120 protein-coding genes (2 of these 120 cut by a window edge) are annotated in these 110,196 nt (G+C 70.8%); 62 read left to right on the top strand and 58 right to left on the bottom strand.

Translation table 11 applies throughout. The features are described from left to right. Positions 1–78: the 5' end (the start) of a LamG-like jellyroll fold domain-containing protein gene (locus ACLJQF_RS12560; RefSeq protein WP_410608454.1), read on the bottom strand. It extends 1,740 nt beyond the left edge of the window; only the first 78 of its 1,818 coding nucleotides appear in the window; the start codon lies at positions 76–78; its stop codon lies beyond the left edge, outside the window. Positions 79–156: 78 nt separating this feature from the next. On the opposite strand from ACLJQF_RS12560, the gene ACLJQF_RS12565 reads away from it, so the two are divergent. Beyond that, a complete protein-coding gene (locus ACLJQF_RS12565) occupies positions 157–549 on the top strand; it encodes a VOC family protein (protein ID WP_410608455.1) in 393 nt (130 codons plus the stop codon). Here the strand turns inward: ACLJQF_RS12565 and ACLJQF_RS12570 are convergent. Beyond that, entirely contained in the window at positions 525–1,013 is a 489-nt protein-coding gene (locus ACLJQF_RS12570; protein WP_410608456.1) for a DUF6328 family protein, read from the bottom strand. The genes ACLJQF_RS12565 and ACLJQF_RS12570 overlap by 25 nt on opposite strands. A 125-nt stretch (positions 1,014–1,138) precedes the next feature. On the opposite strand from ACLJQF_RS12570, the gene ACLJQF_RS12575 reads away from it, so the two are divergent. Further along, entirely contained in the window at positions 1,139–1,702 is a 564-nt protein-coding gene (locus tag ACLJQF_RS12575) for a superoxide dismutase (protein ID WP_410608457.1), read from the top strand. A 2-nt stretch (positions 1,703–1,704) separates the two neighbouring features. Here ACLJQF_RS12575 and ACLJQF_RS12580 read toward each other — a convergent pair whose 3' ends face one another. The 3 genes from ACLJQF_RS12580 to ACLJQF_RS12590 form a co-directional block, all read right to left on the bottom strand. Further along, entirely contained in the window at positions 1,705–2,094 is a 390-nt protein-coding gene (locus ACLJQF_RS12580) for a TIGR03667 family PPOX class F420-dependent oxidoreductase (protein WP_410608458.1), read from the bottom strand. A 126-nt stretch (positions 2,095–2,220) separates the two neighbouring features. Next, a complete protein-coding gene (locus tag ACLJQF_RS12585) occupies positions 2,221–4,101 on the bottom strand; it encodes a DUF2339 domain-containing protein (RefSeq protein ID WP_410608459.1) in 1,881 nt (626 codons plus the stop codon). Positions 4,102–4,160: 59 nt separating this feature from the next. Next, positions 4,161–5,126 (bottom strand): Gfo/Idh/MocA family protein, encoded by a 966-nt coding sequence (locus ACLJQF_RS12590; RefSeq protein WP_410608460.1) that lies wholly within the window; start codon positions 5,124–5,126, stop codon positions 4,161–4,163. A 57-nt stretch (positions 5,127–5,183) separates the two neighbouring features. On the opposite strand from ACLJQF_RS12590, the gene ACLJQF_RS12595 reads away from it, so the two are divergent. The 3 genes from ACLJQF_RS12595 to dusB all read left to right on the top strand — a co-directional run bounded on the left by ACLJQF_RS12595 (position 5,184) and on the right by dusB (position 7,835). Next, the gene (locus tag ACLJQF_RS12595) at positions 5,184–5,726 is read left to right on the top strand and encodes a hypothetical protein (protein WP_410608461.1); all 543 of its coding nucleotides are present in this window, start codon (positions 5,184–5,186) and stop codon (positions 5,724–5,726) included. A 587-nt stretch (positions 5,727–6,313) separates the two neighbouring features. Continuing rightward, on the top strand, positions 6,314–6,583 hold the full coding sequence (locus ACLJQF_RS12600) for a hypothetical protein (RefSeq protein ID WP_410608462.1): 270 nt from the start codon (positions 6,314–6,316) through the stop codon (positions 6,581–6,583). Between the two features lie 112 nt (positions 6,584–6,695). Then, positions 6,696–7,835, top strand: a complete 1,140-nt coding sequence (dusB, locus tag ACLJQF_RS12605) for a tRNA dihydrouridine synthase DusB (RefSeq protein ID WP_410608463.1) — start codon at positions 6,696–6,698, stop codon at positions 7,833–7,835. Here dusB and ACLJQF_RS12610 read toward each other — a convergent pair. Then, positions 7,756–8,157 (bottom strand): hypothetical protein, encoded by a 402-nt coding sequence (locus tag ACLJQF_RS12610; RefSeq protein WP_410608464.1) that lies wholly within the window; start codon positions 8,155–8,157, stop codon positions 7,756–7,758. The genes dusB and ACLJQF_RS12610 overlap by 80 nt on opposite strands. A 109-nt stretch (positions 8,158–8,266) precedes the next feature. Between ACLJQF_RS12610 and ACLJQF_RS12615 the strand changes: the two genes are divergently transcribed. The 12 genes from ACLJQF_RS12615 (at position 8,267) to phoU (ending at position 19,206) form a co-directional block, all read left to right on the top strand. After that, positions 8,267–8,929, top strand: a complete 663-nt coding sequence (locus ACLJQF_RS12615; RefSeq protein WP_410608465.1) for a VC0807 family protein — start codon at positions 8,267–8,269, stop codon at positions 8,927–8,929. 32 nt (positions 8,930–8,961) lie between these two features. After that, entirely contained in the window at positions 8,962–9,654 is a 693-nt protein-coding gene (locus tag ACLJQF_RS12620) for a GntR family transcriptional regulator (protein ID WP_410608466.1), read from the top strand. Continuing rightward, a complete protein-coding gene (locus tag ACLJQF_RS12625; RefSeq protein ID WP_410608467.1) occupies positions 9,651–10,646 on the top strand; it encodes an ADP-ribosylglycohydrolase family protein in 996 nt (331 codons plus the stop codon). The genes ACLJQF_RS12620 and ACLJQF_RS12625 overlap by 4 nt, the downstream gene beginning before the upstream one ends. Then, positions 10,643–11,518 carry a PfkB family carbohydrate kinase gene (locus ACLJQF_RS12630; protein ID WP_410608468.1) on the top strand — a complete coding sequence of 292 codons (876 nt, stop codon included), beginning with the start codon at positions 10,643–10,645 and terminating at the stop codon, positions 11,516–11,518. Before ACLJQF_RS12625 ends, ACLJQF_RS12630 begins: the two co-directional genes overlap by 4 nt. Then, a complete protein-coding gene (locus ACLJQF_RS12635) occupies positions 11,515–12,948 on the top strand; it encodes a purine-cytosine permease family protein (RefSeq protein ID WP_410608469.1) in 1,434 nt (477 codons plus the stop codon). The genes ACLJQF_RS12630 and ACLJQF_RS12635 overlap by 4 nt, the downstream gene beginning before the upstream one ends. Continuing rightward, entirely contained in the window at positions 12,945–13,472 is a 528-nt protein-coding gene (locus ACLJQF_RS12640; RefSeq protein WP_410608470.1) for a cysteine hydrolase family protein, read from the top strand. Before ACLJQF_RS12635 ends, ACLJQF_RS12640 begins: the two co-directional genes overlap by 4 nt. A 12-nt stretch (positions 13,473–13,484) precedes the next feature. Then, positions 13,485–13,742, top strand: a complete 258-nt coding sequence (locus ACLJQF_RS12645) for a hypothetical protein (RefSeq protein WP_410608471.1) — start codon at positions 13,485–13,487, stop codon at positions 13,740–13,742. Then, a complete protein-coding gene (locus tag ACLJQF_RS12650) occupies positions 13,739–14,572 on the top strand; it encodes an alpha/beta fold hydrolase (RefSeq protein WP_410608472.1) in 834 nt (277 codons plus the stop codon). The genes ACLJQF_RS12645 and ACLJQF_RS12650 overlap by 4 nt, the downstream gene beginning before the upstream one ends. A gap of 87 nt (positions 14,573–14,659) precedes the next feature. After that, positions 14,660–15,223 (top strand): isopentenyl-diphosphate Delta-isomerase, encoded by a 564-nt coding sequence (gene idi / locus ACLJQF_RS12655; RefSeq protein WP_410608473.1) that lies wholly within the window; start codon positions 14,660–14,662, stop codon positions 15,221–15,223. A 120-nt stretch (positions 15,224–15,343) separates the two neighbouring features. Then, complete coding sequence (locus ACLJQF_RS12660; protein WP_410609009.1) at positions 15,344–16,018, top strand: GGDEF domain-containing protein; 675 nt, start codon at positions 15,344–15,346, stop codon at positions 16,016–16,018. Between the two features lie 1,009 nt (positions 16,019–17,027). Then, positions 17,028–18,458: an LCP family protein gene (locus ACLJQF_RS12665; RefSeq protein WP_410609011.1), complete on the top strand. Its 1,431-nt coding sequence runs from the start codon at positions 17,028–17,030 to the stop codon at positions 18,456–18,458. Between the two features lie 82 nt (positions 18,459–18,540). Beyond that, positions 18,541–19,206: a phosphate signaling complex protein PhoU gene (phoU, locus tag ACLJQF_RS12670; RefSeq protein ID WP_410608474.1), complete on the top strand. Its 666-nt coding sequence runs from the start codon at positions 18,541–18,543 to the stop codon at positions 19,204–19,206. A gap of 60 nt (positions 19,207–19,266) precedes the next feature. Here phoU and pstB read toward each other — a convergent pair whose 3' ends face one another. From pstB to ACLJQF_RS12700, 6 genes are all read right to left on the bottom strand, one after another. Next, entirely contained in the window at positions 19,267–20,043 is a 777-nt protein-coding gene (pstB, locus tag ACLJQF_RS12675) for a phosphate ABC transporter ATP-binding protein PstB (protein WP_410608476.1), read from the bottom strand. Between the two features lie 10 nt (positions 20,044–20,053). Continuing rightward, a complete protein-coding gene (gene pstA / locus ACLJQF_RS12680) occupies positions 20,054–20,971 on the bottom strand; it encodes a phosphate ABC transporter permease PstA (RefSeq protein ID WP_410608478.1) in 918 nt (305 codons plus the stop codon). A 2-nt stretch (positions 20,972–20,973) separates the two neighbouring features. After that, complete coding sequence (gene pstC / locus ACLJQF_RS12685) at positions 20,974–21,894, bottom strand: phosphate ABC transporter permease subunit PstC (RefSeq protein WP_410609013.1); 921 nt, start codon at positions 21,892–21,894, stop codon at positions 20,974–20,976. A gap of 195 nt (positions 21,895–22,089) precedes the next feature. After that, positions 22,090–23,220 carry a phosphate ABC transporter substrate-binding protein PstS gene (pstS, locus tag ACLJQF_RS12690; RefSeq protein WP_410609014.1) on the bottom strand — a complete coding sequence of 377 codons (1,131 nt, stop codon included), beginning with the start codon at positions 23,218–23,220 and terminating at the stop codon, positions 22,090–22,092. Between the two features lie 228 nt (positions 23,221–23,448). Then, a complete protein-coding gene (mshD, locus tag ACLJQF_RS12695; protein WP_410608480.1) occupies positions 23,449–24,354 on the bottom strand; it encodes a mycothiol synthase in 906 nt (301 codons plus the stop codon). A gap of 70 nt (positions 24,355–24,424) precedes the next feature. Next, complete coding sequence (locus tag ACLJQF_RS12700) at positions 24,425–25,183, bottom strand: winged-helix domain-containing protein (protein ID WP_410608482.1); 759 nt, start codon at positions 25,181–25,183, stop codon at positions 24,425–24,427. 152 nt (positions 25,184–25,335) lie between these two features. Here ACLJQF_RS12700 and ACLJQF_RS12705 point away from each other — a divergent pair, with 152 nt between their 5' ends. The 9 genes from ACLJQF_RS12705 to ACLJQF_RS12745 all read left to right on the top strand — a co-directional run bounded on the left by ACLJQF_RS12705 (position 25,336) and on the right by ACLJQF_RS12745 (position 31,386). Continuing rightward, positions 25,336–26,235 carry a DUF2993 domain-containing protein gene (locus tag ACLJQF_RS12705; protein ID WP_410608483.1) on the top strand — a complete coding sequence of 300 codons (900 nt, stop codon included), beginning with the start codon at positions 25,336–25,338 and terminating at the stop codon, positions 26,233–26,235. 11 nt (positions 26,236–26,246) lie between these two features. Beyond that, on the top strand, positions 26,247–26,678 hold the full coding sequence (locus tag ACLJQF_RS12710; protein WP_410608485.1) for a TlpA family protein disulfide reductase: 432 nt from the start codon (positions 26,247–26,249) through the stop codon (positions 26,676–26,678). A gap of 265 nt (positions 26,679–26,943) precedes the next feature. After that, the gene (locus ACLJQF_RS12715; protein WP_410608487.1) at positions 26,944–27,378 is read left to right on the top strand and encodes a DUF4395 domain-containing protein; all 435 of its coding nucleotides are present in this window, start codon (positions 26,944–26,946) and stop codon (positions 27,376–27,378) included. Positions 27,379–27,407: 29 nt separating this feature from the next. Beyond that, on the top strand, positions 27,408–28,244 hold the full coding sequence (locus tag ACLJQF_RS12720; protein WP_410608489.1) for a sulfurtransferase: 837 nt from the start codon (positions 27,408–27,410) through the stop codon (positions 28,242–28,244). Next, the gene (locus tag ACLJQF_RS12725) at positions 28,244–28,555 is read left to right on the top strand and encodes a DUF1416 domain-containing protein (RefSeq protein ID WP_014467851.1); all 312 of its coding nucleotides are present in this window, start codon (positions 28,244–28,246) and stop codon (positions 28,553–28,555) included. The genes ACLJQF_RS12720 and ACLJQF_RS12725 overlap by 1 nt, the downstream gene beginning before the upstream one ends. A gap of 249 nt (positions 28,556–28,804) precedes the next feature. Beyond that, positions 28,805–29,419, top strand: a complete 615-nt coding sequence (locus tag ACLJQF_RS12730) for an FABP family protein (RefSeq protein ID WP_410608491.1) — start codon at positions 28,805–28,807, stop codon at positions 29,417–29,419. 4 nt (positions 29,420–29,423) lie between these two features. Continuing rightward, positions 29,424–30,020, top strand: coding sequence for a 5-oxoprolinase subunit B family protein (locus ACLJQF_RS12735; RefSeq protein WP_410608492.1), 597 nt, complete (start codon positions 29,424–29,426; stop codon positions 30,018–30,020). Beyond that, positions 30,017–30,862, top strand: a complete 846-nt coding sequence (locus ACLJQF_RS12740) for a biotin-dependent carboxyltransferase family protein (protein WP_410608493.1) — start codon at positions 30,017–30,019, stop codon at positions 30,860–30,862. Before ACLJQF_RS12735 ends, ACLJQF_RS12740 begins: the two co-directional genes overlap by 4 nt. Before the next feature lie 98 nt (positions 30,863–30,960). Next, the gene (locus tag ACLJQF_RS12745; protein WP_410608495.1) at positions 30,961–31,386 is read left to right on the top strand and encodes a hypothetical protein; all 426 of its coding nucleotides are present in this window, start codon (positions 30,961–30,963) and stop codon (positions 31,384–31,386) included. Here ACLJQF_RS12745 and ACLJQF_RS12750 read toward each other — a convergent pair. Next, positions 31,365–32,213 (bottom strand): aminodeoxychorismate lyase, encoded by an 849-nt coding sequence (locus tag ACLJQF_RS12750; RefSeq protein WP_410608496.1) that lies wholly within the window; start codon positions 32,211–32,213, stop codon positions 31,365–31,367. The two genes, ACLJQF_RS12745 and ACLJQF_RS12750, sit on opposite strands and share 22 nt — an antisense overlap. A 31-nt stretch (positions 32,214–32,244) precedes the next feature. Between ACLJQF_RS12750 and ACLJQF_RS12755 the strand changes: the two genes are divergently transcribed. The 3 genes from ACLJQF_RS12755 to ACLJQF_RS12765 are packed head-to-tail and all read left to right on the top strand — an operon-like array spanning position 32,245 to position 34,920. Further along, on the top strand, positions 32,245–33,378 hold the full coding sequence (locus ACLJQF_RS12755) for a YgfZ/GcvT domain-containing protein (protein WP_410608497.1): 1,134 nt from the start codon (positions 32,245–32,247) through the stop codon (positions 33,376–33,378). 49 nt (positions 33,379–33,427) lie between these two features. Further along, complete coding sequence (locus ACLJQF_RS12760) at positions 33,428–33,991, top strand: aerial mycelium formation protein (RefSeq protein WP_176174146.1); 564 nt, start codon at positions 33,428–33,430, stop codon at positions 33,989–33,991. Further along, positions 33,988–34,920, top strand: a complete 933-nt coding sequence (locus tag ACLJQF_RS12765; protein WP_410608498.1) for an asparaginase — start codon at positions 33,988–33,990, stop codon at positions 34,918–34,920. Before ACLJQF_RS12760 ends, ACLJQF_RS12765 begins: the two co-directional genes overlap by 4 nt. A gap of 85 nt (positions 34,921–35,005) precedes the next feature. Here ACLJQF_RS12765 and ACLJQF_RS12770 read toward each other — a convergent pair whose 3' ends face one another. Further along, positions 35,006–35,902, bottom strand: coding sequence for a hypothetical protein (locus ACLJQF_RS12770; RefSeq protein WP_410608499.1), 897 nt, complete (start codon positions 35,900–35,902; stop codon positions 35,006–35,008). Positions 35,903–36,109: 207 nt separating this feature from the next. On the opposite strand from ACLJQF_RS12770, the gene ACLJQF_RS12775 reads away from it, so the two are divergent. Together ACLJQF_RS12775 and ACLJQF_RS12780 are read left to right on the top strand one after the other, a co-directional pair. After that, positions 36,110–36,301 (top strand): DUF3073 domain-containing protein, encoded by a 192-nt coding sequence (locus ACLJQF_RS12775; protein WP_410608500.1) that lies wholly within the window; start codon positions 36,110–36,112, stop codon positions 36,299–36,301. A gap of 120 nt (positions 36,302–36,421) precedes the next feature. After that, positions 36,422–37,276 carry a 3-hydroxybutyryl-CoA dehydrogenase gene (locus ACLJQF_RS12780; RefSeq protein ID WP_410608501.1) on the top strand — a complete coding sequence of 285 codons (855 nt, stop codon included), beginning with the start codon at positions 36,422–36,424 and terminating at the stop codon, positions 37,274–37,276. Here ACLJQF_RS12780 and ACLJQF_RS12785 read toward each other — a convergent pair. Continuing rightward, positions 37,267–38,094: an ECF transporter S component gene (locus ACLJQF_RS12785; RefSeq protein WP_410608502.1), complete on the bottom strand. Its 828-nt coding sequence runs from the start codon at positions 38,092–38,094 to the stop codon at positions 37,267–37,269. The two genes, ACLJQF_RS12780 and ACLJQF_RS12785, sit on opposite strands and share 10 nt — an antisense overlap. On the opposite strand from ACLJQF_RS12785, the gene ACLJQF_RS12790 reads away from it, so the two are divergent. Beyond that, complete coding sequence (locus ACLJQF_RS12790) at positions 38,093–38,278, top strand: hypothetical protein (RefSeq protein WP_410608504.1); 186 nt, start codon at positions 38,093–38,095, stop codon at positions 38,276–38,278. The two genes, ACLJQF_RS12785 and ACLJQF_RS12790, sit on opposite strands and share 2 nt — an antisense overlap. A 251-nt stretch (positions 38,279–38,529) precedes the next feature. On the opposite strand, the gene ACLJQF_RS12795 is transcribed toward ACLJQF_RS12790, so the two are convergent. From ACLJQF_RS12795 to ACLJQF_RS12805, 3 genes are read right to left on the bottom strand one after another with little or no spacing between them, the layout of a single operon-like run. Further along, the gene (locus ACLJQF_RS12795; protein WP_410608505.1) at positions 38,530–40,140 is read right to left on the bottom strand and encodes an ABC transporter ATP-binding protein; all 1,611 of its coding nucleotides are present in this window, start codon (positions 40,138–40,140) and stop codon (positions 38,530–38,532) included. Next, the gene (locus ACLJQF_RS12800) at positions 40,137–41,198 is read right to left on the bottom strand and encodes a CbiQ family ECF transporter T component (RefSeq protein ID WP_410608507.1); all 1,062 of its coding nucleotides are present in this window, start codon (positions 41,196–41,198) and stop codon (positions 40,137–40,139) included. The genes ACLJQF_RS12795 and ACLJQF_RS12800 overlap by 4 nt, the downstream gene beginning before the upstream one ends. After that, on the bottom strand, positions 41,188–41,811 hold the full coding sequence (locus ACLJQF_RS12805) for a hypothetical protein (RefSeq protein ID WP_410608508.1): 624 nt from the start codon (positions 41,809–41,811) through the stop codon (positions 41,188–41,190). The genes ACLJQF_RS12800 and ACLJQF_RS12805 overlap by 11 nt, the downstream gene beginning before the upstream one ends. Before the next feature lie 65 nt (positions 41,812–41,876). Here ACLJQF_RS12805 and ACLJQF_RS12810 point away from each other — a divergent pair, with 65 nt between their 5' ends. The 3 genes from ACLJQF_RS12810 (at position 41,877) to ACLJQF_RS12820 (ending at position 44,643) form a co-directional block, all read left to right on the top strand. Then, positions 41,877–42,785: a Gfo/Idh/MocA family protein gene (locus ACLJQF_RS12810; protein WP_410608510.1), complete on the top strand. Its 909-nt coding sequence runs from the start codon at positions 41,877–41,879 to the stop codon at positions 42,783–42,785. A 267-nt stretch (positions 42,786–43,052) separates the two neighbouring features. Beyond that, entirely contained in the window at positions 43,053–43,709 is a 657-nt protein-coding gene (locus tag ACLJQF_RS12815) for a VanZ family protein (RefSeq protein ID WP_410608512.1), read from the top strand. 181 nt (positions 43,710–43,890) lie between these two features. Continuing rightward, positions 43,891–44,643: a GNAT family N-acetyltransferase gene (locus ACLJQF_RS12820; protein WP_410608513.1), complete on the top strand. Its 753-nt coding sequence runs from the start codon at positions 43,891–43,893 to the stop codon at positions 44,641–44,643. Here ACLJQF_RS12820 and arfB read toward each other — a convergent pair. From arfB to ACLJQF_RS12850, 6 genes are all read right to left on the bottom strand, one after another. Then, the gene (gene arfB, locus ACLJQF_RS12825) at positions 44,640–45,071 is read right to left on the bottom strand and encodes an alternative ribosome rescue aminoacyl-tRNA hydrolase ArfB (protein ID WP_410608514.1); all 432 of its coding nucleotides are present in this window, start codon (positions 45,069–45,071) and stop codon (positions 44,640–44,642) included. The genes ACLJQF_RS12820 and arfB overlap by 4 nt on opposite strands. Positions 45,072–45,104: 33 nt before the next feature. Next, on the bottom strand, positions 45,105–46,175 hold the full coding sequence (purM, locus tag ACLJQF_RS12830) for a phosphoribosylformylglycinamidine cyclo-ligase (RefSeq protein ID WP_410608515.1): 1,071 nt from the start codon (positions 46,173–46,175) through the stop codon (positions 45,105–45,107). Positions 46,176–46,203: 28 nt separating this feature from the next. After that, positions 46,204–47,730, bottom strand: a complete 1,527-nt coding sequence (gene purF, locus ACLJQF_RS12835; protein ID WP_410608517.1) for an amidophosphoribosyltransferase — start codon at positions 47,728–47,730, stop codon at positions 46,204–46,206. 220 nt (positions 47,731–47,950) lie between these two features. Beyond that, a complete protein-coding gene (locus ACLJQF_RS12840) occupies positions 47,951–48,256 on the bottom strand; it encodes a hypothetical protein (RefSeq protein WP_410608518.1) in 306 nt (101 codons plus the stop codon). Next, a complete protein-coding gene (locus ACLJQF_RS12845) occupies positions 48,243–48,482 on the bottom strand; it encodes a DUF397 domain-containing protein (RefSeq protein ID WP_086837856.1) in 240 nt (79 codons plus the stop codon). The genes ACLJQF_RS12840 and ACLJQF_RS12845 overlap by 14 nt, the downstream gene beginning before the upstream one ends. 264 nt (positions 48,483–48,746) lie before the next feature. Continuing rightward, the gene (locus ACLJQF_RS12850; protein WP_410608520.1) at positions 48,747–49,625 is read right to left on the bottom strand and encodes a helix-turn-helix domain-containing protein; all 879 of its coding nucleotides are present in this window, start codon (positions 49,623–49,625) and stop codon (positions 48,747–48,749) included. Between the two features lie 200 nt (positions 49,626–49,825). On the opposite strand from ACLJQF_RS12850, the gene ACLJQF_RS12855 reads away from it, so the two are divergent. After that, on the top strand, positions 49,826–50,623 hold the full coding sequence (locus ACLJQF_RS12855) for an SAM-dependent methyltransferase (protein WP_410608522.1): 798 nt from the start codon (positions 49,826–49,828) through the stop codon (positions 50,621–50,623). Positions 50,624–50,656: 33 nt separating this feature from the next. Here the strand turns inward: ACLJQF_RS12855 and ACLJQF_RS12860 are convergent, their stop codons facing one another. After that, entirely contained in the window at positions 50,657–51,037 is a 381-nt protein-coding gene (locus ACLJQF_RS12860) for a sterol carrier family protein (RefSeq protein WP_410608523.1), read from the bottom strand. A 56-nt stretch (positions 51,038–51,093) separates the two neighbouring features. On the opposite strand from ACLJQF_RS12860, the gene ACLJQF_RS12865 reads away from it, so the two are divergent. From ACLJQF_RS12865 to ACLJQF_RS12885, 5 genes are all read left to right on the top strand, one after another. Continuing rightward, the gene (locus ACLJQF_RS12865) at positions 51,094–51,798 is read left to right on the top strand and encodes a type VII secretion system-associated protein (protein WP_410608525.1); all 705 of its coding nucleotides are present in this window, start codon (positions 51,094–51,096) and stop codon (positions 51,796–51,798) included. A 104-nt stretch (positions 51,799–51,902) separates the two neighbouring features. Continuing rightward, positions 51,903–52,703, top strand: a complete 801-nt coding sequence (locus ACLJQF_RS12870; protein ID WP_410608526.1) for a lysozyme — start codon at positions 51,903–51,905, stop codon at positions 52,701–52,703. A gap of 192 nt (positions 52,704–52,895) precedes the next feature. After that, the gene (locus ACLJQF_RS12875; protein ID WP_410608528.1) at positions 52,896–53,765 is read left to right on the top strand and encodes a lysozyme; all 870 of its coding nucleotides are present in this window, start codon (positions 52,896–52,898) and stop codon (positions 53,763–53,765) included. 176 nt (positions 53,766–53,941) lie between these two features. Beyond that, positions 53,942–54,835 (top strand): hypothetical protein, encoded by an 894-nt coding sequence (locus ACLJQF_RS12880; RefSeq protein WP_410608530.1) that lies wholly within the window; start codon positions 53,942–53,944, stop codon positions 54,833–54,835. Between the two features lie 4 nt (positions 54,836–54,839). After that, the gene (locus tag ACLJQF_RS12885) at positions 54,840–55,919 is read left to right on the top strand and encodes a pentapeptide repeat-containing protein (RefSeq protein WP_410608531.1); all 1,080 of its coding nucleotides are present in this window, start codon (positions 54,840–54,842) and stop codon (positions 55,917–55,919) included. Positions 55,920–55,991: 72 nt separating this feature from the next. On the opposite strand, the gene purL is transcribed toward ACLJQF_RS12885, so the two are convergent. Continuing rightward, positions 55,992–58,274 carry a phosphoribosylformylglycinamidine synthase subunit PurL gene (gene purL / locus ACLJQF_RS12890; protein WP_410608533.1) on the bottom strand — a complete coding sequence of 761 codons (2,283 nt, stop codon included), beginning with the start codon at positions 58,272–58,274 and terminating at the stop codon, positions 55,992–55,994. A gap of 248 nt (positions 58,275–58,522) precedes the next feature. Here purL and ACLJQF_RS12895 point away from each other — a divergent pair, with 248 nt between their 5' ends. Then, entirely contained in the window at positions 58,523–60,157 is a 1,635-nt protein-coding gene (locus tag ACLJQF_RS12895; protein WP_410608535.1) for an ABC transporter ATP-binding protein, read from the top strand. Then, a complete protein-coding gene (locus ACLJQF_RS12900; RefSeq protein WP_410608536.1) occupies positions 60,154–61,896 on the top strand; it encodes an ABC transporter ATP-binding protein in 1,743 nt (580 codons plus the stop codon). The genes ACLJQF_RS12895 and ACLJQF_RS12900 overlap by 4 nt, the downstream gene beginning before the upstream one ends. An 83-nt stretch (positions 61,897–61,979) precedes the next feature. Here ACLJQF_RS12900 and purQ read toward each other — a convergent pair whose 3' ends face one another. Together purQ and purS are read right to left on the bottom strand one after the other, a co-directional pair. Then, positions 61,980–62,657, bottom strand: coding sequence for a phosphoribosylformylglycinamidine synthase subunit PurQ (gene purQ / locus ACLJQF_RS12905; RefSeq protein WP_410608538.1), 678 nt, complete (start codon positions 62,655–62,657; stop codon positions 61,980–61,982). Next, a complete protein-coding gene (gene purS / locus ACLJQF_RS12910) occupies positions 62,654–62,893 on the bottom strand; it encodes a phosphoribosylformylglycinamidine synthase subunit PurS (protein ID WP_086675945.1) in 240 nt (79 codons plus the stop codon). The genes purQ and purS overlap by 4 nt, the downstream gene beginning before the upstream one ends. 155 nt (positions 62,894–63,048) lie before the next feature. Between purS and ACLJQF_RS12915 the strand changes: the two genes are divergently transcribed. Further along, positions 63,049–64,617 (top strand): GMC family oxidoreductase, encoded by a 1,569-nt coding sequence (locus tag ACLJQF_RS12915; protein ID WP_410608540.1) that lies wholly within the window; start codon positions 63,049–63,051, stop codon positions 64,615–64,617. Here ACLJQF_RS12915 and ACLJQF_RS12920 read toward each other — a convergent pair. Next, entirely contained in the window at positions 64,614–66,110 is a 1,497-nt protein-coding gene (locus tag ACLJQF_RS12920) for an aldehyde dehydrogenase family protein (protein WP_410608541.1), read from the bottom strand. The two genes, ACLJQF_RS12915 and ACLJQF_RS12920, sit on opposite strands and share 4 nt — an antisense overlap. Positions 66,111–66,143: 33 nt before the next feature. Beyond that, positions 66,144–67,283, bottom strand: a complete 1,140-nt coding sequence (locus ACLJQF_RS12925) for an MFS transporter (protein WP_410608542.1) — start codon at positions 67,281–67,283, stop codon at positions 66,144–66,146. Between the two features lie 61 nt (positions 67,284–67,344). On the opposite strand from ACLJQF_RS12925, the gene ACLJQF_RS12930 reads away from it, so the two are divergent. Genes ACLJQF_RS12930 through ACLJQF_RS12940 form a run of 3 tightly spaced genes read left to right on the top strand, consistent with a single transcriptional unit; the run spans position 67,345 to position 69,721 of the window. Next, positions 67,345–68,277 carry a DUF5937 family protein gene (locus ACLJQF_RS12930; RefSeq protein ID WP_410608543.1) on the top strand — a complete coding sequence of 311 codons (933 nt, stop codon included), beginning with the start codon at positions 67,345–67,347 and terminating at the stop codon, positions 68,275–68,277. Between the two features lie 3 nt (positions 68,278–68,280). Next, positions 68,281–69,051, top strand: coding sequence for a tyrosine-protein phosphatase (locus tag ACLJQF_RS12935; protein ID WP_410608544.1), 771 nt, complete (start codon positions 68,281–68,283; stop codon positions 69,049–69,051). Between the two features lie 34 nt (positions 69,052–69,085). Then, positions 69,086–69,721, top strand: a complete 636-nt coding sequence (locus tag ACLJQF_RS12940; RefSeq protein ID WP_410608545.1) for an MBL fold metallo-hydrolase — start codon at positions 69,086–69,088, stop codon at positions 69,719–69,721. On the opposite strand, the gene ACLJQF_RS12945 is transcribed toward ACLJQF_RS12940, so the two are convergent. Next, complete coding sequence (locus ACLJQF_RS12945; protein ID WP_410608546.1) at positions 69,684–70,430, bottom strand: TetR/AcrR family transcriptional regulator; 747 nt, start codon at positions 70,428–70,430, stop codon at positions 69,684–69,686. The genes ACLJQF_RS12940 and ACLJQF_RS12945 overlap by 38 nt on opposite strands. Before the next feature lie 40 nt (positions 70,431–70,470). Between ACLJQF_RS12945 and ACLJQF_RS12950 the strand changes: the two genes are divergently transcribed. Then, positions 70,471–71,163: a DUF2306 domain-containing protein gene (locus ACLJQF_RS12950; RefSeq protein WP_410608548.1), complete on the top strand. Its 693-nt coding sequence runs from the start codon at positions 70,471–70,473 to the stop codon at positions 71,161–71,163. Here the strand turns inward: ACLJQF_RS12950 and ACLJQF_RS12955 are convergent. The 3 genes from ACLJQF_RS12955 to ACLJQF_RS12965 form a co-directional block, all read right to left on the bottom strand. Then, complete coding sequence (locus tag ACLJQF_RS12955) at positions 71,133–71,828, bottom strand: DUF2334 domain-containing protein (protein WP_410608549.1); 696 nt, start codon at positions 71,826–71,828, stop codon at positions 71,133–71,135. The two genes, ACLJQF_RS12950 and ACLJQF_RS12955, sit on opposite strands and share 31 nt — an antisense overlap. Before the next feature lie 74 nt (positions 71,829–71,902). Further along, complete coding sequence (locus tag ACLJQF_RS12960; protein ID WP_410608550.1) at positions 71,903–72,367, bottom strand: NADPH-dependent FMN reductase; 465 nt, start codon at positions 72,365–72,367, stop codon at positions 71,903–71,905. After that, positions 72,288–73,292 carry a phosphoribosylaminoimidazolesuccinocarboxamide synthase gene (locus tag ACLJQF_RS12965; protein ID WP_410608552.1) on the bottom strand — a complete coding sequence of 335 codons (1,005 nt, stop codon included), beginning with the start codon at positions 73,290–73,292 and terminating at the stop codon, positions 72,288–72,290. The genes ACLJQF_RS12960 and ACLJQF_RS12965 overlap by 80 nt, the downstream gene beginning before the upstream one ends. A 47-nt stretch (positions 73,293–73,339) precedes the next feature. On the opposite strand from ACLJQF_RS12965, the gene ACLJQF_RS12970 reads away from it, so the two are divergent. Next, positions 73,340–74,146 carry an S-adenosyl-l-methionine hydroxide adenosyltransferase family protein gene (locus ACLJQF_RS12970; RefSeq protein ID WP_410608554.1) on the top strand — a complete coding sequence of 269 codons (807 nt, stop codon included), beginning with the start codon at positions 73,340–73,342 and terminating at the stop codon, positions 74,144–74,146. On the opposite strand, the gene ACLJQF_RS12975 is transcribed toward ACLJQF_RS12970, so the two are convergent. The 9 genes from ACLJQF_RS12975 to ACLJQF_RS13015 form a co-directional block, all read right to left on the bottom strand. Then, positions 74,029–74,910 carry an MOSC domain-containing protein gene (locus ACLJQF_RS12975; protein ID WP_410608555.1) on the bottom strand — a complete coding sequence of 294 codons (882 nt, stop codon included), beginning with the start codon at positions 74,908–74,910 and terminating at the stop codon, positions 74,029–74,031. The two genes, ACLJQF_RS12970 and ACLJQF_RS12975, sit on opposite strands and share 118 nt — an antisense overlap. Before the next feature lie 42 nt (positions 74,911–74,952). After that, entirely contained in the window at positions 74,953–75,693 is a 741-nt protein-coding gene (locus ACLJQF_RS12980) for an amino acid ABC transporter ATP-binding protein (protein ID WP_410608557.1), read from the bottom strand. Next, positions 75,690–76,454 (bottom strand): amino acid ABC transporter permease, encoded by a 765-nt coding sequence (locus tag ACLJQF_RS12985; RefSeq protein WP_410608559.1) that lies wholly within the window; start codon positions 76,452–76,454, stop codon positions 75,690–75,692. Before ACLJQF_RS12985 ends, ACLJQF_RS12980 begins: the two co-directional genes overlap by 4 nt. Positions 76,455–76,460: 6 nt before the next feature. Then, positions 76,461–77,240 carry an ABC transporter substrate-binding protein gene (locus tag ACLJQF_RS12990; RefSeq protein WP_410608561.1) on the bottom strand — a complete coding sequence of 260 codons (780 nt, stop codon included), beginning with the start codon at positions 77,238–77,240 and terminating at the stop codon, positions 76,461–76,463. A 7-nt stretch (positions 77,241–77,247) separates the two neighbouring features. Then, positions 77,248–78,012: an ABC transporter substrate-binding protein gene (locus tag ACLJQF_RS12995; RefSeq protein WP_410608562.1), complete on the bottom strand. Its 765-nt coding sequence runs from the start codon at positions 78,010–78,012 to the stop codon at positions 77,248–77,250. Position 78,013: 1 nt separating this feature from the next. Next, complete coding sequence (locus ACLJQF_RS13000) at positions 78,014–78,838, bottom strand: transporter substrate-binding domain-containing protein (protein ID WP_410608563.1); 825 nt, start codon at positions 78,836–78,838, stop codon at positions 78,014–78,016. Positions 78,839–78,989: 151 nt separating this feature from the next. Continuing rightward, positions 78,990–80,417, bottom strand: a complete 1,428-nt coding sequence (gene purB / locus ACLJQF_RS13005; RefSeq protein ID WP_410608565.1) for an adenylosuccinate lyase — start codon at positions 80,415–80,417, stop codon at positions 78,990–78,992. A gap of 46 nt (positions 80,418–80,463) precedes the next feature. Further along, a complete protein-coding gene (gene dgoD / locus ACLJQF_RS13010; RefSeq protein ID WP_410608566.1) occupies positions 80,464–81,609 on the bottom strand; it encodes a galactonate dehydratase in 1,146 nt (381 codons plus the stop codon). A gap of 15 nt (positions 81,610–81,624) precedes the next feature. Next, positions 81,625–82,302 (bottom strand): SDR family NAD(P)-dependent oxidoreductase, encoded by a 678-nt coding sequence (locus tag ACLJQF_RS13015; protein ID WP_410608567.1) that lies wholly within the window; start codon positions 82,300–82,302, stop codon positions 81,625–81,627. 67 nt (positions 82,303–82,369) lie between these two features. Here ACLJQF_RS13015 and ACLJQF_RS13020 point away from each other — a divergent pair, with 67 nt between their 5' ends. Genes ACLJQF_RS13020 through ACLJQF_RS13030 form a run of 3 tightly spaced genes read left to right on the top strand, consistent with a single transcriptional unit; the run spans position 82,370 to position 84,750 of the window. Continuing rightward, positions 82,370–82,987, top strand: a complete 618-nt coding sequence (locus ACLJQF_RS13020; protein WP_410608568.1) for a bifunctional 4-hydroxy-2-oxoglutarate aldolase/2-dehydro-3-deoxy-phosphogluconate aldolase — start codon at positions 82,370–82,372, stop codon at positions 82,985–82,987. Then, a complete protein-coding gene (locus ACLJQF_RS13025) occupies positions 82,980–83,984 on the top strand; it encodes a lactonase family protein (protein ID WP_410608569.1) in 1,005 nt (334 codons plus the stop codon). Before ACLJQF_RS13020 ends, ACLJQF_RS13025 begins: the two co-directional genes overlap by 8 nt. Positions 83,985–84,033: 49 nt before the next feature. Further along, complete coding sequence (locus ACLJQF_RS13030; protein WP_410608570.1) at positions 84,034–84,750, top strand: FadR/GntR family transcriptional regulator; 717 nt, start codon at positions 84,034–84,036, stop codon at positions 84,748–84,750. 39 nt (positions 84,751–84,789) lie between these two features. Here the strand turns inward: ACLJQF_RS13030 and ACLJQF_RS13035 are convergent, their stop codons facing one another. Genes ACLJQF_RS13035 through ACLJQF_RS13045 form a run of 3 tightly spaced genes read right to left on the bottom strand, consistent with a single transcriptional unit; the run spans position 84,790 to position 86,636 of the window. Next, a complete protein-coding gene (locus ACLJQF_RS13035) occupies positions 84,790–85,386 on the bottom strand; it encodes a TetR/AcrR family transcriptional regulator (RefSeq protein WP_410608571.1) in 597 nt (198 codons plus the stop codon). A 34-nt stretch (positions 85,387–85,420) separates the two neighbouring features. Continuing rightward, entirely contained in the window at positions 85,421–86,134 is a 714-nt protein-coding gene (locus ACLJQF_RS13040) for a hypothetical protein (RefSeq protein WP_410608573.1), read from the bottom strand. Next, on the bottom strand, positions 86,127–86,636 hold the full coding sequence (locus tag ACLJQF_RS13045; RefSeq protein ID WP_410608575.1) for a SigE family RNA polymerase sigma factor: 510 nt from the start codon (positions 86,634–86,636) through the stop codon (positions 86,127–86,129). Before ACLJQF_RS13045 ends, ACLJQF_RS13040 begins: the two co-directional genes overlap by 8 nt. Before the next feature lie 136 nt (positions 86,637–86,772). Between ACLJQF_RS13045 and ACLJQF_RS13050 the strand changes: the two genes are divergently transcribed. The 3 genes from ACLJQF_RS13050 to ACLJQF_RS13060 all read left to right on the top strand — a co-directional run bounded on the left by ACLJQF_RS13050 (position 86,773) and on the right by ACLJQF_RS13060 (position 89,290). Next, positions 86,773–87,795, top strand: a complete 1,023-nt coding sequence (locus ACLJQF_RS13050) for a threonine aldolase family protein (RefSeq protein ID WP_410608577.1) — start codon at positions 86,773–86,775, stop codon at positions 87,793–87,795. Positions 87,796–87,811: 16 nt separating this feature from the next. Then, complete coding sequence (locus tag ACLJQF_RS13055) at positions 87,812–88,390, top strand: HAD family hydrolase (protein ID WP_410608578.1); 579 nt, start codon at positions 87,812–87,814, stop codon at positions 88,388–88,390. Between the two features lie 84 nt (positions 88,391–88,474). Then, entirely contained in the window at positions 88,475–89,290 is an 816-nt protein-coding gene (locus ACLJQF_RS13060) for an SAM-dependent methyltransferase (protein WP_410608579.1), read from the top strand. 3 nt (positions 89,291–89,293) lie between these two features. Here the strand turns inward: ACLJQF_RS13060 and ACLJQF_RS13065 are convergent, their stop codons facing one another. The 9 genes from ACLJQF_RS13065 to purD form a co-directional block, all read right to left on the bottom strand. Continuing rightward, on the bottom strand, positions 89,294–89,485 hold the full coding sequence (locus ACLJQF_RS13065; protein ID WP_410608580.1) for a hypothetical protein: 192 nt from the start codon (positions 89,483–89,485) through the stop codon (positions 89,294–89,296). Positions 89,486–89,581: 96 nt separating this feature from the next. After that, the gene (locus ACLJQF_RS13070; protein WP_410608581.1) at positions 89,582–90,763 is read right to left on the bottom strand and encodes a pyridoxal phosphate-dependent aminotransferase; all 1,182 of its coding nucleotides are present in this window, start codon (positions 90,761–90,763) and stop codon (positions 89,582–89,584) included. Positions 90,764–90,772: 9 nt separating this feature from the next. Further along, the gene (locus ACLJQF_RS13075; protein ID WP_410608583.1) at positions 90,773–91,912 is read right to left on the bottom strand and encodes a transglycosylase SLT domain-containing protein; all 1,140 of its coding nucleotides are present in this window, start codon (positions 91,910–91,912) and stop codon (positions 90,773–90,775) included. 14 nt (positions 91,913–91,926) lie between these two features. Further along, positions 91,927–92,238: a hypothetical protein gene (locus ACLJQF_RS13080; protein ID WP_410608584.1), complete on the bottom strand. Its 312-nt coding sequence runs from the start codon at positions 92,236–92,238 to the stop codon at positions 91,927–91,929. A 132-nt stretch (positions 92,239–92,370) separates the two neighbouring features. Next, complete coding sequence (locus tag ACLJQF_RS13085) at positions 92,371–93,129, bottom strand: ESX secretion-associated protein EspG (protein ID WP_410608585.1); 759 nt, start codon at positions 93,127–93,129, stop codon at positions 92,371–92,373. Between the two features lie 2 nt (positions 93,130–93,131). Then, a complete protein-coding gene (locus tag ACLJQF_RS13090) occupies positions 93,132–94,715 on the bottom strand; it encodes a hypothetical protein (protein WP_410608586.1) in 1,584 nt (527 codons plus the stop codon). 9 nt (positions 94,716–94,724) lie between these two features. Beyond that, positions 94,725–95,291, bottom strand: coding sequence for a DUF3558 domain-containing protein (locus tag ACLJQF_RS13095; RefSeq protein ID WP_410609016.1), 567 nt, complete (start codon positions 95,289–95,291; stop codon positions 94,725–94,727). 16 nt (positions 95,292–95,307) lie between these two features. Next, on the bottom strand, positions 95,308–95,649 hold the full coding sequence (locus ACLJQF_RS13100; RefSeq protein WP_410608587.1) for a hypothetical protein: 342 nt from the start codon (positions 95,647–95,649) through the stop codon (positions 95,308–95,310). Positions 95,650–95,871: 222 nt separating this feature from the next. Continuing rightward, positions 95,872–97,146 (bottom strand): phosphoribosylamine--glycine ligase, encoded by a 1,275-nt coding sequence (gene purD / locus ACLJQF_RS13105; RefSeq protein WP_410608589.1) that lies wholly within the window; start codon positions 97,144–97,146, stop codon positions 95,872–95,874. A 195-nt stretch (positions 97,147–97,341) separates the two neighbouring features. Here purD and ACLJQF_RS13110 point away from each other — a divergent pair, with 195 nt between their 5' ends. The 3 genes from ACLJQF_RS13110 to ACLJQF_RS13120 all read left to right on the top strand — a co-directional run bounded on the left by ACLJQF_RS13110 (position 97,342) and on the right by ACLJQF_RS13120 (position 101,099). Next, entirely contained in the window at positions 97,342–98,493 is a 1,152-nt protein-coding gene (locus tag ACLJQF_RS13110) for a glycerophosphodiester phosphodiesterase (protein WP_410608590.1), read from the top strand. Positions 98,494–98,533: 40 nt separating this feature from the next. Beyond that, positions 98,534–99,487 (top strand): serine hydrolase domain-containing protein, encoded by a 954-nt coding sequence (locus ACLJQF_RS13115; RefSeq protein WP_410608592.1) that lies wholly within the window; start codon positions 98,534–98,536, stop codon positions 99,485–99,487. A 70-nt stretch (positions 99,488–99,557) separates the two neighbouring features. Further along, entirely contained in the window at positions 99,558–101,099 is a 1,542-nt protein-coding gene (locus ACLJQF_RS13120; protein WP_410608593.1) for an amino acid permease, read from the top strand. A 49-nt stretch (positions 101,100–101,148) separates the two neighbouring features. Here the strand turns inward: ACLJQF_RS13120 and ACLJQF_RS13125 are convergent, their stop codons facing one another. Beyond that, positions 101,149–102,015: a hypothetical protein gene (locus tag ACLJQF_RS13125; RefSeq protein ID WP_410608595.1), complete on the bottom strand. Its 867-nt coding sequence runs from the start codon at positions 102,013–102,015 to the stop codon at positions 101,149–101,151. A 20-nt stretch (positions 102,016–102,035) separates the two neighbouring features. Beyond that, positions 102,036–103,313, bottom strand: a complete 1,278-nt coding sequence (locus ACLJQF_RS13130) for a hypothetical protein (RefSeq protein ID WP_410608597.1) — start codon at positions 103,311–103,313, stop codon at positions 102,036–102,038. A gap of 310 nt (positions 103,314–103,623) precedes the next feature. On the opposite strand from ACLJQF_RS13130, the gene ACLJQF_RS13135 reads away from it, so the two are divergent. Further along, a complete protein-coding gene (locus ACLJQF_RS13135) occupies positions 103,624–105,084 on the top strand; it encodes a PfkB family carbohydrate kinase (RefSeq protein ID WP_410608598.1) in 1,461 nt (486 codons plus the stop codon). Further along, positions 105,081–105,821 carry a GTP cyclohydrolase II RibA gene (gene ribA, locus ACLJQF_RS13140; RefSeq protein ID WP_410608599.1) on the top strand — a complete coding sequence of 247 codons (741 nt, stop codon included), beginning with the start codon at positions 105,081–105,083 and terminating at the stop codon, positions 105,819–105,821. The genes ACLJQF_RS13135 and ribA overlap by 4 nt, the downstream gene beginning before the upstream one ends. A gap of 62 nt (positions 105,822–105,883) precedes the next feature. On the opposite strand, the gene ACLJQF_RS13145 is transcribed toward ribA, so the two are convergent. Continuing rightward, the gene (locus ACLJQF_RS13145; protein ID WP_410608601.1) at positions 105,884–107,125 is read right to left on the bottom strand and encodes an MFS transporter; all 1,242 of its coding nucleotides are present in this window, start codon (positions 107,123–107,125) and stop codon (positions 105,884–105,886) included. Positions 107,126–107,272: 147 nt separating this feature from the next. Between ACLJQF_RS13145 and ACLJQF_RS13150 the strand changes: the two genes are divergently transcribed. Then, positions 107,273–108,907 (top strand): cation:proton antiporter, encoded by a 1,635-nt coding sequence (locus ACLJQF_RS13150; RefSeq protein ID WP_410608602.1) that lies wholly within the window; start codon positions 107,273–107,275, stop codon positions 108,905–108,907. 512 nt (positions 108,908–109,419) lie between these two features. Next, on the top strand, positions 109,420–110,196 hold the 5' portion of the coding sequence (locus ACLJQF_RS13155) for a hypothetical protein (RefSeq protein WP_410608604.1). The gene runs 258 nt beyond the window's last position; the window shows 777 of its 1,035 coding nt (coding positions 1–777); it begins with the start codon at positions 109,420–109,422; the stop codon falls past the right edge of the window.

Genomic DNA, 110,196 nt, shown 5'->3' on the forward strand with positions numbered 1-110,196 from the left:
GAGGACGTTCGGCAGGGTCGCCGCGGCGGCGACGGCCGGTGCGCCGAGGAGGAAGGTCCGGCGAGAAGTGTCAGTCACGGGCGGAAGCTACGTGCGGCTTCCGACCACCCCGGCAACTGCTGCCGAACACGAAATGAACAGCGGTACTGTGCCCGCATGAGCGGCCCACGGGTGTTCCGGTTGATCCAGCCCGTCGACGACATCGAGGTCGCCGTCGCGTTCTACTCGGCCGTCTTCGGCGACCCCGGCGAGCGGATCTCCGTCAACCGGCACTACTTCACCTGCGGCGGCGTGGTGCTGGCCTGCGTCGAGGCCCCGCTCGAACACCGCGAGCCGCGCCCGCAGCGGGACCCGCGGATCGTCTACCTCGCGGTCGAGGACGTCGAGGAGACGTTCGAGCGAGTGCGCGCCGCCGGGCCGCGCTGGGCCGACGACGCCATCGAGACGCAGTTCTGGGGCGAACGCTCCTTCTACGCCGACGACCCGTTCGGCAACCCGCTCTGCTTCGTCCAGGAGGACACGCTCTACCTGGGCGGGCCCGTCGGCTGAACGCCGTTGGCCGGGTGCATCCGGATCGGCATGACGAACCAGAGGATCCCGAAGATCAGCACGCACAGCACGCCCAAGATCCCCATGGCGATCCAGCCGTAGACGACCTTGGCGATCAGCGCGACCGTGGACGTGATCGCCAGGGCCAGGCAGACCAGTCCGACCAGCACGAGCCGGTTGCCGACGGTCAGGATCCGCTCCCGGCTGCCCGTGCGGAACAGCAGCCGGTGCCACGCCGCGGGCGCGGTCAGCAGGGCCGTGGCCGCCACCGCGAGCGTCACCGCGGACAGGTGCAGCGACTTCTCGAACCCGCTGGCGTCGTGGAACCGGTCGGTGAACACGACCGACAGCAGGAAGCCGAAGAGGATCTGCACCCCGGCCTGCGCGACACGCAGCTCTTGCAGCAGCTCGCCGACGTTGCGCGTGAGTTGTTCGTTGCGGGTTTCGCCGGTGTGTTCGGGCACCAGACGACCATAACGGGGTCCACGAGCGTTCACCGGATGGGAGATTCGTAACTTTTCCACCAAATCGGTCACTCGTCCGGGTGATGATCATGGCGGCGCCCCGAGCAACTGGTTAAAGAGGGGAAATGCGTCTTCTTCCCGCCTTGGCCGCCGCGGCCGCCGTCGCCGTGCTCGCTCCCGGCACCGCCGCCGCATCGTCGTCACCGGCGCGGTTCGTGACCGCGCACGGCACGTTCACCGCGTATGCCCCGGGCGCACCCGCCGTGACGTACCGCCCCGACCTCGTCCCGGCCGGCGCCCGGGCGCACGTGTTCAGCCTTTCGGCCGCGCCCGCCGGCACGACCACCCTGCTCTTCGTCACCGGCCTGCGGCCGGGACGCGCCTACGGCGCCCACGCGCACGCCCAGCCGTGCGGCGCCACCGGCGACGCCGCCGGGCCGCACTTCCAGTACGCGCCGGACCCGGTGAAGCCGTCGGTGGACCCCGCGTACGCGAACGCGCGCAACGAGATCTGGCTCGACTTCACCACCGACCGGGCCGGCACCGGCCTCGCCCGGTCCACAGTGGACTGGACGTTCGCCGCCCGGCGGGCGAAGTCCGTGGTCGTCCACGAGACCTCCACGCACACCGATCCCGGCCACGCGGGCACGGCCGGCGCCCGGCTGGCCTGCCTGACCGTCGATTTCTAGTTTCAGAACCCCCAGGAGCGCTCGGGCACCACGCGGATGCGGACGGAGTACCTGGCGTCGAACCCGTCCGCGGTCAGGCCGATCGCCGCGTAGTGGGAGCCGTACTTGTCGAGGTACCCGGGCGCCTCGGAGGCCTTGCCCGCCTCGACGTGCGCTTTCCCGTTCACCACGAGGACCGAGCCGCCGTGCTCGTCGCTGTTGAGGTGGAAGCTCACGTCCGGGTTCGCCTCGATGTGCCGGAGTTTCGCGGTGCCGGGCTCGCTGAACACCACGATGTCTTCGCCGTCGAGGACGAACCACACGGGCCGCGGTGCGGGCCGCCCCTTCGGCGTGACTGTGGTCAGCCAGGCGATCGGCTCGCCGGCCCGGTCCGCGAGATTCGGTTGTGCCATGTCGGTGCCCCCTGGTCGTCGGTCTGTGATCCAGGTAACCACGGGGCACCGACAGTTCTTCCCGGCCTAGCGGCTTTCGGGGTCCGGGTGGCGGAGCCCCCGGCCCGGGGCGCAGCCCCGGTTGTCTCAGCGCGACGCGACCCGCCGCGCGTACCGCGTCCCGGCCCCCAGCAGCACCAGGCCCGCGCCGAGGAACGCACCGACCCTGGCCAGCCCGTCGAGCGCCGACAGGTCGAACAGGACCAGCTTGAGCACCGCGGCGCCGACCAGGATCAGTCCGGTCACCCGCAGCGCGACGACGTCGATCCCGCGCAGGAGCAGCCCGAGCGCCGCGATCGTCCAGGACACCGTGATCAGCGCGTGGCCGAGGAGGAACCCCGTCCGGCCGGGGACCGCCAGCAGCGCTCCGCACAACACGACCCCGGCGGCCCCGTACAGCGCCGATACCCCGGCGAGCAGCCAGATCGGCAGGTCCTCGGCCGGCCCGCGGAACACCGTCAGGCGCGCGGCGGCCCACGGCAGGGCCACCGACACGGCGAGGATGAGCGCGGCGACCACCAGCGCGCCGGTCAGCTCGCCGACCGGGTGGGTGCTGGGGACGATCAGCAGCACGGGCGTGACGTCGAAGACCACGCCGAGCAGGCCGCCGATCGCCGCGAACCCGAGCGCGGCGGCCAGCGCGCCCCGGTTGCGGCCGCCCACCGCGGCCACGACCAGCAGCAGGGCCTCACCGAGCAGCACGCCGGCGCGCGCCGGGCCGTCGAACTGGGTGACCGTCGCCTGCAGGAGTGCGAGCAGCGCGGCCAGGCCGGCCACCTGCCCGGCGAACCCGGGCCAGAAGCGGCGGGCCGCCCAGACGGCGAGCAGCAGGACACCCGCCCCGGCCGTGATCGGCACCGCTTGGGTCTTCGGCAGCAGCACCGCCGCGACGAGCGTGGGCAGCACGGCGGTCGCCAGCAGCGAGAGCGCGGCGGGGTCGTTCTCGCGGCGGCGCAGCACGATCAGCGCGAGCACCAGCCCGGTGCCGCCGGCGCCACCGGCCGCGGCGGTGTTGGCCCAGCTGCCGCCACCGCCGAGCCACGCCGAGCTGATCACGGAGGCGAACAGCGGCGGGACCCCGGCGGCGAGCGTCAGCGACGACCAGTCGCGGCGCAGCTGCACCGGCGCCGTCGCGAGCTGGACCATCAGCAGGAAGGTGACCAGTTCGGGGGTGAACCCACCGACGATCATCGGCGCGCACACGACACAGCCGATGACGACGGCGGAGGCCAGCAGCGGCGACTCCCAGCGCACGGCCACGAGCAGCCCGCCGACGGCGACCGCCAGCCCGGCGGCGAGCCCGGCGAGCACCGGCAGGAACTCGTACAGCGAGGTCGCGGCGACGACGTCCAGGTAGAGCGTCGCGATACCGGTCGCGGCCAGCGCGAAGGCCCCGGTGCGGCCGGCGGGCTTGCGGTGCAGCCACACCCCGGTGCCGGTCAGCGCCAGCCCGAACCCGGCGCCGACGAGCACCCGCGGCAGCGGCCCGAGCCAGCCGCGCTGCACGGCGAGCACGAGCAGCAGGACGACGCCGAGCAGCGTCACGGCCCCGCCGACCCAGGCGAGCACGCGGCTGCCGGCGCCTTCCTTGCCGAGCTTCTCGCCCAGCGTCTGCCGCGGAACCGGCGGGTGGAACGACGGCGGCGGGTAGTGCGGCTGCGGCGGCGGGACGTACTGCGGCTGCGGCGGCGGCTGCCACTGGTACTGCGGCCAGGGGACCGACTCGGGCCGCGTCGGCCGGGGCGGCGGCTCCGGTTGCGGCTGCGGCGGGGGTGGCGGCGCAGGTTGTGGCTGCGCAGGTTGCGGTTGCGGGGCCTGCTCCGGCTGTGCGGCCTGCGTGGGCTGGTCGGCTTGCTCGGGCTGCTCGTCCCCGACGGTCCGCAGTTCGGAACCCACCAGGGCGAGACGACGCCCCAGGTCGTCGATCTCGCCGGCGAGCCGGAGGAGCACATCTGCTTCGGTGGTCATATCGGACAGGGTCACGCACCCGCGTCACCTGCGGATCCGTAGCACTACTCAATCCCGGGTCACGTCCTGGTCGCGGCCAACACCTCGTCCATGGTGGTCATGATCGACACGGTCTCGGCGAGCCGCATGAAGGGGCTTTCGGTCTCCCCGGCGGCCAGCCGCAGCGCCACTTCGTCGGCCTGGTGCCGCAGGCCACGGCCCTCATCGACGTATTCGAAGCGGCTTCGCTCGCCTTCGCGTGGGATGAAGGTGAAGGACGCGGGAGCGTAGAAGGGGCCGTCGACCTCGATGCGCGCGTCGGTGCCGACGATCGTCGCGGTGGTCGGCGAAACGGCGCTCAGAGTGCAGGTCAGGAGGGCTTGCGCACCACTCGCGTAGCCGAACAGCATCGACGTCTGGGCGTCGACGCCGGTGAAGGTGGGCGTCGCCATCGCGGCCACCCGTTCCGGCGGCCCGAGGACCATCGACGCGAACGACATGGGGTAGATCCCCAGGTCGAGCAGGGCGCCCCCGCCCAGTTCGGGCGCGAACAGCCGGAAGGCGGGGTCTTCGGCGAACCACTGCCCGTGATCGGCGGCGACGGTGACGACGTCCCCGAGGCTCGGCAACAGCTCGCGGATGTGCCGGATGTGCGGTAGGAAGCGCGTCCACATCGCCTCCATCAGGAAGAGGTCCTTGGTGCGCGCCAGGTCGACGAGGTCGCGGGCTTCGTCGGCGTTCATCGTGAACGGCTTCTCGACGAGTACGGGCTTCCCGGCTTCGAGGGCGAGCCGGGCGTTGGCGTGGTGCAGGGGATGCGGGGTGGCGACGTAGACGACGTCGACGTCCGGATCGCTCGCGAGGGCTTCGTAACTGCTGTGACGGGTGGGGATGCTGAGCCCGTCGGCAAACCGCCCGGCGCTGTCAGCGGTGCGTGACCCGACCGCGGCGACCACGCCGGACCCGGTGAGCCGCAGGTCCTGGGCGAAGGCGCCGGCGATCCCACCGGTACCCATGATTCCCCAGCGCAGGGGCGCGTTCGTCATACGCCGGACCCTATGCCTGTTTAGAGTGACGAATCGATCACCATGAGGGGAAGTGGGATGGCGGAGGCGAAGAAGGCCGGGTGCATCGCGGGGGCTGTCGCGCTGATGGGCGCGATCGGCGCGCTGCTGAGCGGCATCGCCGACTTCGGCGGACTGTTCAAGGGCGGCGGCGAAGATCCGCCGGCGGGCAGCTCCGCCACGGCCGCCCACCCTTCGCCACCTTCGACGGCCGGCTCCGCGCCGGCCGCCGCGGCGACGGTCTACTACCAGGGCCACCTCGAGTTCGGCCGGTTCAACCTGGACTTGAACCCCCCGAAGCGCACGGGCGACACGTACATCGTCGGCGGCACCGGCGGCGTGTTCGAGAGCTACCACGACGCGGGCAAGCTGGCGGTCTGGACGAGCAGCGGAACCCCGGACAACGCGGGCTGCGGATCGACGGTCGACGAGCACGGTGCCACGTACATCAGCGGCGTCGAGAAGGGCAATCACGTGTGCGGCCGGACGGCGGAGGGCCGCGTGTTCCGGGTCGACGTCACCGGGGTGAGCGACCGTATCGACGGAGGCGTCACGGGGGACGTCACGGTCTGGAACAAGTAGGCCGTCGTCGTGCTCGCTCCGATCGCCGGGGTTTCGCCGCGCACCGTCCGGGTGGTTGCGCAAGACAACTCGGCCACCCGCTCTCGCGGATCTGCCGACGATCGCACGCTGGTCTGCCGACCGCGCTGTCGTGGATCTGCCGACAGTTACTCCGTCAATCTGCCGATATTTGCTGCTCGGGACACCAGGTCGCCGGAGAGCCCGCAAGGCCGCGTCACCGCCCAATCTCGACGTGATCGAAACCACAAGCCCTGAAGATGCAGCTCTACGGGGTCGACCCGAAGACCATGGCCGAAGCCGTCCGGATCATCGTCGGCGAAGGGCACTCCATTGAGCCAATCCCTCTAGCCGGGCTTTATCTTGACACTCTAGCCCCCCTAGAGTCACACTCATGGTGTTCAAGCCGATGAAGCGGACGGATGTTGTCGCCGCGCTGACTGGCCACGGCTGCAGATGACCTGTCTTCCCCGGGGATGGTTGCAATGAAAACGTACAGCGCAACAGCACATCGCGAAGACAAGTGGTGGGTCGTGGAGGTCGCCGGGGTCGGAGCCACCCAAGGGCGGTCCACAGCTGAGGCTCAGCGCATGGCCGCAGACCTGGTGGCCATCATGGAGGACATTCCCCTCGAAGAATTCGACGTACAGATCGACTTCGACCTCCCAGGCCCCTTGGGCGATGAGGTGAAGCGTGCCAAAGAAGCGACCCGCGACGCCGATCAGGCACAGCGAAAGGCAGCCGAAAGAACTCGCCAAGTCGTGCGTCGGCTGTTGAGCAGCGGGCTGTCCAAACAGGATGCCGCGCGCATCCTCCGTGTCTCGCCTCAGCGGATCAGCCAGCTGGTGAAGTCCGTCTGAGGTCACTCTTCCCACCCATCGCGGAGCGGCGGATCATCGTCGGGGCCGGCCGACCACATCGACTGTCGATCGACACAGCCCTGCTGCCCCGTGACCGACACCACAAGGGACAATGGAGGACGTGACCGCCACCCTGAGCAAGCCCGCCCTGAAGATCGGCCCCTACCAGGTCGATCCGCCGGTCGTGCTCGCACCGATGGCCGGCATCACCAACGTCGCCTTCCGGCAGCTGTGCGCCGAGTACGGCGCCGGCATCTACGTCTGCGAGATGATCACCGCCCGCGCCGTCGTCGAACGGCACCCCGGCACCATGCACATGATGACCTTCGGAGCCGACGAAAAGCCCAGGTCCATGCAGCTCTACGGCGTCGACCCGAAGACCATGGCCGAAGCCGTCCGGATCATCGTCGGCGAAGGCCTCGCCGATCACGTCGACTCCAACTTCGGCTGCCCGGTCGCGAAGGTGACGCGCAAGGGCGGCGGGGCCGCGCTGCCGTTCAAGCGCAAGCTGTTCGAAGCCATCGTGCGCGAGTCCGTGAAGGCCGCCGGGGACACGCCGTTCACGGTGAAGTTCCGCATCGGCATCGACGACGACCACCACACCTACCTCGACGCCGGCCGCATCGCCGAGGCCGAGGGCGCCGCCGCCGTCAGCCTGCACTCCCGAACCGCCGCGCAGCGCTACTCCGGTCAGGCCGACTGGACGAAGATCGCCGCGCTGAAGGAAGCCGTCACCAGCATCCCGGTGCTCGGCAACGGCGACATCTTCTCCGCCGCCGACGCCCTGCGCATGGTCGACGAAACCGGCTGCGACGGCGTCGTCGTCGGCCGCGGCTGCCTCGGCCGGCCGTGGCTGTTCGGCGAACTCGAAGCCGCCTTCGCCGGACGACCCCTGCCCACGCCGCCGAACCTCGGCGAGGTCGCGAAAGTCCTGCGCCGCCACGCCGAACTGCTCATCCAGCACGACGGCGAGACCAAGGCCCTGCGCGACCTGCGCAAGCACATGGCCTGGTACTTCATGAACTTCCCGGTCGGCTCCGAACTCCGCCGCGGCTTCGCGATGGTGTCCGGCCTGCCCGAACTCGACGACCTCATCGGCCGCCTCGACCACGACGCCCCGTTCCCCGACAACGCCGACGGCCCCCGCGGGCGTCAGGGCTCCCCGGGCAAGGTCACGCTGCCACATGGCTGGCTCGACGATCCGGACGACGACTGCGTCCCCGAAGCCGAAGACATGCACTCGGGCGGCTGAGCTGTACCAGGCTCAGGCCGAACAGCAGCACCCCCAGCGGCACGTGCACGGTCTTGACGTGCGCGATCCCGAGGAACACCTGCGCGGTCACGAGCCCCAGGAACACGACCGCGTGGACGACCACCCGTGGCGAGCCCCCACCCGGCCGCCACACCAGGACCGCGGCGATCACTTGCACCACGGCGACGACCCACACCGTGTACGCCGAAGCGCTGTGCAGGACGTGCCCGTTCGGGGTGGTCAGCAGCAGGCCTGCGGTGACCGGCGCAAGGAAGAGCGCCAGCGTCTGCAGCGCGATCGTGCCGCGCAAGAACGTCGTCATACCCAGTAGACGACGCAGCCACGCGGAATGTGAGGCCGTGACATCTGTCAGGCCGAAGTCGTGGCGGACGGCATCCTTCCCGGCGCCGCCACCGCGACAAGCTCTTCTCATGACGACGACGAAGACGAACCAGCCCGCCGGCTCCCCGCTCAAGAACCTCGCGATCGAGATCGCCGTTCCCCTCGGCGTCTACTACGGCCTCCACTCGCTCGGCGTGAGCGACTTCACCGCGCTCGCCCTCTCCGGGGTCTTCCCGCTCGCCCGGACCCTCTTCCAGTTCGCCAGGAACCGGACGATCAACGGGCTCGCCCTCGTCGTCCTCGTGACCAACGTCGTCGGCATGCTGCTGACCTTCGTCTCCGGGGACGCCCGCATGATGATCGCCAAGGACTCGATCGGCAGCGGCATCACCGGGCTCGTCATCCTGATCTCCGCGTTCACCGCGCAGCCGATCATGACGAAGGCCCTGCGCCCCTTCCTCACCCACGGCCAGGCCGACCACGAAGAGGCCTGGGACCGGCTGTTGGGCAACCGGCGGTTCGCCACCGTCCTCCGCCGCAGCAGCTACATCTGGGGTGTCGGGTTCATGCTGGAAAGCGCCGCCCGGGTGATCGGCGCCTTCACCCTGCCGGTGTCCACGATGGTGTGGCTGAGCACGGTCGTCTTCGTCGCCTCGTTCGCGGTGATCATGCTGGTCGCCGGCCTGAGCGCCAAGGAAGCGGGCAAGATGGTCGCCGAAGAAGCCCGGCGGCGGGAGCTCGTCGCCGCTTGACCAGCGACAGGGCCCGGAGTACAGGTGTGTACATGTACAGCAAGCGGCAGCAGCTGGTCGGCGACCTCACCGACCTGATCCGCTCCGGGCGTCTCGCCCACGGCGAACGCCTCCCCGGCGAGAACCAGCTCGCCCTGCAGTACCAGGTCAGCCGCGGCACCGTCCGCAGCGCGCTGTCCGAGCTCCAGCAGCTCGAGCTCATCTCCACCCAGGCCGGTGTCGGCTCGTTCGTCACCTTCGACGGCGTCCAGCTCGACCAGCGGCTCGGCTGGGCCCGCGCCCTCGAAGACGCCGGCGCACCGGTCACCACCGAACTGCTCGGCATCGAAACCGTCGAAGACACGGCCCTCGAAGAAGAATTCGGTGAGCAGGCCTACGTCGCCGTGCGGCGGCTGCGGCGGGAACACGACCGCGGGATCTCGCTCGAAACCGCCACCGTGCCCGCCGTCGGGCCGCTCGCCGACCTCCCCGCGACGGGTCTGCAGGACGGTTCCCTGACCAAGACCCTCGATGCGGCCGGGCGGATCTCCGTCGGCGGCGACCAGTGGATCAGCACCGAACGCCTCGACGCCTGCGCCGCCGGACTCCTCGGCCGGAGCGTCGGCGAACTCTTCCTCCGCGCCGAACGCACGTCGGTCGACGTCGAAGGCCGGCTCGTCGAGCGGGTCGTCAGCCTCCTGGACCCGGACCGGTTCCAGTTCCACCTCACGTTCGGACACCGGTGACCGCGCGGGACCGGGCACTCGGCGCGTTCACCGGGCTGGCCGTCGGCGACGCGCTCGGCATGCCGACGCAGTCGATGTCCCGCGCCGCGATCGCCGCCACCTACGGGCCGGTCACCGGCCTGCTCGCCGCCGTCGCCGAGCAGCCGGTCGCGCCGCTGATGCCCGCCGGCTCGGTCACCGACGACACCGAGCAGGCCGTCATGGTGGCCCGGCTGCTCATCGACGGCCGCGGCGTCGTCGAGCCGCAGGTCTTCGCCGACGCGCTGCTGATCTGGGAGGCCGACATGGTCCGCCGCGGCTCCGCGGACCTGCTCGGGCCGTCCACCAAACGTGCGCTCGCCCGGCTCCAGGACGGCGTCCCGGCCGACGAAGCCGGCCGCACCGGCACCACCAACGGCGCCGCCATGCGAGTCGCGCCGGTCGGCATCGCCACACCGTCGGACAACCTGCACCGGCTGGTCGACGCGGTCGTCGCGACCGCGCGGGTCACGCACAACACGAGCCTGGGCATCGCGTCGGCCGCCGCGGTCGCGGCCACCGTCTCCGCCGGAGTCGACGGCGCGAACCTGGCCGAAGCGCTCGACGCGGGCGAGCGCGCCGCCGTCGTCGGCGGGGAACGCGGGCACTGGGCGCCCGGCGGGGAGATCGCCGCCCGGATCCGCTGGGCGCGCGACTGGGTGCGGGGCATGGCCCCGGCCGCCGTCGCCGACGCGGTCGCGCAGGTCATCGGCACGTCGGTCGCGTCGCAGGAGTCCGTCGTGGCCGCGTTCGCGCTGGCCGAAGCCATGGGCGACGACCCGCCGGCGGCGCTGCGCCTGGCCGCCGGGCTCGGCGGCGACACCGACACCGTCGCCGCGATCTGCGGGGCGATGCTCGGCGCCGCGCACGGGGTCGGCGCCTTCCGCCCCGACGTCGTCGAAACCGTGCTCGCCGTCAACCGGCTCGAATTCGGGCCGCTGGTCGACGAACTCCTGAAGCTGCGCCGCCGGTGACCGGGCGGCTGGTGCACACCGGGCAGGTCGTCGTCGACCTGGTCATGGCGGTGCCGGCCCTGCCACCGCTCGGCGGCGATGTCCTCGCCTCGTCGACGAACCTGGTGCCGGGCGGCGGTTTCAACGTCATGGCCGCTGCTGCGCGCTCCGGCGCCCGCGTGCTCTACGCGGGCAGCCACGGCACCGGCGGGTTCGGCGACCTCGCCCGCGCGGCTCTCACGGCCGAAGGCGTGGAACTGGCGCACGAACCGACGTCCGAAGTGGACACCGGCGTCGTCGTGGTGCTGGTCGACGCGACCGGCGAGCGCACCTTCGCGACCGGCACCGGCGCCGAAGGACGGCTGCGCGCCGAACTGCTCGACCGGGTCCTCCCAAAGAAGGACGACGTGGTGTACGTGAGCGGATACAGTTTGTTGCACGAGATCAATCGCGCGGCCCTCCTCGAGTGGCTGCCTCGGCTGCCCGGCTCGAGAATCCTGTTCGATCCCGGCCCGCTCATCGCCGACGTCAACCCTGGAGACCTTCGTGAAATTCTGTCCACAGTAGACATAGTGAGTTGCAACGCCCGCGAAGCCGACGTGCTGGGCGAGCTGCCCCCGATCGCCGTCGTCCGCGACGGCGCGAAGGGCTGCCGCGTCAACGAAAACGGCCGGTTCACCGACGTCCCCGGGTTCCCGGTCGACGCGGTGGACACCACCGGCGCCGGCGACACGCACTGCGGCGTGCTGGCCGCGGAGCTGTTGTGCGGCAGTACCGTCCTCGACGCCGCCGTGCGCGCCAACGCGGCGGCCGCGCTTTCGGTGACCCGGCGCGGCCCGGCGACCTCGCCGTGCCGCGCAGAGATCGACCAGCTGGTGGAGGCCATGCGATGACCGGTTCCCGCAGGCTCGAGGTGGAGACGAACGGCCTCGACGTGATCGACGATGCCGAGCGGCGCGGGCGCCCGCGGCAGCTGTTCTGGCCGTGGTTCGGCGCGAACGTGTCGGTGCTGGGGCTGAGCTACGGCTCGTTCACCCTCGGCTTCGGCATTTCGTTCGGGCAGGCGCTGGTCGCCGGTGTCGTCGGCATCCTGTTCTCGTTCCTGCTGTGCGGGTTCATCGCCATCGCGGGCAAACGCGGATCGGCGCCGACGATGCTGCTCTCGCGGGCGGCGTTCGGCGTGCGCGGCAACCGGCTGCCGTCGGCGATCTCGTGGCTGCTGACGGTCGGCTGGGAGACCGTGCTCGCCGCGCTGGCGACGCTGGCCACGGCGACCGTGTTCGAGCGCCTCGGCTGGGGCGGCGGGACGCCGACGAAGGTGGTCGCGCTCGTCGTGGTGGCGGCGCTGACCGTCGCCGCCGGCGTGCTCGGCTTCGACGCGATCATGAAGCTGCAGACGTGGATCACCTGGATCACCGGGGTGCTCACGGTCGTCTACGTGGTCCTCGTGGCCGGCGATGTGCACTGGGAGGCGGTGCGCGCGCTGCCGTCCGGCTCGGCCCAGCAGTGGGTCGGGGCGCTGGTGTTCCTGATGACCGGCTTCGGCCTCGGCTGGGTCAACGCGGCCGCGGACTACTCGCGCTACCTGCCGCGGTCGTCGTCGAGCCGGGGCGTGGTCGGCTGGACGACGTTCGGCGCGTCGGTGGCGCCGGTGGTGCTGCTGGTGTTCGGGCTGCTGCTGGCCGGCTCGTCACCGGACCTGAACAAGGCGATCGCGCTGGACCCGATCGGCGCGCTGACGACGTTGCTGCCGCTGTGGTTCCTGGTGCCGTTCGCGATCGTCGCGGTGCTCGGCCTGGTCGGCGGCGCGGTGCTGGACATCTACTCGTCGGGGCTGGCCCTGCTCTCGGCCGGCCTGCGCATCCCCCGCCCGGCGGCAGCGCTGGTCGACGGCGTGATCATGATCCTCGGCACGATCTACATCGTCTTCTTCGGCGGCGAGTTCCTCGGCCAGTTCCAGGGTTTCCTGGTGACACTGGGCGTCCCGGTCGCGGCGTGGTGCGGCGTGATGCTGGCGGACGTCCTGCTGCGCCGAGGCGACTACGCCGAGCGCGAGCTGTTCGACCCGGCCGGCCGCTACGGCGACGTCCGGATCGGCCCGATCGCCCTGGTCCTGGTGGCCACGGCGCTCGGCTGGGGCCTGGTGACGAACACGTCCGCGGACTGGCTGAAATGGCAGGGCTACCTGCTGGAACCGTGGGGGCTGGGCGGCCGCGAGGGCGCATGGGCCTTCGCGAACCTCGGCGTCCTGCTGGCGCTGACCCTGGGCTTCCTGGTGACATTGCTGACGCGGCGGCGGGTCCGCGAACAGGAGGCGGCGTGAAGCGAATCCTGGCGGTCATCGACCTGCAGAACGTCTTCGCCGACCCGGCGAGCCCGTGGTTCACCCCACGCTTCGCCGAGGTCGTCCCGCCGATCCACCGGCTGGTCACGGCTTTCGGCAACGACGTCGTGTTCACGCGGTTCGTCGCACCTTCACGGCCGGAAGGGGCGTGGCAGCGGTACTACGAGCAATGGCCGTTCGCCCTGCAGCCACCGGACGCGCCGCTGTACCAGGTGGTCGACACGTTCGACCCACCCTCCACAGTGGACGCGACAACGTTCGGCAAGTGGAACGCCCGCATGGCCACCCGGGTGGGCGGCGCAGGCCTGGTACTGGCGGGCGTCTCAACGGACTGCTGCGTGCTGTCGACAGCGCTGGCCGCGGCGGACGCGGGTGTCGCGGTGACGGTGGTGTCCGATGCGTGCGCGGGCGTGGACGACGCGAGCCACGCGAAGGCGCTGGACATCATGCGGCTGTACGGCCCGCTGGTGAAGGTGGCCACGACCACCGAAGTGCTCGGCTAAGCTCGTGAGGACGTGACCCTGCTCAGCCGGTGGGCAGCCGGGCTGCGGCGGCTGCGCCTGATCGCCTGTCCGCCCGTCAATCCGGGCCCGATCGCCGGGCTCACCGAGCTGCGGCTGCTCGATCTCACCGGCTCCGACCTGACCGACCTGACGTGGCTGTCCGGGCTGCGGGTCGAGGTGAGCGGTTACGTCGAACCCGTCGGCGCCGAGCAGCTCGGACCGGGCAGTGCCGTGGTCGTCTCGATCGCCGAAGTAGATTCGCCTGCGTGATCGACCACATCAGCATCCCCACCGAAGCCGGTTCCTTCGACGCAATCGCCGCCGGGCCCGAAGACGGGCGGCCCGTGCTGCTGCTGCACGGCTTTCCCGAAGCCGCGACCGAGTGGGAGCACCAGGTCGCCACGCTCGGGGTGCTCGGGTTCCGGGCCGTCGCGCCGGATCAGCGCGGTTACTCGCCCGGGGTGCGGCCGGAGCAGGCCGGCGACTACGCCATCGATCACCTCGTCGGGGACGTCGTCGCGATCACCGAAGCGCTGGGGTGGCCGAAGTTCGACCTCGTCGGGCACGACTGGGGTGGCGCCGTCGCCTGGTGGACCGCCGACGCGCACCCCGAACGGCTGCGCAGCCTCGCCGTCGTCTCCACGCCGCACCCCGCCGCGCTCGCCGAGGCCATGAAGACCGACGAGGACCAGCACCTGCGTACGCGCTACATGACCGAGTGGCGGCAGACCCGCGTCACCGAGCGGCGGATGCTGGAGAACGACGCCCGCGCGCTGCGCGACATGTTCGAGCGGCGGGTGTCGCCTTCGAAGGTCGACGACTACGTGCAGCGGCTGGCCGAGCCGGGCGCGCTCACCGCCGCCCTCAACTGGTACCGCGCCGGGCGGCCGGGCGGGAAGATCGGCAAGATCGCCGTGCCGACGCTGTACATCTGGAGCACCGAGGACGTCTCCTTCGGCTCCACCGCCGCGCTCGACACCGCCAACTGGGTCACCGGGCCCTACCGGTTCGAGATGCTGGAGGACATCTCGCACTGGGTGCCCGAGGAGGCACCGGAAGCCGTCACCTCGCTGCTCGTGGAGCACCTCCACGCGGGGTGACGGCCCGTCACCCCGCCGGGCGGACCGCGGGTAACCCACCCGCCTCGCGGTACGGCGCACCGCGGGCCGTCGTGTTCACTGGGGCGCGTGGATACCGCGACCGAACCCGAGACCGAGCAGGTCGTCTTCGTCACCGAGGACGGCGTGCCCACCGGCGAGACCGGCCCGAAGCTGGCCAGCCACCACGAACACACCCGGTTGCACCTGGCCTTCTCGTGCTACGTCCTGCGGCGCAGCGACAACGCCCTGCTGATCACCCAGCGCGCCCTCCACAAGAAGGTCTGGCCGGGCGTCTGGACCAACAGCGTCTGCGGCCACCCCGCGCCCGGCGAAGAGCTCGAGGACGCCGTCGAGCGCCGCGCGGGCTACGAGCTCGGGCTGCCGTCGCTGTCCGGGTTGCACTGCGTGCTGCCGAACTACCGCTACCGGACGCCGCCGTTCCAGGGGATCGTCGAAAACGAGTTCTGCCCGGTGTTCACCGCGTGGGCCGAGGTCGAGCCGGCGCCGAATCCGGAAGAGGTCGGCGACTGGCGCTGGGTCGCCTGGGCCGACTACACGGAGTTGCTGAACGACGCGACGGCTAATGTGAGTTACTGGGCCAAGGACCAGTACGCACAGCTCAAGAGCATCGAACCCTTCGCCGGACTCTGAACCGAGCACTCCGGAGAGTTACCGCCGCAGTCCCGTTTGAGCGAAATTCATCTTCTTCCGCACCGGCACCTCAAGCGCGGCCGTCCCCTCGACGAATACCAAGGGGTGGTCGAGGTGGGGATGGTCGCCGAGGGCGAAGGCGCGCCGGGCCGGACAGCCAGCCCGCCGCCGCCGGACCTGCTCCGCCTCCACGAGGCCATCGCCGGCCTCTTCGCCACCCAGGGCGATTGGCGGCGCGCCTACCAGCACCTGCGGTCCGCGCTGGAGATCGCCCGCGACGGCAGTCTCCGCGACGCGCTGACGTCGAGTTACAACCGCCGTTACCTCGACGAGCGGCTGTACGGACCGTTCACCGACCGGCCGCCGCTGGCGCTGGCGTTGATCGATCTCGACCGCTTCAAGAGCGTCAACGACACGTACGGTCACCTCGTCGGCGACCGCGTCCTGCGCCGGGTCGCCGATCTCCTCCAGGAGGACCTCCCGCCGGGCGGCTTCTGCGCCCGCTACGGCGGCGAGGAGTTCGTCCTGTGGCTGCCGGGGGTCGACGCCGGGCAGGCCGTCCGCGTCGTCGACGACGCCCGGTTGCGCGTCGCCCGTCATCCCTGGTCAGAACTCCAGTCGGGACTGCGGGTGACGATCAGCGCCGGCCTGGCGCACGCGTACGGGACGCCCGTGTCTCCGGAGCGCCAGCTGCGTCACGCGGACATCCTGCTTTATGCGGCGAAACGCGCGGGCCGCAACAAAGTCGTCTATCAGGACGCGCAAACGACACACTTAATAACCCACTCTGAGTAACGCAAACGGCGCATTACTCCGTCCGCCGAGAGGCGGTATCACCCGTTTGTCGACGCACACCGGCCGTTCGTCGACTCAAGGTGAAGAAAATTCCGGAGGGGTGTCGTCACGAACGGGGGGTATCCGTACGATAACGAAAACCGCCGGGGGAACGATCACCTCCTGCAGGGGAAGACGGCCAATTCGAAGCAACCCTTCGATCGCGAAAGGAGACCGAGTGCCGGACGAGCTCGACAGCCCGGGAACCGGTCGCCGCCTCGACGGTCCCGCGCGGCCCCGGCCCGGACGGCGCCGGTCGATGGAGGACCAGGGCGGGATCAGCGTCTCCGACGTCGTCGCCAGGACCACCGGTGCCCGCCCGGTGCCGCCCCGCGAGCAGCAGGACCGCCCCGACCAGCCGGGACACCGAGTCCGCGCGACGGAACCACCGGCCCCGCCGCGGCCGTCGCAGCCGCGTGTCCCGAGGCCGGCCCAGGGGCCCGCCGAAGACCCAGTACCCACGGACGCCACTCGTCAATCGCGCCCCCCTCGGCCCCGCCGCACGACGGCCGCGGCTCCGGTGCCGGAAGCCCCGCTCCAGCGGCGCCCGCCGGCTCCCCAGCAGACGTCGGCCGCGCAGCCGCCGCCCAGGCGCCCGCGCCGCCCGGCGGACGCGCCCCTGGCCGAAGACGCGCAGCTCCGGCGCGCCCCCCAGCGACCGACCCCGGACAGCCCGGCACCCCGCCGAACCGCCGCCGAAGGTGCCGCGGCCCAGCGAGCCGCGGGCGACGCTCCGGCAGGCCGCCGTCCCTCGGCGCCGGCCGACGCGGCCGCACCTCAGCGCGCCGCCGCGGACGGCCCGGCATCTCGCCGAACCGCCGCCGCCGCCGACGCGGCCGCACCTCCGCGCCCCGCCGCGGACGGCCCGGCACCTCGCCGAACCGCGGAAAGCCCCGTACCCCGCCGAACCGCCGCAGCCGCCGCCGCAACTCAGCGCGCCGCCGGCTCCGAAGGGTCCCTCTCCGCCGCGGTGCCGCCGCGGGCCGCGCTCGATCCGCTGACCATGACCGACGAGATGGAAGCGATCGACGAGGCGACCCAGTACCGCCGCAAGATCGATCACACCCTCGCCCGGTTCTCGGCCGCCCACGACGAGATGGAAGCCGAAGAGGCCATCCGGCGGGAACGCCGTGAACGGCTTTCGCCCACCTCCCTGATCGAGAGCACCCGCACCGCCCTGCAGCGCGTCGTCACCACCGCCCCCTCGGCGGAAGGGGCCCCCGCCGAAGCCGAACTGAGCCTGCTGCAGGAAAAGAAGCAGCGGAAGCTCGAGCGGTCGGCGCGGTTCGGGCGGATCGCCGCCGCCGTCGTGGCCGGGCTGGTCTTCCTCGGGATCGGGGGTGCCTGGGGCGCCCAGACCTACTTCGACGCCAAGTTCACCCAGGTCGCCGCGCTCGACGAGAACTCCGCCGACATCCAGGACGCCGAGGCGCAGGCCAACGACGAGAACTTCCTGATGGTCGGCTCCGACACCCGCGACGGCGCGTCCGCCGAGGAAGGCGTCGGCACCGCCGACAGCACTCCCGGCGCCCGGAGCGACACCGTGATGGTGGCGCACATCCCGGCCGACCGGAAGCGGGTCGTCGTCACGTCCTTCCCGCGTGACCTCGAGATCAACCGCCCGGACTGCCAGAAGTGGGACCCGGCGCAGAACAAGACCACCAACGACGTCTACAAGGGCGCCAAGTTCGCCAAGCTCAACACCGCCTACGCGGTCGGCGGGCCGGCGTGCGTCACCAAGGTGATCCAGCAGATCACCGGGCTGCGGATCAACCACTTCGTCGGCATCGACTTCAACGGCTTCAAGGAGATGGTCGACGCGGTGCACGGCGTCACCATCCACAACGAGATCCCGATCGACGACAGCATCCTCGGCAAGGTGCTGCTGCAGACCGGCGACGTCACGATCTCCGGCGACCAGGCGCTGAACTTCGTGCGCGCGCGGCACGTCAAGGGCGACCCGACCTCCGACTACGGCCGGATCAAGCGGCAGCAGGAGTTCATCGGTGCGCTGCTGAAGAAGGTCATGTCCTCGGACGTCGTGCTCGACCCCGGCAAGCTCAGCGACTTCATCAACGCCTTCGCGAAGGCGACCTTCGGCGACAACCTCGGCGTCAAGCAGATGATGACGCTGGCGCAGTCGATGAAGGGCCTGGACCCGTCGAGGATCACCTTCCTCACCGTCCCGACGGTCGGCATGGCCAACAACCGCGGCAACGAGGTTCTCGTCGTCAGCAAGACGAAGACCCTCTTCGACGCGCTGCGCAACAACACCCCGCTGCCCGACCCGAACGCGCCGGTCCCGGTCAGCGAGCAGGCACCGCCGACCAGCACGTCGAAGTCGAAGAGCAGCGGCAGTTCGAAGTCGACCACCACCCGCAAGAGCACCAGCAACGGCTGATCGCGAGGATCGTTAGGCCGGGTTCACGTGCGGTTCACCCGGCGATGCGGTATTTGGCCATCGTTGGCCGTAGGGTTGGGCCATGCGTGAGGCTTACCATGTCGAACTCGAACAGCTCGCCGACCACCTGGCCGCGATGTCGGTCCAGGTCGCCGAAGCGATGGAGCGGGCCACGCGGGCACTGCTGGAGGCCGATCTGAGTCTCGCCGAGCAGGTGATCAGCGACGATACCAAGGTCGACGACGCCCGCGCCCAGTGCGAGGAGCAGGCGTACGCGCTGCTGGCCCTGCAGGCGCCGGTGGCGACCGACCTGCGCACGGTGCTCGCGGCGATCCACGCCGCCGAAAGCCTGGAGCGGATGGGCGACCTGGCGCTGCACGTGGCGAAGGCCGCGCGGCGCCGTCACCCCGAGCCGGTGCTGCCGGAGACCGTGCGGCCGTACTTCGCCGAGATGGGTGAGGTCGCGGTCAAGCTGGCCCGCCAGACCGAACTGGTCATCAAGACGAAGGACGTCGAAGCGGCGAAGACGCTCGAGTCCGACGACGACCAGGTGGACGACATCCACCGCCACCTCTTCACCGTCATCATGGACCGCGAATGGCCGTACGGCGTGGCCGCGGCGGTCGACGTGACGCTGCTGGGCCGCTTCTACGAGCGCTATGCCGACCACGCCGTGTCGGTCGCGAAGCGGATGATCTTCGTGGTCACCGGCAAGATGCCGGGCTACGGTTCCAACGAAGACATCTGAGCCGTACCAACGAAAAAGCCCCCGGCCGCGGCCGGGGGCTTTTCGCATTCCACTGAGGACTCAGCCGAACCGGCCGGAAATGTAGTCTTCCGTGGCCTTTTCGTCCGGGTTGGAGAAGATCTTCTCCGTGTCGTTGAGTTCCACGAGCCGGCCCGGCTGGCCGACGCCGGCGAGGTTGAAGAACGCCGTCTGGTCGGAAACCCGGGCCGCCTGCTGCATGTTGTGCGTGACGATGACGATCGTGTAGTCCTTCTTCAGCTCCCCGATCAGGTCCTCGATCGCGAGCGTCGAGATCGGGTCCAGGGCCGAGCAGGGCTCGTCCATCAGCAGCACGTCCGGCTGGACCGCGATCGCGCGGGCGATGCACAGCCGCTGCTGCTGACCGCCCGAGAGCCCACCGCCCGGCTTGTTCAGGCGGTCCTTGACCTCGTTCCACAGGTTCGCGCCGCGCAGGGCGCGCTCGGCGATGTCGTCGAGGGTCTTCTTTCCCTTGGTGCCGCTCAGCTTCAGGCCCGCCACGACGTTGTCGCGAATGGACATCGTCGGGAACGGGTTGGGTCGCTGGAACACCATGCCGATCGTGCGGCGCACCTGGACCGGGTCGACCGCCGACGCGTAGATGTTCTCGCCGTCCAGCAGGACGTCGCCCTCGACGCGGGCGCCGGGGATGACCTCGTGCATGCGGTTGAGCGTGCGCAGCACCGTCGACTTGCCGCAGCCGGACGGGCCGATGAACGCGGTGACGTTGCGCGGCGGCACGGAAAGGGTGACACCGTCCACGGCGTGGAACTTGCCGTAGTAGATGTCGACGTCCTTGACATCGAGTCGTTTGGCCATCAGGAACAGCTCACTTCTTCTTCGGGGCGACGAGGCGCGCGAACACGGTGGCGAGGAGGTTGATCAGCGCGATGATGAGCACCAGGGTCAGGGCCGCGCCCCAGATCCGGTCGAAGCCGACCGAGCCGGGATCCATCGAGTTGGTGACACGCTCGTTGTTCATCAGCAGCGGCAGTGCTGCCTGCTCGCCCTTGAAGATGTCCCAGTTCGTGTAGGCGGAGTAGCCGACGAGGACCAGCAGTGGCGCGGTTTCGCCCATCACGCGGGCCAGCGCCATCATGATGCCGCCGATGATGCCGGACATCGCCGTCGGCAGGACGATCTTCATGATCGTCTTCCACTTCGGCACGCCCAGCGCGTAGGACGCCTCGCGCAGGTCGTCCGGGACGATCCGCAGCATCTCCTCCGACGAGCGGACGACCACCGGGATCATCAGCAGCACCAGGGCCAGCGACACGGCGAAACCGCTGCGCGGCAGGCCGAACGTGGTGATCCAGAGCGCGTAGATGAACAGCGCGGCGACGATCGAGGGGACACCGGAGAGGATGTCGACCATGAACGTGGTGGCCTTGGCCAGCTTGCCGCGGCCGTACTCGACGAGGTAGATCGCGACGAGCATGCCGATCGGCACCGCGATGACCGCGCAGACGAGGCCCTGCAGCAAGCTCCCGATGATCGCGTGCAGGACACCGCCGCCGACCTCGTCGGACAGGTAGTTGCCCAGGTCCTGCGACCACCAGTTGCTGTACGGGATGCGCTTGATGCCGTTCGCGACCACGGTGTAGAGCACCCACACCAGCGGGACGACGGCGATCAGGAACGACAGCCAGACCAGCGTGGTGGCGACGCCGTTCTTGACCTTGCGCCCCAGGCTGACCTGCTGGAAAGCCGGAGTCGATGCGGGCGCTTCGAGTGTGGAGGTGGACATCCTCAGTCCCCCTTCTTGCCGATGATGGAGCGCGCGGCGAAGTTGACGAGGAAGGTGAGCACGAACAGCACCAGGCCGGCCGCGATGTACGCGCCCGCCGAGATCTCGTTGTTGAACTCGCTGTAGTTCGCGGCGATCTTCGACGCGAAGGTGGCGCCACCGTCGAAGAGGCTCCAGTCGAAGTTCTTGCCCTGCGGGATGAGCAGGATGACGGCCAGCGCGATCGTCTCGCCGAGCGCGCGGCCGAGGCCCAGCATGGACGCGCCCACGTAGCCGGCCTTGCCGAACGGCAGCACCGTGGTCCGGATGACCTCCCAGCGGGTGGCGCCGAGCGCCAGCGCGCCCTCGATGTGCGGCGTCGGCGTCCGCTCGAAGACCTCGCGCGAGAGCGACGTGATGATCGGCAGGATCATCACGGCCAGCACGATGCCGGCGGTGAAGATCGTGCCGCGCACGCTGGGTGCGACGTTGCCGGGCGCCAGCAGCGGGAACCACGAGAACGTGTCGTTGATCCACTGCGAGAACGGCTCGATCGCCGGGGCGAAGACCAGGATGCCCCAGAGGCCGAAGATGATCGACGGCACTGCGGCGAGCAGGTCGATGATGTACCCGAACGGCCGCGCGAGCCGCCTCGGCGCGTACTGCGTCAGGAACAGCGCGATGCCCAGCGAAACCGGCATCGCGATGATCAGCGCCACGAGCGACGTCGCCACCGTGACCTCGAGCAGGTCGAGGATGCCGAACGACATGTTCGCGGGGTCACCGGTCGACCAGCCGTGGTTGGTCAGGAAGTTGGCCTTGTCGGCCTTCAGCGCCGGGATCGCCTGGATGAGCAGGAAGACCCCGATCAGGCCGATCAGCCCGACGACGAAGATCCCGGCCCCGGTGGTCAGGTTCTGGAAGATACGGTCACCGGGCCGCACCTTCTTCGGTTTCTCGCTCGCGGGCGGCGCGGGGGCCGCCGGGGAGCCTGGTTGCTCCGAAATCGGATCCTCCGGGGGCTTCGTGGCGGACGACGAACGCCCACCGGGGTCGCCGGTGGGCGTTCGCGTCGAGGATGACTCGCTCATCGACAGGTGTGTCCAGCCTCTATCACTTCAGTGAACTGTCGCAACCGGTCAGGAGATCGCCTTGACCGCGGCCAGGACCTTGGTCTGCAGCGACTGCGGGATCGGCACGTAGCCCTTCGCGGACAGCGGCTCCTGGCCGGCGGTCGCGGCCACCGTCAGGAACGCCTTGACGGCCTTCGCGACATCCGGGTTCGCGTACTTCGAGCAGACGATCTCGTAGGTCGTCAGCAGCAGCGGGTAGGCACCCGGGGTGTTGCTGGCGTAGATGCCGTTGAGGTCGAGCGCGAGGTCGTTCGAGCCGTCCTTGAGGAACTTCGCCGCGTCCAGGGACTTGGCCACGTTCGCCGAGGTGAGCTCGACACCGCCGGAGCCGCTGTCGATCAGGGCCGGGGTCAGGCCGTCCTTGGCGAACGCGCCCTCGACGTAGGTGATGCCGCCGTCGGAGGCCTTCACCGCGGTCGCGACACCGTTGGAGCCCTGCGCGCCGTTGCCGACACCGCCGTTGAACTTCTTGCCGGCCCCCTTGGTCCAGTCCGCCTTCGCGGCCGCGCCCAGGTACTTCTGGAAGTTGTCGGTGGTGCCCGACTCATCGGCGCGGGAGACGACCTGGATCGCCTTGTCCGGCAGGTTCAGGCTCTCGTTGCCCTTGACCGCCTTGATGGCCGGGTCGTTCCACTTGGTGACGGCGCCGCTGAAGATCTTGGCGGTCACCGACGGGGTCAGCACCAGCTTGTCCACGCCGGACAGCTTGTAGGCGACCGCGATCGGGCCGACCACGAGCGGGATGTTCCAGGCGTCGCTGGCGCAGCGGGCCTTGGCGGCCGCGGCGTCGGCGTCCTTGATCGGGGAGTCCGAGCCGCCGAAGTCGATCTGGTTGGCGTTGAACTGCTTGACGCCGGCGCCCGAACCGCTGGGGTTGTAGTTGACCTGCTGGCCCGAGCACTTCTTGCTGTACTGCTGCGTGAAGATGTCGATGGCGTTCTTCTGGGCCGACGAGCCTTCGGCGGAGAGCGGGCTCTTGCCACCGCACTCCACATCGGCGGTGCCGGTCGCAGCGGGCGCCGAAGCCGAGTTCGAGCTGCTGCTGTTGGACGCCGCGGGGTCAGTGCCACAGGCGGCGAGCACGAGAGCGGCGCTCGCCACGATGCCGACCGCGCTCAGGGGCCGCATGATCTTCACTGCTGTTTCCTCCATCAGGAGCTTCACCGGTTCGGCCGCGGCGGTGGTCGCCGTGCCGGAACCGGACATTAGGCAGCGCTGATGGACGGGTGGCCGTGAACAAATGAACGCAAAGTGAACAGACCCCCGGATGTGAGCAGTGCTACTCGCCCGAGAGGTCGCCGTGTCCGGGTCGTGACCTGCGTGTATGCCGTCAGTGACGACGTGCTCGCGCCGCGTCGACCGTGGTCACCGACCGTACTGGACGTCGGTTTCGTGACGCGCGAACCCGAGCTTGGTGTAGACCGCCAACGCCGGCGCGTTGTCGCCTTCGACATACAGGATGATCTGCCGCAACCCGCGGCCCGCGAGGTACCGCAGCCCGGCGAGCGTGAGCGCCCGGCCGAGCCCGCCGCCCTGCGCGGCCGGGTCGACGCCGACGACGTACACCTCGCCGACGCGCTCGCCACCGAACCGGCCGGGCGTCGGCTCGTGCACCTTCGTCCAGTGGAAGCCGATGACTGTGTCGTTTTCCTCCGCGAGGAAGAAGCCGTCGGCGTCGAACCACGCCCGCCGCTCGTCGGCGCGGACGTCGTCGGCGGTCAGGGCGCCCTGCTCGGGGTGCCAGTCGAAGGCCCGCGCGTTGACCCGGACGACGGCGTCCTCGTCCTGCCCCGGCACGAACGTGCGCAGCGAGACGCCGTCGCGCAGCACCGGCTCCGGCCAGTCCGAGCCTTCGACGTCGACGTGCAGGATCAGCAGCTCGCGCTTGCGCTCCAGACCGGTCTTCCTGGCCAGGCGCTGCGCCCCTGGGTGGTCGCCGTGCGCCCAGACGCGGAAGCCGACCGCGGCCCGCTCGTCGAGCGCCTGGAGCAGCTTCGCGCCGTAGCCGCGGTTGCGGTGGGCGGGGTGCACGAACAGTTCGGCGACCTGGTGGTCGAAGGAGTCGCCGGTGGTGTCGAGGTGCGCGTACGCGACGACCTCGTCCTCGACGCAGGCGACGAGGTGCTCACCGCCGTCGAACGCACCGGGCAGCGGGCCCTCGGGTTCGACCTCGGGGCGCCCGTCCGCTTCGCGCACGGCCAGCAGCAGCCGCCGCACGTCCTCGAACTGCCGGTCGTCCAGTTCCTGGCGCCACTCGCCGTCTCCGCTCACCCTGCGACCGTACCCGTGCCGGACGCAACGCGACGGCTGTGCGGGACGTCTTCCGGGTGCGGAAGGGGGATCAGTGAGCGAGTTCTGGGGTGTCGGCCGGGGCCTCGGCAGTGGCCTGCGCGGGCACACCCGGCCGCGGGCCGCCGCCGCTCTTGGCCGGCCGCTCGAACTTGTAACCGACGTTGCGCACGGTGCCGATCATCTGCTCGTGCTCGGGGCCGAGCTTGGCGCGCAGCCGCCGGACGTGCACGTCGACCGTGCGGGTGCCGCCGAAGAAGTCGTAGCCCCAGACCTCCTGTAGCAGCTGGGCGCGGGTGAACACCCGGCCCGCGTGCTGCGCGAGGTACTTGAGCAGCTCGAACTCCTTGTAGGTGAGCTCGAGGGTGCGCTTGCGCAGCCGCGCGGTGTAGGTCGCCTCGTCGATCACCAGCTCGCCGACCCGCAGCTCGGCGTCGACCTGCGCGGAACCGCCGTCGCGGGTCGTCACCAGCCGCAGCCGGGCGTCGACCTCGGCCGGGCCCGCGGTCGGCAGCAGGATGTCGTCCGTGCGCCACTCGGCGCTGACCGCCACCAGGCCGCCTTCGCCGACGACCGCGATAATCGGGGTGGCCGCCTCGTCCTCGCCGGTGCCCTTGAGCAGGCGGCAGAGGCTCTTCGCCGAGGCCAGATCGCTGCGGGCGTCCAGGAGGATCACGTCACGGTGGCCCGCGTCGAGCAGGGCCGTCACCTCGGGAGCGCGGACGCGTACGGTGTGCGGCAGCAGGTCCAGAGCGGGAAGCACCGAGGTGGCGTCGGCCTCCGCAGTCAGTACCAGAAGGTCCAGGCTCATCAGCCGCACCGCCTTCTCGAGTTGTCGCCGCACAGCGGCAGTGGTCGGTGCTAAGTGAGAATAGCGGCTGAACGGCCGGGCACCTAACCCTTGCTGGATCGATCACACCTGGAGGAATCCGGGTGCCCCCGACGAACAGGAGTACGGACGCGATGGTGAGCAGGCCCGTGACCCGGGACGACCGACCCGGACCGACGCCCGACGCCCGGCGCCGCGGCCGCCGGGCCCGGCGCTGGGTGATCGCTCTCGTGGTGTTGGTTTTGCTGCTGGTCGGCGCCGATTTCGGGGCTGCCGCGTACGCCGAGCACATGATCTCGCAGAAGGCACGCACCCAGTTGCAGCTGAGCGACGACCCGTCGGTGACGATCCACGGCTTCCCGTTCCTCACGCAGGCGCTGGGCGGTGACTACAGTCACATCAGCGTGTCCGCCGCCGGCGTCCCGGTCGCGGGCAAGCTCCAGGACGTCGCGGTCAACGCCGAACTGGAGAACGTCACGGCGCCGCTGTCCGACATCTCCTCGGGCAACACGAAGGCGATCACCATCGGCGAGCTGACCGGCTCGGTCACCATCAAGGCCGCCGACCTGGCCCGCCTCGCGCCGCTGGACAAGATCAAGGACCTGCGGATCGAGCCGTCGACCCGCGAGTACGTCGAAAACGGCGACGCCGGGCAGAGCGAGCCCACGCCGACCCCGACGAAGACCACCGAGGGCCAGCCCGACCAGGACGAGTCGAGCACTGGTGTCCGCATTTCGGGACACCTTCAGTTCGCGGGCAAGGATCTGGAAATCTTCTGTTTCGCGATGATCGAGGCCGACGCCGCCAAGGGAACGATCAACTTCCTCCCCAAGCGGCTGCAGTTCGGGAACGACCAGGAGACCACCGTGGTCCCCGCGGCGGTCCAGAAGGCGCTGATGCCGAACTTCAACGCGTCGATCAGCACGAAGGACCTGCCGCTGTCGGTCACCCCGACCGGCGTGCGGGTGCAGAGCGGATCGGTGACGATCAAGGGCAAGGCGGCGAACGTGTCCTTCGCGGACCTGAGCAAGTAGGGAGCGGTGCGGTGACGGGGCTGTGGGTGCTCGTGGCGACGCTGGTGGCCGCCGGGGCCGTCGGCGCGCTGCTGAAGGCCCGCAACGGCCGGGTCCGGGCCGCCAGGCCCGCCGCCGCTCGCGGGCTGCCCGCCCCCGTCACCGACGTGCTCGACCCGGCGTCCGCGGTGACGCTGGTCCAGATCTCCACCACCTTCTGCGCGCCCTGCCGGCACGCGAAGGCCGTGCTCGCGCCGCTGGCCGAGCGGACGGCCGGCCTGCACCACGTCGAGCTCGACGTCACGGACCAGCCGGAGGTCGCGCAGTCGCTGTCCGTGCTGCGGACGCCGACCACGATCGCGCTGACCCCGGACGGCCGGGAGCTGCTGCGCGTCGGCGGCGTCCCCAAGGGACCCGAGCTGCTGGCCGCCCTGCGGCCGCATCTCACCAGTCGGACAGTCTGAGCAGGGATTTCTCCCGAAATCCGGGAATCGTCCCAAGGAATGAACGTGGTTCCCACCCTGAGGGAGCTCTGGGTACCCTCGCACCCGTGACCAGGCTGACCACCTTCTTGACGCAGCGACGCGCAGTCGACCTCTGCCGCGTCCACAGCAGCCTGTGTCGCGTTCAGTCCGACCGGCACTGAACCGTCCGATCCGGTCCCCACCAGCCCTGATGCCGCTGACGCGTGCCGTTCGCACGCACCCTTTCCGCCCAGCTGGAGGATCCATGCCCGCCGGACCGGCCGTCGACCCGCGAGGCCCGCGGTTCGCCGCCATCCTGACCACGATCGTGCTCGCGGTCGTGCTGGTCACCGAGTGGTGGCCGCTGCTCGCCGTCCAGACCGTCGTGTTCGCCATCGGCGCGTTCGTCGGCCTGAAGCAGGCGCCGTACTCGATCGTCTACCGCGCACTGGTGGCCCCGCGCCTCGGCCCGACCGACGAGCGGGAGGACGCGGCACCGCTGCGGTTCGCCCAGGCCGTCGGGTTCGTGTTCGCCCTGGTCGGCACGATCGGCTTCGCCGTCGGAATCACCCCGCTCGGCATCGTCGCGACGGCTTTCGCGCTGTTCGCGGCCTTCCTCAACGCGGCCTTCGACTTCTGCCTCGGCTGCGAAATGTACTTGCTCATCAAACGCTTCAGCCCCGCCCGCGCGTCGTCCTGAAGAACAACCCAGAAAGAGAGTTCTGTCCCATGAGCCGTGAAGACGTCCTGGTCACCACCCAGTGGGCCGAGGAGAACCTGGACACCCCCGGCGTCGTGTTCGCCGAGGTCGACGAGGACACCACCGCCTACGACGGAGGCCACATCCGGGGCGCGGTGAAGTTCGACTGGCGGAACGACCTGCAGGACGGGGTGCGCCGCGACTTCGTCTCCAAGGAGGGCTTCGAGAAGCTCCTCTCGGAAAAGGGCATCTCCAACGACGACCTCGTGGTCCTCTACGGCGGCAACAACAACTGGTTCGCCGCGTACGCGTACTGGTACTTCAAGCTGTACGGCCACGAGAACGTCAAGCTGCTCGACGGCGGCCGCAAGAAGTGGGAGCTCGACGGCCGCGAGCTGAACTCCGACGAGGTCAAGCGCGCCGGCACCGACTACCAGGCACAGGACCAGGACCTCTCGCTGCGCGCGTTCCGCGACGAGGTCGTCCAGTCGATCGGGTCGAAGAACTTCGTCGACGTGCGTTCGCCCGACGAGTTCTCCGGCAAGCTGCTCGCCCCGGCGCACCTGCCGCAGGAGCAGTCCCAGGTTCCCGGGCACATCCCCGGCGCGCTGAACGTGCCGTGGGCGAAGGTCGCCAACGAAGACGGCACCTTCAAGACCGAGGAAGAGATCAAGGAGCTGTACCAGGACGAGGGCATCGACGAGGGCAAGGGCACCATCGCCTACTGCCGCATCGGCGAGCGTTCCTCGATCGCGTGGTTCGCGCTCCACGAGCTGCTGGGCTACGAGGACGTGAAGAACTACGACGGTTCATGGACGGAATACGGCTCGCTCGTCGGCGTGCCGGTCGAGTTGGGAGCCAAGTGATGGCGGTTGACGACAGCTGCGGCGCACCGGTCCAGGAGGCCACGCCCGCGGACTACGACACGCGCGGGCAGGTCGTGCTCGCCGGCAAGGTGACCGGCGCGAACGGGCCGGTCGGCGGCGCGTTCGTCCGGCTGCTGGACGGCGGCGGCGACTTCACCGGCGAGGTCGTCTCGTCGGCCGACGGCGACTTCCGCTTCTACGCGGCGCCGGGCGAGTGGACGGTGCGTGCGCTGCACCGCTCCGGCAACGGCGAAGCCTCGGTCACGGCCGAGGGCCCCGGCGTACACCAGCTGGCCATCTCGGTCGCCTGAGTTTCGTGGTTCGTGAAGGCCACCTTGAGGAACTTAAAGTTCCTGAAGGTGGCCTTCACGGCGTTCAGGGACCCGAAGCGGTGACTGTGCTCACCGCGGCGACCCTGCGCCGGGCTGTCCGGAACCGGGCGGACTATTCTGCGGGGCGTGGAAGCCTTCTTTACGACTCTGCTGGTCCTCGCCGGCATCGCGATCACCTGGTTCGCCGTGTACGTCGTCTACCGGCTGTACGCGGACCAGCGCTGACCCATGACCGCAAGCGGCGACGAAGCCATCGTGGCAGCGGAGAGGCGCGCGGAGAGCACCCGCGCCCGCAACCTCCCGCTGTGGGACGACCTGCCCATCCCCAACGACACCGCGAACCTGCGCGAGGGGCCGAACCTCAACGACGCCTGCCTCGCGCTGCTGCCGCTCGTCGGCGTCTGGCGCGGTGAAGGCGAGGTCGACTACCCGACCATCGACGGCCCGCGCAAGTTCGCGCAGCAGCTCACGATCGCCCACGACGGCCGTCCGTTCCTGATCCACGAGGCCCGCGCGTGGCTGCTCGACGACGACGGCAACGTCATCCGCCCCGCCGCCCGCGAGTCCGGGTTCTGGCGGCCGCAGGAAGACGACACGATCGAGCTGCAGCTCACCCACAACACCGGCATCCTCGAGCTGTACTACGGCAAGCCGCGCAACCAGACGTCCTGGGAGCTCGGCACCGACGCGGTGATCCGCACGGCCACGGCCAAGGACGTCACCGCGGCCCAGCGCCTGTACGGCCTGATCGAAGGCTCCCTCGGCTACGTCGAGGAGCGGGCGATGATGGGCCAGGAGATGCAGCCGCACACCTCGGCGCTGCTGCACCGCGTCGTCGGCTGACGCCGTGCGCTGGCGGCGGTGCGGCGAGGACGCCGCCCTGCTCGACTGCGACTCGCTCGACCAGATGCGGGCCGCCCACGCGACCGTGCTGGCCGCGCGCCCGCCCGGGGTCGCCGACCTCGTGCCGGGCGCGCGCAGCCTGCTCGTCGTCGGCGGGGTCGCGGCGGTGCGAGCCCTGCTCGAAGACGCCGATCTCGCGCACCCGCCGTCGGACGAGCCCCGCGAAGTGACCCTCGACGTCCGCTACGACGGCGAGGACCTGGCCCTGATCGCCGCCGACGCCGGCGTCTCGCCCGACGCCGTCGTCGAGCTGCACACCCAGGCCGCCTACACCGTGGCGTTCACCGGGTTCGCCCCCGGCTTCGGCTACCTGACCGGGCTTCCCCCGCAGCTCCGGCAGCCTCGCCTGGAGTCGCCGCGGACCCGCGTCCCGGCCGGGTCGGTCGGGCTCGCCGGCGAGTTCACCGGCGTCTACCCGCGCGAGTCGCCGGGCGGCTGGCGGCTGCTCGGGCACACCTCGGCGACGCTGTTCGACCCCCACGCGGACCCGCCCGCGTTGTTCGCGCCGGGGGACCGCGTCCGCTTCCGGAGCGTCCGGTGAGGAGCCTGGAGGTGCTCGACCCCGGGCGGTACGCGCTTGTCGAGGACCTGGGCCGGCCCGGGTACGCCCACCTGGGGGTCGCGCCTTCGGGAGCCCTCGACACGGCGTCGCTGCGGCTGGCGAACCGGCTCGTCGGCAACCCCGAGCACGCCGCCGGCGTCGAGGCCCTGCTCGGCGGCCTCTCCGTGCGCTTCACGGCCACGGTGACGGCGGCGGTCACCGGCCCGGCCGTCGACGTCCGGGTCGACGGCCGTCCGGCCGGCTCCCACACACCACTGCCGGTCCGCGCGGGCCAGACGCTGACGCTGGGCACGCCTCGGACGGGCCTGCGCTGCTACCTGGCCGTCTCCGGTGGCATCGCGGTGGAGCCGGTGCTGGGCAGCCGATCCCGCGACGTCCTGTCCGGCATCGGCCCGCCGCCGTTGCGCGCCGGGGACGTCCTGCCGCTCGGCGAGCCCGGGGTTCCCGCCGGCGCGGACGTCGTCGTCCCCGTGCGGGCGCCGGACGAGCTGCTGGTGCCGGTGACGCTCGGGCCGCGCGACGACTGGTTCGACGACCCGGCCGGCGGCCTCTCGGCGGGGTGGACGGTCACCGCCGAATCCAACCGCGTCGGCCTGCGCCTCGACGGGACGCCGCTGCGGCGGGCCGTCGACGGCGAGCTGCCCAGCGAGGGCGTCGTCACCGGCGCGATCCAGGTGCCGCCGAGCGGGCTGCCGGTGGTGTTCCTCGCCGACCACCCGACCACCGGCGGCTATCCCGTCGCCGCGGTGGTGAAAGCGGCCGCGCTGAGCGCGCTCGCGCAGGCTCGGCCGGGTACCCGAATCCGGTTCCGGCCTTCCTGAGCAAGGCGTACCGCCGCGCGGGTGAGACCCGGGTCACGCAGTGCACCCGTCCGGGTTGAGGCTGGAACCTTGTTGCGCTTTCACCCGTCCTCATAAGCGTGGAACAGGTGACGATCAGCGGTGGCACGGGTTTCCTCGACGTGAACACGCGGGCGCGGGCGGAGCTGCCGCAGTCGCTGCGGATCGCGCTGGCCACCGGGCAGCTGCGGCGTCCGCTGGCCACCACGCTCGGGCCGGTCCTCGACCTGCTCGTCGACGGCAACTACCGGGTGAGCGGCCCGGAACGGCTGCCGGAGGACCAGCAGCTCACCCCGACCGACACCTGGCCACCGTCGGACGAGGCCCGCGTCGGCTACTACCGGACCGCCATCCGCACCGGGCACCGGCCGGTCGCGGTGGTGCTGGCCGACGGCGAGCGCGAGCTGATCATCGACGGCCACCACAAGATCGCCGCCTACCGCGCCGAAGAGGTCGCCCCCGCCGTCGTCCGGATCAGCCAGGGTCAGGCGTATTCGCCTTCGTAGGCCGCGACGAGCTCGGCGTACACCGCTGCGGAATCGGGCAGCCGCTCGCCGTCGAGGGTGTGCACCCGGGTCAGCTTGCGGACGCTGGAGGCCATGAACACGCCGTCGCCCTCGACGAGGTCGCGCACGGTCAGCGGCTCCACCTTGACCGCCCAGCCCGCCTTCTCGGCGCCGCGGAACAGCGCCGCCTGGGTGGTGCCCGGCAGGATCCCGATGCTCGACGGCGGTGTGTAGAGCGTCCGGCCCTTCGCGAGCACGACGGTCGACGTCGGGCCTTCGAACACCGATCCGTCGGCCGCGGTGAAAATCACATCTCCGGCCCCACGGCGGCCCGCCTCCCGCACGGCGGCCATGTTCATCGCGTACGACAAGGGCTTCGCGCCGAGCAGCAGCCACGGCGCGCGCTCGGCGAGATCCGGCGGGAAACCGCGTTCGAGGGTGATCGCGGCAACGCCTTCGGCACGAGCCTTGAGGATCGCCGGGGCGACCTCCGAGCCCAGCGCGAAGCCGGTCGGCACCGCGGCCGGGTCGCCGTCGGATCCCCGCGTGTACACCAGTTTCAGCACCATTTCCGCCCCGCCGGCCCACCTTTCGAGCACCAGCGAAACGGCCCGCTCCCAAGCCGCGAGGTCGGGCTCCGGCAGGTCGAGCATGGCCGCCGAGCGGGCCAGCCGTTCGAGGTGCGGCCGCAGCTCCCGGGGCTTGCCGTCGACGACGAGGATCGTCTCGAAGACGCCGTCGCCGCGCTGCAGCCCGAGGTCGTCGACCTTGATCTGGGCCACGTCGGGATCGGCCGGAGTTCCGTCGAGGAAGACGAGCACGCGCATGCCGACACGGTACTCACCTAGGCTGGGCGGTATGCCGTACCGCTCGCCGCTGCTGGACGTGCCCGGATCGATCCCCTCGCCTGACGACCACCCCGAAGCCGGCGTCCCCTGGCATTGGGGAGACCCCTTCGCGGAGCAGCGCACGGCCTCGCGCAGCGCGGTCGTGATCGACCGGTCGCACCGCGAGTTCCTCGCCGTGAGCGGCGAAGAACGGCTGTCGTGGCTGCACCTCGTGATCTCCCAGCACGTGACCGAGCTGGCCGAGGGCTCCGGCACCGAGGCGCTGGTCCTCGACAGCCAGGGCCGCGTCGAGACGCACATGGTGCTGGCGCACCTCGACGGCACGGTGTACCTCGACACCGACCCAGGCACGAGCGTGACGAGCGCGCTGCCCAAGGGCGGCCCCCAGACGCTGCGCGAGTACCTCGAAGCGATGAAGTTCTGGTCCAAGGTGGACATCCGGGACGCGGCCGGCGAGCTCGCACTGCTCACCGTGCTCGGCCCGGACGCCGAGCGCGTGCTGAGCGCGGCCGGCGCCGAGGTCGGCCCGGAGCCGTACGCGGTGGCGGCGCTGGAAGGACACGCTGGCTTCGCGCGGCGGATGCCGTGGCCCGGCCGGTCGAGCGTCGACCTGGCGGTGCCCCGCGCCTCGCTGGCGGACTGGTGGAAGCGGCTGACCGACGCCGGCGCCCGCGCGGCGGGCAGCTGGGTGTTCGACGCGCTGCGCGTCGAGTCGGTGCGGCCGCGGCTGGGCGTCGACACCGACGACCGCACGATCCCGCACGAGGTGGGCTGGGTCGGCTCGGCCGCGCACGTCGCGAAGGGCTGCTACCGCGGCCAAGAGACGGTGTCGAAAGTCCACAACGTGGGACGTCCGCCCCGAAATCTTCTGCTGCTGCACCTCGACGGTTCGCCCGAGGTCACCCCGGAAACCGGCGACCCGGTGCTCCTGGACGGGCGGACGGTCGGCCGGATCGGCACGGTGATCCAGCACCACGAGCTCGGCCCGATCGCGTTGGCGCTGGTCAAGCGGTCGACACCGGTGGGCGCGGAGCTGCTGGCGGGGTCGGAGGACAACCTCGTCCAGGCGGCGATCGACCCCGACTCGGTCCCCGCGGAACAACCGGCGCCCGGGCGTGCGGCGGCAGCGCAACTTCGTGGCTGATCGAAAGCCCCTGACAGCGAGATCACGCTCAACCGGGATAAACTGCGCTGTGATCGAAGTGCGGCCCGGCGGCAGGCGGCGGATCGACCGCGTGCTCGGCCCGGGGTACCTCAGCGGCCTGGGTGAACTGCCGCTGAACGTGCTGCGCGAGCGTCGCGACGAAGCCGCGCAGGAAGAGACCGACCTGTCCTACCTGCGCCGTCTCCTGCACGCCCGGATCGACATCGTGCGCGCGGAGCAGGCCCGGCGCAGCTCCGGCGGCGAAGCGAGCATCGTCGACCAGCTGGCGACGATCCTGGCCGACAACGCACTGGGCCCGGCGGCGGGTTCCGGGCGTCACCAGCAGCTGGAACCGTCCCGCGCCGGCGAGCACCGGAGGCACGCCGAGGCCCTGATCGGCGACACGGACCTGACCGACGTCGGGTCCCTGTCGGACGAAAAGCTGGCCTCCGCTTTGGACACCTACGCGCGCGAAGAGCTGTCGGTGTCGTCGTTCCGCCGCGAGGTCCAAGGCGTGATGGACACGCTCAACGCGGAGATCGCCCAGCGCTACCAGCAGGGATCGGCCACAGTGGACGAGCTGCTGGAGAACGAAGGCGGCCGCGGCGAGTGACCAACCCCGTGCTCGCCGAAGTCGTCCGTTCCGATTTCGTCGAAAGCGTCCACCGGGGTGCGCTGGTGATCACCGGCCCGGAAGGCGAGGCCCGCCTGGCCCTCGGCGACGTGGTCTCACCGGTCTTCCCGCGCTCGTCGAACAAGCCGCTGCAGGCGGTGGGGATGCTGCGCGCGGGCCTGGACTTCACGGGCGAGGACCTGGCGCTGGCGTGCGCGTCCCATTCGGGCGAGCCGGGGCACGTGAAGCGGGTGCTGGAGCTGCTGGAGGCGGCCGGCCTGCACGAGGACGACCTGGCGTGCCCGCCGGACTTCCCGCTGCACGTCCCGAGCATGCGCGACGCGGCCGAGCCGCGGCGGGTGATGATGAACTGTTCGGGCAAGCACACGGCGATGCTGACGACGTGCGTCCGGGCGGGCTGGCCGGTTTCGGGGTACGAAGCGCCGGACCATCCCCTGCAGCAGGCGATCGCGGAGGCCGTTTCGGAGCTGACCGGTGCGCCGATCGCCCACACGGGTGTCGACGGGTGCGGTGCGCCGCTGTTCGCGTTCTCCCTGACGGGATTGGCGCGCGCGTTCGGCCGGGTGGCGTCCGCTGCCTCGGGTCCCGCCTCGGAGGTGGCGTCGGCGATGCGGGCGCACCCGTGGCTGGTCGCGGGGACGGGCCGCGAGGACACGGCGCTGATGTCCGGTGTGGAGGGTCTGATCGCGAAGGCCGGTGCGGAGGGCGTCCAGGCGTTCGCACTGCCGGACGGGTTCGCGGTGGCGATGAAGATGGACGACGGCGCCAAGCGGGCTTGTGCGCCGCTGGCGGTGGAGGCCTTGCGGTACCTCGGGACGGACGTGTCCGGGCTCGAGGAGCTGGCCCGGCCGGTGGTGGCGGGCGGCGGGCGTCCGGTCGGGGAGATCCGGGTGCCGGAGCTGCGCTGACACCGCGGGCCCGGCTGAGCAGCCCCCGATTTCCACGCTACCGGGAGGCACCGACGGTTTCGGGGTGTCCGCGCTCGTGGCTGTCCTAGTTGGCGTGTTCGCGGGCGGCCACGTCGCCCCAGAACTCGCGGAGGTCCGAGAACAGCTCGGCCAGCTCTTCGACGTTGCCCGAGCGCAGGGCGTCCAGGATGTCGTGGACCTCGTCGGCGGTGTTGTCGGCTTCCAGGACCGGATCCGTGAACAGCTGCACCAGGCCGCCGTAGTCGAGCTCGACCACGGAATCCTCGTGGAAGTTGTCCAGCCAGCGGCGCGTCTCGAACAGCACGCGGCCCGGTCCCGAGTCGCCGAAGGTCTGTTCCAGCAGCTCGCCGGCCTCGCGGGCCCGGTGCTGTGCGTCGGCGAGGGTCGCACGCCAGGACAGCTCGCGCTGGGGGTCGGCGCGGCCGTTGCCGAGCACCAGGCGCCGCTCTTCCGGCTCGATCAGCACGAACCACGGCAGCGGAACCGTCCAGGTCGTCGACAACGTGTGCGCCGCCGACGTGCTCAGGTCCACCATCGCCGCCTTCGTCCGGGCGCGGATCGCCTCCTGGGTGAAGCCGCCTTCGTCGAGGACGACGTTCTTCAGCGCCGGATGCGCGTCGCCGAGGAAGGTGACCAGCGCCGCGGCCGAACGGGCCCGCAGCTCCAGCGGGCAGACGAGCGGGCCGTGCTCGGCCTTCCCACCGGGCACTTCCCCGGCGTCGAGCACCAGGACGTCGGTCAGCAGGCTGGGCGCCGGACGGCCGTCGGCGAGCTCGGCGGGCAGCAGCCGCCGCGGGGCGGCCACCTGTGACTTGAGCCACATGGCCTGCTCTCGTGCCCCCGCGTCCGTCCGCCTCAGCTTGGCCGCCGCGACGGCCGCACGCAGCCGCTCGTCCGGCGGATCGCCCAGGGCGAGCAGGGGTTCGTACACCCGCAGGTAAGCCACGAAGGGACGGAGCACGGGTAGATCGTGGCACGTCTACCTGCACCGATCGCCACCGACCAGCCGGTAACCGGTGTCCGCCGGACACTGTCGTGACCGGCACACCGTGCCACGTCGCATCGAACCCCCCGGACACGGTACGGTGTGACCAGGAAAGAATTGTCGAGACGATGCGGGGCCGCCGATTCCCCCGGCCGCCCCGCCCCTGTGCGAGGGGGTCGAGCCATGGGGCGCGGCCGGGCTAAGGCCAAGCAGACGAAGGTGGCGCGTGAGCTCAAGTACAGCTCGCACGAGACCGACTTCGATGCTTTGCAGCGCGAGCTGTCGAGTAACTCCTCCGGTAGTCATTACGAGGAGTCCGCCGACAGCGATGATCAAGACCCATACGACGACGGGTACGACGAGTACCGTCGTTGAGCACGCGTAAACGCGCGAGGGCGGAGCCGGGCACATCCGGCAGCCGCCCTCGCGCGTCGTGTGCTGCCCAAAAGCGCTGTCCACAAGCGCGGGGCCGCAAAGCGATGAGGGAGTGAGCCGATGGTAAGTCGGGTTGGAGTCGTCGGAGCAGGCCTCATGGGGTCCGGCATCGCCGAGGTGCACGCGCGGTCCGGGTTGGACGTCGTCATCACCGAGGTGAACCAGCCGGCGCTCGACGCGGGCAAGGCGCGCATCGAGAAGTCGCTGCAACGCGGCGTCAAGAGCGGCAAGCTGAGCGCCGAGGACGCCGACGCGGCGCTCGCCAGGCTCCGGTTCACCACGGACATCGCCGAGTTCGCCGACCGCGACCTGATCATCGAGGCGATCCTCGAGCAGGAGCAGGCGAAGGTCGACGTCTTCCGCCAGCTGGACAAGATCGTCGAGGCCGAGGACGCGCTGTTCGCGTCCAACACGTCGTCGATCCCGATCATGAAGCTGGGCATGGCGACGAGCCGGCCGCAGCAGGTGGTCGGCATCCACTTCTTCAACCCGGTGCCGGTGCTGCCGCTGGTGGAGCTGGTGCCCTCGCTGCTGACCAGCGAGGAGACCGCCCGCCGCGCGGAGGAGCACGCGACGACGGCGCTGGGCAAGACGGTCATCCGCTCCCAGGACCGCGCCGGGTTCATCGTGAACTCGCTGCTGGTGCCGTACCTGCTCTCGGCGATCCGGATGATCGAGTCGGGCTTCGCGTCGGCCGAGGACATCGACCGCGGCATGGAGCTGGGCACGGCCCACCCGATGGGCCCGCTGCGGCTGTCCGATCTGATCGGGCTGGACACGATCAAGGCCATCGCGGACTCGATGTACGCGGAGTTCAAGGAGCCGCTGTACTCGTCGCCGCCGCTCCTGCTGCGCATGGTCGACGCGGGCCTCCTCGGCAAGAAGACCGGCCGCGGCTTCTACTCCTACAGCTGACGCTGGTCGAACGTCACCGGCGCGTCGAAGGCGGCGCGCCTCGCGGCGCGCCGCAACACGGCCAGGACGGCGGGCCCGAGCAGGACGATGGCCACCGCGTTCGTGATCGCGCGGCCGGTGTCCCAGCCGAGCGTCGACGTCAGGACGGTGTAGACGGCGAACCGATGAAGGTTCTCGGTCAGCGGCGCGCCGGGCACGAAGCCGAGTTGCGTGCTGTTCCCGGCGAGGAACGGCCACGACCACAGGCTCATCAGCAGCCCGAAGAAGTAGGCCGCGAAGACGCCGTAGCCGACGAGCAGGGCGATCTCGGCTTTCCCGCGCGGTTTCCGCGGGAGCAGGCCGGCCCCCAGCCCGATCAGCGACGACGCCAGCATCTGGAACGGCAGCCACGGCCCGACCCCGGCGGTGAGCAGCGCGCTCGTGAACAGCGACGTCGAGCCGAGCACGAACCCGAAGCCGGGCCCGAAGACGCGGCCGGCGAGCACGAGCAGGAAGAAGACCAGCTCGATCCCGCCGGTCCCGGCGCCGAGCGGCCGTAGACCGGCGTTGACGGCCGAGAGCACACCGAGGAGCGCGAGCGCTTTGGCGTCGATCCCCCCGCGGGACAGCTCGGCGAGCACGACCAGGATGAGCACCGGCAGGGTCCCCATGAAGACGAAGGGGGCGTCGACCGTGTGCGCGGCCGCGGTCGGCTGAGGGTGGGCGAAGAGCGGCCAGCAGAACATGGCCAGCCCGAGGAGGCTCGCGACGGTGAGGACCAGCGCGGGCCGCGGGGTCAGGCGGACGGGGCGCGGCGGCGGGCCAGGGAAGTCGGTCATGCCGGGGTCACCGCCGCGCACCGACGGGCACGACCACGTGGCGCAGGCGGGCGCCGACGCGCTCGGACGTCTGCGGAGGGCTGCTGACGGGGATGCGCAGGCCACTGCCTACGCGAGCACGCGCCTGCCGGACGCCACCGGCCGCGACCCCCAAGCCACCACCGATGCACTCGGGCACCCGTGAAAGGTCGCCGGCCGGGACGCGCAGGCCCGTGGCGGCGCGCGCTCGTCCCGCTGCACCCCCCAGGGGCCCGGCGAAGTCGATTCCGGTGGTCGCCCGCCCGGGGCTGAGTTTCGCTCTCGGCTGTTGCCGGTGTCCCGAATGAGTCATTCGCGACGTCCCGACGCACTGCCGCACCTGGCCGACAGCCGCGGCGCGCGCTCGTTCCCCCGGGCCCCTCGCCCGCCCCCGCCCCCGCCCCGCCACCCCTGCCCTCATGCCAGCGCCTCGGCTACCTCGTCGACTGTCAGCCACCGCTCGGGGGCCAGGATCTTGGCCACCTGCGGGGCGAACGCCGGCGAGGCGACGACCACCTCCTTCGTCGGGCCGTCCGCCACCACCTCGCCCTCGGCCATGACCACCACGCGGTCGGCCACCGTGGCCACGAACTCGACGTCGTGGGTGGCCAGCACTACCGCGTGGCCCTGCGAGGCCAGCTCTCGCAGGGTCGCCGCGAAGCGCCTTTTGGCGTGGTAGTCCAGGCCTCGGGTCGGCTCGTCGAGCAGGACCAGCGGTGGGGCCGACGCCAGCTGGATCGCCAGGACCAACGCCAGTCGCTGCCCTTCCGAAAGGTCGCCGGGGTGCGCTTCACCGGCGATTCCGGGGGCGAGCCTGTCCAGCAGGGCCCGGGCCGTTCCTGCCGGGACCTCCGACTCGGTGTCCGCCTGTGCGCACTCGGCGTCCACCGAATCGAGGTACAGCAGGTCGGCCGGGGTCTGCGGGACCAGCCCCACGCGCTGACGGGCCACTCGTGACTTGAGCGATGCCGGGTCCGCGCCGCCGACGTCGACCTTCCCCGCCGACCTCGGGCCACTGCCCTGCACCGCCCAGAGAAGCGACGACTTGCCGGAGCCGTTGCGTCCCATCAGCGCGACCACCTCGCCCGGTCCGACACGCAGGTCCACCCCGCGCACCGCCAGGACATCTCCGTATCGAACCACCACCCCTCTCACGTCCAGTGCCGAACCGGTCACCGAGAGACTACGACCCACCACCGACAGTTTTTGACCACGCAGCTGAAGGCGAGCGCGCAGCGGCCCCGCGACCCGGCGCGCGTCCCGGACCGACAGGGGTAGCGGCGACCAGCCCGCCAGCCGCCCCAGCTCGGCGATCGGGGGTGCGATCGACGACGTCGCCAGGATTTCGGCCGGCGGCCCGGAGCGCACCGACCCGTCGCCCGGCAGGTACAGCAGCCGATCCGCGTACTGGGCCACCCGCTCCATCCGGTGCTCCGCCACGATCACCGTCGTGCCCAGGTCGTGCACCAGGCGGGTGATCGCCGCGAGCACGTCCTCGGCGGCCGTCGGGTCCAGCGCCGACGTCGGCTCGTCGAGCACGACGACCGAAGGGTGCGCGGTCAGCACCGAGCCGATCGCGACGCGCTGCTGCTGCCCGCCCGACAGTGTCCGAAGTGGACGGTTGCGGAGCTCCGCGATCCCCAGCAGGTCCAGGGTTTCCTCGACGCGCTTGCGCATGACGTCCGGCGGCACCGCCAGCTGCTCCATCGCGTACGCGAGTTCTTCCTCGACGGTGTCCGTCACGAACCCGGAGAGGGGGTCCTGCCCGACGACGCCGACGACCGACGCCAGCTCCCGCGGCGGGTGAAGCGACGTGTCGAAACCACCGACGACGACCCGGCCGGAGAGGCGGCCGCCGGTGAAGTGCGGGACGAGCCCGTTGAGCGCGCCGAGGAACGTCGACTTGCCCGCTCCCGTCGGCCCCGCGACCAGGCACAACTCGCCCTCTTCGACCAGCAGCGACACGTCCGACAGCACCGGCCGCGAGGCGTCCGGGTAGGTCACCGTGACCCGGGAGAACTCGATCATCGGACGACCTCCGGAACAGGGGGCGCGACGAACGCCGGCAGCACCGCGACCAGCACGGACAACGCGTGCACCCAGGAAACCTCCGGCCAGCGCAGCGGGCTCAGCGAAGGGAACAACCGGCCGGGGTCGATCCGCGCGGTCGCAAACAGCAGCGCGCACGCCCCGATGCCCGCGGCCACGACCAGCGTCTCCGGCCAGCGCCACGGGTCCGGCCGGTACGCCGTCCGCCGCACCCGTCGCCCGCCGAGGACGAAGCCCACGATCGCCACCCCCAGCCCGCCCGCCAGCAGCGGCACGCCGAGCCAGGACGACGTCCCGTCGAGCACGCCGTAGACGCCGACGCAGACGCCGGCCAGCCCGGCCAAGACGCAGGCCGCGATCAGCGCCCGCAGCCCGGCGCTCAAGTAGGCCCGGCGGCCGTAGCCCCGGGAGTCCATCGCGGCCGCCAGCCTCAGGGACCGGTCCATCGCGTCCTCCAGCACCGGCACCACGATGCCCTTCACCGCCCGCAGCCCGCGCCTGGGGCCCGCCCGCAGCCGGCGGGCCCGCCGCACGCGCTGCACGCTCTCGACGAGCTGCGGAGCGACCGTCAACGCCACCGTGACCGCCGTGCCCACCTCGTACAACGCTCCCGGAACCGCCTTGAGCAGGCGTTTCGGGTTGGCCAGGGCGTTCGCCGCGCCGATGCAGACGACCATCGTCGCCAGCCGCAGACCGTCGTAGAAGCCACCGAGCAGTTCCTCCGCCGACGTCGGCCCGAACAGGGACAACCCGGCGGCGAGCGGGATCCGCGGCAACCTGAACAGCACGTGCCCGCCGTCTTCGCCGCCGATCACGATCCGGAACAGCACGCGTGAGGCGACGATCAGCGCGCCGACGTAGACGTACAGCCGGAACGCCAGCGCCCAGGGCGCGTCAGTGCGCCGGTTCGCGACGACGAATCCGGCGACGGCGATGATCAGGCCGAGCAGCAGCGGGTTCGTCGTCCGGCTGGCGGCGACGGCCAGCGCGAGCGCCCAGGCCCACCAGGCGCCGGGGTGCAGCGCCCTACTGCGCACGCCGGCGACGGGCGACGACGATCCCGGCGCCGCCGAGCAGCACGATCACCACGGCCCCGAGCACCAGGCCCCACGGGAACGAACCGTCGGCAGCGGCGGCGGGAGCGGGGGCCGGCGAGGACGCCTGGCGCACCGGCGCCACCCGCGGCGGCGCCGGCAGGTCGTTCGCCGACTTCGGCCGCGCGTACGCCCACCCCTCGAACCCGCCCGGGGCCGGCTTGGCCGTCTGCGCCCCCTCCTGGCTCGACGTCCAGCTGCCCCCGGCCGAAGCGTGCCAGTAGCTCCAGTACGCCGTCGCCGACGGCATCCCCGCGCAGGACTCGACGTCGGGGCCGGGCTTGCCGTTGATCCGGCAGGCCACGGCGAGGCCGTACTTCTGCGAGCCTGCCACCTCGATCCCGGCCTCCTGCAGGGCCGCGATGCCGTTCGCGGGCGTCCCGGCGGCGCAGCGGATCAATGACCCGGGGCCGAGATCGCCGAAGTCGACGACCACCGTCACGCCGCCGCCCTCCGAGCAGGCCCCGTCGGTGCCCGTCGCCGAAGCGGGTGCGGCACCCACGAAGGCGGCGCCGAACAGAAGAGCGCAAACGACGGCGAAGCGGGACGCGATCATGCAAGAACCTTAACCAGCCCGGACGCGGTTCCGGAGCGACGCGGGACACACCTAGACTGCGGATCGTGGGACAGCTCATCGCGGACGGACAGCTGCGCGTCGGCCTGATCGGCGCCGGCCCGTGGGCGACGACGGTCCACGCACCCGGACTGGCGGATCATCCCGGCACGGCGCTGACCGCGGTCTGGGCCCGGCGGCCGGAGGCTGCGCAAACGCTTGCGGAGACGCACTGCGCGGCCGCCGCCCGCAGCGTCGAGGAGCTGTTCGAGCAGGTGGACGCGGTCGCGTTGGCCGTCCCGCCGTCGATCCAGGCCGAGCTGGGCGTCCGCGCGGCCGAAGCCGGGAAGCACCTGATCCTCGAGAAGCCGATCGCCGCCGACCTCGACGGTGCACGGCGGCTGGCCGACGCGGTCGCGGCCGCCGACGTGGCCGCGCTCGTCGTGCTGACCCTGCGCTACTCGGCGCAGACGCAGGAGTGGCTCGCCGACCTCGCCCAGGCGGGCGGCTGGGCGGGCGGCGGCGCGCGCTGGCTGTCCGGTGCCGTGCTCGGCGGCCAGTACGCCGGCTCGGAGTGGCGGCAGGACGACGGCGGCGCGCTGTTCGACATCGGCCCGCACGCCCTCGATCTGCTGGACGCCGCGCTCGGCCCGATCACCGAGGTCGTGGCCGCGCGGCAGAGCCCCGGCGACCTCTGGCACCTGATGCTGGCGCACGACGGCGGCGTGGTCAGCACGGCCACGCTCTCGCTGCGGCTGCCGGTGCAGCCGACCGTCGTCGAGGTCGCCGTCTGGGGACAGCACGGTTACCGGACGCTCGGCCGCAAACCGGGCTCGGCGCAGGAGTCCTACACCGCACTGCTGGACGATTTCGCGGCGATGATCGCGAGCGGCACGACGACGCACCCCTGCGACGTCCGGCGCGGTCTCCACCTTCAGGTGCTGCTCGAGCAGGCGCGCGAACTGGCCGCGAAGTAGTACACAGGCCTGCTCTCCATCTTTTCTTTGCGGCACAACGCTTTCACATTTCTGCCCGGAATTCATCCACAGGTTGTCCACAGCATCCACTGTGGACAGTTTTCCCCATGACCGAACCACGGCGGGACAACCGGCGCCACCGGAAAGATCACCGAATAGTGCGGTCCGCTCAAAGTGCCGAGTCGATCTTGTGATGCGAAGGTGATCTTGCAAGGGGTCGTTGTACTGCGCACCGAAAAATCTTGAGGGGTTCGAGAAGGGAAGCGCATGGGAGCTCTGCTGCGCGCCTTCTGGGGGATGATTCCGATTTCGGCCATCGCGCTGCCGTACGCGCTGCTCGGCTGGCCGCTGCTCGCGTCGAGGCGCCGCCGGAGAATGGCCGCCCGCCGCGCGAGCGCGACGGCCGCCGTCGACTGCGCCGTCTTCCTCGTCGCATTCCTGGTGTTTTGCCTGGTCACGATGCCTGTCGGCGATTCCGCCGACAGCACGCTGGACCTCGTCCCGGGCGCCGACGTCGCCGCCGCGCTCAGCAGCGACGGATCACTCTGGCAGGTGATCGGCAACGTCCTGCTGCTCTGCCCGCTCGGCGCGCTGCTCCCGCTGCGGGTCCGCCGGTTGCGGGCGCTGCCGCGGATCGCGCTGGCCGCGTTGATCGCGTCCGTGCTGGTGGAAGGTACGCAATATCTGATCCACACCGGGCGCGTGACGTCGGCCGACGACGTCCTGCTCAACGCGGCGGGCGCCACGCTCGGCGCGGCTCTCAGCCGCCGGGGCTGGCGCACGTTGGACCCGGCACCGCCGGTGCCGGTGGCGATCCCGCTGCCGCGCCGCACCATTTGCGAAGCTCCGACGCTCACGCTGCGGGTGCCGAGATCGGTGTGGGACACGCGCTACGCGGCCATCGCGCACCCGGAACGCCAGTAAACCGGTTGCCGGCCGTGCGATCATGGCCGGGAAGAGCCACTTCGAGTTCAAGGAATGACTGCCTATGCCTGGCGCCGCCTTCGGCGTCGGCCCCCGCTAGGCCCGACGCCCAGCGCCCTGCCCGCATGCCCGCCTGGGGCTGCGGTTCCTTGACATGCTCTCGAAAGGCTCCAACCCAGCGATGTCTGCTATCCAGACCTATGTCCGCACCACGGCGCCGCGCGGCCGGGAGACCGAGCGGATCGGCCCGTTCCTAGCCACCTACTCGCCGGGCACGGCCCACCCGATGCTCAACTACGCGATCCCGGACGACGGCGCGCGGCCGACGGCGGCCGAGATCGACGCGCTGACCGCGGCCTACCGGCGGCGGGACCTGCTCCCGCGGCTGGAGTACTTCACCGATGTCGCTCCCGACCTGGAGAAACTGCTGGTCGAAGCGGGGTACGAGCTCGAACGGCGGGTCGCGCTGATGACCTGCACACCGGCCGGGTTCGTCGACCACCCCGCGCCGGGCGGTTACGCCATCCGCGAACCGGAATCCGATGAGGACTACCGCAGGATGCGCTCGACGCAGAACCGCGCGTACGGCGAACCGGCGGAAGTCACCGAGGAAGAGACCGAAAGGGCGAAGCAGAGCAAGGCAGCGGGGGTCGTCTCGGCGCTCGTCGAGGACCTGTCCACCGGCGAGGTCGTCGGCGGCGGAGTCGCGCTCGAAATCGTCGATGGGACCACCGAGGTCGCCGGCATCGGCGTGCTCGACACCCACCGCGGGCGCGGGCTCGCCGCCGCGATCACGGCGTTCCTGACCCGGGACGCGCACGCGAAAGGCGCGCACACCGCGTTCCTGACCCCGGGTGACGCCGAGATCGGACGCATCTACACCCGCGTCGGCTACCGGCCGGCGGGCGAGTGCGTGCACTTGTCGTTGAGCTAGTCGTTCAAGCGGCCGGAGCGGCCTCGCTTCACGTCGCTCCGGCGCTTCTTCGACGCCAGGCGGCGCTCCTTCGAACCCCGGGACGGCTTCGTGGGGCGCCGCTTGGCGGGCGGCGGCGCCGACGCGTCCATCAGCAGGTTCGCCAGCCGGCCGCGCGCCGCCTCGCGGTTCTGCAACTGCGAGCGGTGTTCGCTGGCCGCGATCGTCAGGACGCCGTCGACCAGCCGCGAGCCGAGCCCGGTCAGCACCCGGTCCCGCAGGTGCTCGGGAATCGACGGCGACGCGGCGACGTCGAAGGACAGCTCGACCCGCGAATCCGTGGTGTTCACGCCTTGGCCGCCGGGGCCGGACGAGCGCGAAAAGCGCTCGCTCAACTCGGCTCCCGGGATCGTGAACCGGGAGCCGATCACCACGTCCTCGGCTGCCATGTCACCAGTGTGACAGCTCGGATCAACCGCGTTTCAGAACCGCGGGTGATCGCCCGAGAGCACCGCGCGCGGGCCGTCGACGTCGTCGGCAGGCTGGACGTCGCCCAGCACCCACGCCGGGACGTGCCGCGCGGTGAGCATGGCCAGCGCCCGGTCGACGTCTTCGGCGCCGACGATCGCGACCATGCCGACACCCATGTTGAACGTCTTCTCCAGCTCGGCGCGCTCGACCTTGCCGCGCTGGCCGATCAGTGCGAACACCGGCGCCGGCGTCCAAGTGCCGCGGGCGAGCCGGGCGACCAGGCCGCGCGGCATGACGCGAGCGAGGTTGGCCTCCAAGCCGCCGCCGGTGATGTGCGCGAACGTCCGGACCTCGGTTTCGGCGGCGAGCGCCAGGCAGTCCTTCGCGTAGATCCGCGTCGGCTCCAGCATCTCCTCGCCGAGGGTGCGGCCGAACTCCTCGACGTGCCCGTCGAGCGGCATCCGGGCGATGTCCAGCAGTACGTGCCGGGCCAGCGAGTAGCCGTTCGAGTGCAGGCCGGACGAGCCGAGCGCGAGCACGACGTCACCCGGACGGACCTTCTCCGGCGAGAGCAGCTGCGACGCCTCGACCACGCCGACGCCGGTGGCCGACATGTCGTAGTCGTGCTCGCCCATCAGGCCCGGGTGCTCGGCGGTCTCGCCGCCGAGCAGCGCGCAGCCGGCCTGGACGCAGCCCTCGGCGATGCCGCCCACCAGCGCGGCGATCTTCTCCGGGTGCACCTTGCCGACGGCGATGTAGTCCTGCAGGAACAGCGGCTCGGCACCGGTCACGACCAGGTCGTCGACCACCATGGCGACCAGGTCGATGCCGACGGTGTCGTGCTTGTCGAGCGCCTGCGCGACGGCGATCTTGGTGCCGACGCCGTCGGTGGAGGACGCGAGCACCGGCTCCTTCCACTTGTCGAGCCGCAGGGAGAAGAGCCCGGCGAAACCGCCGACGCCACCCATGACCTCGGGCCGCGTCGCCCGCTCGGCGTGCGGCTTGAGCAGCTCGACGGCTTGGTCGCCGGCGTCGATGCTGACGCCGGCGGCGGCGTACGTGGCGCTCGTGGACTCGCTCACGGTGGAAGGACTCCCTACTGGAAGGAACTCAGGGACGCCGGACGGCGTCTTCGGCACCGTACCCGGCGGGACTGACAGGGGTTGCCGCGCCATTGACCGCGTCCAGGCTTTCAAGCAGGTGCTTTCCGATCAGCGCGTCCTCCGGCAGCGCGATCGGGTACTCGCCCGAGAAGCACGCCGTGCACAGCCGCGACTTCGGCTGCTCCGTCGCCGCGACCAGGCCGTCCAGGGAGATGTAGCCCAGGGAGTCGGCCCCGATCGAGCGGCGGATGCCGTCGAGGTCGACGCCGTTCGCGACCAGTTCGGCCCGCGACGCGAAGTCGATGCCGTAGAAGCACGGCCAGCGGACCGGCGGCGACGCGATCCGGACGTGCACCTCGAGCGCGCCGGCCTCCCGCAGCATGCGGACGAGCGCGCGCTGGGTGTTGCCGCGGACGATCGAGTCGTCCACCACGACCAGGCGCTTGCCGCGGATGACGTCGCGCAGCGGGTTCAGCTTGAGCCGGATGCCCAGCTGGCGGATGGTCTGCGACGGCTGGATGAAGGTGCGCCCGACGTAGGCGTTCTTCACCAGGCCGGTGCCGTAGGGGATGCCCGAACCCTGCGCGTAGCCGATGGCGGCCGGGGTGCCCGACTCCGGCACCGGCATCACCAGGTCGGCCTCGACCGGCTGCTCGGTGGCGAGCCGGCGGCCGATCTCGACGCGGGTGGCGTGCACGCCGCGGCCGGCGATCGTGGTGTCGGGGCGGGCGAGGTAGACGTACTCGAAGACGCAGCCCTTGGGGTCCGGGTTCGCGAACCGGGACGAGCGCAGGCCCGCGGCGTCGATGGCGATCAGCTCGCCCGGCTCGACCTCGCGGACGAACGACGCGCCGACGATGTCGAGGCCCGCCGTCTCGCTCGAGACGACCCAGCCGCGCTCGAGCCGGCCGAGCACCAGCGGGTGCACGCCGTGCGGGTCGCGGGCCGCGTACAGCGTGTTCTCGTCGGCGAACACCAGGCAGAAGGCGCCCTTGAGGGTGGGCAGCAGCTCCATGGCGGCCGCCTCGATGCCCTTGTCGGCGGCGTTCGCGGCGAGCAGGCCGCAGATCAGGTCGGAGTCGCTGGACGAACCGGTCAGGCCCGCGTGCGGCTTGAGCCCCGCTGCGATGGTGCGTTCGCGCAGCTCGGCCGTGTTGACGAGGTTGCCGTTGTGCGCGAAGGAGAGGCCGCTGCCGGTCGCGGTGGTGCGGAAGATCGGCTGGGCGTTCTCCCAGATGGTCGCGCCGGTGGTCGAGTACCGGCAGTGCCCGACGGCGATGTGGCCCTGCAGCGACTGCAGGATCTGCTCGTCGAACACCTGGCTGACCAGGCCGAGGTCCTTGAAGACCACGATCTGCGAGCCGTCGGAGACGGAGATGCCGGCGGCCTCCTGGCCCCGGTGCTGCAGGGCGTAGAGGCCGTAGTAGGTCAGCTTCGCGACTTCTTCCCCGGGAGCCCAGACGCCGAAGACGCCACACTCCTCACGGGGTTCCGGGTCGGGCTGGTCGGACACGACTTGCGGGTCGGAAACCACCGAGGAGCTCCTGGGAAGACGTGGTCAGGCCAGTTTCAGTGTAGACGGTGCGAACATGAGTCAGGCCCCGCCCGACGTGGCACTGACCACTTCGGACGGGGCCCGCAAGCCTGCACGTCTACTGTGTCGTTCGTTACCAATCCGACCACAGCCACGGCCGAATGGCCTCGTGGCAACGGGTGCTTACCGCTCGGGGGTCGGCCTACTTTTGGTCGGATTGCTAACACGCATCCGGCAACGCGAGGATCTCCGTCAGGACCTGCGCGCCTTCCCCGCGGCGGCGCCACAGCCACCGCTCCGGCTCGAAGATGTTCTCCTCGGAGCCGGGCATCCTGGTCGCCACGACGTCGTCCTCGGCGTTGAGCCGGACCACGTCCACCACGTCATCGTGCACCCGCACGCCGACGACGGCGAGGACCTCGCCACGCTCGTCGGCGGGGTGGACGAACTGGTAGCCGCGGGCGACCAGCTCCTGCAGTCCGGTTTCGATGTCGAAGACGGGGGCGACGGCCTCAGCCGAGGACATCGTCGAATTCACCGTCCTTCGCACCCGCCAGGAATGCCGCCATCTCGGCGCGCGTGTAGACGAGCGCCGGGCCGGTCGGGAACCGCGAGTTGCGCATTGCGATCTCCCCGTTGGACAGCGGTGCGACCTCGACGCAGTTGCCGTTGAAATTGCTGTAGCTCGCCTTACGCCATTCGACACCGGTCAGCCGATCAGCCGGGACGCCGTTCTCGAATCGCTCAGCCATGATCCCACCTCTCGAAGCAGAAAAGCCTTCCGGACGATGCATCTGCATGTGCATTTGCCCGCGTGATCGAGGCTAGCACGTGTGCCTGCAGCGGTAAATGCACGTGCAGAATTTCTTGCAAAGTTCTCGGACGGTAAAGCACCCGCGGATCGCGCTTACCCTGTCGGGCGATCGCTACTCGCCCTAACGGGTTAACCGCTACGCCAAGTTACCGGTCAGCGCGCAACCGTCGGCACCGCCGAATCGGGTACAGGCAAACGCTTCCTAGATCTCCTGACGGCGCTTCGCGAGCATCGCCCGGCTCCGCTCCGGCGTTTCCGCGTCGACCGCCAGCATATCCAGCGCGCGGCTGTACTTTTCGATCTCTTCGCGCTTCTCGATGTAGTGCGCGCCGGTCAGGTACTCGACGTAGGCGATGTTCGGCAGCTCCGGCTCACCGAATCGCAGCAGTGAAAAGGCGTGTTCCGCGGACAACCCGCTGTTCGCGTACGGCAGCACCTGAACCGACACGTGCGGCAACGCGCTCATCTCGAGCAGGTATTCGATCTGCTGCTTGAGGACCTTCATGCCCCCGATCGGGCGGTGCAGCACCGACTCGTCGAGCACCATCCACACGCGGGGCGCGTCCGGCCTGCTGAACATCTTCTGCCGCCGCATCCGCAGCGCGACCAGCTGGTCGACCCGCTCGTCGGCCATGTCCGGACGGCCGTGGCTGAAGATCGCCCGTGCGTACGGCTCGATCTGCAGGAGCCCGGACACGTAGACCGGCTCCCAGATCTGGATTCGCGCGGCGGCTTCTTCGAGGCCGACGAGGTCGGTGAACCAGTTCGGCATGGTGTCGCCGAAGCGCCGCCACCAGCCCGGCTCGTTCGACTGCTTGACCATGTCGAGGAACGCCCGGCGCTCCGTCGCGTCTTCGACGCCGTACATCGTCAGCAGGTCGGTGACGTCGCGTTCCTTGAACCCGACCCGGCCCAGCTCCAGCCGGCTGATCTTCGACTCGGACCCGCGGATGTTGTAACCGGCCTGCTGACGGGTGATGCCGGCCTCTTCGCGGAGCCGTCGCAGCTGCGAGCCCAGGATCATCCGGCGTGCCGTGGGGCCGATGTTCTGCTCTCCTGCGGACGCGTTCACCGCGTTCATTCCCGGACCTTCCGCGCTCACGTCACCAGGGGGTTCTAGCCCGACTACCGAAAGTACACGTTAACCCGTCTTGCGCAAAGGGGTGACCCGGTTTACCCCATGCGCGCGTCGTCCTACTGTACGTAGAGCACGAGACTTTCGACACAGAACTTGCGAGGTTCAAGATGCCCGACGCCGCGACCCGGACCGAACGAGTTCCCGTGGGGGTCGACCCGACCCGAGCGAGCATCGCGCGCGTGTACGACGCCTTCCTGCTCGGGAAGGACAACTACGAGATCGACCGGGAGGTCCTGCACAAGGTGCAGAAGGCCGCCCCGGAAGCGCAGGACCTCGCGTTCGAAAACCGCGGGTTCCTGATCCGCGCCTGCCGCTTCCTCGCCAGCCAGACCGGTATCACCCAGTTCCTCGACTGCGGCTCCGGCCTGCCGACCGCCGAGAACACCCACCAGGTCGTCCAGCGGATCAACCCGGACATCCAGGTCGTCTACGTCGACAACGACCCGGTGGTGCTGGCCCACGGCCGCGCGCTGCTCGAAGAGAACGAGAACACCCACTTCGTAGCCGAGGACATCTTCGAGCCGCAGCGGATCCTCGAGAACGAAGTCGTCCGGCAGCACATCGACTTCTCGCAGCCGGTCGCGTTCCTGCAGATGGGCACGATGCACCACTACAACGGCCCGTCGGAGCGGCCGGCGGAGATCATGAACGAGTACATCGACGCGCTGCCGTCGGGCTCGTTCGTGGCGCTCTCGCACTTCTTCGACCCCGAGGACGACGACTCCGCGACCGCCCGCAAGATGGAGGACTTCTTCCTGCACAGCCCGATGGGCTCGGGCACGTTCCGGACGCAGAAGGAGATCGAGGACCTGTTCCCCGGTCTCGAAATGGTGCCCCCGGGCGTGGTCCGGTGCGCCGACTGGTGGCCGGACGGCCCGCGGCTCAAGGACCTCAACGTCGCCCAGCGGACCATCGCGGGCGGGATCGGCCGCAAACCGTAGTCCCGGTCCCCACCGGCGCAGCCGTCACGGCTGTCAGAAACGCAGCAGCGGAAGCCAGTACGACAGGTCGGCCCGGGCGCCCGACGCGGACACCCGGCCGCCGGCCACGGCCGTGGTCCAGTCCAGTTGTCCGGTGGCCAGCTCGAGCCACGTGCGCGGATCGGTCTCGATCACGTTCGGCGGGGTGCCCCGGGTGTGCCGCGGCCCCGCCACGCACTGCACCGCGGCGAAGGGCGGCACCCGCACCTCGACCGTCCGGCCCGGCGCGTCGGCCTCCAGCACGCGCAGGGACAGGCGCACCGCCGCGGCCAGTTCCGGGCGCGCCGGATCGGGCGCATCGCCCTGCAACCACGGGTAAACCGCCAGCACCGCCGCACGTAACTGTCCGGGGTCGACCGAACGCGAAGAGGCCATGGGCAAACAGTAGAGTGGCGCACCAGGACTTGGCAGGCACACCCGAGAACGTGGGGATGACGATGGCGCAGCGGGACGAGTCGGATCGGATGGTTTCGCAGCAGCCCACCGGAAGCGGAGCCGATCGCCCCGGCAGGCACGGCAAGCAGAACCGGGCCGCACGGCGCGAAGGCCAGCAGGCGCGCCGCACCGGCAAGCACGGCACACCGGAGATCACCGAGGAGATGCGCGCGAACGCCCGCGCCAACCCGGACAGCTGGCTCTACGTCATCGACGAGGCCTTCGACCCGAACGGCCCGGTGCCGTCGTGGGCGGTCGTCGGCGCGTACCCGGTGAACGGCGCCGGCGACGTCGTCGCGGACTTCCACCCCAACGACCGCTACCGGCCCTCGCCCAAGGCGCTCGGCTTCCCGGAACCGGCCAACGACCTCGAGCACCTGCTGCAGCTCGTCCGCACCGAGCACCGCCCGCCGTCGGACCTGCCGAAGGTCGTCCTCGACGCGACGCTGTTCGTCTATGCGATGTCGCCGGTGCAGCGGACCGTCATCGGCTTCCACAACGCCGACGGCCGCGTCATGGTGCCCGCGTACACCCGCAAGGCGCTGGTGCCGCGCGAGTGGCCGCACGCGCGGGCCGTGCTCGGCCGCGACATCGTCGACCTGCTCGGCGGGCACCCGGTCGCGATCAACCCGCACGACCTCATCACGGCCGTCGTGCCGGCGGAGCACCTGGCGAAGGCCGTCGCCGACGAGCGGCGCTGACCTGGGGCTCCCACCCTATCGAGTGATCATCGATTCGCCGATCCGGCGACGCCGGTGCATCGTGAGGCTGAAGAAGTCTCACGAGATCGGTGGGGAGCAAGAGGGTGAAACGACGTTCGCTGCCCTTCGCCGCCGTCCTCGCGTCCGTCCTGCTCGTGGCCGGGCAGGCGCCGGCGAAGGCCGTCGACGTCTACGCCGGCGCGGAGGACCACTACGCGGGTTCGCAGATCGCCGCGGTCGAGGGCGTCGGCGAGGCCCCCGACGTGCTGTACGACGGGGCGGACCAGCAGCTCGGGCACGACGTCAGCGGGCACCAGGGCCCGGTCGACTGGCCCGGCGCGGCGGGATCGGGCGCCAAGTTCGTCTACGTCAAGGCGACCGAGGGCACCGGGTTCGTGAACCCGCAGTTCGCGCAGCAGTACAACGGCTCGTACCAGGCCGGCCTGATCCGCGGCGCGTACCACTTCGCGCGGCCGGACGTCTCCGACGGCGCGTCGCAGGCGCGGTACTTCCTGGCCCACGGCGGCGGCTGGTCGAAGGACGGCAAGACGCTGCCCGGCGCGCTCGACGCGGAGTACAACCCGTACGGCGAAACGTGTTACGGCAAGGACGCCGCGGGCATGGTCGCCTGGATCCGCGCGTTCTCCGACACCTACCGCGCGGCGACCGGCCGGTTCCCGACGATCTACACGTCGACGAGCTGGTGGAAGCGGTGCACCGCGAACAACGGCGGGTTCGGCGCCAACCCGCTCTGGATCGCGCGCTACAACACCTTCATCGGCGAGCTGCCGTCCGGCTGGAGCGTCCACACGATCTGGCAGTTCGCCGACCGCGGCACCCTGCCCGGCGACCAGAACTGGTTCAACGGCCCGGCGGACCGGTTACTCGCCTTGGCGCTGGGCTGAATGGAGCAACCGTCGAATAATAGGTGTTAACTCGTCACCAATTAACGATCTTCTTCCCGGGAAAATCACCCACACGTATACCCAATTTCACGGAACTGAGTGACAAACGCCACTTCGTCCTCAACAATCGTGCTCGGGCGGCTACCTGCAGTTAGCCGCCCATCGCGAGGGTATCCGTGAAGGGATTCAACGATGTCCACCTCCCGAAGAGGGCGGCTGTTCGCTGCCCTGGTCGTCCCGGCCACGCTGCTCCTGCTCGGCAGCACGGCGCAGGCAACGACCTTCTCCCCCGAAGTCGACCCCGTGGCCGCGATCAACGCGGACATCGCACAGCACAACCACGAACTGGGGTCGCAGATCCGGCGCGTCGAAGGCGACAAGTCGACGCCGGACACGCAGAAGGCGGCCCAGCAGCCGCAGCCCGGCCAGGCCATTCCCGGCCAGGTACTGGCCACGGTGGCCGGCATGGACGTCGCCAGCTACCAGGGCAACGTCGACTGGGCGAACTGGTGGAACCAAGGCAAGCGGTTCGTCTGGACCAAAGCCACGGAGAGCACCAACTACACCAACCCGTACTTCGCCCAGCAGTACAACGGCTCCTACAACCAGGGCTTCATCCGCGGCGCCTACCACTTCGCCACGCCGAACACCTCGAGCGGCGCGGCGCAGGCCCGCTACTTCGTCGCCCACGGCGGTGGCTGGTCGAAGGACGGCAGGACGCTGCCCGGGGCGCTGGACATGGAGTACAACCCGTACGGCGCGACCTGCTACGGGCTGAGCAAGGCGGGGATGACGTCGTGGATCCTCGACTTCCACGACACCTACCACGCCCTGACCGGCCGTTATCCGGCGATCTACACATCGGCGAGCTGGTGGGGCAGCTGCGTGAGCGGTGACTTCTCCAGCACGGCCCCGCTGTGGGTCGCGCGGTACGCGTCGTCGGTCGGCGCCCTGCCCTACAACTGGGGCTTCTACACCGTCTGGCAGTACACCTCGAGCCCGCTCGACCAGGACACCTTCAACGGTGCCTACGACCGGCTCCAGGCACTCGCCACCGGCTGACCCCACCCCGCGCCGGCTCCCGGATCGTGACCGCTTCGCGCCGCCACCGTCCGGGAGCCGGTTTCATGCCGTACCGTCCGAGCTTGCAGAATGCTGCAGCCACGTCCTGGGGGAACCGCACGCCGCCACCGGACGTCGGAAGCGCACGAACACCCAGCGCCCGGAAGGCATGAAAGATGACCTACCCGCCTCAGCCCGGCCAGCCCGATCCGTACGGCCAGCCCAATCCGTACGGCCAGCCACCGTCCGGCGGCTTCCAGCAGCAGGGCGGGTGGGACCCCAACCAGCAGCAACAGCCGTACCCGACGCAGCAATACCCGCAGGGCTGGGACCCGAACCAGCAGGGCTACCCGCCGGCGTCGGGCGGTTTCCCGGCCACTCCGCAGCAGGCGTGGGGTGACCCGTACGCGCAGCAGCAATCGGCGTGGGCGGACCCGAACGCGCAGCAGTACGGCCAGCAGGCCTGGGACCCGAACGCGGCCGGCCAGGTGTCCGGCTGGGACCCGGCGACCGGCGGCTACTCCCAGGGTTTCGGCGGGCCGCCCGCGCCGCCGAAGAAGAGCAAGACCGGGATGTGGATCGCCATCGGCTCCGCCGTGGTCGTCGTGCTCGCCCTGGTGGGCATCACGGGCTTCGTCGCCCCCGGGTTCTTCCTTTCGAAGGACGACACCAACACGGCCGCGGGCCCGTCGTCGAGCACGTCGGCCAAGCCGTCCACGCCGAAGCCGACGTCCAAGAAGCCGACGACCTCGAAGCCGCCGTCCGGCGGCGAGGGCAGCAGCTCGGACGCCAAGGCCGTGCTGCAGGGCTTCATCGACAAGCTGAACACGGGCGACAACGCCGGCGCCGTCGCGATGGGCTGCACCGACTCGAAGGAACTGCTCAGCTCGTGGCTCGAGACGTTCCTCAAGCCGCCGCTGAAGCTGCAGCTCGGTGACGTGCCCGCCGACAAGTACCTGGTCGAGGGCGAGGTCACCGGGACGTCCGCCGGCAAGCCGGTCAAGGGCACGCTGAGCGCGACGAACTTCGACAAAAAGGGCTTCTGCGTCAGCACGATGCTGGTGTCCTGAGGCAGTGAAGTTGTGGCGATCGCCGCTGGCGTGGACGTTCCTCGCGTCGCTGGTGCTGTTGCTCGGGGTCGGCGGCTGGCTGCTGACCGACCCCGCCACCAGCCGCAGTGACGCGCTGAAGACGGGCGGCCTGGCCGGCGGCGCGATCGTGGCCCTGTACGCGCTGTGGCTCAACGACCGGCGGCGCCGGGTCGAGGAACGCCGCCAGGACATCGAGCGGCAGCGGCACGAACTCGAGGCGCAGCGCGCGGAACAGGACCGCGAGCGGGTCGCGGACGAGCGGTTCGCGAAGGCGGTCGAGCTGCTCGGGCACGCCGCCGACCAGGTGCGCGTGGGGGCGCTGCACGCGCTGGCGGGATTGGCGCGGAGCAGGCCGGACTACACCCAGACGGTGCTGGACGTGCTGTGCTCGTACCTGCGGCGGCCGTTTTCGTACACCCGGCCCACGTCGTCGGACAAGGGGTCGGATGAGGAGCAGGAACGCGAGCTCACGGTTCGGCTCACGGCGCAGCGGCTGGTCACCGACCTGCTGCCCGCGCGCGACGACGATGCCTCGGCGTACGACCTCGACCTGACCGGCGCCCGGCTGGAGTACCTCGACCTTTCCGGCAAGCTGATCGGCGGCCTGCTGCTCCGGTACGCGTCGCTGCACAGCAGCACGAACTTCAGTGGCTGCCGCTTCAAGGGCCAGGTCTACTTCACCGCCGCGGGCACCCAAACCGGCCGCCTGGTGGGCTACTTCCGTTGCCGCGGCGCGATTTTCGAAAGCCGCGCGTGGTTCAGCGGGACGAAGTTCGCCGAGGACGCGGACTTCACGGATACGACCTTCGCCGGACCGGCGAACTTCAAGGACGCCGAGTTCGAGGGCGACGCCGAGTTCACCGGAGCACACGCGACGAACGAGCTCGACCTGCGGCGTACCCGGTTCGCCGGGCAGACCGACCTGCGGTTCGCTTCGCTGCCGGACTCGGTTTCGCTGTACAACACGGTGGTGCGCACCGAGAAAGACGTGCGGCTGCCCGACGCGTGGATGCTGGAAAAACTGCACGACGGGGACGCGCGGATCGTCGCCAAAGCGGGCTGAGCAGGCCCCCGTTTTCCACGCTAGCGGAGGGCACCGACAGTTTCCGGCGCCCTCCGCTCACGTGTCCACAGGTCAGTCGAACAGGGCCGGGAGGGTGCGCTCCCACACCTCGCGCAGCTCGTCGAGCGTGAACTCCGTGATGCCCTGGAGCTCCAGCTTGCCCGAATCCGGGTCCACCACACCCGTCTTGCGCCACGGCAGGCCGCGGGCCGTGCACATCTCCGTGAAGCGGAGTTCTTCCGTGCGCGGGACCGCCACCAGAACCCGGCCCGCGGACTCCGAGAACAGCTGCATGAACGGATCCTGTTCCGCGTCCAGGAACACCCGGGCGCCGCACTGTCCGATGAGGACGGTCTCGACCAGGGTCTGGATCAGGCCGCCGTCCGACAGGTCGTGGGCGGCCGAGATCATGCCGTCGCGGGAACCCGCTACCAGGATTTCGCCCAGCAGCTTCTCGCGGGCGAGATCGACCCTCGGCGGAACGCCGCCGAGGTGGCCGTGCAGCTCGCGGGCCCACGCCGAGCCGTCCAGCTCGTCGTGCGTCTCGCCCAGCAGCAGCAGGGTTTCGCCTGCCTCCGCGCCGATGCCCGTCGGGATGCGGCGGGTCACGTCGTCGATCACGCCGAGGACGCCGATCACCGGCGTCGGGAGGATCGCCGTCGAACCGGTCTGGTTGAAGAAGCTCACGTTGCCGCCCGTCACCGGGATGCCGAGCTCGACGCAGCCGTCCGCCAGGCCGTGCACGGCCTGCTCGAACTGCCACATCACCCCCGGGTCGGTGGGGGCGCCGAAGTTCAGGCAGTCCGACACCGCGACCGGCGTCGCGCCGCCCGTCGCGACGTTGCGATACGCCTCCGCCAGCGCCAGCTGCGCGCCGCGGTACGGGTCGAGGTAGACGAACTTGCTGTTGCAGTCCGTCGCCACCGAGACACCGCGGCCGGACGACTCGTCGATCCGGATCATGCCGGAGTCCGACGGCTGCGAGAGCACCGAGTTGCCGCGCACGTACCGGTCGTACTGCGACGTCACCCATTCCTTCGACGCCTGGTTCGGCGACGCGATGAGCTTGAGCACGTCCGCGCGCAGTTCGTCCGGAGTGGACGGACGCGGCAGCTTGGAGGAGGTGTCCGCGATCAATGCGTCCTGAGTGGACGGACGCTCGATCGGCCGGTCGTACACCGGGCCCTGGTGGGCGACCGTGTGCGCCGGGACGTCGACGACGACCTCGTCGTGCCAGGTGATGACCAGGTGCTCGCCGTCGGTGACCTCGCCGATGTCGGTGGCGATGACGTCCCACTTGCGGCAGACCGCCATGAACGCCTCGACGTTCTCCGGCGAGACGACCGCGCACATGCGCTCCTGCGACTCGCTGGAGAGCACCTCCGCCGGCGTCATCCCGGTGGCGCGCAACGGAACGCGGTCGAGGTAGATGTGCATGCCGCCGTCGCCGGCCGCGGCCAGTTCGGACGTCGCACAGGACAGCCCGGCGCCGCCGAGGTCCTGGATGCCGACGACGAGCTTCTGCGCGAACAGTTCGAGGCAGCACTCGATGAGCACCTTCTCGGTGAACGGGTCGCCGACCTGGACGCTCGGCAGCTTCTTGCGGCCGCCCGACGACTCGTCACCCGAAAAGGTGTCACTCGCCAGGACGGAAACGCCGCCGATGCCGTCGAGGCCGGTGCGCGCGCCGAACAGGATGATCTTGTTGCCGGTGCCGGACGCGAACGCCAGGTGCAGGTCCTCGACGCGCATCGCGCCGACGCACAGCGCGTTCACCAGCGGGTTGCCCGAGTAGGACGGGTCGAAGACCAGCTCGCCGCCGATGTTCGGCAGGCCGAGGCAGTTGCCGTAACCGCCGACACCGGCGACCACGCCGGGCAGCACGCGCTTGGTGTCGGGGGCGTCGGCCGGGCCGAAGCGCAGCGCGTCGGCGACCGCGAGGGGCCGCGCGCCCATCGCCATGATGTCGCGGACGATGCCGCCGACGCCGGTCGCCGCGCCCTGGTACGGCTCCACATAGGACGGGTGGTTGTGGCTCTCCACCTTGAAGGTGACCGCCCAGCCTTCGCCGATGTCGACGACGCCCGCGTTCTCGCCGATGCCGGCCAGCATCTTGGCCTTCATCTCGTCGGTGGCGGTCTCCCCGAAGTAGCGCAGGTGCTTCTTCGACGACTTGTACGAGCAGTGCTCGCTCCACATGACCGAGTACATCGCCAGCTCCGCGTCGGTGGGCCGGCGGCCGAGGATCTCCCGGATGCGGGCGTACTCGTCGTCGGCGAGGCCCAGTTCGCGGTAGGGCTGCGTGTGGTCCGGGGTCGCCCCGGCGCGCTCGGTGGTGTCAACGGTGCTGGTCACGGTGTCCGTGTCAGGGTTCGCCACGGCCGTCAGAATACGTGCCGCCCGGTGACGCCCCGGACGGTGGGCCGCCGAACCCGGGCGGCCCGCGGCCGGTGTGACCGAGCCGACATCGGAGCCGCCGAGTGTCTTGAATGACTCATTCAGGACGTCCGAGGTCCTGAATGAGTCATTCAAGACGTCCGGGGCGAGCGGGGCCGCCGAAAATCGGTCGCCTTTGCCCGGGTGTCGGCTTACCGTCGAGAATCGTGCTTTCCGCCACGTATCCCTTTCCGTCGCTGCGGCTGCCCGCACGGCTGACCGCGAGCCGCTTCCTGCTCGCCGTGTTCCGGGCCCGGCTCGGCACGGTGCTCGGCGCGGCCGCGATCGGCGTCGTCTGGGCGCTGCCGGGCGCGCTGCTGCCACTGGTCGTCGGCCAGGGCATCGGCGCCATCGGCGCGCACGACGGCGCGGCCGTCTCGCGCTGGGCGCTGGCCGCGGCGGCGCTCGGACTCGTGCAAACGCTCTTCGGGACCTGGCTGCACTTCCTCAACTACGGCCTGTGGCTGCACGGCGCGGGCACCACCCAGCGGGCGGTGTCGGCGCACACCACGCGCGTCGGCGCCGGGCTGCGCGAGCAGACCACCACCGGGAACCTCGTCGCGGTCTCCACGACGGACATCAACCACATCGGCAACACCGTCGAGATGACCGGCCGAGCGGTCGGCTCGCTGCTGGCGTTCGTCGTGGTCGCGGTGTGGCTGGTTTCGACGTCGCCGCTGCTCGGCGTGGTCGCGCTGGTCGGCGTGCCCGTTGCGGTGCTCGGCATCGGACCGCTGCTCGCCCCGCTGCAGAAGCGCAAGGCGAAGCAGCGCGAGAAGCGCGGGGACGTCAACGCGCTCGGCGCGGACATCGTGTCCGGCCTGCGGATCCTGCGCGGCATCGGCGGCGAGCGGCGGTTCTTCGCCCGCTTCCGCGAGACGAGCCAGCGGGTGCGGCGGGCCGGCGTCGAGGTCGGCAAGGCCGAGGCGTGGCTGGCCGCGGCGGAGATCGCGCTGCCCGGCCTGGTCACCGTGGTGATCACCTGGCTCGGCGCGCGGCTGGCCGTGGCCGGCTCGATCGGTGTCGGGCAGCTGGTGGCGTTCTACGGCGTCTCGGTCTTCCTGATCTGGCCGGTCAACGCCGCGACGGAGGCCGTCGGGTCGATCACGTCGGGCCTGGTCGCGTCGCGGAAGGTGGTGGCGCTGCTGACGATCCGCCCGAAGCTGGCGGACCCGGCGACGCCGGTGCCGCTGCCCGAGGGGCCACTGGAACTGGTGGACACCGAGTCCGGGGTCCGGGTCGCGCCCGGCCGCCTGACGGTCGTCGACTTCGGGGCCGGCGGCGAAGCCGTGGCCGACCGGCTGGCTCGGTTCGCCGATCCGGCCGAGGGCGAAGAAGTGCTGGTCGGCGGGGTCCGGGCGGACCACGTCGCGCTCGCCGAGCTGCGGCGCCGGATCGTCTACGCGCACAACCAGGACATCTGGTTCTCGGGCGTGCTGCGCGAGCAGCTGGCGCCAGTGCGGCGGAGCGGCGTCAGCATCACCGCAGCCCTGTTCGCGGCCGATGCCGACGACATCGTCGAAGCGCTGCCCCACGGCGTCGACGAGGTGATCGGCGAGCGCGGCCGTGAGGTGTCCGGCGGCCAGCGGCAACGGCTGAACCTGGCCCGCGCGCTGGCGACCGACGCCGACGTGCTGGTGCTCGACGAGCCGACGTCGGCGGTCGACGCGCACACGGAGGCCCGCATCACCGAACGCATCGCCGAGCTGCGGCGCGGCCGGACGACGGTGGTGTTCAGCCAGAGTCCCTTGTGGACACATGTAGCGGACGAAGTCTTCACGGCAAAGGTAGTCACGGTATGAAACGGCTTCCCACGGCGACCCGCCGGGACGTCCGCCGCTGGGCCTTGCGGACGGCGCGGGTGCACAAACGCGAGTTCGGCCTGTTGCTGGCTTCCCTGACCGTGGCCACGCTGATCGGCCTGGCCGGGCCGCAGCTGCTCGGCTCGCTCGTCGACGACGTCGCGGCCGGCACCACGACCGGGCACGTCGACGTGCTGGCGGCGGCGTTCGTCGCCATCCTGCTGCTGCAGGCGGTGGCGCGGAAGATCGCGCGGCTGCGCGGCGCGATCTTCGGCGAGCTGGTGCTGGCCAACACGCGCGAGGAGTTCGTCGGGACGGCGCTGCAGCTGCCACTCGGCACGGTCGAAGCGGCCGGCACCGGCGACCTGCTCAGCCGCGCCACCACCGACCTCGGCCGGATCGACCACGCGGCGCGGTTCGCGGCGCCGGAGATCCTGGTCGCCGCGGTGACCGTGGTGTTCACGATCGTCGCGATGGTGGTGACGTCGCCGCTGCTGTCGCTGGGCCTGCTCGTCGCACTGCCGCTGCTGGTACCCGTGAACGTCTGGTACCAGCGGCGGATCCCGTCGGTGATGCAGTGGATGCTCGACCGCTGGGCCGACCTGACCACCAGCGTCCACGAGACCGCGGAGGGCGCGCGCACGACCGAGGCGCTCGGGCTGACCGAACGGCGGATCGACGCCGCGCACGACGCGCTGGACCAGAGCATCTACGGCGAACGCCGGATGCGTGCGCTGCAGCTGCGGTGGCTGCCGTCGCTGGAGATCAGCTACGTGCTGCCGCTGGCGGTCATGCTGCCGCTCGGGCTGCTCGCGTACGCACAGGGCTGGGCCGGGCTCGGCGAGATCACCACGATGCTGCTGTACGCGCAAGGAATGGCCGCGCCGCTCAACGAGGCACTTTTCTGGCTGGAGGACCTGCAGGTCGCGGCGGCCGCGGCGCGCCGGATCCTCGGCGTCCGGTCGGTCGCCGACAATTCCGCGCGCGTGGACGAGGTGCCGCGCGGGCGCGACATCGACGTCCACGGCGTGCGGTTCAGCTACACCGCCGACCGCGAGGTCCTGCACGGCATCGACCTGCGGGTCCCGCGCGGCGAGCGGCTGGCGATCGTCGGGCCGTCGGGTGCGGGCAAGTCGACGCTCGGACGGCTGCTGGCCGGCATCGCGGCGCCGTCGGCGGGCTCGGTGCGCATCGGCGGCCAGGACGTCTCGGCGCTGGCCGACGACGTGCTGCGCGGCGAGGTGCTGCTGCTGACCCAGGAGCACCACGTGTTCTCCGGGACGCTGCGGCAGAACCTGGCGCTGCCGGCCCGCCGGGCGGGTGGCGACTGGACGGATGAGGAGCTGGCGGCGGCGTGCGCGTCGGCGGGGGCGTCGGAGTGGGTCGCGACGCTGCCGTCCGGGCTGGACACGAAGCTCGGGCCGGGTGAGCACCCGGTGCCGGCGGCGATCGCGCAGCAGCTGGCGCTGGCCCGGGTGGTGCTGGCGGACCCGCACACGCTGGTGCTCGACGAGGCGACGTCGTTGCTGGACACGGGCTCGGCCCGGGACCTGGAGCGGTCGCTGAGCAGCGTGCTGGCGGGCCGGACGGTGATCGCGATCGCGCACCGCCTGCACACGGCCGCGGCGGCGGACCGGGTCGCGGTGGTCGAGGGCGGCCGGATCACGGAGCTGGGCCCGCACGAGGAGCTGCTGTCGGCGGGCGGCTCGTACGCGCGGTTGGTCGCGGCGGCGAGCTGACGGCGCCCAGCTGGTCGTGAGTGGTAATGAGGGTTCTAACCCTCATTACCACTCACGACCAGCTGCGGCAGAGTTGGGAAGGGTCAGGCCTTCACGAGCGCGTCCACCGCGCTGAAGAACATGCCGAGCCCGTCATCGGACGGCCCGGTCAGCGCGTCGATCGCGTGCTCCGGGTGCGGCATCAGCCCGACGACCCGGCCGTTCTCGCTGCGGATCCCGGCGATGTCGTTGCGCGACCCGTTCGGGTTCCCGCCGACGTACCGGAACACCACGCGGCCCTCGCCCTCCAGCTCATCCAAAGTGGACTGCTCGGCCATGTAGCAGCCGTCGATGTTCTTCATCGGGATGAGGATTTCCGCGCCGGTTTCGTACCGGGTGGTCCACGCCGTGTCGGTGTTCTCCACCCGCAGCCACTGGTCGCGGCAGATGAAGTGCAGCCCCTGGTTGCGGATCATCGCGCCGGGCAGCAGGCCGGCCTCGCACAGGATCTGGAACCCGTTGCAGATGCCGAGCACCGGCATGCCCGCGCGCGCCGCCTCGATCACCGGCGTCATGACCGGCGCGAACCGGGCGATCACGCCCGCGCGCAGGTAGTCGCCGTAGGAGAAGCCGCCCGGGACGATCACGGCGTCGACGTCACGCAGGTCCTCGTCGGCGTGCCACAGCGACACCGCCTCGCCGCCGGCGTAGCGGACCGCGCGGGCCGCGTCGCCGTCGTCCAGCGTTCCCGGGAAGGTGATGACGCCGATGCGCGCGCTCACGCGTCCACCCGCGTGATCGTCCACTGCTCGATGACCGGGTTCGCGAGGAAGCCCTCGGCGATCTTCTCGAGCGTCGCGTCGTCGACCGTGTCGTCGACCTCGATCTCGAAGTGCTTGCCCTGGCGGATCTCCTTGATCCCGGTGAACCCCAGGCGGCCGGCGGCGCCGAGCGCGGCCTGTCCCTGCGGGTCGAGGATTTCGGGCTTCGGCATGACGTCGACGACGACTCGGGCCACGGCAGGCTGCTCCTTATTCACGCAGGTCGTGGGTACCCCGCGAGCATAGTTCACCCTCTCGACCCCCTGGCGGGGCCCACCGGAAAACCTAGACTGGCCGAAGGCGCGGCGCCGCGCCATGATGAGTCGTTGACATCTCGCCAACAGGAGGCACCGTGGCCATCCAAGACTCCTACGACTACGTCATCGTCGGCGCCGGGAGCGCGGGCTGCGTGCTGGCGAACCGGCTGACCGAAGACCCGGCGGCGCAGGTCCTGCTGCTCGAAGCGGGCGCGGAGGACACCGCGGACGAGATCCACATCCCGGCCGCGTTCGCGTCGCTGTTCAAGACCAAGTGGGACTGGAACTACGAGACCGTCGAGCAGAAGCACACGGGCAAGAAGCTGTACTGGCCGCGCGGGAAGATGCTCGGCGGCTCCTCGTCGATCAACGCGATGATCTACATCCGCGGCAACCGCGCCGACTACGACGGCTGGCGCGATTCCCACGGCGCCGAGGGCTGGGGCTGGGACGACGTCCTGCCGTACTTCAAGCGCGCCGAGGGCAACCAGCGGCTCGGCGGGCCGCTGCACGGCACCGACGGCCCGCTGCACGTCGAAGACCGCCGGTTCACCCACGAGCTGTCGCACGCCTGGGTCGACTCGGCCGTCGCGTGGGGCCTCAAGCGCACCGACGACTTCAACGGCGAAAGCCAGGAAGGCGCCGGCGTCTACCAGGTGACGTGCAAGAAGGGCCGCCGGTGGTCCACGGCGGACGCCTACCTGCGCCCGGCGCTCGAGCGGCCGAACCTCACGGTGAAGACGTGCGCGCCCGCCACCCGCGTCGTCTTCGAGGGGACCCGCGCGGTGGGCGTGTCCTATCTGGACAACGGCGTGGAGCGGACCGCACACGCTGCGGCCGAGGTCGTTCTTTCCGGTGGCGCCGTCAACTCTCCGCAACTGCTCATGGTTTCGGGCGTGGGCCCGGCCGAGCACCTGCGCGAGCACGGCATCGACGTCGTCGCCGCGCTGCCGGGCGTCGGCGAGAACCTGCACGACCACCCGGCGTGCGGGATCATCTGGTCCACCCGCGGCACGACCGACCTGGTCGACGCGGCCACTCCGCGCGGCTTGCTCCGCTACCAGCTGACCAAGCGCGGCCCCTTGACGTCGAACATCGGCGAAGCGGGCGCGTTCTACCCGACCACGGACGGCCTGCCGGCGCCGGACATGCAGATCCACGTGGTGCCGACGTCGTTCCACGACAACGGGTTGCACGAGCCGACCATTTCCGGGTTCACGGCGGGGGCGACGCTGGTGGACGTGGCGAGCCGCGGACGGCTGCGGCTGAAGTCCGCGAATCCGTTGTGGAAGCCGGAAATCGACCCGGCCTACTACGCGGAGCCGCGTGACATGGAGACGATGATCGCGGGGCTGCGGGCGTTGATCGAGATCGGGCAGGTGGGGCCGTTGCGGCGGTTCCTGGACAAGCCGTTCCTGCCGTTGCGGCACGACCTGAGTGATTCCGAGCTGGCCGAGCACATCCGGGAGAACACGCAGACGCTCTATCACCCCGTGGGGACTTGTGCGATCGGCACGGTGGTCGACCCGGGGCTGCGCGTCAACGGCGTCGAGGGCCTGCGGGTGGTCGACGCGTCCGTGATGCCCGTGGTGCCGCGGGGCAACACGAACGCGCCGACCGTCATGGTCGCGGAGAAGGCCGCGGACCTGATCCGGGGCCGCTAGCGCTTGCCGTGGAGGATGGTCACCAGCTTGGCGACCAGCGCGTCCGTCGAATCCTTGCGGCTGAACGACGTCAGCGTCAGCGGCGCGGTGAACCGCTGGCGCGCGATCGCCTTGGTGCGGGCGAACTCGCGCAAGCCCTCCGGTCCGTGGATCCGGCCGAAGCCCGAGTCGCCCACGCCGCCGAACGGCAGCGATGCGATCCCGGCGAACGACAGCGGCGCGTTGATCGCCGTCATGCCCGTGCGCAGCTTCTCCGCCAGCTCGACTCCGCGGGACTTCGAGAACACCGTCGAGCCCAAGCCGTACTTCGTGTTGTTCGCGCGCTCGACCGCTTCGTCCATGTCACGGACCTTCGCGATCGTCACCGTGGGGCCGAACGTCTCCTCCTTGACCGCCTCGGAATCCTCCGGGACGTCCACCAAGACCGTCGGCTGCGCGTAGCGGTCGCCCACCGCGTCCTCGCCGCCGAGCACCGCCTTGCCGCCGCGGGCGAGGGCGTCGTGGATGTGGCGCTTGATCACGCCCAGCTGGGACGGCATCGTCACCGGGCCGTACTGGGCCGCCTCGTCCGAGCCCGCGCGGACGTCCTTCGACTTCTCGACCACCTTCGCCACGAACTCGTCGTGGACCTTCTCGTGGACGTACACCCGCTCGACGCCGATGCAGGTCTGGCCGGAGTTGGAGAACGCGCCCCAGACCGTGGCGTCCGCCGCCGCGTCGAGGTCGGCGTCCGCGTCGACGAGGACCGGGTCCTTGCCGCCCGCCTCGATGACCACCGGGGTGAGCGTCTCGGCCGCCGCGGCCATGATGCGCTTGCCCGTCGCCGTCGAGCCGGTGAAGGCGATCTTGTCGACACCAGCCCCCACCAGGGCCGCGCCCGTCTCGCCGAAGCCGGTGATCAGCTGCAGCACCGGCTGCTCCGGCACGATCTCGGCGAACGCGTCGACCAGCCACTTCCCGACGCCCGGCGTGTACTCGCTGGGCTTGAACACCACGGCGTTGCCCGCCGCGAGGGCGTACGCGACCGAGCCGAGCGGGGTGAACACCGGGTAGTTCCACGGGCCGATCACGCCGACCACGCCCAGCGGCTGGTACTCGACGGTCGCCGCCTGGTTCGACATCAGCAGCCCGGCCGAGCGCTTCTGCTTGCCGAGGATCTTCTTCGCGTGCTTGCCCGCCCACGCGATGTGCTCGATGGCCAGGACGCTCTCCAGCTGTGCGTCGGCGATCGGCTTGCCGGTCTCGTCGCGGACCACCTGGCACAGCTGCGGCAGCCGCCGGGTCAGCACGCCCTTCCAACCCTTGAGCCGCTCGGCGCGCCCGGCGAAGCCGAGGCCCGCCCACCACTCCGCCGCGACGCGCGCCCGTTCGACCGCCGCCTTGACGTCCTCCGCGGTGTGGATCGGGTAGGTTCCGACCACCTCGTCGGTCGCCGGGCTGAGCGAGTCGAAGGTTTCGCCGACCGTCGTCGGCTTCGGCTGGACGGCAGTCATCGGCGTCTCCCATAAGTCGAGGCTCAGCCCAGGTTACGACGTTACTGACACGGTGCCAATAGCTCGTCCGGACTTCAGCACCAGCATTCCACCGGCGATCGCCGCGGCAAAGACACCGAACAACGGGGTCACCCACAGTGGCAGCACGCCGACCGCCAGCGAGCCGAGCCCGAAGCCGGCCGCCTGCACGGTGAAACTCAGCGAGAACCCTGCTGACCTGCGGTTCTTCGGCAGCAGTCGCTGCAGGTTGACCGACGTCGCGGCCACCAGCGGCCCGGTGCAGCCGCCGATCACGGCGACCGAGGCGAGCAGCCCGGGCCAGCCGAGATCGACGGCGAGCACGAGCCCGCCGGCCACGAACCCGCCGAGGAACAGCCGCGGGTCGCCGGTCTTGCCCCGCCACGCGTAGAGCGCGCTGCCGGCGATGCTCGCACCGCTCAGCACGACGATCACCACGGGTGCCGCGGTCGCGGGCGCCCCGAGGCGCTGGACCAGCGGTAGCGGCGCCACCTCGATCGTCGAAAGCAGCAGCCCGACGGTGAACGCGCAGCACAGCCACGGCAGGTAGGTGGCGAGGCGGGCCGCGGGGACGTCGGCACCGGATTCGGCCCGCTCGGGCGCACCCGCGCGGCGCGGGACGAGCACGGCGGCCGCCACGCAGGCGACGGCCATGGCGGCGACCGGCACGAACGTGCCGGCGAGGTCGAGCAGCACGACCAGGGCCGGACCGCCGATCAGCACGCCTTCGAGGATCATCGCGTCGACGGAGATCGCCCGCGGCAGCAGCGCGTCGTCGACCGTGTCGGCCAGCAGCGTCCGGAAGCCACCGGACAACGCGCCGGCCGAGACGCCGGGAAGCAGGACGAGCGCGAACAGGACGGGTGCGGGAGCGTCGGCGGCCAGCGCCAGCACCACGTACCCGGCCGCGGTCAGCAGGAGCAACGCCGGCAGGCCGCGAGCCGGGCCGACGCGGTCCAGCAGCCGCCCGACCGGCACGGCGCCGGCCATCTCGGCGACCACGAAGACCGACATCAGCACGCCGCCGAGCCGGTACGAACCGGTCATGGCGGTGGTGAGCAGGGTGAACGCGAGCGGCGCCATGGTCGACGGCAGCCGGGCGAACTGGACGCCCGCCGACCAGCGCCAGTACGCGCGATGGGTGAACAACGACATGCCGTCACGCTCTCCTGGCGCGCTGCCGCGGCATACTGATTCGGATGAGAGCGAATCAGTCGTGATCGAGCTGGTCTTGACCGCGGCCGGGAGTCACCGCGTCCGCTTCGCGATCTCGCCGTTGGAGGAGGTGCTGGGCGCGGTCCAGACACTGCTCGGCATCCGGCGGCACCCCGCGCCCCTGCCGTGGCTCTCCGACGTGCCCGACGTGCCCGAGCTGACGGCGGTGCTGAGCGCACGGCACTACATCACCGAGTTCCTGAGCCCGCCGCCCGCCGGTCCCGAAACGACCGCCGAGGCGCAGCTCGAGGTGGTTCGCACGACCCCGCCCGCGCAGGTGGCGCTGGAGCTGGGCATGGTCGACGCGGACCTGTCCGGGCTGCCGGCCGATCCCGCGGCCGCGCGCGACCTGCTCGCCGCCCAGCTGGAGACGGTGTGGCAGGCGGTGCTGGCACCGCAGTGGCCGCGCCTGCGCGAGCTGCTCGCGGCGGACATCGCCCACCGGACGCGTCAACTGGGTTCGGGCGGCCTCGCGGCGATGCTGGCGGAGCTCCACCCGCGCGTCCGGCTGTCGGGGACGTCGGTGCTGGTCGACATCCGGGCCCGGGAGCGGCTGTCGATCGACTCGCGGGGGTTGCTGCTGATCCCGGCGGTGTTCGCGTGGCCGGACGTCGGGGTGGTGACGGTGCCGCCGTGGCAGGTTTCGCTGTTGTACCCGGCCCGGGGCGTGGCTTCGCTGTGGAGTTCTTCCGCCGCGCCGCCGGAACCGCTGGCCGAGGTGCTCGGCCGGACGCGCGCGTTGTTGCTGACGACGCTCGATCGCCCGGCGGCGACGACCGAGCTGGCCGGCCGGCACGGGCTCGCGGCGGCGACGGTTTCGGCGCACCTGACCGCGTTGCGCGGGGCGGGGTTGCTGGCTTCGGAGCGGCGGGGACATCGGGTGCTGTACCGGCGGACGGAGCTGGGTGACGCGTTGCTGACCGGCAAACTGTGACGGGTGGACAGAGAAGTGACTTGGGACGGCTTCCACAACACCAGGGATCTCGGTGGCCTGCCGACGCGATCGGGCCGCACGACTCGCCGCGGCGCGTTCTTCAGGGCGGCCGACCTGCGGTTCGTGACCGACACCGGGTGGGCTCAGGCGCGGGAGTCCGGCGTCCGGACCGTCATCGACCTGCGCAACCCCGACGAGATCCGGCCGACGGCGGACGCTCCGACGGCGCTGGCGGGTTCCGCGCGGTTCGCCGCCGCGGCCGGTCCGGTGACACCGGTGGGCATCGACCGGGTCGAGGTTCCCCTCGACGACATCGACGACCTCGAGTTCTGGCGGTACGTCAACCGCGAGCGGCTCAACGGCTCCCCGCTCTACTACCGCGTCTTCCTCGACCGGAAGGCCGAGCGCTGCGCCGCGGTCATGAACGCGATCGCCCGGTCCGCCCCCGGCGGCGTCCTGTTCCACTGCGGTGCGGGGCGCGACCGGACCGGTCTCGTCGCGCTCCTGCTCCTGGCGCTGGCCGACGTCGAGGTGGACACCATCGCCGCGGACTACGACCTGTCCGCCGAAGCCGTGAAACCGCTGTTCGCCGCGATGGGCGCCGAAGAGCAGGGCCCGGTCATCGCGGCGGTCCTCGCGGCGCGGGGCACCACGACCGCGGCCGCCATCCGGGACACGCTCGCCGGTTTCGACGTCGAGCGGTACCTCCTCGAGGCCGGGGTAGCAGGCACCGCCCTCGACGAGATCCGGCGCCGGCTGACTCAGCGGGACTAGGCTGGAAACGACCACCCGTGAAGGAGAACCATCGATGCGTATCGTCCATTTCGGACACGCCTGTGTGTTGCTGGAGACCGGTTCCGAGCGGATCCTGATCGATCCCGGCGTCTTCTCCACCGGCTTCGAAGGTGAGCGGGAGCTGTCCGCGGTGCTGGTGACGCACCAGCACTTCGACCACCTCGACGTCGAACGGCTGCCCAAGGTCCTCGACGCCAACCCGGGCGCGAAGCTGATCGTCGATCCCGGGTCCGCTCCGGAAGTCGAAAAACTGGGCCTGCAGTTCGACATCGCCAACGTCGGAGCCGCCTTCGCCGTCGGGGACACCTCGATCAAGGCCGTCGGCGGGGAGCACGCCGTCATCCACTCCGACATTCCCGTCATCCCGAACATCGGGTACGTCTTCGACGACGGCGCCTTCTTCCACCCCGGCGACTCGTTCTTCGTTCCCGAGCAGAAGATCGACGTGCTGGGGCTGCCCACCGGGGCGCCGTGGCTCAAGGCCGGGGAGGCCGTCGACTACCTGCGGGCCGTTGCGCCGCGGGTGGCCGTGCCGATCCACGAGGCCGTGCTCGCCAATCCCGCCATGCACTACGGCCTGTTCGGCAACCTCGCGCCCGAAGGCACCGAGGTCAAGGTGCTGGAACGGGCTGAGCCGGCGAAGTTCTAGCCACCCACGCCTCGACGCCGTCGAGGAACCGGTCCACGCCGAAGCCGAGTTCCGCCGGCAGCCCTTCCGATTCGTACCCGGGGCCGCCGGCGGCTTCGGCCTCGTGGACCGTCGTCAGCGCCGGGTATTCCGCCGGATCCACCACGGCCGCCAGGGCCCGGGCCAGCTCGCCGTCACTGGCCGGGCCGGTGAGTTGCAGGCTGATCTGGGCCGTGCCGCGCACGACCGCCGTCAAGTGCAGGGCCGCCGCCCGGGCCTCGGCGCCCGCCAGGCCGGCCGCCAGCAGGGGCCGCAGCAGGCGGTCGAGCCAGGCGAGCTGGTTGGGGCCGATCGGCGTGTGGTCGAGCGGGACGCGCAGGATCCACGGCCGGGTCTGGAAGCCCGCCCACAGCGCGCCCACCCACTGCCGGACCGCCGTCCGGAAGCCGCCGTCGAGCTCCGGGGGCCGTCCGGCACCGACGTCGGCGACCACTTCGAGCAGCAGGTCCTTGCTCGGGATGTGCTTGTAGAGCGCCATGGTCGAGTAGCCGAGCTCGGTGGCGATCCGCTGCATCGACAGCGCCTCCAGGCCGTCCGCATCCGCGATCCGGACGGCGGCGTCCGCGATCTTCGCCACGGTGAGCTGCGCCCGGGGGCCGCGTCGCCCCCTCGATCGCCCGGCCCACAGCAGTTCGAGACTGCGCTCCACCTTGTCGTCCTGCGTCGCCATCTCCCCATCCTAAAACCGTGTATGACATACACTCGGGTGTATGACATACACTGTTTCCTGGTGGCGCCGCCCCTGGATCGTTCCGCTACTGCTGGTAGCGGCTGCCTTCCTGGCCTTTTCGGTCCCGCCGTACCTGACCTTCGACCCGGCCCAGTCCCGGCTGAGACCACCGGAACACAACGCCGTCTACTACCCCGCGCTGGTCGCGCACGTCCTGTTCGGCACGGTCGCGATGGTGACCGCGTGCTTCCAGATCTGGCCCGCGTTCCGCGCCCGCTACCGGCGTGGGCACCGGATCACCGGCCGGATCTACGTCTTCTGCGGCGCGCTCCCCGCCGGCCTGCTCGGGCTGTACATCGGCTGGCACACCACGGCCGGCCCGTCCGTGCGTGTGGCGAACCTGGTGGGCTCGGCGCTGTGGATCACGGTCACCGTCGCCGGCCTGTGGCTGGCCCGGCAACGCCGCTACGGCGAACACCGCCGGTGGATGTCCCGCAGCTTCGCGCTCAGCATGTCGATCATCCTGAGCCGGGTCGTCAACGTGGTCGCCACGATCGTGCTCACGCCGCAGGTGGACACCACCTTCGGCGGCAGCGAAGAACTCATGCGCTACAGCGCCGCCGGCATCGGCGTCTGGGTCAGCCCGCTGACGCTGCTCCTGCTCACCGACTGGCTGCTCGAACGCCGCAAACCCGCGAAACGTCAGGCCGTCACCGCTCGCAGCGAACCGTAGGTCGCGCCGAACGCGCGGTTCTCCAGGGCGACGTCCACCGCGTCGAGCAGGGCCTGGCGGAGGCCGGGGCGGGTCAGGTCCATGGCATCCACCCCCAGCCGGACCAGCCCGCCCCGGCGGGCCGACCGCGCCGCCGCCAGCACCAGCGCGAAGCAGCGCACCGTCTCCGTGCGGTGCGACTGGCTCGTGAACTCACTCACCCGCGCGCGGCGCACCTCGCCGGTCACGAGGTCCCGCACCGCGCCGAGGTCCGCGCACAGGCGGAAACCGTGCTCGGTCAGTGCCTGCAGCGTGCCTGGGGACGCGATCCAGCGCGGCGGCGCGAAGCCGTCGACCGACAACCCCGCGTTGTCCAGTGCGGCTCGCGCGGCGATCAGCCGCAGGCGCGCCTCGTGCGCCGGCAGCGTCGCGAACTCCGCCCGCTTGCCCAGGTACACCGCGCGGTGCGTGGGCGTGACGGAGTGGTCGTAGCCGTGCAGCAGCACGGAATCACCGCGGCGGGCGCGGGTGCGCACCCATTCCGTCACCGGGCCTTCGCCGGTGCGGGCGGCGTACAGGACCGAGAGCGGCACCCGGCGGCGGTCGAGTTCGGCCGCGAGGTCGGCGCACCGGTGCAGCGTGCGCGGGGTGATTCCCGACAGCGAAACCAGCAAGCGAGCGTCCACACCCCCATTGGCCCGCACGCGTCTGAAACTCCCGTGAACTGCGCAGAACGGGCGGGCGACCGTTGCCGGAAGGGTCAGACACCCTCACGCAGGCGCTTGGCGGCCACCGCGATCCGGCCCCGCAGGTCGGGGTCGGCGACCTGGCCGTCGGCGACGTCCGCCCGCGACACCGGGATCCGCGCGCACGCCTCATCGACGATCTTCGCGCCCGCGTACGTCAGGACCTTGCGCAGCGAGTCGTGCGCGTCCCGGCCGCCGGTCGGGGCCGCGATCGAGGACGCGTTGATCCACGCCACCGGCTTCCCGGACATCTCGCCGCCGCCGACCGTCCAGTCGAGCAGGTTCTTGAACGAGCCGGGCAGGCCGCCCGCGTACTCCGGCGTGCAGATCAGGACCGCGTCGGCTTCCTTCAGCGCGGCGCGCAGCGCGGCGACCTCGGGGTGCAGCGGGTCGCGGTCGTCATCGGGGTTGAAGTGCGGCAGATCGGCGAGACCGGTGTACGTCTTGGTCGCGGTGAGGGTCGCGACGGTCCCCAGCACCGCCGCATTGCCCGAGCCGGCTCGCAGGCTGCCGCAGATCAGCAGGATCACGAGGCCAGTCTGCCAGCGAAAGCCCGGTGATGCGCTGGTACGCCTCGATGTACCGGTCGCGCGTGGCCGTCACCACCTCGGGCGGCAACGGCGGCAGCGGGGACACACAATCCCAGCCGGACGCCGGGTGGACGAGCCAGTCGCGCACGTGCTGCTTGTCGAACGACGGCTGCGGGACGCCGGGCTGGTGACCGTCGGCCAGCCAGTAACGCGCCGAATCCGGCGTCAGCAGCTCGTCCGCGAGCACGAGGCGGCCGCCGGCGCCGATGCCGAACTCGAATTTCGTGTCGGCCAGCAGCAGGCCCTGCTCGGCCGCGCGTGCGGCACCCCGGCGGTACAGCTCCAGGGACGCCTCCCGGACCTCCTCGGCGAGCGCGCGGCCGAGCACCGAAACGCACGTGCCGAAGTCGATGTTCTCGTCCTTTTCGCCGGGACGCGCCTTGGTCGACGGCGTGAAGATCGGCTCGGGCAGCCGCGCCGACTCGGCCAGGCCGGGCGGCAGCGCCAGCCCGCACACCTCGCCGGACCGGCGGTAGTCGGCGTATCCGCGGCCGGTGAGGTAGCCGCGGACGACCGCCTCCACCGGCAGCATGTCGAGCCGCTCGACCAGGAGGGCGCGGCCGCGGACGGACTCGGGGATGAGCGGCCCGTCGCAGGTCACGAGGTGGTTCGGGAGGACGTCGGCGAGCTCGCGGAACCAGAAGACGCTCATCGCGGTGAGCACGCGGCCCTTGCCGGGGACAGAGTTGGGGAAGACGCGTTCGAAGGCGGAGATGCGGTCGGAGGCGACGACCAGCAGGTGGTCGTCGCCCGCTTCGTACAGGTCGCGGACCTTGCCGGAGGCGAGCCTCCGGCGTGTGGGGAGGGGTGTCACGCGCTGAACCCTAACGGGCACCCTCTGCCACCATGGATGATGCTGGCATGGCGTACGACTGGATCTCGGTGACCACCGACTACGGCCTGCGCGACGGCTTCGTGGCGGCCTGCCACGGCGTGATCGCGCGGCTGGCGCCCGCCGTGCGGGTGATCGACGTGACCCACGAAGTGCCGCCCCAGGACATCCGGCACGGGGCGATGGCGCTGGCCCAGACCGTCCCCTACCTGCCGGAATCGGTGCACGTCGCGGTGGTCGACCCGGGGGTCGGCACGGCCCGGCTCGGCGTGGTCGTCGTCGCGCGGGACGGGCTGTTGGTCGGGCCGGACAACGGCGTGCTGCTGCCGGCCGCGCAGGCGCTGGGCGGGGTCCGGGTGGCCTACGAGCTCGCCGAGCCGTCGCTGCGGCTGCCCACGACGTCGGCGACGTTCCACGGGCGGGACGTCTTCGCGCCCGCGGCCGCGCACCTCGCGCTCGGCGTGTCACCGGCCGACTTCGGCGACCCGGTGGCTGGCCTGGTCACGATGCCGGAGCCGTTCGTGGCGGCGTTTCCGGGGAAGCTCGTGTCGGAAGTGCTGACGGTCGACCACTTCGGCAACGTCCAGCTGGCCGCGACCCCGGCGGACCTCGAGCTTTCGGGCCTGTCCGGCGCGGTTTCCGTGCACAGCGAGCGCGTGGCGGTGACCACGGTCCTCGGCCGCACCTTCGCCGACGTGCCTGCCGGCGCGCCGGTGCTCTACACGGACTCGGCGGGCCGGCTCGCCGTCGCCGTGAACGGCGGTTCCGCGGCGGCCGTGCTCGGGCTCGGGCCGGCCCAGGAGTGCACGATCACCTCGTCGCCGACGGCGACCTGACCCGGCCGCAGCACCGCGGCTTGCACCCCGAAGACGACCCCGCCGTCCGGGCCACGCCGGTAGGTCGCGAGGGTACGGATCGGCTCGGGGCCGGCCTTCGCGCCGGTTCGCTGGTCGATCATCGGGACCGTGCAGCGGACGCACTGCTGGGCGTAGCCGAACTTCGCGGTGCCCGCGGACAGTTCGCGGGCTTCGTCTTCGCGGTGGGATTCGGCCCAGCCGGCGATGACGATGTTGGCACGGAAGCGGTCCATCGGAACGGGTTCGCCCTGCCCGGCGGCGATCCGTTCGTTCAGAGTGTCCAAAGAGGACTCAGACGCGATGAGCAGCGCGTGCCCGTCGGCGAACGCGGCCGTGCCCGGGGTGTGGCCGCCGGTGACGCGGTCGTGCTCGGGCGTGACGCGGATCAGCTCCGCGGGCCGGCCGAGCAGGTCCGAGAACCACTCGTCGGCCTCGTCGCCTTGGCGGACGCCTTCACCCTGCCAGCCGTACGTCGAGGTCGGGCGCCGCGGGCCGTCGTGCCGGATGGGGAAGACGACGTCGCGCCGGCCGGGGAAGGACAGCGCGAGCCTGTCACCGAGCACCCGCGGCCTGACGGACGCCAGCACCGGATGCGGCCGCTGGGTGAGCACATCGCCTTCCGGCGTGACGAGCTTGAAGACCCGGTCGTGCGCCAGCCCGGCGGGGGTCACCTCGGCGGACGGCACGTCGACGCCCGCGCAGGACTTGACCGGGTAGTACGTCAGCCGAGCGATTCTCGCCATCTCCGCAGGTTACCCGGGCCCCGGCCGCCGAAGCGCCTCCTTTCAGAGCACTTGCGAGAGGAACCGCTGCAAGCGAGGGCTCTGCGGCTCGTCGAAGATCTCCGCCGGTGGACCCTGCTCGACGATCCGGCCCGCGTCCATGAACGCCACCTCGTCGGCGACACTCCGGGCGAACCCCATCTCGTGCGTCACCACGATCAGGGTCAACCCCCGCGAAGCCAGGCCCGCCATCAGGTTCAGCACGCCCTTGACCAGCTCCGGGTCCAGCGCGCTGGTCGCCTCGTCGAAGAGCATCACCTCGGGGTCCATCGCCAGCGCCCGGGCGATCGCCACCCGCTGCTGCTGGCCACCGGACAACGCGCTCGGCCGGTACGGCGCTTTGTCCGCCAGGCCGACGTCCACCAGGCGCGCGCGGGCGATCGCCGAGGCCTCCTCCTTGCTCAGCTTCTTCACGCTGCGCAGCGGCAGCACGATGTTGTCCAGCACGCTCCGGTGACCGAAGAGGTTGAAGTGCTGGAACACCATGCCGACGCGCTGGCGCAGCGCGTCCGGGTCGGCCTTGATCACCGACTCGCCGTCGAGCAGCAGGTCGCCGGAATCGGGCTCCTGCAAGCGGTTCACGCAGCGCAGGAGCGTCGACTTGCCGGAGCCGGACGGGCCGATGACGCAGGTCGTCTTCCCGCTTTCGACGTGGAGGTCGACCCCGCGCAGGACTTCGAGCGTGCCGAAGCTGACGTGGATGTCCCGCAGCTCCACACTGGACGAACGCACCGCCGTCGTCACGAGGGGACCTTTCCGCTGGCCACCAGGTCCAGCTCGTCTCCGTCGCCCGGCTCGTCCGCGCGCACCTTGCGGCCGGTCCGGAGCTTCTTGTCGATGTAGTTGACCAGGTGCGTCAGCGGCACGGTGATCACCAGGAAGAACACGCCCGCCGCGACCAGCGGGGACAGGTTGCCCGTGTTCGCCGCGAGGTCCTGGCCGATCCGGAACAGCTCGCGCTGGCCGGACAGCAGGCCGAGCACGTAGACCAGGCTGGAGTCCTTGACCAGCGCGATGAACTGGTTCACCAGCGCCGGCAGCACCCGCCGGACGCCCTGCGGGATGATCACCAGCAGCATCGACTTGGTGTAGCTCATCCCGAGCGCGCGGCTGGCCTCCATCTGCCCCTTGTCGATGCTCTGGATGCCGGACCGGAAGATCTCGCCGATGTAGGCGGCGGCGATCAGCGACAGCGCCAGGATGCCCATCGGGTACGGGTTCGTGCCGACGACGTCCCGCGCGAGCGTGCCGAGGCCCTGGCCGATCAGCAGGATCGTCAGGATGGCCGGCAGCCCGCGGAAGATGTCGGTGTAGATCCGCGCGGGCCAGCGCAGCCACCACTTGGTGGACAGCCCCATCACGGCCAGCACCATGCCGACCACGGTGCCGATCAGCGCCGAGGACACCGACAGGATCAGCGTGTTCAGCAGACCGGTCTTCAGCAGGTCCGGCAGGACCTGGGAGATGTAGTCCCAGCTGAGGAACGTGTTGATAAAATCGTCCATTGTGGACTACTGCCCCGGCTTGAACTCGGCGGGCACCGGCGCGGTGGGCTCGAACTGGTCGTGCACCTTGACCCAGGTGCCGTCCGCGATGACCTTCTTGAGGCCGTCGTTGATCTTGTTGATCAGGTCCGTGTTGCCCTTCTTGAAGGCGAAGCCGTGCGGGATGGTCGTGGTGATCGCCTTGGTCACCTTGAGCTTCGCGTCGGCGTTGTTCTTCGCGTAGTCCTCGGCGGTGGCCTGGTCGAACACCGCGCCGTCGATCGCGCCGGTCTTGAGGGCGTTGAGGGCCGCGGCGTCATTGGGGAACCGGACGGCCTGTGCGGTCGGGGCGTTCGTGCCGAGCCAGCTGTCCGAAACCGTGCCCTGGACGACGCCGACCCGCTTGCCCGCCAGGGATTGCTCGTCGGTGATGCCGGCGGTCTCCTTGGCCTCGATGCCGAGGGCCTGGTAGTTGTACGGCGCCGAGAAGTCGACGGTCTTCTTGCGGGCGTCGGTCTGGGAGATCGCCGAACTGCCGATGTCGAACGTGCCGTTGGCGACCTGGCCGAGCAGCGCCGAGAACTCGGTCGCGGCGAACTCCAGCTTCAGGCCCTCCTTGGCCGCGATGGCCTTCAGCAGCTCGTTGTCGAAGCCGGTGTAGTTGCCGTTCTCCTGGTAGGCGTTCGGTTTCGAGTCGCTCAGCGTGCCGACCCGCAGGGTCTTCGCGTCACCGCTGTCCGAGCCGCCGCACGCCGTGAGCGCGGCGAGCAAGGTCGCGGTCAGCGCCGTGACCAGTGTCTTCCTCATGCTTCTCCTAACCCTGGAACCCGGCCGGCACCGGAACGGTCGGCAGGAACTGCTGGTGCAGCTTAAGCCAGGTCCCGTCGGAGATCACCTGCTTGAGCCCGTCGTTGATCTTGCCGAGCAGCTCGGCGTTGCCCTTCTTCACCGCAAAACCGTGCGGGACGTCCGTGACGAAGCTCTTCACGACGACCAGCTTGGCGTCCGGGTTGTCGGTGACGTTCTTCTCGGCAATGGACTGGTCCAGGATGTACGCGTCCACCGCGCCGCTCTTCAACGCGGTCAGCGCGGCGGCGTAGTCGGGGAAGCGCACAGCCTGGGCGGCGGGCACCGTGCCGGTCAGCCAGTGGTCGCCGACGGTGGCCTGGATGACGGCGACGCGCTTGCCGGCCAGGCCTTTCTCGTCGGTGACCGGCGTGCCCTGCTTGGCCTGGATGCTCATCGTTTCGAAGTCGTAGGCCGCGGAGAAGTCGACCGTCTTCTTGCGCTCGTCGGTCTGGGCGATCGCCGAGCTGGCGATGTCGTAGCGGCCCGAGGCAACCTGCCCGAGCAGGGCGGAGAAGTCGGTCGCGGCGAACTCCAGCTTCAGGTTCTGCTTGGCCGCGATGGCCTTGAGCAGTTCGTTGTCGAAGCCGGTGTAGTTGCCGTCCTTGAGGTAGATGTTCGGCGGCGCGTCGCTCAGCGTGCCCACCCGCAGCGTCGAGGAAGCGCTGTCCGAGCCGCCGCAGGCGGTCAGCGTGAGGGCAGCGGCCAGCACGGTGACGATCAGCTTCTTCATGTCACGCACCCAGGTTCTTCACGGGCAGGCCGGGGCCGCCCTGCTGGAGTTCCTTCGACAGCGGGGTGGTCTTGTAGAACTGCCCGTAGATGCGGGCCACCGTGCCGTCCGCGACGGCCTTCGCGAGGCCGTCGTTCAGCTTGTTCAGCAGGTCGGTGTTCTTCTTGGCCACGGCGAACGCCGACGGCGTGTCCTTGTCCTCGACGGTGTACCCGAGTTCCAGCGGGACAGCCGGGTTCTGGTCGAGGTATTTCTGCCCGATGTCCTGCGGGACGACCCAGCCGTCGAGGGTGCCGTTCTTCAGCTGCGCGAAGCCCGCGTTGTAGTCGGGGAAGCGGACGACCTGGGCCCCGGCGACCTTGCCCGCGAACTCGTCCTGCACCGAACCCTGGACGACGCCGAGGCGCTTCCCGCCCAGCGAAGCGACGTCCTTGAGGTTCGCGCCCTTGGCCGTGACGATCGTGGTGAAGCCGGTGTTGTAGCCGTTGGAGAAGGCGACCGTCTTCTTGCGCGCCTCGGTGCTGGAGATCGTCGAGCTGCCGATGTCGAACTTGCCGCCCGCGACGCCGGCGAGCAGGCTGGAGAACTCGGTGCCGACGAACTCGACCTCGAAGCCTTCACGCTTGGCGATGTCGCGCAGCAGTTCGTTGTCGTAGCCGGTGAACCGGCCGTTCTCCAGGTAGATCGACGGCGGGGCGTCGCTCAGCGTCCCGACGCGGAGGGTCTGCCCCGCGGCCGAGGTGCCCGAGCCACCGCAGGCGGCGAGGGTCAACGTCAGCGCGCCCGCGGTGACGGCGGCGGCGATCTTCGACAGCGTGGATCTCATCGCTTCTTCCAGAGGTTGGCGCGCCAGGGGCGCGAGGAAAGCACGTCAGGTCACTGGGTAGACGTCCTGACGCTCCGGTTTCGTGCGATCGAGATTAGGGATTTCGCCCGTTCGTGTGGATTCGTTCCAGTCCGTGGACTCGTGGGTCAGCTCACAGGATCGGCTGCGGCGCGTAGCCCGCGGCCTCGGGGAACCGCGCGAGGACCTGCGCGACGCGCTCGGCCACCTGCGTGACCTGACGCCCGGCCGTACCGGTGAACGAAATCCGGTCGGCGAGGAGTTTGTCCAGCTCCCCGCGGTCGAGCGGGATGCGCTCGTCGGCGGCGAACCGGTCGAGCAGGTCGTTGTCGGCGCGGCCTTCGCGCATTTCGAGCGCGACGGCGACGGCGTGTTCCTTGATGGCTTCGTGGGCCGTCTCACGCCCGACGCCGCCGCGGACCGACGCCATGAGCACCTTCGTCGTGGTGAGGAACGGCAGATAGCGATCCAGCTCACGCTCGATCACCGCCGGGAAGGCACCGAACTCGGCGAGCACCGTGAGGAACGTCTCCAGCAGGCCGTCGAGCGCGAAGAAGGCGTCCGGCAGCGCGACGCGGCGGACGACCGAGTCGGAGACGTCGCCCTCGTTCCACTGGTCGCCGGCCAGCTCGCCGATCATCGACAGGTAGCCGCGCAGCACGACGGCCAGGCCGTTGACGCGCTCGCACGAGCGGGTGTTCATCTTGTGCGGCATGGCGGACGAGCCGACCTGGCCGGGCTTGAAGCCCTCGGTGACCAGCTCGTGGCCGGCCATCAGCCGGATGGTCTTGGCCACGCTGGAGGGCGCCGCGGCGAGCTGGACCACAGTGGACAGCACGTCGAAGTCGAGCGAGCGCGGGTACACCTGGCCGACGCTGACGAACCGCCGGTTGAAGCCGAGGTGCTGCATCACGCGGTCCTCGAGCTGGTCCAAAGTGGACTCGTCGCCGAGCAGGTCGAGCATGTCCTGCGCGGTGCCGACCGGGCCCTTGATGCCGCGCAGCGGGTACCGCTCGATGAGGTTGTCGAGCCGCTCGAAGGCGACCAGCAGCTCGTCGGCCGCGGTGGCGAACCGCTTGCCGAGGGTGGTGGCCTGCGCGGCGACGTTGTGCGAGCGCCCGGCCATGACGGTGTCGGTGTGCTCGACGGCGAGCACGGCGAGCCGGGCCAGGACGGCGGCGACGCGGGTGCGCACGAGCTCGAGGGACCGGAGCAGCTGCAGCTGCTCGACGTTCTCGGTGAGGTCGCGCGAGGTCATGCCCTTGTGGATGTGTTCCTGGCCGGCGAGGTCGCTGAACTCCTCGATCCGCGCTTTGACGTCGTGCCGCGTGACGCGCTCACGGTCGGCGATCGACTCGAGGTCGACGTCCTCCAGCACCCGTTCGTAGGCCTCGACCACGCCGTCCGGAACCTCGACGCCGAGGTCCTTCTGCGCCTTCAGGACGGCGAGCCAGAGCTGCCGCTCGAGGACGACCTTCCGCTCCGGGGACCAGAGCGAGACCAGCTCCGCGGAGGCGTAGCGGGCGGCGAGTACGTTCGGAATGCGGGGCTTGTCCGTCACGCCTTCACCCTACCTGCGCAGGTCAGCGCGATGACGGCCCGGGGTTTCACCATTCCGCGAAGCCACCGTCGTCGTGGCGCCACACCGGCGAGCGCCAGCTGTGCCCGGTCTCGTCCGCCCGGCGAACGGCTTCTTCGTCGACCTCGATGCCGAGGCCGGGGCCGAGCGGCCGGGCCGCGTAACCGTCCTGGAAGGCGAAGATCGACGGATCGACGAGGTACCCGTGCTCCCGGCCCTCGTGGTAGTGCATGCCCACACTTTGTTCCTGGATCAGGAAGTTCGGCGTCGCGAAGGCGATCTGCAGCGACGCGGCCAGCGAGATCGGGCCGAGCGGGCAGTGCGGCGCCAGGGAAGCGCCGTACATCTCGGCCAGCGCCCCGATCCGCCGCAGCTCGGAGATGCCGCCGGCGTGCGACGGGTCGGGCTGGACGACCGCGACGCCGGCGTCGAGCACCGGCTTGAACTCCCAGCGCGAGTAGAGCCGCTCGCCGACCGCGATCGGCACCGTGGAGGCCTCGACGACCGCGCGCAGCGCGTCACCCTGGGTCTCCGGCAGCACCGGCTCCTCGACGAACATCGGCTGGACGTCCTCCAGCAGCCGCACCAGCCGGCGCGCCATCGCGGGCGAGACGCGGCCGTGGAAGTCGATGGCGAGGTCGCGGTGCGGGCCGAGCACCTCTCGCGCTTCCCAGGCGCGCGCCACCGCGGCGTCGGCCTCGGCCGGGGACGCGATCGCCGTCAGCGGGCCGGCGACGTTCATCTTCACCGCGGTGAACCCGGCCTCGACCTGCGCGGTCACGGCTTCGCGGATGCCGGCCGGGCGGTCGCCGCCGACCCAGCTGTAGACCCGGACGCGGTCGCGGACCGGCCCGCCGAGCAGCTCGTGCACCGGCGCGTTGCGGACCTTGCCGGCGATGTCCCACAGCGCGTGGTCGAACCCGGCGAGCGCACTGGAGAGCACCGGGCCGCCGCGGTAGAAACCGCCGCGCCGCAGCACCTGCCAGTGGTCCTCGATGCGCAGGGGGTCCTGGCCGATCAGCAGGTCCGAGAGCTCGTGCACGGCTGCGCGCACGGTCTCCGCGCGCCCTTCGACCACGGGCTCGCCCCAACCGCTGATCCCTTCGTCCGTGCTGACCTTGAGGAACAGCCAGCGCGGTGCGACCAGGAACGTTTCGATCGCGGTGATCTTCACCCGGGTGCCCCGTTTCTACCTGGAATCCTTGGCGGCGGACCAGCCGCCGTCGACGGTCAGTTCGGCCCCGGTGACGAACGACGCGGCGGCCGAGAGCAGGAACGCGATCACGTCCGCGACTTCCTCCGGCCGGCCCAGGCGGCCGGCCGGGGTGGCCCGGGCGCTTCGTTCGCGGTCCTCGGGCGAGATGCGGGCCCAGGCTTCGGTGAGCACCGGTCCCGGGAGGACGGAGTTGACCCGGAGAGACGGTGCATATTCCACGGCCAGCTGCCGGGCGAGCGCGACGAGCGCGCCCTTGCTCGCGGCGTACGCGGGGTGGCCCGGCAGGCCGAAGTGCGCGTGCACCGACGAGACCAGCACGATCGCGCCGCCCCGTTCCCGCAACGACGGCAGGCACGCCTTCACCGCGAGGTAGGTGCCGGTCAGGTTGACGTCGAGCTGGCGCTGCCACTCGGCGCGGCCGATCTCGTGCAGCGGCCCGGTGCTGGGCACGTAGGCGTTGCTGACCAGGGCGTCCACCTCGCCGATGGCCGCCCAGGTCGCTTCGTCGCTCACCGAACCCCGGACCGGCGTGACGCCATCGGGCAGCTCGGCGATGTCCACGCCCAGCACCCGGTAGCCGTCTTCCAGGAGCTTCCGCGCGGTCGCCGCGCCGATCCCGGACGCCGCTCCGGTCACCACCGCTGTGGGCATTGCCCCTCCCGTCCTTCAAACGCAAGAATAATTCCTAATTTAAGATTTCACAAGGTAGGCTCCGGCCATGAGCTACCGGTGGGAGATCATGGCGGACGCGCTGCGCCAAGGGGTCGTCGGAATCGTGCGCACGCGCGACGCGGAGTCCGCGGTGGAAGCGGCCCGCGCGGCCCTCGAAGCCGGGCTGCGCTCGATCGAGCTGCCGCTGACGAACCCCGGCGCACTGGCCGCGATCTCCGAGCTCACGGCCGCCTACCCGGACGCGACGATCGGGGCCGGGACGGTGCTCGACGCGACGTCCGCGGTGCTCGCGATCCGCGCGGGGGCGCGGTTCCTCGTGTCACCGTCGGTCCACTCCGACGTGATCCGCACCGCGCACCGGTACGGCGCGGCGGCCTTCCCGGGCGCCGGCTCGGTGACCGAAATCGTGCGCGCGCTGGAGGAAGGTGCCGACGCGGTGAAGGTGTTCCCGGCGTCGGCACTGGGGCCGTCGTGGGTGGCAGACGTACGGGCGGCACTGCCGCAGGCACCCCTGGTACCCACCGGCGGCATCGCCCCCGCGGACGTGCCAGGCTGGCTCTCGGCGGGCGCGGTCGCCTGCGGGATCGGCTCGGCGCTGACCCGCGGCACCGCCGCGGAGGTCGCCGCCCGGGTCGAGACGCTGTTGAGGAGCGCGCATGGCTGAGCTGGTCTTCGTCGGGTGCTACACCGGCGACGCGGGGAACGGCACCGGGATCACGACTCTCTCGCGGTCGTCGTCCGGCTCGTTGCGCGAAGTGGCTTCACTGCCGCTGGAGTCGCCGTCGTGGCTGGTGCGCCACCCGTCGTTGCCGGTGCTGTACGCGGCCAACGAGACCACGGACGGCGGCGTGACGGCGTTGACCTTCTCCCCGTCGGGCGAGCTGACGGTGCTGGGCACGGCAGAGACGGGCGGCGCGTACCCGTGCCACCTGGCGGTGACCCCGGACGGCCGGTTCCTGTTGTGCGCCAACTACACCGGCGGCAGCCTGGCCGTGTTTTCGCTGTCCGGCTCGGGCGCGTTGGCCGCCCGGACGGCGCTGGTCCAGCACCGCGGCAACGGCCCGGTGTCCGGCCGCCAGGAGGCGGCGCACGTCCACATGGCGGTCCCGTCGCCGGACGGTTCCGTGGTGAGCGCGGTCGATCTGGGCACGGACGAGATCCGCAGCTACACGCTGACGTCGTCGGGCGAGTTGGAGCCGCTGGCGGTGTCTTCGCTGCCGCCGGGCACGGGACCGCGTCAGCTGGTGCGCCGGCCCGGCACGGACCTGGCGTACGTCGTCGGCGAGCTGGCCGGGACGCTGGTGACGGTCCGGGAGAAGGCACCTGGAGCGTTCGAGGTGGTGTCGTCGACGCCTTCGACGCTGTCTTCCGTGACGCCCAACCTGGTGGCGCACCTGGAACTGGCCGACTCGCGCCTGTACGTGTCGAACCGCGGGCCGGACTGCGTCACGGAGTTCGCGCTGGACGACGCGGCGGCGGTGGCCGACCAGCCGTGCGGCAAGAACCCGCGGCACTTCGCGCTGGTGGACGGGACTTGTTACGTGGCGGCGCAGTCGGAGGACGCGATCACGGCGTTCACGCTGAGCGCGTCCGGCGAGGCGGAGCTGCGGTACTACCCGACGGGGTCGCCGACCTTCGTGCTGCCGGTTTCCCGGCCTTGACCAGGCATTCATAATGCGGTCATCACCTCACCGGCTGGAGGGCCCTCCATTGACCGAACACCGGCCACGCGGGCTGCACGGCCAGACCGTGGAGGCACTGGCCAGCCGGATCCTCTCCGACGAGTGGGGCGAGGGCGCCGTCCTGGACCTGCCCGCGCTGCGCGAAGAGCTCGACATCAGCCTGACCGCGCTGCGGGAAGCGCTGAAGGTGCTGGCCGCCAAGGGCATGATCGACGCCCGGCAGAAGCGCGGCACCTTCGTGCAGCCGCGCGAAAAGTGGAACATGCTCGACGCCGACGTCATGCGCTGGCAGACCGCGGCCGCCGATGATCCCGGCTTGCTCGACGAGCTCACCGAGGTCCGGTCCGTCGTCGAGCCCGCCGCCGCCCGGATCGCTGCCGGGCGCGCGTCGGACGAAGACCTCGAATCGCTGCGGGACGCACTCGCCGACATGGCCGCGGCGGGCGACGACCCGGAGGCGAGCGTTCAGGCCGACCTCGCCTTCCACCGGCGGCTGATGGCCGCCACGCACAACAACTTCCTGATGCGGATGGAGCGGATCATCGCGATCGGGCTGGCCGAGCGCGACAAGCTCGTGCACGGCACGTCACCGGCGGAAGACCCCGTGCCGAGTCACCGGAAGGTGGTCGACGCCATCGTCGCGGGCGACCCCGCGGCGGCGGAACAGGCGATGCTCGCCCTGGTCACGAAGGCCCAGGACGACCTGGAAAAGGCTCAGCGCACCCGGCCGTCGCCAACTTCGTGAAGGCCACCTTGAGGAACTTTAAGTTCCTCAAGGTGGCCTTCACGAAGTTGCGAGGGCGGCTTGGAGCATCCGGGCGGCCGCCGCGCGCGGCTCCGGGTCGATCGCGATCAGGGCGTTGACGACCGCGCCGTCGACCAGCGCCACCAGCCGCTCCAGCTCGGTTTCGGCCACCGGGGTGCCCGAGCGGGCGAAGATCTCCGTCAGCAGCTCGTTGAGCTGGGCCGACAGCGTTCGCATCAGCGGCCGCAGGTACGGGCGGCGGCCGGTCGCGACCAGCCGCTCGTACCGCAGGAGAACGGCTTCGGCGTCGGCCGCCGGGTCACCGCTCTCCGGGCCGAGCAGCATGTCCAGCACCAGGTCGACGGTCGCCTGCACGCCGCGGTTGCGGGTCGCGAGCTCCTCCAGCCGACGGCGACCGGTCGCCAGTTCGGCGTTCGAGTGGTGCTCGACGGCCGCCGTGACCAGGTCTTCCAGCGATTTGAAGTAGTACGTCGTCGACGCGAGCGGCAGGCCCGCCCGCTCGGCCACCGCCCGGTGCCGCACGGCGTCGAACCCGCCCTCGACGAGCAGTTTCGCGGCGGCCTCGACGAGCGCGGTACGCCGTCGCTCCCCCTTCGGGGTGGTCGCAGCGGTCATGGCCGGTCATTCTGCCAACCGGGCGGACCCGGGCTCAGAAGCGGGGCGCGAGATCGTGCGCGACCTGGTCCACTTGGCCCGCGTACGGCGCCGCCGCTCCGGCCGAAGGCACGCTGACCAGGACCAACACGCCACCGGACGCGGTGCCCGCCCGGGCCGTGACCGTGCCGGCGGGCTGGGATTTGAAGACCTCGGGGATGCCCTTCGGGTACACCGCCGCGGCGACTTCGCCGCCCGGCACCGGGAACCCGGCGGACCGCGCCGCCGTCGAACAGGCGCCGCCCGGGACGGCCTGGGTGGCGGCGACGTGGCCGGGGAGCTCGCCAGCGAGGGCGATGGCGAGCTCCCCGTCCACCTGTTCGCACCCGGAGGCGCCTTCGGCCAGCTGGCCGGTCTTCCCGTCCCCGACACCCCCCTGCTGAGGTGGCTGGGCCGGGAAGTTCGGTGACTCCCCGCCGACTTCAGGACGCATAGAGCCGTCCCCGGGTTGCCCGGAGCCGGCGTCCGAGTGCGCGGACACGGCGTTGTCCGCCGCGGTCAACGACTTCGAGGTGTCCCCGGACAGCTGGCCGTAGACGCCGAAGCCGGCGACGACCAGCGCGGCGGCACTCACCCCGGCGGTGATCCGGTTCCGGCGGCGGACGGTCTGGCGGCGGGATTCGCGGACGACGTCGTTCTGGGTGAACGAGGGTTCGGGTGCCTCCCCGGGCGCGGCGGCGAACAACGAGCGCAGCTCCTGCTCATCCATTGGTCTCCACCTCCCGTTCGAGGACCTGCCTCAGGTTCGCCAGCCCGCGGGCGGTCTGGCTCTTAACGTTGCCTTCGCTGCAGCCCAGCGCCTTCGCCGCGCTGGTCACGTCGAGTCCTTCGAAGAACCGCATGACCAGCACCGCCCGCTGCTTGGGCGGCACTTCCTTCAGCGCCGCGAGCAGGTCTTCCCTGGTCGCGACGAGGTCGTCGAGGCCGGGCGTGTCGTCGGACGGCTCCGGCAGCGTCTCGGTCTGCCACTCGCGCCGCCACGGACGCCGCGACTCGTCGATCGACGCCCGGACGAGCGTCGTGCGGACGTACGCGTCGGTCGCCGCGCGATCCCTGATCTTCTTCCACCTCCGGTGCAGTGCGACGAACGCCGTCTGCGCGAGGTCGTCCGCCCGGTGCCAATCGCCGCAGAGCATGTACGCGGTCCGGCGCACGGCGTCCCGCCTGGCGGCGAAGTACTCCGCGAACTCCTGCTCGTCGCGCTGGTCCACGCGCAGTCGTGCTCCGCTCGATCGTCGTTCGCCCGGAAGGACGGAATCAGGGGCGTCCACGGTTGCACGGACCGGGTGGGTTCGACCACTCCGCGGCTTGTTGATCCTCATGACGTGGGTGTGATGTGATCGCTCCGTGACCTTCACTCCGTCCCCGCTGGACTTTCGCTCCGACACTGTCACCCGGCCGGATGACACGATGCGGGCGGCGATGGCCTCCGCCGAGGTCGGGGACAACGTCCTCGAACGCGACCCGACGGTCGCCGCGCTGGAGGAGCGGGCGGCGCACGTCCTGGGCATGCCGGCCGCCCTCTGGGTGCCGAGCGGGACCATGGCCAACCTGATCGCGCTGAGCCTGCACCTGCAGCGCGGCGACCGGTTCCTCGCCACCCGCGGCGCGCACGTGCTGGCCAACGAGCTGGGCTCGGCGGCGTGGCTGGCCGGCGGCATGCCGGACATCCTCGAGCACGACGGCGGCCCGGGCCGTCCATCGCCCGACGCCCTCGCAGCCGCGATCGGACAACCCGGGCCGTACTTCACATTACGGACAACACTGCTCTGCCTCGAGAACACCCACAACGCGGCCGGCGGCGCGGTGACCCCGCCCGACGAGCACGCCCAGCTGCTGTCCGTCGCCAAGGAAGCGGGCCTGACCGTGCACCTCGACGGCGCCCGGCTGTGGCAGGCCGCGGTCGCGCTCGAAGTGCCGCCCGCCGCGCTGACCGTCGGCGTCGACACCGTGTCGGCCTGCTTCAGCAAGGGCCTCGGCGCGCCCGTGGGCTCGGTCGTCGCGGGCAGCAAGGCGTTCGTCGAACGGGCGCGCCGGATGCGGCAGATGCTCGGCGGCGGCGTCCGGCAGGGCGGGGTCCTGGCCGCGGCCTGCCTGATCGCGCTGGACCGCGTCCCGGAGCTGGCCGAGTCGCACGAGAACGCCCAGCGGCTCGCCGAGGGCCTGCGCGAGCACGGCTGGCCGACCAACGCGCCCGACACCAACATCGTGCTCGCCGAAGTCCCCGACATCCCGACGGCGCTGGCCTGGCTCGACTCGCTCGGCATCCGCGCGGTGCCGATGGCGGGCAAGGTCCGGTTCGTCACCCACCGGGACCTGAGCGCGACCGACGTCGAAGAAGCCCTGCGCCGGCTCAAGACCGGCGTCTGACAGTACTGGGGGACCGATGAACTGGATCGTGTTCGACTACGGCGACGTGCTCAGCAAGCCGAGCGCCGCCCTGCCCGACCTGGCCGCGGCGCTGGGCGCGCCACTGCCGGACTTCCTGGAGGCGTACTGGGAGTACCGGATCCCCTACGACGCCGGCAGTACCCCGCTCGAGTACTGGCAGGCGGTCGGCAACGCCGTGGGCGCGCCGGTCGACGACGCACTGTCGGCCGAACTGACCCGCATCGACGTCGAGGGCTGGGGTCACCTGGAGCCGTCGTCGGCGGCGCTGCTCGAAGCCCTCTCCGAGGCCGGCGCGAAACTGGCACTGCTCTCGAACGCGCCGGTCGCGTTCGGCGAGTGGGTCCGCGCGCAGGACTGGGCGCGGCACTTCCGCGTGACGCTGTTCTCGGGCGACGTCCGGTGCGTCAAGCCGGACGCGAAGATCTTCCGCCTCCTGCTCGACGAACTCGGCGCCGAACCGGCCGACTGCCTGTTCTTCGACGACCGTGAGTCCAATGTGGAGGGAGCGCGGGCGGTGGGGCTCCAGGCGCACGTGTGGAGCGGCGCCGACGCGGCCCGTGCCTGGCTGGACTGAGCACTCACGCGCACCGCACGGCCGCCTACCCGCCGTGATTCCCATGTCCTAGGCTGAGCGTCCCCCACACCCCGGTAGGTGCGCATGGCGACGAGCGAACGACCGTCGGCCCACGTCGACTTCGAGCGGCCGAGCATCGCTCGCGTCACCGACGCGCTGATGGGCGGGCAGAACCACTACGAGCCCGACCGCGCCGTCCTGCGGCAGCTGACGGCGATCGCACCGGAAGCCCCGGCCATGGCACGGGAACTGCGGCAGTGGCTGGTGCGCGCCGTCCGCTACCTGACCGAGCGGCTGGATGTCGACCAGTTCCTCGACCTCGCGTCCGGCTTCCCGACGGCGGAGAACACCCATCAGGTGGCCCAGAAGTACAACCCGGAGGCGCACGTCGTCTACGTCGGCGACGACCCGGTGGTGGAGGCGCACGGCCGGGCCCTGCTCGTCGACAACGACTTCACGCACATCTGCGGCACCGACCCGCTGAACCCCGGTGAGACGCTCACCGGGGTCGCGCGGTTCATCGACTTCGAGCGGCCCGCCGGGCTCGTGCTGTGCGGGGTCGTCGACCACATCGCCGACCTCCAGCAGGCGCAGCAGGTGGTCAAGTCCTACGTCGGCGCGCTGGCGCCGGGCTCGTACCTGCTCCTGCTGCACCACCACAACCCGGGCGACGGCTCGGACGCGGCCGCCGTCGCGACGTCCATGCAGGACCGCTTCGCCCGCACCGGGCTCGACACGCTGTACCGCACGCGGGCCGAGATCATGTCGTTCTTCGACGGCCTCGACCTGCTCGAACCCGGGCTGACCGCACCGCATCTGTGGTGGCCGGACGGGCCGCGCCTGGCGCCGCTGACGCCGGTCAACTGGACGGCGCTGGGCGGCGTGGCGCGGATTCCCTGAAACTCAGTAGCGGTTGATGCGCCTGGGGTCCTTCTTGCCGCCGGTGATCGCCTTGTAGCCGGCCGCGCCGAGGAAGGCGATGCCGCCGATGATGGCGATCCACAGGACGGCCTTGAACACGAAGCCGATCACGGCACCCAGCACCATGAACGCCACCCAGGCGACGATCAGCGCGCCGACGATCTTCCAGAACATGGTTCCTCCGATGCTTCCCCGTGGCCCACCGGCCCGATGACTCCACACTGCCACCTGGCGCGGTGAAACTCCCCTCGGAAGGCCAACGTTCGGGGTTTATTCAGGGTTCCCCCTGGCCAGCCAGTCCCCCAGGCGGCGGACCCCCTCGTCGATGTCCCCGGCACTGCCGGCGAAGGAGAACCGGACGTACTTCCCGCCGTCGACCGGGTCGAAGTCGACGCCGGGGGTGATGGCGAGCCCGGTGTCGGCGAGCAGCCGCTGGCACCAGCTCAGGCTGTCCTCGGTGTAGGCGCTGACGTCGGCGTACGCGTAGAAGGCGCCGTCCGCCGGAGCGAGCTCGCCGAGGCCGATCCGCTGCAGACCGGCGAAGAGGCGATCACGGTTGGCGCGGTACCGCTCGACGTGCGCGTCGGCCTCCGCGTACGCCTCGGGCGTGAAGGCGGCGAGGGCCGCGTACTGCGAAACCGCGGGCGGGCAGATGGTGAAGTTGCCGGTCAGGACGTCGACCGCCCGGTGCAGCCGCTGCGGCACCAGCATCCAGCCGAGCCGCCAGCCGGTCATCGCGAAGTACTTCGAGAAGCTGCCCAGGACGATCGGCTCGCGGCCGTACTGCCACGCGCAGTCGAGCTCGGCGCCGTAGGAGATGCCGTGGTAGATCTCGTCGCTGATCAGCTGGACGTCGTGCGACGCGCACCAGCCGGTGATCGCGGCGAGCTCCCCGGGCGGCAGGACGGTGCCGGTGGGATTGCTCGGGCTGGCGACGATCAGGCCGTCGATCGGGCCGAGCTCGTCGAGCAGGGCGACGGTGGGCTGGAAGTTCGTCTCGGCGGTGGTGGCGAACTCGACGACCTCGCAGCCGAGGACGGAGAGCAGGTTGCGGTAGGCGGGGTAGCCGGGCCGCGCCATGGCGACCTTGGCGCCGGGGTCGAAGGCGCTGAGGAAGGCAAGCAGGAAGCCACCCGAGGAACCGGTGGTCAGGACGACGTCGTGCGCCTGGACGTCGACGTCGTACCGCTTCCGGTAGTGCCCGGCGACGGCCTCGCGCAGCTCGGGAATGCCCAGCTGCTCGGTGTAGCCGAGGGTGCTGTCCTGAAGGGCCCGCTGCGCGGCCTCGAGCACGGCTTTCGGCGCGGGCGCGGACGGCTGCCCGGCGGCCAGCGACACGAGATCGCCGTGGCTGCGCTGCCGGGCCCCGGCCGCGGAGAGGACGTCCATGACGTGGAAGGGCGGCACACCGGCCCGCAGCGCGGGCCCGGCGAAAGCTCCGAGGTCGGCCATGGGGCCAGGCTAGTAGCCGCGGTAGGCACCACCGTGGGCCATGGCCTTGATGCCGGGCACGTTGTCGAGGCTGCCGTACCGGTCGAAGGAGTACTGGACGCCGGCGATGATGTTGTCGACCGGGTTGTAGATGTTGTCGTGCCCGGGGAGCTTGTGGGCGTTGAACGTCGAGTCGATGCACTGCATGAGCCCCTTGGACGGGTGCCCGGCGGCGGCATTCGAATCCCAATTATTTATAGCGTTTGGATTTCCGCCGGATTCGTGCTGAATGATCGCCCAAATCTTCGGAATATCCGCGTCGGTCACCGGAATTCCCGCAGCCTGAAGGGCCTTCATGGCCTCCTGGATCCATTGCTGGACGTTCCCCGGCGGCGGCGAAGAAGGCGGCCCACCGCTCGGCCCGAGGCCACCACCACCGCCTCCGCCGCCACCACCGCCGCCTCCGCCACCTCCACCGCCGTGGGAGGCGCCGTTGCTGTGGATGCCGCCCGTGCTCTTGGGGGCCGACGCCGAGCTGCTCGGCAGCGGGACCTGGTCGTAGCCGCCCTCGATCTGCTGGGACATCAGCTTCTGGGACGCCTTGATCGCGGTGTCGGCCTGGGTCTGCAAGCCCGTCACGTCGCCGTCGAAGCCGGCGGTGATGGTGTGGATGTCCGTCTTCGCGGTGGCCAGGATCTGGTCGGCGCTGGGACTGGGGCCCGGCTTGCCTTCGTCGTGCGCCTTCTTCGCCGCGGCCAGTGCGTTGTTGATCTGGGTTTCGGCCGTGGCGTTGCGCTCGTTGACCGCCTTTTCCGCGGCGAGCTGCTTGTCCCCGACGTTCTTCTTGATCTGTTCGAGGGTCTTCGCGAGGTCGTCGAGGTCCTTGGCGACGTCCTCGAGGTGGGTCTGCACCTTGGTGCCGGCGTCGCGGACCTGGCGGACGTATTTGAAGAACTCGTCGGCCGCCGGCCCGGCCCAGACCTGCGCGTCCAGCGCGTCGGTGGAGCCTTTCAGGGAAGCGTTGTGGTCACCGGCGTTCTTGCCCGCCTCGCGGAATTGCGCGGCGGCCGCGGTGATTTTTCCCAAATCGACCTTTTCGACCTGGTCGACCTTCTTCATGAAGGCTTCCCAGTTGTCGGGCGTTCCGGCGCCGCCCCCGTTCAAACCCACTGTGGTGCCCCCGGTTACTTGTCGACGTGCAGTTTGAGATCACTCGCGCCGACCTGGTCGGTCTCGGCGATCAGGCCGGCGGCCTTGCGCATGGCGAACCCCAGCGCCTCCATGTGCTTGCCCGCGGCGTCGAACTGGTTGTGCACGCCGTCCTTGAACTTGCCGACCGCGCCGTGCGCGTCACCCTTCTCGTCCATCCCGCCGAAGGGGCTTTCCTTCTCGTGGTCCAGGCCGGTGACCTTCTGCTTGGACTTTTCGAACTCGTCCTTCAGCTTCTCCACCTGGCGGGCCGCGATGGCCATCGAGTCCGGGTCGTAGACAGGCACGGTTCGTCATCCCCTTCGGAAACTTGTCTCCGTCCGATCGGACGTCGTCACGACCAGGACGGTTCCCGCGCTTACTTTATGACTTCCCCGGGGCGCGGGTGCGGATCTCCGCCAACTTCCACCCGGCGGGGATCAGGCCTCCGCCACCAGTTCACGGATCCTGGTCGCCAGCAGGGCGTTGTCCGCCGGGGTGACGGTGGTCCATTCGCGGCCGTCGCCGTCGCGGCCGACCTGGAACAGGTAGCGGCCGGCGTCCGTGTCGAAGAACGCCACCACCCGGTCCGCGCGGTGCACCACGCCGTCGCGCGAGGTGCGTTCCGCGCCGAACTGGCCGCGGGCTTCCTGGCCCAGCAGCATGCCGGAGAGCTCCTGGGCCTGGAACAGCGGTATCCCGCGGTCCTCCAGCGCCGTGACCAGCGCCTTCGCGTCACCCTTCGCGGCCGCGTCGGCGGATTTCACGACGTCGTAGGGCAGGCTGACGGTCTGGCCGATGCCCGGGCCCAGGTCGCCCGCCACCGAGACCGCCGCCTCCGCGAGGCCGTCCTCGGTGGCCGGGATCAGCCAGACCTCGCCGTGGTCCACCACCGCCAGCACCGCCTGACCGCGCAGGCTGACGGCGCGGCCGCGGATCTCGCGTTCCGCCCACACCCACACGTCGATCCCGAACTGCGGGCGCGCCAGCAGGTGCAGCAGGTCCGCCAGCTCGCCGGACACCCGCCGGTTGCGGGCCAGGCGCCGCTCGCTCAGCGATCCCCACGCCGACTCGACCAGTTCGAGCCGCTCGGAGCGGGTGGTTCCGGCACTCGGCACGTCCAGCGCGACGTGCCGCCGGGGCAGTTCGAAGGACTCCCAGAGCACGTCGAACTCGAGGGCCGACAGGACGAGCGACACGGTCAGCGCACATCCCCGCCGTGGTCACCGAGCACGTCGGGGGAAACCATCCGCTGGTCGGCGAACAGGTCCTGGTCGTCGACGCCGAAGCGGCGGACGTGCTCGGCGTCCTCCTCCTGCGGGGCCGCCTCGGACAGGAACTTCGTCTCGCCGGGCTGCTGCTTCGGGCTGATCTGCTCGGACTTGCGCAGCGCGACGGCTTCCTCCTCGGGCAGCTCGCCGACCGGCAACGGCCGCACCGGGCCCTTCGGCTGGCTCTTCTCCCGCCGCTGACGTTCCTGGTCGCCGCTCAACGCGCCGCCGGCCACGCCCGCGCCGATCGCCGCCGCGCCCGCGCCGATGTCGCCTGGGGAAGCCCCGGGTTTCCCGACGAAGGGGCGTTCGCCGGTGTATTGGCCGGGCTGGAGCGGGGCCTGCGGCATCGCGCCGACCGTACGGCCCTTGGCCAGCAGCCCGTCCGGGCCGCGGCCGGTGGAGCTGTCGATGCCGGTCGAGCCACCGGACGTCCCCCCGCCACTGCCGCCGAGCGACTTGATCGGCGCCGTCGCCGGGGTCGACCCGGGCGGCTGCGCGCCGGGCGCGCCCGGCGGGACGAACGGGTCGCACTGGCCTCCGGCCGCCGGGCCGGGGGTGAAGCGGCCGGCCGGGTCGCCGGACGGGCCACGGCCCGGTGCGTGGACCCAGCCCGGGCCGGGCGACGCCGTCGGCGGCTTCGCACCCGACGGCGTCGTCGAACTCGGCGTCGTGTGCTGGGCGGGCGGGGCGCCGGCCGAGGCGGCCGAGCTGGTCTGGCGCGGCGGCTGCTGCTGCGCGGACCGGGACGGCTGCTGGGCCGCGACGCCGTAGGCCGGGGTCGGCGGATCGGCGTGCACGGTGTGGGACACCGGCTGCACCACCGGTGGGTCGACGTGCACCGACCGGACCTTGTCCGAGGCCGGCTTCACGCCGCCGTCCGGCGTCACCGCGACCGCGGCGCCGGCGACGTCCAGCACGCCCGGCGTGATGCCCGGGGCGGCCAGCTTCAGCGACTCCGGGTCGGACAGCGCCTGCGTCGAGAGCAGGTTCGTGCCGCTCTGCTGCGCGTACTCGTTCAGCGCCTGCTGCGCCTGGGCCTTGGCGTCGTTCGCGGCCTCGACCTGCGCGGCGTGGTCGGTCTCGAAGCCGATGAGGCTCAGCAGGCTGTCGCCCAGGGTGAAGCCGCCCGCGCCCTTCCGGACCGTCTCGGCGTCCGGCAGCTTGTACTTGGTGCGGTTGAAGGCCTCACCCTGCTCGAACACCATTTCCGCGGCGTGCGCGACCTTCGTGGTGGCGTCCTGGGAGAAGCCGGCCTGCTCGGTGAACACCTGGCTGGCCGCGCCGCCGGCCTTGCTCTGCCATTCGACGCCGAGTTCCAGCAGCTGCGCGCGCAGCGTCTGGTCGGTGTGGGCGAGCGCGGTCGCGACGGCTTTCAGCGCGTCGACGGCGGTACCGATGCTGCCGGTGCCGTCGCCGTTGATCATCCGGGTGATCTGGTCGGCGATCGCGGTGTTGGTCCAGCCGTCGAACCGGTGGTTCTGGATCCCGGCCGCGAGCTCGGAGAATTCCACGCGCCCTCCCTAGTTTCGTGCTTTCAGGGACTGCAACGCCAGGTCGGCGGCGTGCGCCGACATGTCGCACAGCTGCGGCTGCGTGAGCCGGCCGCGGGTGATGGCGAAGGTCTGGACGGCGAGCGTCTGGCCCTTCGCGACGCCGACGAGCGTCTCGCAGTCGGCCGGGTCGCCGGCTGCGCGGTAGTTCGTCAGCGCCGGGTAACCACCGATGGCCTTGGGCTCGGTGGTCATGCTGTTCTTCTTGCGGGTGCCGGTGATCCACTGGTCGAGGTCCGCCGACACGGCACGCACGTGGTAGGAGTGCACCGGTTCGGCGCCGTCGGCGTCGAACACGCAGGTCCGGCCGTCCTCCTCCGGCGCCTTGCGGGGGACACTGTTGATTTTCAGCGCGTCGAGCTGCACCTGGGGGAAGATCTCGCACAGGTCGACGCCCTGCAGCGACAGGTCGGCGGGCCGCTGCGGCAGCTGGGCGGCCTTGGCACTCTGCGACGCGGCCGTGGCGGCCGTCTCGACCGGGTACGGCGTGCCTTCGGTGCCCGCGGAGCAGCCGGCCAGCGCCGCCATCGCGAGCACGCCTCCGGCGATCCGGTTACGCACCATGCTTGCCGCGGTCACCGAACACCGCCGCCTTCTCCTCTTCGCTGACCTTGTAGTCCTTCGCGGCTGCGCGCAGCTGCTCCACCAGGCGCTTCAGGCCGGCGACGTACTCGCGGACCTGCCCGGCGTAGGAGCGGTCGCCGTCGGCGATCAGGGTGTTCCAGGCCTGGATCGACTGCGTGCTGATCACGTCGGCCGACGGCGCGTCGATCCGCAGCTGGCCGAGCCGGGTCAACAGCTGGTCTTCGAGGGCGTTGGCCTGCTCTTCGACGACCCGGGCCACATCGAGGAGCTTGTCCGGGTGGACCAGTACGTCCGCGGCCGCTGGCGCCACCGGGACGGCCGAGCCGAGGTTTTGCGGGGGTCCGGGTGGCGGAGCCCCCGGCCCGGGGCGAAGCCCCGGAACAACGCTGTCGTACGAGGGTCCTGACATGCGCTCCCCTGACGTCATACGGACAGTGACCGGCCGGCTCCCGTCGAGGCTACCAACGTGGATGTAGTAGCAGCCTGAGTTTGGACGAAGAGCGGGCCCGGCCGGTTCCCCCGATCCGTGGAATCAGGCGCGCTGTTTGGCCGTCGGCGCGCCGACCTCGCCGTTCGCCGCCTTCAGTGCGATGTCCGTGCGGTGGTGGGAGCCCGCGAGGTGGACCTTCTCGACGGTCTCGTACGCGTGCTTGCGCGCCGACTTGAGCGTCTTGCCGGTGCCGACCACCGACAGCACGCGGCCGCCGGAGGAGACGACGGCGCCGTCGTCCCGGCGGCGGGTGCCGGCGTGCAGGACGCCTTCGAGCTCGGCGCCGGTGATGACGTCACCGGTGCGCGGCTTGCCGGGGTAGCCGTCGGCGGCGATCACGACGGTGACCGCGGTGCCGCCCGACCACTCCAGCGGCGGGTGCTCGGCGAGCTTGCCGGTGGCGGTGGCGTGCATGAGCCCGGCGATCGGGGAGCGCAGCAGGGCCAGCACGACCTGCGTCTCCGGGTCGCCGAAGCGGCAGTTGAACTCGATGACCTGCGGGCCTTCGGAGGTCAGCGCGAGGCCGGCGTAGAGGAGGCCGGAGAACGGCGCGCCGCGGTTCACCAGCTCGTCGGCGACCGGCTGGACGACCGTCTCGACCAGCTCGTCGACCAGGTTTTCGGGCGCCCACGGCAGCGGCGCGTAGGCACCCATGCCGCCGGTGTTCGGGCCGGCGTCGTCGTCGCCGACGCGCTTGAAGTCCTGCGCGGGCAGCAGCGGGACGACGGTGTTGCCGTCGACGAAGCAGAACAGCGAAGCTTCCGGGCCGTCCAGAAAGGACTCCAGGAGGACCGGGTGGCCACCGTCGAGCAGCATGATGGCGTGCTTGCGCGCGACGTCGATGTCCGGCGTGACGACGACGCCCTTGCCGGCGGCCAGGCCGTCGTCCTTGACGACCCAGGTGGGGCCGAAGCGGGCGAGCGCGGCATCGAGGCGGGCGGGGTTGTCGACGACCTCGCAGCGCGCGGTCGGCACGTTCGCGGCGGCCATGACGTCCTTCGCGAAGGCCTTCGACCCTTCGATCCGCGCGGCGGCGGCCGAGGGACCGAAGCAGGCGATGCCGGCCTTGCGCACGGCATCGGCGACGCCGGCGACGAGCGGCACCTCCGGCCCGACGACGACGAGGTCGGCCTGCCAGCTCTTGGCGAGCCCGGCGACCGCCTCGGGATCGGATGCTTCGACGCCGAGCTGCTCGGCGACGGCGGCGGTCCCGGCGTTGCCGGGCGCGCAGGCCAGAGCCGTGACGGCGGGATCACCGGACGCCGAGAGGACGAGTGCATGCTCTCGGGCGCCGGAGCCGATTACCAGTACGCGCACGCCGCACAGCGTATCCGGCCGGGTTCGCGGAGGACATCGCACGTCGCCGGGAGCACGGCAGGCCCCGGCCCGGCGGGCAGGAGTCCACGCGTCGTTTACCGCGCCGACCGTCCAGGTACGTACTTCGGACGCTTGCGACATCGAGGGTTGCGCGGGTAGATCCAGGGCACACCCTGTGGGAAAAGAGGTCACCAGATGAAGCGCAAACGTGTCGGCCTGCTGGCGCTGGCCGGGCTGGCGTTGCTGAGCGTCACCGGTGTTGCGGCCGGGTCGGCGACCGCCGCCACCGTGTCCGACACCAGCGGGGGGTCCGCCGATGCGGCCGCGCGCGGGCGGGGCCACCATGATCCCGTGATCATCGGACACCGCGGCGCGCCCGGGTACCGGCCGGAGCACACCCTCGCCTCCTACGAACTCGCCTACCGGATGGGCGTCGACTGGGTCGACGTCGACCTCGTGCCCACCAAGGACGGCCGGCTCGTCGCCCGGCACGAACCCGAGATCGGCGGCACCACCGACGTCGCGAAGCACCCCGAGTTCGCGGACCGGAAGAAGACCGTCGTGCTCGACGGGGTCACCACGACCGGGTGGTTCACGCAGGACTTCACGCTGGCCGAGCTGAAGACGCTGCGCGCGGTCGAGCGGATCCCGCAGAACCGGCCGCACAACACGCTGTACAACGGCCGCTACCAGATCGCCTCCTACCAGGAGGTCCTCGACCTGACCAAGCGCCTCGGCCGCGAGCTGCACCGGACGCTGGGCACCTACCCCGAGGTCAAGCACTCGACGTTCTTCCAGTCGATCGGCAACCCGACCGAGCCGAAGCTGGTGGCGATCCTGAAGCGCAACGGCCTCGACCGGCCGGACGCGCCCGCGATCATCCAGTCGTTCGAGGTGTCGAACCTGATCGCGCTGCACAAGCAGGTCCGGACGCCGCTGCTGCAGCTGACCTCGGCGAGCGGCGCCCCGGCGGACTTCGTCGCGAACGGTGACAAGCGGACGTACGCGGACCTCGTCACGCCGCAGGGGCTGCGCGAAGTCGCGAAGTACGCGAAGTACCTCGGGCCGGACAAGGCGCAGATCATCCCGCGGGACAAGAACGACAACCTGGGCACGCCGACCGCGCTCGTCGCGGACGCGCACCAGGCGGGCCTGAAGGTGCAGCCGTACACGTTCCGGAACGAGAACCCGTTCCTGCCCGCGAACCTGCGCTCGTCGGCCGAACCGGACGCCTACGGTGATGTCTTCACCGAGGAGGCGGCCTTCTTCCAGGCCGGCGTGGACGGCTTCTTCGCCGACCAGCCGGACACCGCGCTGGAGTCGCTGCACGCGTTCCTGGGCCGTTAAGTGATTGGCCATGAGGGGCACCTTCATGGACATTGTGTCCATGAAGGTGCCCCTCATGGAACTGGCCCGGGAACACGGGTTCTCCGGTGTCGTGCTGGTCAGCCGCGGAGAGGAGACGCTCGTCGCGGAGGCCCGCGGGTACGCGCACATCGCCTACGGCGTCGAAAACACCGTCGACACCCGGTTCGCGATCGCCAGCGGCACGAAGGGGTTCACCGCCCTGGTCGTCGTCGGCCTGGTCGCCGAGGGACGGCTGAGGCTGGAGACCACCGCGCGCGAGGTGCTCGGCCACGACCTGCCGCTGATCGACGACCGCGTCACTGTCGAGCACCTGCTGACGCACACCTCCGGCATCGGTGATTACTGCGACGAAGAGGCGGATCCACCGCCACCACCGACTCCGCTCCTCGCCACGTCGGCCGACTACCTCGCCGCCCTCGACGGGTACCCGCAGGTCTCCGCGCCCGGCACGGAGTTCCGGTACAACAACGGCGCCTTCGCCGTCCTCGGCCTGATCGCCGAACGGATCGCGGGCAGACCTTTCGCCGACCTCGTCCGAAGCCGGGTCACCGAACCCGCCGGGATGACGGACACGGCGTTCCTCCGCTCGGACGCGCTGCCCGCCCGCACGGCCACCGGGTATCTCGAAGACGGCCGCACCAACGTGTTCAGCCTGCCGGTCGTGGGGTACGGCGACGGCGGGATCTACAGCTCCGCGGCGGACTTCCGGAAGTTCTGGCCCGCGCTGCTCGACGGCCGGATCGTGCCCCGCGAATGGGCCGACCGGATGCTGCGCCCGCACGCGGACGGCTACGGGCTCGGCTTCTGGCTGCCCCGGCCCGGCGTGCTGCACCTGAACGGCGGCGACCACGGCGTCACGTTCTGGAGCTCGCACGAGCCGGCGTCCGGGCTCACGGCGACCCTGATCTCGAACAACCACCGAGGTGGCGGGCCCCTGTTGCGGCGGCTGGACGAGTTCTTGACGAAGGCTTGACACCCTCCGGGACCAGGGCTACCTTCGGCGAATTCAATGGTCTGGCCGCATACCTTTCAAGAGGTGCCCGATGGATGTTTCCGACCAGCAGACCACCCCCGACCACGCGGACGACGACGCCGCCCGGCTACACCAGCTGGGGTACGCCCAAGAACTCAAACGGACGATGTCGGCGTTCTCGAACTTCGCCGTCTCCTTCACGATCATTTCGATCCTCTCCGGCTGCCTCACGCTCTACGGCTTCGGCATGAAGACCGGCGGCCCGGCCGCGATGATCTGGGGCTGGCCGCTCGTCGGGCTGTTCGTCATCCTGGTCGGGCTCGGCATGGCCGAGGTCTGCTCCAGCTACCCGACCGCCGGCGGGCTGTACTACTGGGCCGCGAAACTGGCGCCGAAGAACGGGCCGGCGTGGTCGTGGTTCACCGGCTGGTTCAACCTCATCGGCCAGATCGCCGTCACCGCGGGCATCGACTTCGGCGCGGCGCTGTTCCTCAACGCGTTCCTCGACCTGCAGTTCGGCTTCGAAGCGACGCCGGGGCACACGATCCTGCTGCTCGTGATCATCCTCGTGGTGCACGGCCTGCTGAACACCTTCGGCGTCCGGATCGTGGCGATCCTCAACAACGTCAGCGTGTGGTGGCACCTGATCGGCGTGCTGGTGATCGTCGGCGTGCTGATCTTCGTCCCGGCCAAGCACCAGGATGCCTCGTTCGTCTTCGGCAGCTTCGTCAACCAGACGGGCTGGGGGTCGACGTTCTACGTCTTCGCGCTCGGGCTGCTGGTCGCGCAGTACACGCTGACCGGCTACGACGCGTCCGCGCACATGACCGAGGAGACGAAGAGCGCGGCGACGGCCGGACCGCGCGGGATCGTCATGTCGATCGTCGTCTCCCTCGTCGCCGGCTGGATCCTGCTGATCGGCCTGACGTTCGCGATCCAGGACTACGACGGCGCCGTCGGCTCGGCCACCGGCGTGCCGCCCGCACAGATCTTCATCGACGCGACCGGCGCCGTCACCGGCAAGTTCCTGCTGCTGATCTGCATCGGCGCCCAGCTGTTCTGCGGCATGGCGTCGGTGACCGCGAACTCCCGGATGATCTACGCGTTCGCCCGCGACGGCGCGATCCCGGGCTCGGGCATCTGGCACAAGATCAACAAGCGCACGCAGACCCCGACCAACGCCGTGTGGCTCGCCGCGGGCGGCGCGCTGGTGCTGGCCCTGCCGTACCTGTGGAGCGCGACGGCCTACGCCGCGGTGACGTCGATCGCCGTGGTCGGGCTGTACGTGGCGTACGTGATCCCGGTGTTCCTGCGCGTCCGCCGCGGCGACTCGTTCGAGCCGGGCCCGTGGTCGCTCGGCCGCTGGGGCAAGCCGATCGGCATCATCGCGACGGTGTGGGTCGCGCTGATCTTCGTGCTCTTCATGCTGCCGCAGGTGTCGCCGGTGACGGCCGATTCGTTCAACTACACGCCGATCGCCTTCCTGGTGGTACTGGGTGGGGCGGGCCTGTGGTGGGTGGTTTCGGCCCGGAAGTGGTTCACCGGGCCGAAGGTCCAGGGGTCCGAGGCGGAACTGGCCGCGGTGGAACAGGAACTGAAGGAACTGGGCTGACGGTCTCGGTGAGGGAGTCCCCCCACGGGACTCCCTCACCACCCCGCGCTCACTCGGCGGGCGCGCCGAGGACGTCCTCCCGTTCGACGCGGCAGCGCAGCAGGTCGTACTGGCAGCCGAGCTCGTAGGCCTGGTCCTCGTACTCGCGCTTGGCGGCCAGGTGCGGCCGGACGCACTCGCTGTAGTGGCGCAGGTCGTCCTGCTCCAGGGAGCCGTCGCGGAAGGCCGTCCAGAACACCAGCGTCGCCGACACGACCATGACGAGCGCGACGAGCACCGCCATCAGCAAGGCGAGACCGTTCATCCCCGACAGCAGCCCCTCGGTGGAGACCCGGACGAACATCACCACGCCCATCAGGCCCACCAGCAGCCCGACCGTGAGCAAGCTCAGCTTGGCGCCGGTGGACAGCTTGCGCCACTCCAGCTGGCGGCGGTGGTTCTTGTGCTGGCGCTGGTTGTGCCCCAGGTGGTGTAACGCGGTCGCGGCGCCGCCGGTGGCCAGCACCGAGATCACCACGCTGATGAGCAGCGGCAGCCCGAGCGGGGCCGCCCAGTCGACGTTGAACACCGAACTGGCCAGCCACAACATGATCGGCAGGTCGACCACGGTGACGGTGAGCAGGGTCAGCACCCGGGTGAGCCGGTTGACGCGGCGGTGCCGCAGGCTGCCACGCACCTGTTCCAGCTCGATCAGCCCGTCGAGGAGCTCCGCCCTGGCGCGCGCTTCGGCGACCGTCAGGTTCTGCCCGTGCGGGCCGACGACGTGGTCGTCCAGCACCCGGTCGGACAGGTAGCGGAGCTCCCGGATCCGGACGAGCAGCCGGTCCGCCTGGGTGATCGAGGAGCCCCCGGCGTGCTCCCGCGGGCGCCGTGGCTGCGGGAGTGGCAGGTTGCGCGTCTCGTCGCTGATGGTCATGGCGGTACCTCCTCGTCCTGCTAGTAAGCAATCTCCACTCGCCGCATCGCGGCTGCCGCGGCTTCGTCGAACCGGCCGCCCGCCATCGCCGTCCGGCCGGGCTGGGTGCCGATCCCGGCCGCGTCGAGCGGCTGGCGCACCCCGGCTTGGCCGAGTGCGCCGGCCACCGCCCGGGCGCGCTCGTCGGCGAGTTGCCGGCGCCCGGCCGCGGTCGACCCCGGGGGATCGGCGGCGTAGCCCCGGATGGTCACCACGGCGCCAGGCCTGCCCGCCAACCGTGCGGTGATGCTCCCGGCGAGAGCGCGCAACAGGTCCTGGGCGCCCGGGGACAGGACCGCGGAATCGCCCGAGAACCCGAGAGCGCTGTCGGACACGGTGGTGCTGACCTGGCCCGCGGGCCCGACCACCGACGTCACCCCGGGCACGGGCACGACCGGCGTGGCGACGGTGGCGTGGGACGGCTCGGCCGGGACGCGCTTGTCGTCGAAGTCGCAGCCGGCGGCCTGAGCCCGTGCACAGATCGCCTGCCAGTACTGGAGGAGCTTGTCGTGCGCGGGTCCGGGCAAGGGTGGCTGCGCTCCGGCGACACTGCCGAGCCCGGTGAAGAGGACGTGCCAGTTTTCCAGGTGCGGCAACGCTTTCTTGGCGGCCAGCTGACTCGCGACCTCCTCCGGCTGGGCGTCCCAGCCGACCTGCCGCAGGTCGAAGGCTCCGGCCGTGCTCAGCCCGCTGCTCACGACGATCAGCCGGCCCGGAGTGACCCCCCGAGTGGCTGCGTCGATCCCGGCGAGCAGATCGAGCCCGGCCCGCGCGGCGGCAGTGGCGGCGACCGCGTCGGCGGCGGCCTGGACGTTGCGCTCGATGAGCGACGGCCGCTGCAACCCGTGCTCCAGCGCCCCGTCGGCTCGTCGCGGCGTCAGGACGAGCTGCCGCGACTCGACGCCGTCGGCGGCCGCGACGAGCGCGACGCTGCTCTTGCCCTCGCCGCCCGAGGAGACGTTTCCGCTGTTCGCGGCGTCGACGAGGACCTGACGGGCGAGGTCGGTGACCGCCGGGCGGGGCTCGTTCGCGGTGGCGCTCGCGACGATGACGACGCGGTCACCGCCGGCGGCGGCGTTGACCGCCTTCGCCGGCAGGGCGCACCCGGCGACTGGCAGCGCCAGCAATCCCAGCGCGGCAATTGCCGTCCGCGGTCGGGGTCTCGTGCCGATCCGCGCGGCTTCCTGCGGAATCCGCAGTGCGAACGCCGTGCGGGTGAGACGTGCTTCGTGGCCTGAACCGAAGTTGCAGGGCTTCATGGCGACCTCCCAGGGGCCGATGAGGCAACCCCAGGGTGACATTTGCCGGGTAACGATGTCAATTGCCGCGACGATAGAGGGGGTGACTGTTCTCCGGGCTACGGCGGGGAAACTCGCTTCGTTCGGGAGCGGGACGCCCCCAACGCCGGAGCACCGTGCCCCGAACGGACTAGTCGAGGAGGTACTCTCGCCACGGCAGATGAACCATCCGTGACATCCGCTCGTGCATCTGCCATGGAACTGCCCGGAGTTTGTCCAACAAGTGTCACCCTGGAGAAGCCAAATGACAGGGGAAGGGTAGGCTGGACGGATGGCGAAGCCCGACGCCGCCGTCGAGGGCGTCCGAAACGTCTTTTTCAAGCTGCGCACCCGCAGCGGCCTCAACGTCGAGCGGCTCAGCGCGACCGAGGTCGACGTCGCGCTGCTCGCCGACCTGCCCATCGTGCGCCGGTACGCGCGTGAGCGCGCCGTGTCCACCGACCAGGCCATCGTCGACGTCGTCACCCGGGTCACCGCCGCTCTCGAACCGACCGACCGGCTGATCGCCGACGCGGTACTGGCCCTCGGCATGCTCGCCGGGCGGCCGGGGCTGCCACAGCTGTATGCGGAAGATCTCGGCGAGCGACGCGAGACACTCGCCGAGCACTGGGCGGCGCTGCACCGCCTGCTCGACGTGACCGAGATACCTCCGGCGCCCTCGGTGCGCGCCCTGCGTGGCCCGGTCGAGGCGCGTGCACTCCTCAGGCTCGCGGAACGCTGCGTGCACGGTCCGGAAGCACCCCTGCCGGAGCCGGCCGCCGATGCCCGGGAACCCAGCAACTCGATCGTCGTGATCGGGGGCGCGGTGACGGACGTGATCGTGGTCTCCGACGAGCTTCCCGAAATCGGTGCCGCGGTGCAGGCGGACTCGTTCGAAGAGCACCCCGGGGGCAAGGGGCTCAACCTTGCGGTCGCCGCCCGGCGGTTCGGCCTTCGCGCGCGGCTTTGCGCCGCCATCGGGGGCGACGATGCCGCGCGGGAACTCACCCGCTACATGCGGCAAGAAGGCCTCTCGACCGAGCTGATCCGGACGACGCCGGGCGAGGCGAATCCGAGAGCCCTCATGCTCGTTACGCAAAAGGGCGAGACCCGCTATCTGGGCTGGATGAACAAGGGCAAGGTCTCGCTGTCGACCACGGAATTCGAGCAACCGCGCACGAAACAAGCAATCGCCGACGCCGATGCGGTATTGATCACCTTGGAACCACCGGTCGAAACGGTGCAATGGGCGCTCGAAACGGCCGCCCGGCAAACACCGAAACCGTTGGTGCTGTTGCAGGCTTCGCCACCCATGAAAACTCCGCAACAGCTTTACCGGCATCTTCACGGCGTCGATTACCTCGTCGGCCGTGAAGGCGAACTGCGCGGGCTGCTGTCCTATCCGGACCGCCCCGCCACGGTCGACGCGCTGGCTGACGAACTGCTCACCCTCGGCGTGCAGACGGTCTGTGTGGTCGAGAACTTCGGCGCCAAGATCCGGTCCCGGACACGGTCAAGGGACATCGAGGGCCCGAACGTTCCACTCGAAGACACGCCTGGGGCCCGGGAAGCGTTTTCCGCGGCCCTCACTTTCCAGCTCCTCGATGACGGCGGGGACCTCACCTGGGATGCGCTCGAATGGGCGATCCGGGCCATGACCGCCAACCTCACGCTCGAGGAGATCACCGACTCCATGCCCGGCACCGAGGACGTCGACCGGCTGTGGAGAAAACCTGACGTGGAGAACCCGTGACCGAGGTCGTGGAGCACAAATTGCAGGATTCGGACGGCGATTTCCGGGTCGTCGTCCTCGACGGTTCCGAACAGCCCACTCCGGCGTGTGCGGCGGTGTTCGGCGACCCGCGGGACGGGTGTCTCGTGCGGATCCAGTCCCGGTGCCTCTACGGCGAAATATTCGGGTCCACCAACTGTGACTGCCTTTACCAGCTCGACCGGTCGCTCGAAGAGATCAAGCGGCACTCCGGGGTACTCATCTACCTGGACCAGGAAGGCCGTGGTGCCGGTCTCCTGACGAAGGCGCGGGGATACCGGCTCTGCCAGGAAACCGGCATGGACACGTTCGCCGCGTACGCGGCATTGGAGTGCAAAGCCGACACCCGGTCGTACGGGGACGCCGTGGCGTTGCTGAAGCAGCTGGGGCTCAAGGAGGTCACGCTGCTCACCAACAACCCCGGGAAGCTGGCGGGCCTCGATGTCGGCGGCCTCAAGTTGCGGCACCGGCCGTTGGTGATGCCGGAGCCGGGCGAGCACACGCTCGCCTACCTGGTCGCCAAGCGCGACAACCAGGAACACATGCTGTCCATCGCCGCGCGGCTGCGGTGGCGCGTCATCCGGTTCGCCGGGTCACGCTGGCTCAGCCCTCGCCGGGCTGCCCTGCGCAAGGCGGCGGCCCATCCTTCCCAGCCTGTGAGCGCGATGGGTGAAGCCGGCATGGACAGCGCCCGGGAGAGCGCGCACCAGGTGGCCTGACAGCCGGCGATGCCCCGGACAGCCCGGCGTGGCTGCCCGGGGCGGACGGCATCCCCCGGCGCTCAGGTGGTCGCCGGGCGGGACTCGGTCGCACTCGGGCTGACCTCCGGCGCCGGGGTGCGGTGGCCGGGGCGGACCACCGTCACGGCCGCCGCTCCCAGCGCACCGACCCCGGCGAACGCGTAGAAGCCCCATGGATAGGCGATTCCCGCCGTCAGCAGGGCGCCGCCGAGGATCGGGCCCGAGATCGCGCCGATGCGGCCGATGCCGGCCGCCCAGCCGAGGCCGGTTGCGCGGATCGCGGCCGGGTAGATCCGGCCGATGTACGCGTACACCAGCACCTGAGCGCTGAACACGAAGCAACCGGTCAGGAACACCGCCGCGTACAGCCCGACGGCCGGCAGTTTCACGCTCAGCAGGGCGAGGAACACCGCGCCCGCGCAGAACCAGACGATGGCCGAGGGGCGGATGCCGACGCGGTCGGCGACCCGGCCGGCGACGAGCAGGCCCACGATGCCGCCGACGTTCAGCGTCAGCAGCAGGCTCAGCGCCGCGCCCAGCGGGTACCCGGCCTGGCGCATGATCTCCGGCAGCCACGTGTTCAAGCCGTAGACCAGCAGCAGACCCATGAACGAGGTGGCCCAGAAGGCGATCGTCGCGCGCAGCAGGCCGCCGCGGAACAGCCCGGCGACGGCCTGCCCGGCCGACCGGTCGGTCTCGCGGACCTGCTGGAACGTCTCCGACTCCGGCAGGTACTTCAGCATCAGCGGAACCAGCACGACCGCGGGCAGCGCGCCGGCGACGAACATCGCGCGCCAGCCCAGTGGTGAGATCAGCACGATGCCCAGCAGCGCGGTCAGCACCGCGCCGACGTGGTAGCCGGTCATCACCGTGGTCGTCGCGCTGCCGGCCTTGCCCTGGCGGGCGTACTCCGTGACCAGCGTGATCGCCGTCGGCAGGCAGCCGCCGAGGCCGAGCCCGGCGACGAACCGCAGCAGCCCGAAGACGAACGTCGACGGCGCGAAGGCGCACAACAGGGTGCACAGCGAGAACAGCGTCACGGAGATGATCAGGGACTTCCGGCGGCCGATGACGTCGGTGACCGTGCCGATCGCCAGGCCGCCCAGCATCATCCCGGCGAGCCCGACGGTCGACACGACCGCCGCCGTGGCCGGGGTCAGGCCCCAGACGTGGCCGCGGAGCAGCACGGGCAGCACGGTGCCGAGCACGACCAGGTCGAACCCGTCGAGCAGGACGGCTGTCCAGGCCAGGGGCACGACCCAGCCGCGGGTGCCAGGGGACATCGGAACCTCCGGAGGTGCGTCGGTGCACGTCTTCCGCACAGGTGTGCGTAGTGCGAACAAGTATGCATGTGGGGTCCGACACAATCCAGCGCGCTTCCGCTGAACGGAAGTCGAGCAAGGCCGCGCGACCTGCGGAAAGATGCGCGAGTGGAACTTTTGACGCTGATGGGCGTGCTCGCCGGTTCGCTGGCCCTGACCGCGATCGCCCGGCGCTACAACCTGTCGGCGCCGTTGCTGGTGGTGGTCGTCGCGCTCGGCGTCGGGCTGATCCCCGGCGTCCCGCGGCTGGAGCTCGAGCCGGAGCTGATCCTCACCGTCGTGCTGCCGCCGCTGCTCTACTCGACGTCGCTCGAGAGCTCGCTGGCGCACTTCAAGAACATCCTGCGGCCGATCATCACGCTCGGCGTGGTGCTGGTGGCGGTGACCGCGGTGGTCGTCGCCGTCGTCGTGCACCTGCTGCTGCCGGACTTGCCGTTCGCGTCGGCGCTGGTCCTCGGCGCGGTCGTGGCGCCGCCGGACGCGGTGACGGCGGTGGCGATCGGGCGCAAGCTCCGCCTGCCGAGGCGGATGATGGCCGTGCTGACCGGGGAAAGCCTGGTCAACGACGCCGCCGCGCTGACGTTGTACAAGGTCGCGCTCGCCGCGGTGGCGGGCACCGCGGGCTCGGCCGGGCACGGGTTCGCGGTGTTCGGGGTGGCGACCGGGCTGGGCATCGCGGTCGGCCTGGCGATCGGCGGCGTCGTGGTGCTGATCCGGCGGCTGCTCGACGACCCGCTGCTGGAGTCGGCGTTCGGGATCATCGTGCCGTTCGCCGCGTACGTCACGGCCGAGCACCTGCACCCCTTCGGTGACGACTTCAGCGGGTCGGGCGTGCTCGCCGTCGTCGCGGCCGGCCTGTACCTGGGCCACCGCTCGCTGTACGCGTCGCCGGCGACCCGCATGCAGGACAGATCGGTGTGGGCGTCGATCGACGTCCTGCTGGAGGCATTGGTGTTCGCGCTGATGGGACTGCAGCTGCCGTTCGTCCTGGACGGCGCCCAGCACGCGGCCCGCGACAACGGCACGCTCGCCCTGGTCGCGGTGGCCGTGCTGGCGGTGACGATGCTGGTCCGGATCCCCTCGGTGTTCGTCTTCGCCTACCTGCCCAGGGCGATGCGGCTGTTCGGCCGCGGCCGCGCGGCGCCGTCGTGGCGGGTGCTGGCGGTGGTCTCGTGGACGGGCATGCGCGGCGTCGTCACCTTGGCCGCGGCGGCCGGTGTGCCGGCGGGCACCCCGGGCCGCGAGGAGATCCAGCTGTTCGCGTTCACCGTGGCCATCGGCACCGTACTCATCCAGGGGCTGACGCTGCCCCCGCTGATCCGGGCGCTGAAGGTCGAAGATCCCACCGAGGCATCGCGGGACGAAGCGGAAGAGCTCGCCGCGCGTGAAGTCGCGAAGAAGGCAGCGCAGGAGCAGTTGCGCGAGATCGGCCACCAGCGGCTGGCTTCGCTGGACCTGCCCCAGGAGAAGGTGGACCGGCTCAAGGAGCGGCTCCAGCGGTTGATCGACATGCGCTACCGCTTCGCCAAGGCCGCGATCACATTGTCCGGCGAAGATCGGTCCGGCAGCCCGCAGGCCCAGTTCGCGAAGGCCCGGCGAGAGCTGCTGATCACCCAGCGCAAGGCGATGATCCAGGAGAACCGCGCGGGCCGCCTCGACGACGAAGTGCTGCAGAAGGTGCTGCGGGAGCTGGATCTGGAGGAGCTGTCGGTGTCGGCGACCATCCCGAATCGCCTGGCCTGACGAGAAACGGGGGTGCCCGTGGAAACAGGCACCCCCGCGCGTGGGAACAGGCTCGGCGTCATCGGTGGAGGTGGATGCTCACCGGCTCCACCACGTAGTAGAAGACGATCAGGAGCTCGATGAGCGCCGCCCACCAGGGCTGCCGATTCGGGCGCTGCTTCTTCTTGGCCATGCCATTCACCTCCTCGGCGGTGCACTCGGATTTCCCGGTGCCACCAGAAAACCGGACTCCGCAGAAGCCGGCCAGCAATCCGCCGATTCCCTGCGAAGCCTGCCGGTTCAAGCCATTTCCCGCCCGCCAGGCCGGAATTGGTTCCCCATTCCGCCGATCTCCGGCGGTTCCGGGCGGAGTCGGCCGGCCACTGCGACCGCGGCTGTAACATCCGGCCCCCGATCTCGTTCTTAGAGGGGGTGACGCCGGTCATCTCCGGTCATCTGCAGCCATGGCTGGCCAGGAACAGCCGGTGCCGGCCACAGCCTGCCGCCGACGACGACACGACTGGTGGATCCCCGTGACGCAGCCGAAGCCTCCCCGGCCCGACGGACACGCGGGGTCCTTCCGCCCCGTCGAGCCGATCACCACTGCGCACATCGACCTGGACGCCGTCGGCGACGATGCCGCCGAGTTCACCAGGTGCCTGCAGCAGGTCAGGCACATCGCCGGCCCGCTGTCGAACCGGGAGATCGCCGCCCGCAGCGGGCGGCAGCTCAGCCGCTGGATGGTCGGTGAAGTCCTCGACAAGGGTGCGTTGCCCAAGCGCGACTTCCTCGAGGCGTTCCTCGCGGTCTGCGGCGTCCCGGCGCCGGAGCGCGCCCGGTGGGATCGGATCCGCGCGAGCCTGGCCCCGCTCGGCGAGCCGCTCGGGCCGGCCGGCCCGGCTCCTGCCGGTCGTGGCGCCGACAACCGGCGTCAAGCGGAGAAGATCATCGAAGAAGCCGAGAACCGGGCGAACGAGATCCTGGCCCTCGCGCGGGACGAGGTCGGCCGGATCATGACCCAGGCGAACCTCGAAGCCGAACGGGCCCGGCGGACCGAAGAATTCCGCGTCAAAGGTGCCGAAGACGAACGCGACTCGGCCGTCGCCAGGACCCTTTCGCTGACGCTCGAACTCGATCAGGTGCACGAAATCAGCATGAAACGCATCAAGGCCGCCGACGACGAACGCGATTCCGCGCTCGCCCGTGCCCAAGAACTGGCCAACCAGATGGCCGAACTGTACGAGACGAGCTGGGCACGAATCCGGGAAGCGGAAGAAGACCGGGACAAAGCACAAGCGCGAGCCAGAACT

This window comes from Amycolatopsis sp. lyj-109, assembly GCF_046548995.1.
In the GTDB taxonomy this organism is placed as follows: Bacteria; Actinomycetota; Actinomycetes; order Mycobacteriales; family Pseudonocardiaceae; genus Amycolatopsis.

Bases quoted from the DNA above. Each gene is read 5' to 3' on its own strand.
- ACLJQF_RS12565 (WP_410608455.1), top strand. From the start codon at position 157: ATGAGCGGCCCACGGGTGTTCCGGTTGATCCAGCCCGTCGACGACATC.
- ACLJQF_RS12575 (WP_410608457.1), top strand. From the start codon at position 1,139: ATGCGTCTTCTTCCCGCCTTGGCCGCCGCGGCCGCCGTCGCCGTGCTC.
- ACLJQF_RS12580 (WP_410608458.1), bottom strand. From the start codon at position 2,094: ATGGCACAACCGAATCTCGCGGACCGGGCCGGCGAGCCGATCGCCTGG.
- ACLJQF_RS12585 (WP_410608459.1), bottom strand. From the start codon at position 4,101: ATGACCACCGAAGCAGATGTGCTCCTCCGGCTCGCCGGCGAGATCGAC.
- ACLJQF_RS12590 (WP_410608460.1), bottom strand. From the start codon at position 5,126: ATGACGAACGCGCCCCTGCGCTGGGGAATCATGGGTACCGGTGGGATC.
- ACLJQF_RS12595 (WP_410608461.1), top strand. From the start codon at position 5,184: ATGGCGGAGGCGAAGAAGGCCGGGTGCATCGCGGGGGCTGTCGCGCTG.
- ACLJQF_RS12600 (WP_410608462.1), top strand. From the start codon at position 6,314: ATGGCCGCAGACCTGGTGGCCATCATGGAGGACATTCCCCTCGAAGAA.
- dusB (WP_410608463.1), top strand. From the start codon at position 6,696: ATGGAGGACGTGACCGCCACCCTGAGCAAGCCCGCCCTGAAGATCGGC.
- ACLJQF_RS12610 (WP_410608464.1), bottom strand. From the start codon at position 8,157: ATGACGACGTTCTTGCGCGGCACGATCGCGCTGCAGACGCTGGCGCTC.
- ACLJQF_RS12615 (WP_410608465.1), top strand. From the start codon at position 8,267: ATGACGACGACGAAGACGAACCAGCCCGCCGGCTCCCCGCTCAAGAAC.
- ACLJQF_RS12620 (WP_410608466.1), top strand. From the start codon at position 8,962: ATGTACAGCAAGCGGCAGCAGCTGGTCGGCGACCTCACCGACCTGATC.
- ACLJQF_RS12635 (WP_410608469.1), top strand. From the start codon at position 11,515: ATGACCGGTTCCCGCAGGCTCGAGGTGGAGACGAACGGCCTCGACGTG.
- ACLJQF_RS12660 (WP_410609009.1), top strand. From the start codon at position 15,344: ATGGTCGCCGAGGGCGAAGGCGCGCCGGGCCGGACAGCCAGCCCGCCG.
- phoU (WP_410608474.1), top strand. From the start codon at position 18,541: ATGCGTGAGGCTTACCATGTCGAACTCGAACAGCTCGCCGACCACCTG.
- pstB (WP_410608476.1), bottom strand. From the start codon at position 20,043: ATGGCCAAACGACTCGATGTCAAGGACGTCGACATCTACTACGGCAAG.
- pstA (WP_410608478.1), bottom strand. From the start codon at position 20,971: ATGTCCACCTCCACACTCGAAGCGCCCGCATCGACTCCGGCTTTCCAG.
- ACLJQF_RS12700 (WP_410608482.1), bottom strand. From the start codon at position 25,183: ATGAGCCTGGACCTTCTGGTACTGACTGCGGAGGCCGACGCCACCTCG.
- ACLJQF_RS12705 (WP_410608483.1), top strand. From the start codon at position 25,336: ATGGTGAGCAGGCCCGTGACCCGGGACGACCGACCCGGACCGACGCCC.
- ACLJQF_RS12715 (WP_410608487.1), top strand. From the start codon at position 26,944: ATGCCCGCCGGACCGGCCGTCGACCCGCGAGGCCCGCGGTTCGCCGCC.
- ACLJQF_RS12720 (WP_410608489.1), top strand. From the start codon at position 27,408: ATGAGCCGTGAAGACGTCCTGGTCACCACCCAGTGGGCCGAGGAGAAC.
- ACLJQF_RS12725 (WP_014467851.1), top strand. From the start codon at position 28,244: ATGGCGGTTGACGACAGCTGCGGCGCACCGGTCCAGGAGGCCACGCCC.
- ACLJQF_RS12730 (WP_410608491.1), top strand. From the start codon at position 28,805: ATGACCGCAAGCGGCGACGAAGCCATCGTGGCAGCGGAGAGGCGCGCG.
- ACLJQF_RS12750 (WP_410608496.1), bottom strand. From the start codon at position 32,213: ATGCGCGTGCTCGTCTTCCTCGACGGAACTCCGGCCGATCCCGACGTG.
- ACLJQF_RS12755 (WP_410608497.1), top strand. From the start codon at position 32,245: ATGCCGTACCGCTCGCCGCTGCTGGACGTGCCCGGATCGATCCCCTCG.
- ACLJQF_RS12775 (WP_410608500.1), top strand. From the start codon at position 36,110: ATGGGGCGCGGCCGGGCTAAGGCCAAGCAGACGAAGGTGGCGCGTGAG.
- ACLJQF_RS12780 (WP_410608501.1), top strand. From the start codon at position 36,422: ATGGTAAGTCGGGTTGGAGTCGTCGGAGCAGGCCTCATGGGGTCCGGC.
- ACLJQF_RS12790 (WP_410608504.1), top strand. From the start codon at position 38,093: ATGCCGGGGTCACCGCCGCGCACCGACGGGCACGACCACGTGGCGCAG.
- ACLJQF_RS12785 (WP_410608502.1), bottom strand. From the start codon at position 38,094: ATGACCGACTTCCCTGGCCCGCCGCCGCGCCCCGTCCGCCTGACCCCG.
- ACLJQF_RS12795 (WP_410608505.1), bottom strand. From the start codon at position 40,140: ATGATCGAGTTCTCCCGGGTCACGGTGACCTACCCGGACGCCTCGCGG.
- ACLJQF_RS12805 (WP_410608508.1), bottom strand. From the start codon at position 41,811: ATGATCGCGTCCCGCTTCGCCGTCGTTTGCGCTCTTCTGTTCGGCGCC.
- ACLJQF_RS12815 (WP_410608512.1), top strand. From the start codon at position 43,053: ATGGGAGCTCTGCTGCGCGCCTTCTGGGGGATGATTCCGATTTCGGCC.
- ACLJQF_RS12820 (WP_410608513.1), top strand. From the start codon at position 43,891: ATGTCTGCTATCCAGACCTATGTCCGCACCACGGCGCCGCGCGGCCGG.
- arfB (WP_410608514.1), bottom strand. From the start codon at position 45,071: ATGGCAGCCGAGGACGTGGTGATCGGCTCCCGGTTCACGATCCCGGGA.
- ACLJQF_RS12840 (WP_410608518.1), bottom strand. From the start codon at position 48,256: ATGTCCTCGGCTGAGGCCGTCGCCCCCGTCTTCGACATCGAAACCGGA.
- ACLJQF_RS12845 (WP_086837856.1), bottom strand. From the start codon at position 48,482: ATGGCTGAGCGATTCGAGAACGGCGTCCCGGCTGATCGGCTGACCGGT.
- ACLJQF_RS12850 (WP_410608520.1), bottom strand. From the start codon at position 49,625: ATGAACGCGGTGAACGCGTCCGCAGGAGAGCAGAACATCGGCCCCACG.
- ACLJQF_RS12860 (WP_410608523.1), bottom strand. From the start codon at position 51,037: ATGGCCTCTTCGCGTTCGGTCGACCCCGGACAGTTACGTGCGGCGGTG.
- ACLJQF_RS12865 (WP_410608525.1), top strand. From the start codon at position 51,094: ATGACGATGGCGCAGCGGGACGAGTCGGATCGGATGGTTTCGCAGCAG.
- ACLJQF_RS12875 (WP_410608528.1), top strand. From the start codon at position 52,896: ATGTCCACCTCCCGAAGAGGGCGGCTGTTCGCTGCCCTGGTCGTCCCG.
- ACLJQF_RS12880 (WP_410608530.1), top strand. From the start codon at position 53,942: ATGACCTACCCGCCTCAGCCCGGCCAGCCCGATCCGTACGGCCAGCCC.
- ACLJQF_RS12900 (WP_410608536.1), top strand. From the start codon at position 60,154: ATGAAACGGCTTCCCACGGCGACCCGCCGGGACGTCCGCCGCTGGGCC.
- ACLJQF_RS12920 (WP_410608541.1), bottom strand. From the start codon at position 66,110: ATGACTGCCGTCCAGCCGAAGCCGACGACGGTCGGCGAAACCTTCGAC.
- ACLJQF_RS12925 (WP_410608542.1), bottom strand. From the start codon at position 67,283: ATGTCGTTGTTCACCCATCGCGCGTACTGGCGCTGGTCGGCGGGCGTC.
- ACLJQF_RS12940 (WP_410608545.1), top strand. From the start codon at position 69,086: ATGCGTATCGTCCATTTCGGACACGCCTGTGTGTTGCTGGAGACCGGT.
- ACLJQF_RS12945 (WP_410608546.1), bottom strand. From the start codon at position 70,430: ATGGCGACGCAGGACGACAAGGTGGAGCGCAGTCTCGAACTGCTGTGG.
- ACLJQF_RS12950 (WP_410608548.1), top strand. From the start codon at position 70,471: ATGACATACACTGTTTCCTGGTGGCGCCGCCCCTGGATCGTTCCGCTA.
- ACLJQF_RS12970 (WP_410608554.1), top strand. From the start codon at position 73,340: ATGGCGTACGACTGGATCTCGGTGACCACCGACTACGGCCTGCGCGAC.
- ACLJQF_RS12975 (WP_410608555.1), bottom strand. From the start codon at position 74,910: ATGGCGAGAATCGCTCGGCTGACGTACTACCCGGTCAAGTCCTGCGCG.
- ACLJQF_RS12985 (WP_410608559.1), bottom strand. From the start codon at position 76,454: ATGGACGATTTTATCAACACGTTCCTCAGCTGGGACTACATCTCCCAG.
- ACLJQF_RS12990 (WP_410608561.1), bottom strand. From the start codon at position 77,240: ATGAGGAAGACACTGGTCACGGCGCTGACCGCGACCTTGCTCGCCGCG.
- ACLJQF_RS12995 (WP_410608562.1), bottom strand. From the start codon at position 78,012: ATGAAGAAGCTGATCGTCACCGTGCTGGCCGCTGCCCTCACGCTGACC.
- ACLJQF_RS13000 (WP_410608563.1), bottom strand. From the start codon at position 78,838: ATGAGATCCACGCTGTCGAAGATCGCCGCCGCCGTCACCGCGGGCGCG.
- ACLJQF_RS13015 (WP_410608567.1), bottom strand. From the start codon at position 82,302: ATGCCCACAGCGGTGGTGACCGGAGCGGCGTCCGGGATCGGCGCGGCG.
- ACLJQF_RS13020 (WP_410608568.1), top strand. From the start codon at position 82,370: ATGAGCTACCGGTGGGAGATCATGGCGGACGCGCTGCGCCAAGGGGTC.
- ACLJQF_RS13025 (WP_410608569.1), top strand. From the start codon at position 82,980: ATGGCTGAGCTGGTCTTCGTCGGGTGCTACACCGGCGACGCGGGGAAC.
- ACLJQF_RS13035 (WP_410608571.1), bottom strand. From the start codon at position 85,386: ATGACCGCTGCGACCACCCCGAAGGGGGAGCGACGGCGTACCGCGCTC.
- ACLJQF_RS13040 (WP_410608573.1), bottom strand. From the start codon at position 86,134: ATGGATGAGCAGGAGCTGCGCTCGTTGTTCGCCGCCGCGCCCGGGGAG.
- ACLJQF_RS13055 (WP_410608578.1), top strand. From the start codon at position 87,812: ATGAACTGGATCGTGTTCGACTACGGCGACGTGCTCAGCAAGCCGAGC.
- ACLJQF_RS13060 (WP_410608579.1), top strand. From the start codon at position 88,475: ATGGCGACGAGCGAACGACCGTCGGCCCACGTCGACTTCGAGCGGCCG.
- ACLJQF_RS13065 (WP_410608580.1), bottom strand. From the start codon at position 89,485: ATGTTCTGGAAGATCGTCGGCGCGCTGATCGTCGCCTGGGTGGCGTTC.
- ACLJQF_RS13070 (WP_410608581.1), bottom strand. From the start codon at position 90,763: ATGGCCGACCTCGGAGCTTTCGCCGGGCCCGCGCTGCGGGCCGGTGTG.
- ACLJQF_RS13110 (WP_410608590.1), top strand. From the start codon at position 97,342: ATGAAGCGCAAACGTGTCGGCCTGCTGGCGCTGGCCGGGCTGGCGTTG.
- ACLJQF_RS13115 (WP_410608592.1), top strand. From the start codon at position 98,534: ATGAAGGTGCCCCTCATGGAACTGGCCCGGGAACACGGGTTCTCCGGT.
- ACLJQF_RS13120 (WP_410608593.1), top strand. From the start codon at position 99,558: ATGGATGTTTCCGACCAGCAGACCACCCCCGACCACGCGGACGACGAC.
- ACLJQF_RS13125 (WP_410608595.1), bottom strand. From the start codon at position 102,015: ATGACCATCAGCGACGAGACGCGCAACCTGCCACTCCCGCAGCCACGG.
- ACLJQF_RS13130 (WP_410608597.1), bottom strand. From the start codon at position 103,313: ATGAAGCCCTGCAACTTCGGTTCAGGCCACGAAGCACGTCTCACCCGC.
- ACLJQF_RS13135 (WP_410608598.1), top strand. From the start codon at position 103,624: ATGGCGAAGCCCGACGCCGCCGTCGAGGGCGTCCGAAACGTCTTTTTC.
- ACLJQF_RS13145 (WP_410608601.1), bottom strand. From the start codon at position 107,125: ATGTCCCCTGGCACCCGCGGCTGGGTCGTGCCCCTGGCCTGGACAGCC.